Origin of the sequence: Butyricimonas sp. Marseille-P3923, from assembly GCF_900184685.1 — a bacterium.
GTDB lineage: Bacteria > Bacteroidota > Bacteroidia > Bacteroidales > Marinifilaceae > Butyricimonas > Butyricimonas muris.
In genome coordinates this window covers 1,672,470-1,787,812 of the sequence record NZ_FXXL01000007.1, presented here as the reverse complement: position 1 = coordinate 1,787,812, position 115,343 = coordinate 1,672,470, and the positions used below count along the sequence as shown (strand labels likewise).

General features: G+C 42.2%; 92 protein-coding genes and 1 pseudogene (2 of these 93 cut by a window edge). 52 read left to right on the top strand and 41 right to left on the bottom strand.

The window, feature by feature from the left end:
• The 14 genes from CS948_RS18845 to CS948_RS18780 form a co-directional block, all read left to right on the top strand.
• Positions 1–49: the final stretch of a hypothetical protein gene (locus CS948_RS18845; RefSeq protein ID WP_141560996.1), read on the top strand. It extends 1,145 nt beyond the left edge of the window; the window shows 49 of its 1,194 coding nt (coding positions 1,146–1,194); its start codon lies off the left edge, out of view; it ends in the stop codon at positions 47–49.
• A 10-nt stretch (positions 50–59) separates the two neighbouring features.
• Positions 60–977 (top strand): hypothetical protein, encoded by a 918-nt coding sequence (locus tag CS948_RS18840; protein WP_099293649.1) that lies wholly within the window; start codon positions 60–62, stop codon positions 975–977.
• Between the two features lie 27 nt (positions 978–1,004).
• Complete coding sequence (locus CS948_RS18835; protein ID WP_099293647.1) at positions 1,005–2,000, top strand: hypothetical protein; 996 nt, start codon at positions 1,005–1,007, stop codon at positions 1,998–2,000.
• Between the two features lie 99 nt (positions 2,001–2,099).
• Positions 2,100–2,936 carry a hypothetical protein gene (locus tag CS948_RS18830; protein WP_099293646.1) on the top strand — a complete coding sequence of 279 codons (837 nt, stop codon included), beginning with the start codon at positions 2,100–2,102 and terminating at the stop codon, positions 2,934–2,936.
• 30 nt (positions 2,937–2,966) lie between these two features.
• Positions 2,967–6,968: a leucine-rich repeat protein gene (locus CS948_RS18825; RefSeq protein WP_099293644.1), complete on the top strand. Its 4,002-nt coding sequence runs from the start codon at positions 2,967–2,969 to the stop codon at positions 6,966–6,968.
• 21 nt (positions 6,969–6,989) lie between these two features.
• Positions 6,990–7,397, top strand: coding sequence for a DUF4878 domain-containing protein (locus CS948_RS18820; RefSeq protein WP_099293642.1), 408 nt, complete (start codon positions 6,990–6,992; stop codon positions 7,395–7,397).
• A gap of 61 nt (positions 7,398–7,458) precedes the next feature.
• Positions 7,459–7,692: a hypothetical protein gene (locus CS948_RS18815; protein ID WP_099293641.1), complete on the top strand. Its 234-nt coding sequence runs from the start codon at positions 7,459–7,461 to the stop codon at positions 7,690–7,692.
• 122 nt (positions 7,693–7,814) lie between these two features.
• Entirely contained in the window at positions 7,815–8,135 is a 321-nt protein-coding gene (locus CS948_RS18810) for a TRL-like family protein (protein WP_227215890.1), read from the top strand.
• 221 nt (positions 8,136–8,356) lie between these two features.
• Complete coding sequence (locus tag CS948_RS18805) at positions 8,357–8,890, top strand: hypothetical protein (protein WP_099293639.1); 534 nt, start codon at positions 8,357–8,359, stop codon at positions 8,888–8,890.
• 54 nt (positions 8,891–8,944) lie between these two features.
• Complete coding sequence (gene tgt / locus CS948_RS18800) at positions 8,945–10,075, top strand: tRNA guanosine(34) transglycosylase Tgt (protein WP_099293637.1); 1,131 nt, start codon at positions 8,945–8,947, stop codon at positions 10,073–10,075.
• A 21-nt stretch (positions 10,076–10,096) separates the two neighbouring features.
• Positions 10,097–11,179 carry an LptF/LptG family permease gene (locus CS948_RS18795; RefSeq protein WP_099293635.1) on the top strand — a complete coding sequence of 361 codons (1,083 nt, stop codon included), beginning with the start codon at positions 10,097–10,099 and terminating at the stop codon, positions 11,177–11,179.
• Positions 11,180–11,303: 124 nt separating this feature from the next.
• Positions 11,304–12,761 carry a pseudouridine synthase gene (locus CS948_RS18790; protein WP_099293632.1) on the top strand — a complete coding sequence of 486 codons (1,458 nt, stop codon included), beginning with the start codon at positions 11,304–11,306 and terminating at the stop codon, positions 12,759–12,761.
• Between the two features lie 130 nt (positions 12,762–12,891).
• Entirely contained in the window at positions 12,892–14,847 is a 1,956-nt protein-coding gene (locus CS948_RS18785; protein WP_255302076.1) for a nucleoside-diphosphate sugar epimerase/dehydratase, read from the top strand.
• A complete protein-coding gene (locus CS948_RS18780; protein WP_099293630.1) occupies positions 14,847–15,341 on the top strand; it encodes a UpxY family transcription antiterminator in 495 nt (164 codons plus the stop codon). The genes CS948_RS18785 and CS948_RS18780 overlap by 1 nt, the downstream gene beginning before the upstream one ends.
• An 835-nt stretch (positions 15,342–16,176) precedes the next feature.
• Here the strand turns inward: CS948_RS18780 and CS948_RS18775 are convergent.
• Entirely contained in the window at positions 16,177–17,820 is a 1,644-nt protein-coding gene (locus CS948_RS18775; protein ID WP_176555128.1) for an LTA synthase family protein, read from the bottom strand.
• A 257-nt stretch (positions 17,821–18,077) separates the two neighbouring features.
• Entirely contained in the window at positions 18,078–18,980 is a 903-nt protein-coding gene (locus tag CS948_RS18770) for a beta-1,6-N-acetylglucosaminyltransferase (protein WP_099293626.1), read from the bottom strand.
• 123 nt (positions 18,981–19,103) lie between these two features.
• Between CS948_RS18770 and CS948_RS18765 the strand changes: the two genes are divergently transcribed.
• The 13 genes from CS948_RS18765 to CS948_RS18705 all read left to right on the top strand — a co-directional run bounded on the left by CS948_RS18765 (position 19,104) and on the right by CS948_RS18705 (position 38,437).
• Positions 19,104–20,645, top strand: coding sequence for a sugar transporter (locus tag CS948_RS18765; RefSeq protein ID WP_099293613.1), 1,542 nt, complete (start codon positions 19,104–19,106; stop codon positions 20,643–20,645).
• Positions 20,646–20,826: 181 nt separating this feature from the next.
• A complete protein-coding gene (locus CS948_RS21495) occupies positions 20,827–21,858 on the top strand; it encodes a hypothetical protein (protein ID WP_141560995.1) in 1,032 nt (343 codons plus the stop codon).
• 121 nt (positions 21,859–21,979) lie between these two features.
• Positions 21,980–22,990, top strand: coding sequence for a glycosyltransferase (locus CS948_RS18760; RefSeq protein ID WP_176555127.1), 1,011 nt, complete (start codon positions 21,980–21,982; stop codon positions 22,988–22,990).
• Positions 22,987–24,084, top strand: a complete 1,098-nt coding sequence (locus tag CS948_RS18755) for an EpsG family protein (protein WP_099293609.1) — start codon at positions 22,987–22,989, stop codon at positions 24,082–24,084. Before CS948_RS18760 ends, CS948_RS18755 begins: the two co-directional genes overlap by 4 nt.
• A complete protein-coding gene (locus tag CS948_RS18750; RefSeq protein ID WP_099293607.1) occupies positions 24,081–25,130 on the top strand; it encodes a glycosyltransferase in 1,050 nt (349 codons plus the stop codon). Before CS948_RS18755 ends, CS948_RS18750 begins: the two co-directional genes overlap by 4 nt.
• A gap of 9 nt (positions 25,131–25,139) precedes the next feature.
• The gene (locus CS948_RS18745) at positions 25,140–25,994 is read left to right on the top strand and encodes a glycosyltransferase (RefSeq protein WP_141560994.1); all 855 of its coding nucleotides are present in this window, start codon (positions 25,140–25,142) and stop codon (positions 25,992–25,994) included.
• 683 nt (positions 25,995–26,677) lie between these two features.
• Positions 26,678–27,580, top strand: coding sequence for an NAD-dependent epimerase/dehydratase family protein (locus tag CS948_RS18735; protein WP_099293603.1), 903 nt, complete (start codon positions 26,678–26,680; stop codon positions 27,578–27,580).
• 41 nt (positions 27,581–27,621) lie between these two features.
• Entirely contained in the window at positions 27,622–28,548 is a 927-nt protein-coding gene (locus tag CS948_RS18730; protein ID WP_255302075.1) for a glycosyltransferase family 4 protein, read from the top strand.
• Positions 28,549–28,695: 147 nt separating this feature from the next.
• Positions 28,696–31,062: an SLBB domain-containing protein gene (locus CS948_RS18725; RefSeq protein WP_099293601.1), complete on the top strand. Its 2,367-nt coding sequence runs from the start codon at positions 28,696–28,698 to the stop codon at positions 31,060–31,062.
• 1 nt (position 31,063) lies between these two features.
• Positions 31,064–32,203: a Wzz/FepE/Etk N-terminal domain-containing protein gene (locus CS948_RS18720; protein WP_099293600.1), complete on the top strand. Its 1,140-nt coding sequence runs from the start codon at positions 31,064–31,066 to the stop codon at positions 32,201–32,203.
• 151 nt (positions 32,204–32,354) lie between these two features.
• Positions 32,355–32,759, top strand: coding sequence for a lipocalin family protein (locus CS948_RS18715; protein WP_099293599.1), 405 nt, complete (start codon positions 32,355–32,357; stop codon positions 32,757–32,759).
• A 6-nt stretch (positions 32,760–32,765) separates the two neighbouring features.
• Complete coding sequence (locus tag CS948_RS18710) at positions 32,766–35,414, top strand: S9 family peptidase (protein WP_099293598.1); 2,649 nt, start codon at positions 32,766–32,768, stop codon at positions 35,412–35,414.
• A 62-nt stretch (positions 35,415–35,476) separates the two neighbouring features.
• The gene (locus tag CS948_RS18705) at positions 35,477–38,437 is read left to right on the top strand and encodes an FAD-binding and (Fe-S)-binding domain-containing protein (protein WP_255302074.1); all 2,961 of its coding nucleotides are present in this window, start codon (positions 35,477–35,479) and stop codon (positions 38,435–38,437) included.
• 229 nt (positions 38,438–38,666) lie between these two features.
• Here the strand turns inward: CS948_RS18705 and CS948_RS18700 are convergent, their stop codons facing one another.
• Positions 38,667–39,503, bottom strand: a complete 837-nt coding sequence (locus CS948_RS18700) for an IS3 family transposase (protein ID WP_099292250.1) — start codon at positions 39,501–39,503, stop codon at positions 38,667–38,669.
• Positions 39,500–39,928: a hypothetical protein gene (locus tag CS948_RS18695; protein WP_099292555.1), complete on the bottom strand. Its 429-nt coding sequence runs from the start codon at positions 39,926–39,928 to the stop codon at positions 39,500–39,502. The genes CS948_RS18700 and CS948_RS18695 overlap by 4 nt, the downstream gene beginning before the upstream one ends.
• A 231-nt stretch (positions 39,929–40,159) precedes the next feature.
• On the opposite strand from CS948_RS18695, the gene CS948_RS18690 reads away from it, so the two are divergent.
• The 12 genes from CS948_RS18690 to CS948_RS18635 all read left to right on the top strand — a co-directional run bounded on the left by CS948_RS18690 (position 40,160) and on the right by CS948_RS18635 (position 52,858).
• Entirely contained in the window at positions 40,160–41,131 is a 972-nt protein-coding gene (locus tag CS948_RS18690; protein ID WP_099293597.1) for a Gfo/Idh/MocA family protein, read from the top strand.
• A 145-nt stretch (positions 41,132–41,276) separates the two neighbouring features.
• The gene (locus CS948_RS18685) at positions 41,277–41,675 is read left to right on the top strand and encodes a WbuC family cupin fold metalloprotein (protein ID WP_099293596.1); all 399 of its coding nucleotides are present in this window, start codon (positions 41,277–41,279) and stop codon (positions 41,673–41,675) included.
• Between the two features lie 50 nt (positions 41,676–41,725).
• A complete protein-coding gene (locus CS948_RS18680) occupies positions 41,726–43,015 on the top strand; it encodes a nucleotide sugar dehydrogenase (protein WP_099294686.1) in 1,290 nt (429 codons plus the stop codon).
• A 34-nt stretch (positions 43,016–43,049) separates the two neighbouring features.
• A complete protein-coding gene (rfbA, locus tag CS948_RS18675) occupies positions 43,050–43,922 on the top strand; it encodes a glucose-1-phosphate thymidylyltransferase RfbA (protein ID WP_099293595.1) in 873 nt (290 codons plus the stop codon).
• Between the two features lie 83 nt (positions 43,923–44,005).
• On the top strand, positions 44,006–44,239 hold the full coding sequence (locus tag CS948_RS18670) for a four helix bundle protein (protein ID WP_099294684.1): 234 nt from the start codon (positions 44,006–44,008) through the stop codon (positions 44,237–44,239).
• 119 nt (positions 44,240–44,358) lie between these two features.
• A complete protein-coding gene (rfbB, locus tag CS948_RS18665) occupies positions 44,359–45,411 on the top strand; it encodes a dTDP-glucose 4,6-dehydratase (protein WP_099293593.1) in 1,053 nt (350 codons plus the stop codon).
• Positions 45,412–45,476: 65 nt separating this feature from the next.
• Positions 45,477–46,022, top strand: coding sequence for a dTDP-4-dehydrorhamnose 3,5-epimerase (gene rfbC, locus CS948_RS18660; protein ID WP_099293591.1), 546 nt, complete (start codon positions 45,477–45,479; stop codon positions 46,020–46,022).
• Positions 46,023–46,033: 11 nt separating this feature from the next.
• A complete protein-coding gene (locus tag CS948_RS18655; RefSeq protein WP_099293589.1) occupies positions 46,034–47,983 on the top strand; it encodes a nucleoside-diphosphate sugar epimerase/dehydratase in 1,950 nt (649 codons plus the stop codon).
• A 170-nt stretch (positions 47,984–48,153) separates the two neighbouring features.
• Positions 48,154–49,008, top strand: coding sequence for a dTDP-4-dehydrorhamnose reductase (gene rfbD / locus CS948_RS18650; protein ID WP_099293588.1), 855 nt, complete (start codon positions 48,154–48,156; stop codon positions 49,006–49,008).
• Positions 49,009–49,045: 37 nt separating this feature from the next.
• Positions 49,046–50,656 carry an ABC-F family ATP-binding cassette domain-containing protein gene (locus tag CS948_RS18645; protein ID WP_099293587.1) on the top strand — a complete coding sequence of 537 codons (1,611 nt, stop codon included), beginning with the start codon at positions 49,046–49,048 and terminating at the stop codon, positions 50,654–50,656.
• A gap of 101 nt (positions 50,657–50,757) precedes the next feature.
• Positions 50,758–51,690, top strand: a complete 933-nt coding sequence (locus CS948_RS18640) for a UDP-glucuronic acid decarboxylase family protein (RefSeq protein ID WP_099293585.1) — start codon at positions 50,758–50,760, stop codon at positions 51,688–51,690.
• Between the two features lie 37 nt (positions 51,691–51,727).
• Positions 51,728–52,858 carry an LruC domain-containing protein gene (locus tag CS948_RS18635; RefSeq protein WP_099293583.1) on the top strand — a complete coding sequence of 377 codons (1,131 nt, stop codon included), beginning with the start codon at positions 51,728–51,730 and terminating at the stop codon, positions 52,856–52,858.
• A 33-nt stretch (positions 52,859–52,891) separates the two neighbouring features.
• Here the strand turns inward: CS948_RS18635 and CS948_RS18630 are convergent, their stop codons facing one another.
• The 5 genes and pseudogenes from CS948_RS18630 to CS948_RS18610 form a co-directional block, all read right to left on the bottom strand.
• Positions 52,892–54,079 (bottom strand): glycosyltransferase family 2 protein, encoded by a 1,188-nt coding sequence (locus CS948_RS18630; RefSeq protein WP_099293581.1) that lies wholly within the window; start codon positions 54,077–54,079, stop codon positions 52,892–52,894.
• Positions 54,080–54,084: 5 nt separating this feature from the next.
• Positions 54,085–55,161: an endonuclease/exonuclease/phosphatase family protein gene (locus tag CS948_RS18625; RefSeq protein WP_099293579.1), complete on the bottom strand. Its 1,077-nt coding sequence runs from the start codon at positions 55,159–55,161 to the stop codon at positions 54,085–54,087.
• A gap of 7 nt (positions 55,162–55,168) precedes the next feature.
• A complete protein-coding gene (locus CS948_RS18620) occupies positions 55,169–57,376 on the bottom strand; it encodes an LruC domain-containing protein (RefSeq protein WP_176555126.1) in 2,208 nt (735 codons plus the stop codon).
• An 81-nt stretch (positions 57,377–57,457) separates the two neighbouring features.
• A complete protein-coding gene (locus CS948_RS18615; RefSeq protein WP_099293576.1) occupies positions 57,458–58,549 on the bottom strand; it encodes an endonuclease/exonuclease/phosphatase family protein in 1,092 nt (363 codons plus the stop codon).
• A gap of 122 nt (positions 58,550–58,671) precedes the next feature.
• Positions 58,672–59,622, bottom strand: a pseudogene (locus CS948_RS18610) (IS30 family transposase).
• 378 nt (positions 59,623–60,000) lie between these two features.
• Between CS948_RS18610 and CS948_RS18605 the strand changes: the two are divergent.
• Together CS948_RS18605 and CS948_RS18600 are read left to right on the top strand one after the other, a co-directional pair.
• Positions 60,001–61,569, top strand: a complete 1,569-nt coding sequence (locus CS948_RS18605; protein ID WP_099293575.1) for an RNA-binding domain-containing protein — start codon at positions 60,001–60,003, stop codon at positions 61,567–61,569.
• A gap of 434 nt (positions 61,570–62,003) precedes the next feature.
• Positions 62,004–63,623 (top strand): CotH kinase family protein, encoded by a 1,620-nt coding sequence (locus CS948_RS18600; protein ID WP_099293574.1) that lies wholly within the window; start codon positions 62,004–62,006, stop codon positions 63,621–63,623.
• A gap of 197 nt (positions 63,624–63,820) precedes the next feature.
• Here the strand turns inward: CS948_RS18600 and CS948_RS18595 are convergent, their stop codons facing one another.
• The 18 genes from CS948_RS18595 to CS948_RS18510 form a co-directional block, all read right to left on the bottom strand.
• Positions 63,821–64,669: a glycosyltransferase family 2 protein gene (locus CS948_RS18595; RefSeq protein ID WP_176555125.1), complete on the bottom strand. Its 849-nt coding sequence runs from the start codon at positions 64,667–64,669 to the stop codon at positions 63,821–63,823.
• Positions 64,670–64,671: 2 nt separating this feature from the next.
• Positions 64,672–65,826 carry a glycosyltransferase family 4 protein gene (locus tag CS948_RS18590; protein ID WP_099293573.1) on the bottom strand — a complete coding sequence of 385 codons (1,155 nt, stop codon included), beginning with the start codon at positions 65,824–65,826 and terminating at the stop codon, positions 64,672–64,674.
• Positions 65,823–66,935, bottom strand: a complete 1,113-nt coding sequence (locus CS948_RS18585) for a glycosyltransferase (RefSeq protein WP_099293572.1) — start codon at positions 66,933–66,935, stop codon at positions 65,823–65,825. The genes CS948_RS18590 and CS948_RS18585 overlap by 4 nt, the downstream gene beginning before the upstream one ends.
• Positions 66,932–68,371 carry a lipopolysaccharide biosynthesis protein gene (locus CS948_RS18580; protein ID WP_099293571.1) on the bottom strand — a complete coding sequence of 480 codons (1,440 nt, stop codon included), beginning with the start codon at positions 68,369–68,371 and terminating at the stop codon, positions 66,932–66,934. Before CS948_RS18580 ends, CS948_RS18585 begins: the two co-directional genes overlap by 4 nt.
• Positions 68,368–69,444, bottom strand: coding sequence for a hypothetical protein (locus CS948_RS18575; RefSeq protein ID WP_099293570.1), 1,077 nt, complete (start codon positions 69,442–69,444; stop codon positions 68,368–68,370). Before CS948_RS18575 ends, CS948_RS18580 begins: the two co-directional genes overlap by 4 nt.
• A complete protein-coding gene (locus CS948_RS18570; RefSeq protein WP_099293569.1) occupies positions 69,422–70,231 on the bottom strand; it encodes a class I SAM-dependent methyltransferase in 810 nt (269 codons plus the stop codon). Before CS948_RS18570 ends, CS948_RS18575 begins: the two co-directional genes overlap by 23 nt.
• Positions 70,228–70,872 carry a DapH/DapD/GlmU-related protein gene (locus CS948_RS18565; protein WP_099293568.1) on the bottom strand — a complete coding sequence of 215 codons (645 nt, stop codon included), beginning with the start codon at positions 70,870–70,872 and terminating at the stop codon, positions 70,228–70,230. Before CS948_RS18565 ends, CS948_RS18570 begins: the two co-directional genes overlap by 4 nt.
• Before the next feature lie 11 nt (positions 70,873–70,883).
• Positions 70,884–71,789 (bottom strand): sugar-transfer associated ATP-grasp domain-containing protein, encoded by a 906-nt coding sequence (locus CS948_RS18560; RefSeq protein WP_176555124.1) that lies wholly within the window; start codon positions 71,787–71,789, stop codon positions 70,884–70,886.
• A 262-nt stretch (positions 71,790–72,051) separates the two neighbouring features.
• Positions 72,052–72,765 carry an OmpA family protein gene (locus CS948_RS18555; RefSeq protein WP_099293566.1) on the bottom strand — a complete coding sequence of 238 codons (714 nt, stop codon included), beginning with the start codon at positions 72,763–72,765 and terminating at the stop codon, positions 72,052–72,054.
• An 18-nt stretch (positions 72,766–72,783) separates the two neighbouring features.
• A complete protein-coding gene (locus CS948_RS18550; protein ID WP_099293564.1) occupies positions 72,784–73,725 on the bottom strand; it encodes a hypothetical protein in 942 nt (313 codons plus the stop codon).
• Positions 73,718–74,848 carry a glycosyltransferase family 1 protein gene (locus CS948_RS18545; protein WP_099294681.1) on the bottom strand — a complete coding sequence of 377 codons (1,131 nt, stop codon included), beginning with the start codon at positions 74,846–74,848 and terminating at the stop codon, positions 73,718–73,720. Before CS948_RS18545 ends, CS948_RS18550 begins: the two co-directional genes overlap by 8 nt.
• A 10-nt stretch (positions 74,849–74,858) precedes the next feature.
• Positions 74,859–76,037, bottom strand: coding sequence for a glycosyltransferase family 2 protein (locus CS948_RS18540; protein WP_099293562.1), 1,179 nt, complete (start codon positions 76,035–76,037; stop codon positions 74,859–74,861).
• A gap of 1 nt (position 76,038) precedes the next feature.
• The gene (locus tag CS948_RS18535) at positions 76,039–76,938 is read right to left on the bottom strand and encodes a glycosyltransferase family 2 protein (protein WP_099293560.1); all 900 of its coding nucleotides are present in this window, start codon (positions 76,936–76,938) and stop codon (positions 76,039–76,041) included.
• On the bottom strand, positions 76,922–78,346 hold the full coding sequence (locus CS948_RS18530) for an O-antigen ligase (protein WP_176555123.1): 1,425 nt from the start codon (positions 78,344–78,346) through the stop codon (positions 76,922–76,924). The genes CS948_RS18535 and CS948_RS18530 overlap by 17 nt, the downstream gene beginning before the upstream one ends.
• Complete coding sequence (locus tag CS948_RS18525; protein ID WP_099293556.1) at positions 78,339–80,531, bottom strand: exopolysaccharide biosynthesis protein; 2,193 nt, start codon at positions 80,529–80,531, stop codon at positions 78,339–78,341. The genes CS948_RS18530 and CS948_RS18525 overlap by 8 nt, the downstream gene beginning before the upstream one ends.
• Before the next feature lie 2 nt (positions 80,532–80,533).
• A complete protein-coding gene (locus tag CS948_RS18520) occupies positions 80,534–81,307 on the bottom strand; it encodes a TolC family protein (RefSeq protein ID WP_099293554.1) in 774 nt (257 codons plus the stop codon).
• A gap of 19 nt (positions 81,308–81,326) precedes the next feature.
• Positions 81,327–82,469 (bottom strand): sugar transferase, encoded by a 1,143-nt coding sequence (locus tag CS948_RS18515; RefSeq protein WP_099293552.1) that lies wholly within the window; start codon positions 82,467–82,469, stop codon positions 81,327–81,329.
• Between the two features lie 4 nt (positions 82,470–82,473).
• Complete coding sequence (locus CS948_RS18510) at positions 82,474–82,839, bottom strand: response regulator transcription factor (protein ID WP_099293550.1); 366 nt, start codon at positions 82,837–82,839, stop codon at positions 82,474–82,476.
• Positions 82,840–83,095: 256 nt separating this feature from the next.
• On the opposite strand from CS948_RS18510, the gene CS948_RS18505 reads away from it, so the two are divergent.
• Positions 83,096–84,241 carry a response regulator gene (locus tag CS948_RS18505; RefSeq protein ID WP_099294679.1) on the top strand — a complete coding sequence of 382 codons (1,146 nt, stop codon included), beginning with the start codon at positions 83,096–83,098 and terminating at the stop codon, positions 84,239–84,241.
• A 234-nt stretch (positions 84,242–84,475) separates the two neighbouring features.
• Here CS948_RS18505 and nuoE read toward each other — a convergent pair whose 3' ends face one another.
• The 14 genes from nuoE to CS948_RS18435 all read right to left on the bottom strand — a co-directional run bounded on the left by nuoE (position 84,476) and on the right by CS948_RS18435 (position 99,700).
• On the bottom strand, positions 84,476–84,952 hold the full coding sequence (nuoE, locus tag CS948_RS18500; RefSeq protein ID WP_099293548.1) for an NADH-quinone oxidoreductase subunit NuoE: 477 nt from the start codon (positions 84,950–84,952) through the stop codon (positions 84,476–84,478).
• Positions 84,953–84,970: 18 nt separating this feature from the next.
• Complete coding sequence (locus CS948_RS18495; protein ID WP_099293534.1) at positions 84,971–86,743, bottom strand: NADH-dependent [FeFe] hydrogenase, group A6; 1,773 nt, start codon at positions 86,741–86,743, stop codon at positions 84,971–84,973.
• A 66-nt stretch (positions 86,744–86,809) separates the two neighbouring features.
• Positions 86,810–88,600: an NADH-quinone oxidoreductase subunit NuoF gene (locus CS948_RS18490; RefSeq protein WP_099293532.1), complete on the bottom strand. Its 1,791-nt coding sequence runs from the start codon at positions 88,598–88,600 to the stop codon at positions 86,810–86,812.
• A gap of 27 nt (positions 88,601–88,627) precedes the next feature.
• Positions 88,628–89,026 (bottom strand): ferredoxin, encoded by a 399-nt coding sequence (locus CS948_RS18485; protein WP_099293530.1) that lies wholly within the window; start codon positions 89,024–89,026, stop codon positions 88,628–88,630.
• A gap of 26 nt (positions 89,027–89,052) precedes the next feature.
• Entirely contained in the window at positions 89,053–89,601 is a 549-nt protein-coding gene (locus CS948_RS18480) for an ATP-binding protein (protein ID WP_099293528.1), read from the bottom strand.
• 259 nt (positions 89,602–89,860) lie between these two features.
• Positions 89,861–90,253 (bottom strand): response regulator, encoded by a 393-nt coding sequence (locus CS948_RS18475; RefSeq protein ID WP_227215845.1) that lies wholly within the window; start codon positions 90,251–90,253, stop codon positions 89,861–89,863.
• 609 nt (positions 90,254–90,862) lie between these two features.
• Positions 90,863–91,660, bottom strand: coding sequence for a hypothetical protein (locus tag CS948_RS18470; RefSeq protein WP_099293524.1), 798 nt, complete (start codon positions 91,658–91,660; stop codon positions 90,863–90,865).
• A gap of 79 nt (positions 91,661–91,739) precedes the next feature.
• Positions 91,740–92,768 carry a virulence RhuM family protein gene (locus CS948_RS18465; RefSeq protein WP_099293522.1) on the bottom strand — a complete coding sequence of 343 codons (1,029 nt, stop codon included), beginning with the start codon at positions 92,766–92,768 and terminating at the stop codon, positions 91,740–91,742.
• A gap of 65 nt (positions 92,769–92,833) precedes the next feature.
• Positions 92,834–93,562: a PHP domain-containing protein gene (locus tag CS948_RS18460; protein ID WP_099293520.1), complete on the bottom strand. Its 729-nt coding sequence runs from the start codon at positions 93,560–93,562 to the stop codon at positions 92,834–92,836.
• 11 nt (positions 93,563–93,573) lie between these two features.
• A complete protein-coding gene (locus tag CS948_RS18455) occupies positions 93,574–93,909 on the bottom strand; it encodes a DRTGG domain-containing protein (RefSeq protein ID WP_099293518.1) in 336 nt (111 codons plus the stop codon).
• A gap of 36 nt (positions 93,910–93,945) precedes the next feature.
• Entirely contained in the window at positions 93,946–95,289 is a 1,344-nt protein-coding gene (locus CS948_RS18450; RefSeq protein ID WP_099293516.1) for a [Fe-Fe] hydrogenase large subunit C-terminal domain-containing protein, read from the bottom strand.
• A gap of 191 nt (positions 95,290–95,480) precedes the next feature.
• On the bottom strand, positions 95,481–95,894 hold the full coding sequence (locus CS948_RS18445; protein ID WP_099293514.1) for an ATP-binding protein: 414 nt from the start codon (positions 95,892–95,894) through the stop codon (positions 95,481–95,483).
• Between the two features lie 10 nt (positions 95,895–95,904).
• Positions 95,905–96,249: a DRTGG domain-containing protein gene (locus tag CS948_RS18440; RefSeq protein ID WP_099293512.1), complete on the bottom strand. Its 345-nt coding sequence runs from the start codon at positions 96,247–96,249 to the stop codon at positions 95,905–95,907.
• 445 nt (positions 96,250–96,694) lie between these two features.
• Positions 96,695–99,700, bottom strand: a complete 3,006-nt coding sequence (locus CS948_RS18435; RefSeq protein WP_099293510.1) for a hypothetical protein — start codon at positions 99,698–99,700, stop codon at positions 96,695–96,697.
• A gap of 209 nt (positions 99,701–99,909) precedes the next feature.
• Here CS948_RS18435 and ligA point away from each other — a divergent pair, with 209 nt between their 5' ends.
• The 10 genes from ligA to CS948_RS18385 all read left to right on the top strand — a co-directional run.
• Positions 99,910–102,423, top strand: coding sequence for an NAD-dependent DNA ligase LigA (ligA, locus tag CS948_RS18430; RefSeq protein WP_099293508.1), 2,514 nt, complete (start codon positions 99,910–99,912; stop codon positions 102,421–102,423).
• Positions 102,424–102,584: 161 nt separating this feature from the next.
• Positions 102,585–105,083: an ATP-dependent Clp protease ATP-binding subunit gene (locus CS948_RS18425; protein ID WP_099293507.1), complete on the top strand. Its 2,499-nt coding sequence runs from the start codon at positions 102,585–102,587 to the stop codon at positions 105,081–105,083.
• 199 nt (positions 105,084–105,282) lie between these two features.
• Positions 105,283–105,840, top strand: a complete 558-nt coding sequence (locus tag CS948_RS18420; RefSeq protein WP_099293505.1) for an RNA polymerase sigma-70 factor — start codon at positions 105,283–105,285, stop codon at positions 105,838–105,840.
• A gap of 55 nt (positions 105,841–105,895) precedes the next feature.
• Positions 105,896–107,059, top strand: coding sequence for a FecR domain-containing protein (locus CS948_RS18415; protein WP_099293503.1), 1,164 nt, complete (start codon positions 105,896–105,898; stop codon positions 107,057–107,059).
• A gap of 161 nt (positions 107,060–107,220) precedes the next feature.
• Complete coding sequence (locus CS948_RS18410; protein WP_255302073.1) at positions 107,221–110,700, top strand: SusC/RagA family TonB-linked outer membrane protein; 3,480 nt, start codon at positions 107,221–107,223, stop codon at positions 110,698–110,700.
• Between the two features lie 11 nt (positions 110,701–110,711).
• Positions 110,712–112,310, top strand: coding sequence for a RagB/SusD family nutrient uptake outer membrane protein (locus tag CS948_RS18405; RefSeq protein WP_099293499.1), 1,599 nt, complete (start codon positions 110,712–110,714; stop codon positions 112,308–112,310).
• Entirely contained in the window at positions 112,298–112,915 is a 618-nt protein-coding gene (locus CS948_RS18400) for a hypothetical protein (protein WP_099293497.1), read from the top strand. The genes CS948_RS18405 and CS948_RS18400 overlap by 13 nt, the downstream gene beginning before the upstream one ends.
• An 11-nt stretch (positions 112,916–112,926) precedes the next feature.
• Positions 112,927–113,352: a hypothetical protein gene (locus CS948_RS18395; RefSeq protein ID WP_141560993.1), complete on the top strand. Its 426-nt coding sequence runs from the start codon at positions 112,927–112,929 to the stop codon at positions 113,350–113,352.
• Positions 113,353–113,411: 59 nt separating this feature from the next.
• Positions 113,412–114,692, top strand: coding sequence for a thioredoxin fold domain-containing protein (locus tag CS948_RS18390; protein WP_099293493.1), 1,281 nt, complete (start codon positions 113,412–113,414; stop codon positions 114,690–114,692).
• A protein-coding gene (locus tag CS948_RS18385) for a pitrilysin family protein (protein WP_099293491.1) crosses the window boundary here: on the top strand, positions 114,689–115,343 show its start. 2,135 nt of this gene lie beyond the right edge of the window; only the first 655 of its 2,790 coding nucleotides appear in the window; its start codon is at positions 114,689–114,691; the stop codon falls past the right edge of the window. Before CS948_RS18390 ends, CS948_RS18385 begins: the two co-directional genes overlap by 4 nt.

Here is a 115,343-nt window from a genome sequence, read left to right as displayed (position 1 = left end):
GGATTTGTTCGAGGAATATAAATCGAAAGCGAAAAAGTTGAATTATTAAATATGTTATTATGAAACGGTTGTATCTGTTTTTCCTCTGTTTGTTTGTCTTGCACGTGGCGGGAGCGCAAGAACAATATCAAGAGGAGAAAGCAAAAATCAAAGAAATCAAGTTGAGTGGTAATTATTATTATGCGGATGTCACGATGGATAAGCTGAATGACGCGCGGGAGTTGGCTTTGCAGAACCTGATACTGGGTGTCCAGTCGGATTTGTCTGTGGGCAAGGAGATTATTCCGCATATCAAGGAGAAGTGGCAGCATATCGCTTTGACGCGGGAGAACAAGCAGCGGGTGTTTGCCTATATATATAAAGGGGACGTGAATGAAAAGTTCGCGGGACAAAAAGCAACTACCGGGGAGACGATAGAGAAGAAGGATTCGGTAGAGGTGCTTCCGGTGAAAAAAGATACTCTGGCGGACACTCCGGTGAAGGATATTCTCGTGGATAAGGATACAACCGGTAGTGAGGAGCGGGTGGACGTGACGGCTGTTGCTAAAGAAGAGGTGGTGCCCGATACGGTGAAGACGGTCGAAGTGCAACGGGTGACGGATACTGTCACGGTTGTGCGGAAAGACACGGTAGTGGTTACTCGTCGTGACACGGTGGTGGTGCGCGAGGTCGTGAAGGAGGAGGCACCCCGGGGTACGGGTAACCCGATGCTCGATAAGATATTGACGTTCCGGAAAATCGACGAGTTGCAACGTTATTTCGTGGAGCAGAAGGAGAAGGGAAAATTGATGTTCGGGAAATTGAGTTCCGCGGTTACCCCAGAGCAGTGTTACATGGTGATTTTCTCCCGTTCGGGGGAGGTGACAGCTATCTTGGGCAAGGGAATGGCTACCCGGCGCAACCTGACGAAAGGCACGGAGGGCGACCGGCTCGAGAATTACCCGAACCAAGGTAAGGTGTGGTTCCAGTTGTATTGATAAGGTGTGAAAAAACAGATAAATGCTATGAAAAAGAAGCTATTTTTCGGGTGGTTATTTCTCTGCGCGTGCTGTATGCTCGGGGGAAATGTTTCAGCCCAGTACAGTACGGATTTTTTCCTGACGGATATGCAGGATGAAGTAGTGAAAGAGCGGGTGCAGCAGTCGCTCACGAAATTGTTGACCGAGGTGAATATGGCACAGTTCGAGAGGAGGCAGCCGGAGTTGGTGGGATGCGGGTTGGATGGCGGTGCGGTGTCGGACGTGATGGCGTTGTGGAAGACGAGCCCGTTTCGGTGTGCGGAAACGGAGGTGATCGAGAAGTGTTTGCAGACGCCTTCCGGTTATCAGGTGCGCAATATCCCCTTGGTGATGGAGCCTTTGGACCCCGAGGCGTACGGGGACGACACCTATCAGGAGGCTGTCGTGAATTTCTCCCGTTCGGGGGAGATTACCGGGGTTTATTTCGCTATCGGGATGCATCTTTATAGCAAGGTGATTCGGAGTAATATCACGGTGACCGATCTGCGCCGCAGGCAGGTGATCCTCGATTTCGTGGAGAATTTCCGGACGGCGTACAACCGGAAAGACCTTGTGTTTCTTGATCAGGTGTTTAGCGACAATGCTTTGATCATCACGGGAAAAGTGGTCAAGTCGGTGAAGGGCGGCGATAACCCGTTCCGTTTGAATCACGACATCGAGTATAAACGCCAGACGAAACAGGAGTATATGGCGAATTTGCGGAACGTGTTCAATAGCAATAAGATGATCCGTGTCATTTTCGACGACATCAAGGTGGTGAAGCATCCCGCCAAGGAGCATTATTACGGGGTGACGTTGAAACAGGGGTTCACGTCCGACCGTTACCATGACGTGGGGTACGTTTTCCTGTTGATGGATTTCAAGGATGAAACGAACCCGATGATTCACGTGCGCACGTGGCAACCCGATAAGTACGAGGACGGTACGGATTTGCCCGCCGATAAGATTTTCTCCCTTTCGGATTTCGATGACGGGGAGTGAGCGGGTGTTTGCTTTTTGTCGGACAAGTGAACTTGTTACAGTCGTTTTATTTCATGAATGGTAGTGAAATAGAGATTTAAAATTATGAATATGAGATGTATGAAATTTTTATTGGTATTGGTGTTTTGCTGTGTCGGGCTTGCCCAATTACAGGCGCAGAAAAAGTTGGTGATTCAGCAACAAGAATCACGAACCTCGTTCTTTCCCGAGGAAGGGAAGGCTTGTGTTGAGTTTCTTTCGCCGCTGGAGGATTTGAATATTAAGTCTACTTTCGGGGAGCAGCCGGAGAAGAGCGTGAACGAGGACGGTTTGCACGTGTACCGCTTCGTGTTTGACTTGACGGACGAGGTAAAGCGGACGTTGTATATCTCTGCCGAGGGTTTCGTGAGGGAGGAGTTGCGGTTGGTGATGTCGCCGAAGCAACGGTTGTATTACACGGTGTTCCCTCCCGACGAGAGTCCTTACCGTTGGGGTATGACGGCGGAGTATTTGTACTCGGGTACGGCACCTGTCGGCGGGCGTGTAGGTTTCGGGAAACGTTTCGGTTTTTACGGTTCTTTCAAGAAATCGAACGTGAAAGAAGAGGGATTCCGTATTGAGGAGATTACCGAGGAGTATGACACGAAAGGCTCGGTGGACAAGGGGTATATCCGGGAGAGTTATATTGCCGGCGTGAGCATGGGGCTTTATCGCTGGTGTTTTCTTCATTTGGGAGGCGGTTTCGGTAAATACGGTCGCCAGTGGGAGAGCAAGAGTGGTGAGCGTTACGTGAGTGACTTTCAGGAAGGTCCGGAGGTCGAATTGGGATTGAGTTTTCGGTTGGGGCATATTGTTCTGTCGGGGACGGCTAACGCCTTGATCGGTGACGATTTCATGTGTGATTATACCGCGGGTATAGGTTTCGTGATTAATTTCCAGAAAAAGAAGAAACGGTAGGGGTATTAAGTTAAAAATTTAGAGAGGATTATGATGAAAGCAAGAATATTTAAAGCGTTTGCCTTGTTGCTTTGGTTGGGGCTTTGGCAAACGGGTTGCTACCCGGATAAGTTTGACCCGGAGGGTGACGAGGTAGGACCGATTGCCACGTTGGATTTCTCGAATCCCAGCGTGGAGTTCAAGGCGGAGGCGGAGAGTCGCACGGTGATGGTGACGACGAATTACAAGACTTACCGGGTGGATGTGCCGGAAGAGGCGGCGACGTGGTGTCACGTGACGTCGGATGGTATGACGTTGTGTATCACGGTTGACGAGAACCCGTTCAACCGGGAACGCTCGGCGACAGTATCCGTGACCGTGGGAAAGGGAAGCAAGGAGTTGACGAAAACGGTTTCCGTGTTTCAGCTGGGAATGTTACCCCAGATAAGAATTTCAGATTCACGTTTGAACTTCGCGCAGAAAAATGCCGGGGAGAAAGAGTTGACGGTGACTACGAATCAAGACGAGTGGACGTACAATGTGGTGGGGGGTGATGATGCTTGGTTCGAGGTAACCCGAAATGGTGATAAATTGAGCGTTGTGCCGCGGGGCGCAAATTCGGGTAAGGATTCCAGAAAGGGGTATATCAATTTGACATCTTCCAGCGTGTCGACAGACGTGACGGCATCTGGGGTGGTTGTCGTGGAACAATTGGGTACGGCTCCCGCGGTGTTGTTGGCGGAGGAGATGTTGTCTTTCTCTGCCGATGGCGGGGAGCATCGTGTTCAGGTGGTGACAAATCAACCTGATTGGCAACTTCATTTGCCGTCGATAGACTGGTACGAGGCTCGTGTCGAGGGTGACGAGGTGGTCATTTCCGTGAAGAAAAATACAGGAAGCAATGCCCGGAAATCCGAATTGACCGTTGCGTCGGGTACGGGAAATGCTTTCGCCAATCTTTCGCTGGCACAGTTGGGAACGGCTATTTCATTGGAGGTTTCGGCGGATTCACTTGTGGTTGAAGCCTCGGAATCATACACGACACTTCGGGTGACGACAAATGCCGACGAGTGGGAGGCTACCGTGACGGGAGGCTCTGGTTGGTGCGAGGTAATCGATGAGGCCAATTCGGTAATCGTTTACACGAAGGCTTATGATAACCCTACCGTGTCACGCGAGTGTATGATTAATTTTACAGCCGGTAATTTACAAAAGGAGGTACGTGTGATTCAATTACCGGCAATGACGTTGGCTTTGAATCATGATACATTGCAGATGGCGCCTGTCAGCGAGAGCCGGGATGTGCTGGTGATTACGAATCAAAGTTCTTGGACATTCTCTGTTGCCCCGGAAATTGCGGAGTGGTGTAGTGCCAAGGCGAACGGTAATACCCTCACCGTGACAACGACTGCCAATAATGGGGAACCCCGTGAGGGAGAAATTATCGTGAGAGTTGGCGAGGAGGGGATGGAGAAGATTGTGGCGCTTACGGTTGTGCAGGAAGGCGTTTCGGATAGGGATTATTTAATGGCTTTTTGGAAGGCTGCGGGTGGAGAGCATTGGAATTATGGAGGACAATTTGCTCGTAGATGGGGAACCGATAAACCAATTTCCTCTTGGATGGGAGTGACGTGTAATGAAGATGGAAGAGTGATTAAACTGGATTTTAGGGATTTGGGTGTAGAATCTTTAAATTCGGCATTGGGAGGATTGACAGAATTGGAAGAAATATATGCTGATTGTAATTGCAATCTTGTCGGAGAGATCCCTGTGGAGATTGGTAATTTGAAGAAGTTAAAGAGATTGAATTTGGGCCGTTCTCGTTGGGGTGGGAAAAATAATCTTACAGGAATCATACCCAGGGAGTTATGTGGTTTGACTGAATTAACTTATTTGAATTTGAATGGCAATGCCTTAAGTGGAGATATTCCGGTAGAACTAGGAAACTTGACGCAGTTGACAGAGCTTTATTTGGAGGGAAATAATTTGTCAGGTAAGATTCCAGCGGAGTTAGGGAATTTGTCTGAATTGGTCTGGTTGTACTTGCATAACAATAATTTGGAGGGAAATATTCCTGCTGAATTGGGAAATTTGTCGAATTTGGTTCACTTGAGTATGCACAATAACAATTTGACAGGGGAAGTGCCGAAAGAATTAGGCAAATTACATCTTCTTCAAACGACGAAATCTACTGATGTTTTAGGAAATATATTCTATTATTATGGACTGTCGATGTGTGGCAATCGCTTGACGGGAGTGTTCCCGGCAGAGGTGATGGCATTGCCGCATTGGGACTCTTTTGTTCCGGATGAAGGTATTTTCCCCCAGCAGGAGGGGTACGGTTTCACGCTGGGCGGAGATGAAGATGAGCTTGGGGATGAGGTGTTTTGCGTGAATGGTGGTAATGATGCTTTTTCCGTGAAGGTTTCTTCTACAGGGAATTCTGTTGTAGATATTCCGGCAGAATATTCGTGGATAAGGAATATGACAATCGCGGAAACAGATACATTGCGATTTACTGTTGATGCGAATACCTCGGGAAGCTATCGTAAAGGATTCGTGACGGTTAAATGTAATTCAGGAGAATCTCGTGTGATTAGTGTGTACCAAGGTGTGGGTGATAGTCTTTATATTCATTTGAAGACGCTGGGAACGTTGAGGATGTTGGTCGGAAAAGAGCGTATGACGACTACTTGTGGGGTGAAGTTGAGCGGAACATTGGGACAGGATGATTATGACGCCATGAAGTATTCCATGACAAAGTTGATAAGTATCGATATGGAAGAGGTGGAAGATACCAGTATTCCCGCTCGGGCTTTCTACGGGAAGAGTGCTTTCCGCTATATTGTGTTACCATCTCGGCTGGAGGAGATTGGGGACTATGCTTTTTATGATTGCGGTTTTAAAGGGGAATTGAAACTTCCGGGAAGCGTGACGAAAATCGGGTACGCTGCTTTCCAGTCTTGTAATAATTTTACCGGAACACTGGAATTGCCTGACGGGTTGAAGGAAGTAGGCGAGTACGCTTTCGCGCAATGCACCGGTTTGCGTGGCGATTTGATTTTGCCTGATGGAATAGAGGTGATTAGCCGTAGGGCTTTTTATGGAAATTATTTTGACGGGAAATTGGTGTTGCCTGCCACTTGTGTTGAAATTGGAGAGTCAGCTTTTAATGGTTGCGAATCGTTAACAGGGGATGTAATTATTCCTGATGGGGTACGGATAATTGGTAAGGAAGCTTTTAATTATTGTAAGAAAATTACCGGGGTGACTTTGTCCGCGGCGTTGGAAAAGATAGATGAGGGGGCATTCAATTATTGTATTAAGTTAGCCGGTAATCTGGTTGTTCCTTCTAACGTGAAATCGATTGGTGACAAGGCGTTTGCCGATTGTGCTTTCGAGGGAGCGTTGACTTTACCTTACGGTTTGGAAACTATAGGAATGGAGGCTTTTAGAGCTTGTTCTTTCACGGGGCAATTGAGTCTTCCGTCAACGCTTACACGAATCGGGAAAGGGGCGTTTTCATCTTGCTCAGGTTTCACGGGTAATTTGATTGTACCGAATGGAATAAAGGTGATTGAGGCTTCTGTGTTTTCCGATTGCAGGGGATTCAACGGGGCGTTGACTTTGCCTTCCGGTTTGGAAGAGATTGGAGATAACGCATTTTGGAATTGTAAGTCCTTGTCCGGAGCTTTGGTGTTGCCTGCTTCGTTACGCGTGATAGGGGAAAATGCTTTTAGTTATTGTGACGCTTTCACGGGTAATTTGACTATTCCGGAAGGGGTGACTACGGTAAAGAGTTATGCCTTTGCTTGTAAAAGTATAGGAAATACGATAATTCTCCCGAGTACCTTGGTTTCATTGGGATATCAAGCTTTTTACGGGATGCCGGACATAAAGTACGTGCGTTGTAATCGGGCAGAACCTTTGGTTTTATCGCTTTCACCGTTTGCGAATGCGTCCGAGTGTACATTGATTGTGCCTAAAGGTTCTCTTGAAACTTATAAAGCAGCTAATAAATGGAATGAATTTGCCGTGATAGAAGAGGAATAAGTTTAATTTAATCGTTTGAATATGAAAACAAAATTATTTAGTTTGATGTTGTTACTCGTTTGCGGTTTAATGGCATCATGTGGTAAGTCGGATGAGGAAACAGTGAAAGATTTGGCGTTGAAGTTTTATAAAGACTCGAAAGAGGGTAACTATTCATCCATGGAGAAATACGTGGTGGGAAATGATATGCTTTTCCAGATAGTCAAAGCGGGAAAAGCTAAAGATAAACAAGTATTGAAATTCATGGAAGAAGAGGCAGCCAAGTACGAGGAAACCGTGAAAGGGATTGAGTTTTCGGAAGATGGCACTAAGGCAAAGGTGCAGGTCTTGTTGAAAGAAAAAAAAGGAGAGAGAGAAAGAACGGATAATTTGGATGTGAGGAAAGTTGATGGGAAATGGATGGTGTACCAAGGTGTCCCCGGTCGTTAAAAAGAGGAAATTCATGGAAAGACAGTTGTTTTTCGCGATGTAACGGATAGAGATAAAAACTATGGAGAAAAGTATCGGAGATTTAATTAAGGAGGAATTGGAAAAACAGGAGCGGAGCATTAGTTGGTTTGCCCGTAAATTGTCATGCGATCGTTCAAACGTTTATCGTTTGTTTCAAAAGGAAAGTATTGACACGACTCTGTTATTTCGGGTTTCCCTGCTTTTGAAACGGGACTTTTTTTCATACTTGTCCGAGCGGTTAAAAGAGAAAATGCAGTCGCAAGATTCGCAATAAAATCGTGTCATTCCCGCATCGTTATATTGCACGGGAAATTATGATTTTCTTGTATTTTTGAAAAAATATTAAAAAGAGCGTTGTTACAAGAACCTTATATTTAAAATTTAAAAATAGAAACTATGAAATCAATTAAAAGATTATTGTTACTAGTGGTAGTGGCAGCGGGTATGTCAAGCTGTGCGTCTTTGTCAAGTCAAGCCGGAATGGGAGCTATTTACATGGATGTGCAAACAGGTGAACACGTGACATCCAACCCGCTGGGCTCAAAGGTAGGAACTGCTTCCGTGAACAATATTTTGGGAGTGTATCTGTCGGGAGATGCTTCTATTCAAGCCGCTGCCAAGTCTGCCGGAATTAAGAAAATCAGCCACGTGGACAGCCAGAAAAAGAGTATTTTGGGAATTTTCAGTACTTATAAGGTGATGGTTTACGGGGAGTAAACGGAAGATTTAATTGAAACAGGTAATGGAGGTGTGTTTCGACACACCTCCAGTTTATAAAGTTCATAAAGTCGAGCCTTCGGCTCCTAAAGTTTATAAAGTCAATTGATATAATATCAGACATTTACAAAAAAAATAACAGACCTTTTGACCTTACGGACTTTATGAACTTTACAGACCCGAGGTGTGTTTTGACATCGCTTTCTCTTTATATTATAGTTATGAGAAGATTGTTTTTGGTGTTTGTGTTGTTCATGGCTTTGCCGCTGGGAGCCCAGAATCTGAAAGGTTTCTACGTGCAGAAAATACATCCGGATGGATTGCTTTATTTCGTGTATCCTCAAAAAATGGCGGAGATGAAAGGGAATATGAAATTGTGTCGCGGGTCTTTGTTGTATGATTATACTTATTTGGATGCAAGGGATTCCGTGACATTATTGATTACGGTGGAAACGAACGCGGTTTTCAATACGGATTCTTTATTCGTGGATCTCCCGGATGGTTCGAGGTATGCTTGTGCCGTGGAAATGATTTATCGCGAACCGCGTAAAAATGCTTGGAGATGTCGTGCGTGTTGTATGTTGACTTATGACGTGTGGGTGCGAATGTATAAAGAGCAACCCTTCACGCTGACACTATTCTCGATAAAGGATAATGTCGGTTTATGCTTTAGGGACAAAGCGGGGACGTGGTCAAAAGTTTGTGCCCGTTTTAGGCGATTACAGGAGATGATTCGTTTGAACCGAAAAAGTTAGTGTTGCAACTCTCGTTTACTTGTGCTATCTTTGCAGGCTCAAAATCATGATTAGATGAAATATACCCTTTTAGCGAAAGACAAGAATAGTGAGGCACGATGCGGTGTGTTGACCACGGATCATGGGAATATCGAAACTCCGATTTTTATGCCCGTGGGCACGGTGGGAACCGTGAAGGCCGTGCATGCAAGGGAATTGAAGGAAGATATTAAAGCCCAAATCATTCTGGGAAACACGTATCACTTGTATCTGCGTCCGGGCACGGGTATATTGGAAGCTGCCGGCGGCTTGCACAAGTTTAACTCGTGGGATGGTCCGATCCTCACTGATAGTGGCGGTTTTCAAGTATTTTCTTTAGGGGACTGCCGGAAAATCACGGAAGAGGGAGTTGTATTTCGTTCGCATATAGATGGTTCGAAGCATTTATTCACGCCGGAGAACGTGATGGATATTCAGCGAAAGATCGGGGCGGATATCGTGATGGCGTTTGACGAATGTCCCCCGGGACAGAGTGATTACGGGTACGCAAAAAAGTCGTTGGAACTCACGCAGCGTTGGTTGGAAAGATGCGTGCGGCAGTTTGACGCGACGGAACCCTTGTACGGGTATCACCAGTCACTTTTTCCTATCGTGCAGGGTTGCGTGTATAAAGATTTACGGGAACGTGCTGCGGAGCATGCCGTGGCTTTGGGACGGGAAGGTTACGCTATCGGGGGATTGGCCGTCGGGGAAGAGGCGGAAACCATGTACGAGATGATTCAGGTTGTCAATCGGATTTTGCCGCGAGATAAGCCCCGTTATCTCATGGGCGTGGGAACGCCGGAAAATATTCTGGAAGCGATTTCCCTTGGAGTGGATATGTTCGATTGCGTGATGCCGACGCGTAACGGTAGGAACGGGATGTTGTTCACGACAGAAGGGGTTATCAATATAAAGAACAAGAAATGGGAGAATGATTTCAGTCCTATCGATCCCGCCGGGTTGAGTTTCGCGGATACCGATTACTCGAAAGCTTATTTGCGACATTTAATAAAAGCGGATGAAATTTTAGGCTTACAAATTTGCTCGATCCATAATTTGTCGTTTTATTTGTGGTTGGTGCGGGAAGCACGCCGACATATACAGGCAGGGGATTTTGTAGAGTGGAAAACGAGAACGATTAAAAAAGTTACAAGAAGATTGTAGTGCTGCGAGGTACATGTGAAAATGAAAAAAATAGACATCTATATTATCCGGAAATTCTTGGGTACCTTCTTTTTCTCGATGGTGCTAATCTTGAGTATTGTGATTGTTTTCGACCTCTCGGAACGTTTGGAGAAATTTCTTGAAAAAGAAGCCCCGGTGCAGGCGATTATTTTCGATTATTACGTGAATTTCGTGCCTTATTTCGCTAATATGTTCTCCGCCTTGTTCACGTTTATATCCGTGATCTTTTTCACCTCGAAGATGGCGTACAACAGTGAGATTATCGCTATTCTGAGCACGGGAATCAGTTTCCGGCGTATGGTGCGCCCGTACATGATTTCGGCGGGGGTAATTGCCGGTCTGTCACTCTTGTTGAGCGCGTTCATTATACCCAATGCCAATAAAAAACGGATTGATTTTTCTGAAAAATATATCTGGAAACCTTATAATTTCAAGGAGAATGATATTCACCAGCAGGTGGCGCCCGGTGAGTTTATTTACATGAGCGGGTTCAGTATATATGCCAAACGGGGAGATAATTTCACGTACGAGGTGTTCAAGGATGACACGCTGGTCAGCAAATTGTCTGCGAATTCTATCGTGTGGAATGATAAAAAAGAAAAATGGACTATCAAAAATTGGGTTTTACGGGAATTTGACGGGACGAATGAAACTTATACTGTCGGGAAAGAAGATATCGATACCGTACTGAATTTCAGTGTAAAAGAATTTACTGAAGACCCGAAGAAAATCAAGGAACGTCTGACATTGCCGGAGTTGGACGAGTATATAGCCCGTCAAAAATTGCGGGGAAGCAGTAACGTGGTGGAATACCAGATCGAAAAGTACAAGATGTTTTCGGGTGCTTTTTCCACTTTTATATTGACGTTAATCGGCGTGTGTATAGCCTCCCGAAAAATACGGGGAGGAATGGGATTCCACTTGGGATTAGGTTTATTAATCAGTTTCTCGTACATTTTATTCATGCAATTTTCAACAGTTTTTGCAACCAATGGAAACATGAATCCGTTATTAGCTGTATGGATACCGAATATCCTGTTCTCTGTGGTGGCGTTTTTCGTTTATAGGGCGGCACCGAAGTAATTGAAAATTGAAAATGTAAAATTGAAAATGAAAGATAAATAGGGTGATCACTGTTTCAAAATTAGAAATGGGCATCGGCTCGCGTGATTGAAATAAAATCAAAAATTAAATTGAGATTTAGAACATGAGTAGGGAAACTAAAAGACCTAGAATTACTAGACCGACAGAGAATCGTGATGAGAATCGTCGGGGCAGAACACAGAATTTCGAAAACCGTGAGGGTGGAGAAAGAGAATTCAGAAGACCTAGCCGTTTTAACGCGGAGCGGTCTGACCGTGAACGTGGATATAATGGTATCCGTGATTTGAACAAGGAAAGAGAAAGAGAACAATCCGGGGATTCCGACAACGGGAATCGTTATCGTCGGGAGACGGATGGAAACCGGGAAAGAGGAACACGTGAAGGCAATCGTTTCGAGAATCGGGATAACAATAACCGTGCTCCGAGAAGATCTTTTGATCGGGATAGCCGGGACAACCGTGATAACCGGGAAAGACGGGAGTATCGTGATAACAGGGATAGTCGAGATGCTCGTGAAAGACGGGAATATCGCAATGACCGTGATAACCGAGATAATCGAGATAATCGTGAGAGAAGAGAGTATCGTGATAATTACCGTAATTCAGACCGTGAAGACCGTCGTGAAAGACGTCCGCAAGATCAGGATAGAAACAGAGAAAATCGATTCCAAGACAGAAATCGTGACGCGTACCGGAGAGATGATCGTCGGGAGCAGGGAAATCGGGATGATCGAGGAGATCGTCGCGAACGGTTTTCCGAGCGTCCCAAGAGATCGTTTGATAACGAGGAGGCATCCAGAAGTGTATACAGCAAGAAAAAGCAAATCGAGTTTCGCAAGAAAAACGAGGGACAGGAAACAGAACTGCGCTTAAACCGTTATATTGCCAAAGGAGGTGTTTGTTCCAGACGTGATGCGGATGTTTTGATTACTACCGGACGAGTGAAGGTGAACGGTGAGATTGTACAGCAGGTAGGGGTGAAAGTGAAACGGACGGATAAAGTTGAAGTGGATGAGCAAGTGATTGTTCCGGAGCGCAAAGTATATCTCGTGTTGAATAAACCGAAAGATTACGTGACCACGGTGGAAGATCCCTTGGAGCGTAAAACCGTGATGTCGTTGATCGACGGAGCTTGCAAAGAACGGGTTTACCCGATTGGGCGTTTGGACCGTCAGACCACAGGAGTGTTACTTTTCACGAATGATGGCGATTTGGCTAAAAAATTAACGCATCCCAAGTATAACCAGAAGAAGATTTATCACGTATTCTTGGATAAGGTGGTAAAAACCGGAGATTTGGATGCCATACGGAAAGGTATTGACCTTGAAGACGGTTTTATTAAAGCCGATGAAGTTATGGTATCTGCTGACGATAAGACTCAGGTCGGGATTGAGATTCATTCCGGTCGGAATCGAATCGTTCGCCGGATATTCGAGCATCTGGGGTACCAGATACTCCGGTTGGATAGGGTATTTTTCGCCGGGATCACGAAGAAAAATCTGCCGCGGGGACGTTGGCGATTTTTAACGCCGGAAGAGGTGAACGTATTAAAAGCATATTAAAAAAGTTTTCTTTTTAATATATTTCTATTACCTTCGCGGATGTCCACCTTTAAGGAATGGTAATCCGCGAAGGTTTTTATTTTATACTAATAATGATATGGTTGCTTTTATAACAAATGGTCTTTACAGAATGAGGACATTGCATTCATTTTCTTACACGCCTAGATGGATTGTATTCTTGATAGACGTGGCGTTGTGCATAATGGCTGTGAGTGTTGCCTATCTGATCTGGGTTAATTTCCAAATTGACCGGATGAGGTTGGATTTTGTTCTGAACGGAGCCCTCGTGATCGTGGGAGTCCGAATTATCAGTTTCGTGTTGGGGCGTACTTATTCCGGCATAGTGCGTTTCTCGGGAACAGAGGATGCTTTGCGTATCTATTACGTCTTGACAGCGGGTGAGATAGCTCTTTTGATGGGAGACGGTATCTATTTTCTAGTGTTTGGCGAGACTTACATCCCTTTGTCGGTGCTTCTTACCGAGTACGTGGGATTGACAAGCGTGATGGTGATGAGTCGTGCGATCGTGAAAAAAATCTTTTCCCAGTACGTCGGGGCCGAGCGCACGAAAAAGAACGTGATTATCTGTGGTAGTGACGAGTACGGGATTATGGCAAAGCATGCCATGGATAACGTGGAAGATGCCACTTATAACGTGTTGGCTTTTATCGACGTGAACAATCGCAAGGCGGGGAAAGTACTTGAAGGAGTCAAAATATACAAGATGTCCGCTTTGCCCGGGCTGTTGAAACGTCACCGGGTAGATAAAGTGGTGATTGCCAAAAAACAGATTTCGGCTGATAAAAAGCGAGAGATCGTGGAAACCTGTTTGACCGCGAATGTCAACGTGCTTGAGGTACCTCGTTTCGAGAGTTGGATAAACGGGGAATTGAGCATGCGGCATATTAAAAATATAAAGATCGAGGATTTACTCGAGCGTGAAGTGATCCACATGGACGAGATGAATTTGCGTAAACAATTATTGAACAAGGTCGTGCTGGTAACGGGTGCGGCAGGTTCAATCGGTAGTGAAATCGTGCGCCAGTTGACTCATTTCAACCCGGCGATGATCGTGTTGTTCGATCAAGCCGAATCTGCTCTTTATGATATCGAATTGGAATTAAAGGAAGAATGTGGTTTTACCGATTACAAGATCGAGATCGGTGATGTTCGTGACCAGAGTCGGGTAGAAGGTATATTCAAAACATGCAGACCTAATATAGTGTATCACGCGGCGGCTTACAAGCATGTCCCAATGATGGAAAAACACCCGATCGAAGGTGTGAAAACCAATATTCTGGGAACGAAAAACGTGGCTGATTGTGCTGTCAAATATGATTGCCAACGTTTCGTGATGATCTCTACCGATAAAGCGGTGAATCCTACCAATGTCATGGGTGCCAGCAAGCGTATCGCGGAAATCTATACACAATCTTTAAATCGAATAGCGAATACTCGTTTTATCACGACGCGTTTCGGAAATGTTTTAGGCTCCAATGGTTCGGTTATCCCTCGTTTCAAAAAACAGATAGAGGCCGGGGGGCCGGTTACGGTAACTCATCCCGAGATTACCCGTTTCTTTATGACTATCCCGGAGGCTTGCCAGTTGGTACTTCAAGCCGGGGCATTGGGGAACGGTGGTGAAATATTCGTGTTCGACATGGGTAAGAGTGTCAAAATCGTTGATTTGGCGCGGAAGATGATTAAACTTTCCGGTTACGAGATAGGTAAAGATATTCATATCGTGTTCACGGGCTTGCGTCCGGGTGAAAAGTTGTACGAGGAGGTACTTAACGTGAAAGAAACCACTTTGCCTACCGTGCACGAGAGAATCAAGATTGCTAAAGTGCGTGAATATAATTATAATGAAGTTGTCGATTCGATCAAAGCTCTTGATATCGCTTTGCAAACGAGGGATAACTTTGCCGTGGTAAAACAAATGAAATGTATCGTTCCCGAGTTTAAATCCAAGAACTCTACTTATGAATCCATTGATTTCCAAATGGAAGAAGAGGGAGTTCAACACCACATGCAGGAGGTGCTGGATAAAATTCAGGTGACTGAAAATTTAGAAGTGAGAGAATAATGGAGCAGACGAATTGGTATGCTATATATACCGCTTCTCGGGCGGAAAAACGTGTAAAAAAACGACTTGATGAAGCCGGAATCGTGTATTATATCCCTTCGCGTGTGGTGGAGTGGAATTCGGATAATCAGGTAAAACGGGTGGAAGTTCCTCTGTTTAGCAATTGTGTATTCGTGCGGCTTACACGTTCCGAGTTTTCCAAAATTCAAGACATTACCGGCATAATATCTTTTTTACGAGAGGGCGAAACCCCTGTCGTGTATTCCGAGCAACAGATTACATCCTTGCGTCTTTTAAATGATCACGCGGAGGAAATAGATGTTGTTGAAGGTGATATTCCGGTTACTTCTCCCGTTCGTGTCATTCAAGGTAAACTTTTAGGACTTGAGGGAGAATTGCTTGATGAGCCGGGTGTGTGTCGGGTTTTGGTTCGATTGCCCCGGGTTGGTAATGTAATTGCTGCCGTGTCACAGGATAGTGTGGTTCGTTTGTGAAGGAAGATTTTGAGATTTTCGGGTATTTGGGGTGAAAAGGTCTATTATTCAATTATACGAGGATGGATTTAGAAAGATTGTTCCTTCCGGGAGAACACCGATGTTTTTTGCAAAAAGTTTTCCAATAAAATACTTACTTGCTATCTCGTTTATACAAAGGAACTTCTTGAAGAAGAGCAAGTTATTTATCTTCCCGTGTATATGGCTCAATTCTTGTGATTCAAGGAGACAGTCTTACTGAAAAACTATAGTAATACTATCCAAGATCTATGGAAATAAGTACATGGGGCGGTGAATTGGTGCCTTGAGGGTGGGGATTCTATATTGGAGGTAATAGAATCTCCGCGTGATAGACGAAGGAAGACCGAAGGTAGGGTAGGATTGCAGTGGGGTCTCTATAGGTTTGCATCTTTGGTAAATTCTATCGAGAGTTATTTTGTTTGTCGTTTACATGTGGTTTTAATTAGAAAAGTGATATATTTATAGTTTCATGACATGAATAGATGATTATAACTGCGGAAAAGAGTGGGAAGATTAGAAACCCATGGAAATTATATGTAGTTTTAGTTAGGAAAGTGTAATTTCACAGAAGAACCACTGTAAAGCCGTGATAAAACTACCCTTCTTACCGTGTTTGAGTTGTTTTAAGAACTATGTTGCTCCTATCTTACATGGAGCGATATATAGGCACGAACGAAGCGAGCACGGTAAGAAGGGTTGCTTTAGGGGTAATTCTCTTCGGTTTTACGGTTAAAGTAAGGATAACTTTTTACTTTTCTTCTTCTTGATTATTCGTGAGGGCTTTTAATTTTAACTATGAATTTGTTGTAGATCGTTATTCTGGAATATGGGATGAATTGTAATGGTGGAGTCTGAAATAATCACTGTGTATAATGATTTCGGATATCTCTTGTGCCTTTTCTCTTCTTAATAGTTCATGAGGACTATTGGCAAGAGAGTCCGGTAATAATAGGCTTTGACCGACTCCTCTCCAAGATGAGTGAATTCCGGTGATATCAAGTAAAGTGGGGAAGAGGTCGAATTGGGCTATGGGATAATTATTGCTTTTAGTGATTTGTATTGGGGAGTTAATGATATAAAGTGGAATCTTTTTTGTGATATATTCTAATTCAGAAGGCAGATTCAAGTTGCATGCATGGGCTTCATGATCACTGGTTATAACAATAATGGAATTTTCGTACAAGTGATTTTCTTTAAGGAAACGGATGTATTTCCCGATTTGTTTGTCTGTATAATGGAGTGTTTTTAGATAGTTTTTTAGTTCGCAAGAATAATTGGAAGGGAAGTCAAATTCTTCATTTCCGAAAGTTCTATTGTAAGGGGAATGCATGGACGAGGTTAAAATCGTAGAGAAAAAAGGTTGTTCTGAAGCTAAATCCTTATTTTGTGCAAGTTTAAAAATATCTTCATCATTTAACCATATATCATTTTGATGAGGGTAATCTTTCTTTGAAAATAGTGAGTCGATACCATAGCTTTGACATATTTTATCTTGGCGCCAAAAAGTATCTCCAGTTGGGATAATCATACGGTTCTTGATAGATATTTTTTGTTGTTTTAAGAGTCGTGGTAGTGCAAGATATTTGTTGTACAGATGATTAATAACTGTGATTGTGTTTTTTATTGGAAGAAGTCCTGTCATGTAGATAAATTGCCCGTCACTCGACACTCCAAGTCCAACTTGGGGTGTTACGTTGAAGTTGTAGTAGGTGTTTTCTTTTTTTAGTCGGTTCAGATTTGGTGTAATTTCCTTTCCATTAAAACTAAGTTCATCTGCGAAAGATAAAAAGGATTCTACAATGATGATGATAATATTAGGTTTATGTACATGGATTTTCGTGTTTTCTGAAGTCCAGAATAATGGTTCTAGTTTATCAAGTTCGGTAACAGAATATGATTGAGAAGTGGTATTATGTGTTTCCATTGCAAAGTAGTAGAAAATTCCAAATCTAAAAGTTTGCTCCATGGGAATATATAAATAAGGGAGGATAATTTTTTCTTCTAACGTAATTGATCTTAATCTATAATATGTTAGTAATGAAGATGCTAATATTATTGCACAACTAACAAAAATTAGTCCTGTTTTTAATCGTGTTTTAATATTTGACAATGGAGATTTTCGATAGACGATAAATAAAGCAATAAAACTTGTGATAGGGATAATGGTATCTTGGAAACGAATGCTTGTTAATATATTACAACCTATTCCAGAAAGATTATTGAATTCTGAGTAGAGAGATAATGGTAAATAGGCATCAAAGTTCCTGCTATACCATATATTGGCAAGTACAAATAGATCTATACAAATCAAAATTGGGAGGTAAATAAATTTTCTCTTATTGATTAATAGAATTGGAAATAGAAGGATAAGTGTTGTATCAACAAAAGAACTAATTGCATTTTCAATATGAGAAAAAACAGTAAGTTCGTTTCCTATGGTAATTATAGAGTAATGCATGTATATGAGTTTGCAATACACGAGAATGAAAATAATAATAGGATATTTTATCTGAATCCAAGTGTACAGAAAATTATTTTTCAATGTCATTTTTACGATTCTTTTTAATAAACGCCATTATGATTGATAATACAAAAATAGGCATTGTTATGATGTTTTCAAATTTTGAAATATGATATTGAAAAAGAATATATAGAAATAATGTGTTGCGTAGATGGTATGAATTTATTGTTTTTTGGAGGCTAAAATTTATATGACTAATTGTTGATAGCTATTTTTTGTTGCAACATCTTGATTAATTTGTGTGATATTTTAGGATGGATTTTACGGCATAATATAGCTTTGCTGTTTACAATTTCAGAATATTCTCGTTCATCAAGAACTAGTGGTAAAGTTTTCGCTTCTCTTTTAGGCTTCCATACGATGAATCTTAAAGCGTTATATTTTTCAATATTTAGTGTTTCTGCTTGGTCGAATAAGAATGTATGAAAGATTAGTTCATCAGTATTCCATGTATAACGGAATCTTTGATAATATTTAGGATTACGTTTTAAATAATCGAATACGTATTCAACCACGTTTCGATGCCAAGAGAACCAACTCCAACCAGCATAGAGATGTTCAATTTTATTTCTTTTGATAAGTTTTGATACAATTATGCCAATGATTATTCTTATAGCTTTAATTGGTAAGAAGTTGGATGAAATGGTATCTCTAAAATCAAAACAATCCACTCTTTCTGTATATTTCTCATTTCGCCATTGTACGACCTGCTCAGGAGAGTCAAAAAACATATAACTGCGAGTTGAATCTTCAAATATTTTATCAAATTCATCGTTTCTTAAGCAAGGATAATCCATCCCACTTAAAGAATGAAAATAGTCCATGTGCACGGAGTTATTCAATGCCATTGTTAATAAAGAAAGAGTACATTCTATTTGAGAAAATCCGCCATGAGTAACGCTTATTCGTTTTTGCAAAAAGAAAACATTCGGGATATCTTTTACTGCTTCTCGGAATGGCGAGAGGTCTTTAACTTTTTTATCTACATTGATGAAAAAGAAATGGTTAGATGAGGCTAGTAATTTCACGATATTACCAAATTGTTCGGGAAAAGTGTGAACTTGCATGATAAAAGCGTGATTCATTTTAGTTTCCATTAAATTGTGTTGTTGTAATTAATAATATAGGGCAAATATGCAAAATAAATTATATATCGGGAAAATTTGCGATAAATAAAAATGATGTATATTTGCAATGTAATAAACGATCATTAATATCGAATGACTTCTGAATCAAGAACCGCAAAAAGTGTTAAAAATGCTAAGATAGCTTTAGTGTTTTATTTCATTAATCTGATTCTTCAATTCTTTTCCCGGAAAATATTTCTGGATTATTTAGGGGCAGAGGTGTTGGGATTAAACACGACAGCACAGAATCTGTTAGGATTCTTGAATCTGGCGGAATTAGGTGTCGGTTCGGCTATTGCTTACACTCTTTATCGACCTTTATTTGAAAAGGATATACAAACTATAAATGAAATCGTGTCGGTGCAGGGATGGATGTATCGGAAAATTGCTTGTGTCGTTATTGTTGGGGCTTGCGTGCTGATGTGCTTTTTTCCGGTGATTTTCCAAAAAGCGGATGTCCCTTTGTGGTATGCTTATGGTTCATTTGCTGTTTTATTAATCAGTTCTTTATTGGGGTATTTCTTTAATTACCGGCAAATAGTGCTTACTGCAGATCAAAAAGAATATAAAATTACACAAAGCGTTCAAGGATTAAAAGTAATAAAGGTAATTGTTCAGATTCTGGCAATCCGTTATTTGAGTCATGGTTATGTTTATTGGTTAGGTTTGGAATTGCTGGCGGCAATTCTGACAACAGTAGTATTGGATCGTTTGATAAAAAATGTGTACCCATGGTTACATTCATTGCCTTCCGTGGGGAAAAAGGTGAGAAAAGAATATCAGATTATTATTACCAAGACAAAACAAGTGTTTTTCCATCAGATATCTTTTTTCGTATTATCGCAGACAAGTCCTTTGGTCATTTATGCTTACACTTCTTTAACTTTAGTTGCTATATATGGAAATTATATGCTTATCATGACGGGAATAACCTCGTTGATTAATGCTTTGCTAAATGGTGTGAGAGCGGGTGTCGGAAATTTAGTGGCAGAAGGTGACAAGGGACGAATAAAGGCGGTTTTCTGGGAATTGACATCGTGTCGGGTATGGTTTGCTTCAATGGTTTGCTTCGGTCTTTATTTGTTATCCCATTCTTTTATTCGTTTGTGGATTGGCGAGGAATATATTCTGGAGCAATCGGCTTTTGTTGCCTTAGTCGTTATTACGTTTATCGGTTTGACAAGGGCTAATGATGTTTTTTTATCTGCCTATGGTTTATTTCAGGACATTTGGGCCCCGATGATAGAAGCCGGTTTGAATTTAGGGTGTTCGATATTGTTTGGATATTATTATGGATTAGCTGGAATTTTGTGGGGGGTAGCAGTTAGTTTAATCATCGTGATTGTGGGGTGGAAACCTTATTTCCTTTATAAACGAGGGTTCGGGGATAATATAATGGAATATGTAATGTATCAGTTCAAATGTTTTGGGTTAATAGGAGTGGCTGTATTGGTTTCTTATGTGGTGCTCGCATGGTTTTATAGGGATTATCAGATTACTACATACGGTAGATGGATAGGATATGCATTGGGAGTTATGATAATTTATGGTGTATTCAGTTCCTTGTTGTTTTATGTGTTTGATAGAGGGATGCGGGATTTTGTTTTGCGAGTAAAAAGAATGTTTGTTAATTGAATGATTATTGATTTTTTCTTTTTCTACAAAACAATATGTAATTTACTTGTATCAAGTGTACACTTTTATTATATTTACCCTTTGAAAGATCTGTTTTTCAATTGTGTTTATCTAATTGGAAAACAGATCTTTAATTTGTTCGTTATATGTTTTTGAGAAATAGTAATAAATAAAATTCAGCATGGAAAATGAAAATCAAAAGAAGGGAATAGATTTATTTGTTTTTTTACAAGGTATCTGGGAAAAGCGTTTTTTTATTATTAAGAGTATATGTGTCGGTTTGTTTTTGGGGATTTTAATCGCATTTAGTATTCCAAAACAATTTCAGGCAGAAGTGAAGTATTTGATTAATGATGATTTAATTGCAAAAAGAGAGCAAGGAATATCGATAGCAACTTTAATGGGATTAAATATAAAAGATATTTGTGCTATTGAAATTCCTAAAGATATGTACCCGGAATTTGCTAAAAGTACAAATGTCCTTTCCAAATTGGCCACACGTCGTGTCCGTTTACAAGAGGGACAAGACATAACATTGTTTGACTATGTGATAAATTACCAGAAAGAACCTTGGTGGAATAAAATATTGAATTTACCCGCAACAGTAAAGAATTGGTTTGCGGATTCTGATAAAGTAGTTGTGTCGGATGCAGAATGGAATGAGCATAGTTTGTCTTTAACACAGCAACGTTTTATTAATTATCTTAGAGAGAATATTCAGGTAGAAACGGATGAAAATAAAGCAATCGGTTACGTGCGGGTGACGGCTCAAAATGCCGTTGTTGCAGCCGAAATAGCGAATTTTGTTACTCAAAGTCTGGAAAAACGTATTACTGAAATTCGACATGAAAAATTAGAACAGGAGTTGCTTCTTGCTCAAAAAATGTATGAAAATTCAGAACATGAATATCAGATGATGCTAGAAAGATACGAGACAAGTGTATTAAAAAATAGGGTCGAGAGTTACTCTCCTGTAAAATTGGATATTGCTTTTAATTTGTATAATATGCTTGCGCGTCAATACGAGATCATGAAAGTGAATGCCGATCTTTCAGGGAAGGCTTTGGAAATTCTTCAACCAGCTGTTGCTTCAGACATTGCCATATCCCCACACAAGAAAAAGATCATTATTGGTCTTATGTTTGTGTTGGGATGTTTGTCAATATTATGGTGTCTTTTTAAACAAGCGTGGGAAATCGATTATAAGAAATGATATAATGGGTAGACGAATTTTGTATATCTGTACTAATGCAAGCGCCGGGATGAGACATTTCTCTGCTTGTATTTTGAACACTATGTTTTCTTGTCCGGATGTGAATTGTTATGCAATTGTGATGTCTGCCCCAGATAATGATTACCGGGAAAGTATTCTTGAAAAGTATAGGTCAAGAGTTATTTTCATGTCTACACCACAAGGAAAAATTCAGAGAGCAAAAAATTTGATTTTTCCTCATGCCTTATATAATCAAATAAAGGAAGCGGCAACACGTTTTCATATTGATACAATACATTGTTTAACAGAAGATCCATACATTGCGGCAATCGTAAAGAAATTGAAGAAGAGATTTGAAATGTTTTATACAGTGCATGATTTGGAAAAGCACGAAATTCATTATAGAAATAGGTTGCATGAATATTGGTTTGAATGGAGCCACCGAATGAAAGTCCGAAAATTGATGTCTGTTATAGATAATTTGGTCACTTCAAGTAAAGTACAATGTGGACAACTTTGCGCTAGATATCCGGCAAAGAATATATATTATCATCCATTTCCTTCTTTATTGACAAAAACTATTGTTGAGGGTGATAGGTGTGTGCCGGAAATAAAGTCTGAAAAAAGTTATTTTTTATTTTTTGGACGAATTGAAAAATATAAAGGTATTGATTTGCTTTATAATGTTTTTAAAAATTCTCGAGATTTGCAGCAAGAGAAGTTGGTAATTGCAGGCAAAGGAGATGTGTATTTTGATTATGAGCCATTGGCTAATGTTGTTCTAATAAATCGTTTTATACATGATAATGAAATAAAGGATCTGTTTGAGAAAGCTAAATGTGTTATTTTTCCATATATCTCGGCAACTCAATCCGGTGTATTTTCTTTTTGTTTTTATTTCAAGAAAAAGATTATTGCTTCGGATGTTCCTTTTTTTCGAGAATTTCAGGGTGAAACAGGATTGTCTTTTTTTGATGTTACAGATCCTTTAAGTTTAGAAAAAGAGATAAGAGATTTTTTGGGAAAAGAAAAAAATCGTCAAGTAGAAATTGGAGACCATTCTTATGAGCGATTATATGGGCAAGAAACGTTAAAGAAATCTCTTTTAAAACTATATATATATAAACAATGATTCCATATTTTGTTGTTTTCGGAATATTAGCTGTTTTTGCTATTTTAGATGTTTTTGACGGGGGACAAGAGCTAAGAAAACGTACATTGTTTTTATTTTTTGTAATTCTATGTTTTTTTGCTGCGATGAATGTTGGGGATCAAGATCATGCAAATTATGAATTAGCCTTCCGAGAATCTATTGATGCTAACGTGTTGGATAAGCAGAGTTTGATAGGAAAGGAAATTTATTTTATGGAGCCGGGCTATCGATTATTGAATAAACTGATAAGTTTTTTTACACATCAATCTTTTTTTATATTCGCTATTACAGCATTTGTCACTTTGCTTTTGAATTTTAAAGTGTATAAAAAATATTCTCCTTATTTTCTTTTTTCTGTATTGTTGTATTATGGACATATTTATTTAGTGCGAGAAATGATACAGATTCGTTTCGGGATAGCGAGTGCTATTTGTTTATATAGCATTAGTTTTATTGTCCAGAAACGTTGGAAAATATTTGTATTATTAGTTGGAATTGCAGCTATGTTTCATACGATTGCATGGGTTTTTCTTTTGATGTATCCTTTTTATTGGCTTAAAATGAATAGAAATAATTATGCATGGATGTTGATAGTTTGTTTATGTTTTGCATGGTTTTTCCCTATTGGACGTATGTTGTCGTATCTTCCAGATATATCTATTTTTTACAAGATAAAATTGTATGTCGATTCCCAACAATTTAATCAAACGTTGGGAGTTATTTCTAATCCGGTGGTACTCAAATCTATAATCGTGTCTGTTGTGGGGATTTATTTCTATTCTGTTTTATCAGAAGAATATGCTTTCTTTCGATTATTGTTTGCGATATATATATTTGGGGCTTGTTGGTTGTTGGTTTTTAATGATTTTTCTATTGTTGCAGGAAGGGTGGCTACATTATTTACTTCTTCTGAAGTAATTATTGTTCCTATGTATATTTCTTTGTTGCAGAAGAATTTGTTTCACAAGATGTTGTCTTGGTGTATTATCGTGGGGTATTGTTTTATGACTATTTTTTTGAATTTGTATAATGGTAATGTATTGCCTTATCAATATTGGGGAGGTGGAATATGAAAGTAGCATTTATCGTATCGAGATTGGTTAATTTAGGTCCGGTTCTGGTCGTTCGGGATTTGGTTGTTGGTTTGAAACAGGAAAATATTAACTGTACTGTTTTTTACTTTGATGAAAAAAAAGAAATTTCAATGGATTGTGATACATACCGAATTTCTTTTTTTGAAAAAATAGATTTTGATGCTTATGATATAATACATTCTCACGGAATACGTCCTGACGCATATTTGTATTGGCATCGGTCTCAAATAAAGCATTGTAAATGTATAACAACGTTGCATAATTATATGTATGTGGATTTGGCATATCAGTATAATAAAGTTGTAGCTGTGATTTTTTCACGATTGTGGAGATTTCTTTTGAGAAAGCATGATCTTATTGTAACGTTGAGTCGAAATGCTATGGAGTATTATGAACGTTGGTTGCCTTTGTCAAAATTGGCATATGTGTATAATGCAAAAAGTGTTGATCAGTCAATGTATTTATCTGAAAATGAAAAACAAATATTGCTAAATTTTAAAAGAGGTCGGAAGGTAATAGGAGTTAATGCTTTATTGACAGAACGGAAGGGGGTTGATCAATTGATTCGGGTCTTACCTAAACTTGAGGATTATGTTTTAGTTGTGGTTGGTGATGGACAGAGTCGTAAAGACTTAGAACAACTTTCAATAGATAATAGAGTTCAAGAACGTTGTTTGTTTTTAGGGTATCAGTTAAATGCTTTTCGTTATTTGCAGTATTATGATGTCTATGGAATGGTTAGTCGAAGTGAGGGATTCCCTTTATCATTAATTGAAGCTTCTGCATATGGCATACCGACAATATGTTCAAGAATCCCGATATTTGAAGAGATTTTTACTCCTGAAGAAGTTGCTTTTTTTACATTAAATGACATTGATTCATTGAAGCAGGCGATAATGTTGATAGAGCATAATGGGAAGAATATAAGAGATAATTTTCATAAAGCTTATCTGGAACGTTATACAATAAAGCGAATGACGATAGGGTATTTAAGTCTATATCATAGGATATGTACAGAACGTTAAAAGAGTGTTGTGAATAAATTTGTAGATGATAAATTATTAATATCGATGAGTATGGATTTTTCAGTTTTAATGTCTGTATATATAAAAGAACAGCCAGCGTATTTGGATGAGGCGTTGCGTAGTATTTTTGAACAAACTCTACCTCCTGATGAAGTCGTTGTTGTGAAGGATGGACTATTAACAGATGAGTTAGAACAAGTACTTAATTCTTATGAAAAGGAAAAAGGAAATCTGAAAATTGTTTCGTTACCTGATAATGTCGGATTAGGTAAAGCTTTGCATATAGGGATGGGGTATTGTAAGAATGAGATTATTGCTCGAATGGATTCTGATGATATTTGTAAATCTAATCGATTCGAAGTACAAATAAATTTCATGAAATCTCATCCAGAAATATCGGTTGTAGGGACATGGGTAGAAGAGTTTTCGGAGAGTAAAGACCAAATAGAATCAGTCCGTCAATTGCCATTAGAGCATGAAAAATTACTTAAATTCATGAAATGGAGAAATCCGTTTAATCATATGACTGTGATGTTTCGAAAGAAGGATGTCGAATGTGTGGGAGGATATCAACCATTTTATTTATTAGAGGATTATTATTTATGGAACAGAATGGCAAATGGAGGGTTTCAGTTCGCTAATATAGGCGAATCGTTATTATGGGCAAGAGGGGGGTACGAAATGTTAAAACGGAGAGGAGGCGGAAGGTATGTTGTTTCTGAATACCATTTGTTGAATTTTATGAGAGAATCGGGGCGAATTAATCTATGTGAATTTGTTTTTAGTTTGTCTGTTAAAAGTGTTGTACGATTGATCGGTAAACGGGGACGAGCACTTTTATACCGTACATTTTTAAGAAAATAGAATGTTTCAAAGTTAAAAAAATATCAGCGTATTTGCTCAGTTTACGTTTGTTGCGTACCAGAATATCCGTCATAACATATATTTGAAAAAAGTATTGAGAAGTAAAGTGATGTGTATTTTTTTTTGTTAATCGGTTTATGGTTTCTATGCTTTTGTACTTGTTATCTACTTTTCTTTTTCTGTCGAGATTCAGATCGTCTGGAAGTATGGAAATGCCAATTGTAGCATTTTTTTATTTTATTGTGAGGAGAGATAATCTATGGTGTGTAAAGATATAAATGGTACAAATAAGAAGATGCTAAAAAAAATGACAAATGTTTGATAGCGAATCCAATGAAAATGATTTCATAGTACATTGTTATTGTGTTAATTGCTTTCGGAAATGGGAATAGGCGAGAAAACGCTGTTCGTTTATTCGTTAAGAATTTGTTAAAAACAAAAAAACTCACGTTGTTGACGCAACCTTTATCATATCTTCGCATCTTGAAAGTAAAAAGCAACACACAACACACTATTATTAATTATATGAATACAAATCAAACATTTAAGGTCTACACGACGTAAACAAGCTTTGGAAAACGAGGAGGCGTTTTTCGGGTAAAATGAATAACGCGTTAAGGAGATTGTTTAGGGTCCATAAAATGGACAGAGTAAGATTTTATGCCGTTTAAATAGATCGAGGAATGAAAAAAATATTGATAATTGGAGGGAGTAGCTTTATTGCTGGACAGTTTATTCGAAATTACCAGTCGGAGGATTCGATAACTTGTTATAGCCGACGTCCTACGGGATATGATAAGGAAATCGTGGTAAAGGCGTTTTGGGATATGCCTGTGGAGTCGTTCGTCGGGTTTGATGCGGTAATTAATTTTGCTGCTATCGTACACCGTCCGGAAGAGAAGAATCAGGAACTTTATGATGAGGTGAATTATCGTATGGCTTGCGTGTTGGCCCAAAAAGCCCGTCAGGCAGGCGTTCGTCAATTTATTCAAATGAGTACGATTGCCGTGTTTGGTACTGCCAGTCGTATTTCTACGACAACACCGGAAATGCCGAGGACTTATTATGGAAGTTCTAAGTTGAAAGCTGATAAGGAGTTGTTGGCGATGAGTGATCACGAGTTCAAGACGGTGATTATTCGTCCCCCGATGGCTTATGGTGGTGGTATGGCTCCGGGAAATATGATGCGTTTGATTCGTTTGGTGAATCGTCATATACCGCTTCCGTTCGGTTCGGCTCGGAATCGTCGTGATTTTATTAACGTGAAGAATTTGATAGAGTTTATCCATTTAACCGTGGAGAAAGAGGCTGAAGGTATTTTCTACCCGACAGATAAAGAACCCTATTCAACACGTAATGTTATAGAGGTGATTTCTGAACAGTTGGGTGTTCACACGATTAATTTACCTTCCCCGTCTTTGTTTTTGAGAATGGTTGAGAAAATTCGCCCGGATCTTTATCAGAAATTGTGGGGTGATGTTGTGATAGATCGTCAATTGGCTTTAAATTCTATCGGTTATGAACCTCGTTATACTTTGGAAGACGGGATTCGTGAGATGGTTGAATCGTTCAAGCAAAAGAAATGATAGACTGGATTTACGGGTTTGTTCTCCTTCTACTTTTTGTGATGGAGAACATTTATTTTAAAATAGCGGAAAGATACAAAATCATGGATATTCCTAACGAGAGGAGTTCCCATCATACAATTACCTTGCGAGGAGGCGGGGTGATTTTTTATTTGGGTGTGCTCGTTTACGGGTTGACTTTCGGTTTTTTCGCCCCGTGGTTTTTGTGCGGGTTGACGTTGGTGGCGGTAGTGAGTTTTATGGATGATATGCATCCGCTTTCGGCGAAGTTGCGTTTGCTGGTGCAGACTTTTGCTTTGTTGCTTTTGTTGTTGCAGTTGGGGGTGCACGAGGTTTCGTGGGGATACGTGATTGTGGCTTTGTTCGTTTGCTTGGCTATTCTGAATATATACAATTTTATGGATGGCATCAACGGGATTACCGGGGGATATAGCTTGGTTGTACTGTTGGCTTTGTGGGGGATAAACGCTTGGGTAATACAGATTGCGCCTGCGGGTTTTATTCCGGTGGTTATTCTGTCATTGTTGGTATTTAATTTCTATAATTTTAGGACTCGCGCGAGGTGTTTTTCCGGTGACGTGGGGGCTGTTGCTATTGCTTTTATACTTCTTTTCCTGCTAGGGACTTTTATCATGCGCACGGGGGAGATTTCGGTGTTGATTTTATTGGGCGTGTACGGGGTTGACGGTGTGTTGACAATTATTCATCGTTTGATGTTGAAAGAGAATATAGGACAACCGCATCGGAAGCATTTGTATCAATTGTTGGCTAACGAGGCGAAGATTCCCCATTTGTCGGTATCTTTTTTTTATATGGCAACACAGGCGCTTGTCGGGGGAGGGTATTTGCTTGTTTTGAAATGTGCTCCGGCGTATACTCTTTTTTACGCTATCGTGAGTTTGGTGGTGCTTGTGGCGGTTTATCTTCCGTTGCGTCGTAAATATTACGCTTTATTGGAAGAGAAGTAATATTTTTCGCGTATCCATTTTTCATTTTCAATTAATACAGTATCTTTGCGGTCGATCCGGCTATTCGGTTTACGGTTTGCCCTGTGAGGGGGCGGTTTGGCTGTAAACCGAGAGGATGGTTGCGTAAAAACATTCAAAAAAAGTAATATGAGATTTTTAATATTGATCGTACTAATACTTGGCGTATCGAGGTTTGCTTTTGCCCAAATGTCAGATACACAAGTGGTAGAAGCTGTGAAAGAGGCACAGGCTCAAGGCAAGTCCCAGAATGAAATCATTTTGATGTTGACCCAGAAAGGGGTTACGATGGAGCAAATACAGCGAATCCAGAAGAGTTACGGTAGTCAAACCGGCACACAACAAGGACAGGCTGATAATTCGAGAGGAAGAACGATGGCGCCTTTACAGGTGACAAAAGATACTGTCGTGATTCGTCCGAGGAGTAAGAATGATGTGTTCGGCAGGGAAATTTTTAATAATGGAAGGTTGACTTTTGAACCTAATTTGAGTATCCCGACTCCCGAGAATTATAAGTTAGCTCCCGGCGATGAGGTGATTATCGATATATGGGGTAATTCGGAAACCACGCTCCGGGAAGAAATATCTCCGGACGGAAGTATTAATGTTCAGGGGTTGGGACCCGTTTATTTAAGCGGGAAACAAGTGAAAGAGGCTTCCGCGTATTTGAAAAATGTATTCAGTCGTATATATTCGGATTTGAGTTCGGAGAATCCGGGAACTTTTATACAACTTACTTTAGGTAAAATCCGCAGTATTCAGGTGAATGTTATGGGCGAGGTCGTGATGCCCGGGACTTATACTTTACCTTCGTTGGCAACGGTGTTTCATGCTTTGTATTCTGCGGGAGGTGTGAATCAAGTAGGAACGTTGCGTGATGTCGTGTTGTACCGGGATGGTAAGGCTTTTAAGCATGTGGATGTTTACGGGTACATCATGAACGGGGACAATACTTTCGATATTGTTTTGCAGGATGGGGATTTGATTAACGTGGGGACTTACGAGAAGATCGTGACGATTTTGGGTAAGGTGAAGCGCCCGATGAGATACGAGTTGAAGGGGGATGAAACTTTGAGTAAAGCATTGGAGTATGCCGGAGGTTTTACCGGGGATGCTTACAAGAAGAACTTGAACGTGACACGGAAGGGTGATTCCGAGTACGAGATGTACACGGTGTATAATGAGGAATTTCCTGAATTTGTTATGGCGAACGGGGATTCCGTGTTGGTGGATGCCATTTTGCCCCGCTACGAGAATCGGGTGTCTGTGGAGGGGGCTGTTTTCCGTCCGGGAAAATATGCTATCAGTGCTTCGATTGCGACGTTGAAAGATTTGTTGGATGTGGTGGAGGGACCGAGAGAGGATGCTTTTTTGAATCGTGCCATATTGTATCGCGAGAGAGAAGATTTAACTCGTGAAGCTCTTGCGATTGATTTGGGCAAATTTATGAAAGGCGAGGTCGAGGATATTGTTTTGAGGAAGAATGACGTGTTGTATGTGCCCTCGAAAACCGCTTTGCGAGAAGGTTACGTGATACAAATCCGGGGGGAAGTGAAGAACCCGAAAGAATATAATTTCGTGGAGAATATGACCATCGAGGATGCAATTATTCAAGCCGGGGGACTTTTGGAGTCGGCATCCGAGGTACGAGTGGATGTTTCCCGAAGAATAAAATCACCGAAAAGTACGACCGAGGCACCAGAAGAGGCGGAATTATTCACGTTCGCGTTGAAGGACGGGTTGATGGTGGATGGTATTAAGAATTTCGTTCTGGAACCGTTTGATGAGATTTACGTGCGTCGTTCGCCGGGATACCGGGAGCAACAGAACGTGAGGGTTGACGGAGAGATACTTTATCCGGGGACGTACGCGAAAACATCTATTAATGATAGGCTTTCAGATTTGGTGGCACGTGCCGGTGGAATAACATCCAAGGCTTACCTAAGAGGCGCTCGTTTGGAGCGTCGGATGAATCAGGATGAACGAATGAGGATGGCGTCAGCCCAAAAGTTGGCAAAATTTACGGAAGGTGATTCCATATCTATGGAAAGTTTGGATTTGGCTCAGACTTATTTTGTTGGTATTGATTTGGAGAAAGCTTTGGCTAATCCGGGGGGAGAGGATGATTTAGTACTTAGAGAAGGAGATGTCCTACATGTTTCTAATTTTGTAAATACAGTAAAAATCAGTGGAGCAGTGATGTACCCGAATGCAGTTACATACAAGAATAAAATGAAGTTGAGAGACTATATAGATAATGCCGGAGGATATGCTATGAACGCTAAAAAGCGTAGGGCTTACGTGATCTATCCGAATGGAACATTGGCGGTACGGAGAGGGGGACGGAATCCGAAAATTGAACCGGGATGTGAGATTATTGTTCCGATGAAGTTGGAGCGAAAGAATAGATTGGGGTTGCCTGAAATATTAAGTCTGACTTCTTCGACAACCTCTATTGCTGCCATGGTTACATCAATTCTTAATAGCACGAAGTAGTATGGGACAGGAAATAAAAGAACAGACGAATCAGATACCACAGCAAGACGAGGAGATTGATTTGGTGGAAGTCATCCGGAAATTATGGAAGAACCGTAAATTGATTATTAAGATCACGGTCGTCTTTATGGTAATAGGTGTGTTGGTAGCCCTTTTTAGCCCGAAAGAGTATTCCGCGGGATGTACAATGGTCCCCCAGAGCGGTGACAAGAAAGCAAGCGGCGGATTGAGTGGTTTGGCTTCGATGGTGGGTATTAATTTGGGTTCCATGGGTGGGGGTGAAGTTCTTGCCCCGACGATTTATCCCAAGATATTGGCAAGTGTTCCTTTTAAAAAGGAGTTGATGGCAACACCTTTGAAATTCGAGGAGTACGAACAGCCTATCACTTTGTTTGATTATTACACGAAAGACGAGTATAAAAAATTCAGTCTTTTCGGGGTTGTTAAAAAGTACACGATTGGTTTGCCGGGGGTAATCATCGGCGCTATTCGAGGGGAAGATACAACACAAATTATGGCGGAGCAAGGCTCGGCGATTCAATCGCTTTCGAAGGATGAAAAAGAGGTAGCCGAGATATTGGATAAGATTGTTTCGTTGAACGTGAATGATAAAGACGGATACGTGCAGTTGTCTGCTTCTATGCCTGAGCCTTTGGCAGTAGCACAGTTGGCACAACAAGCGCAGAAGTTGTTGCAAGAGTACATCACTCGTTTCAAGATTGAGAAGGTGCAGTCGAATCTGGACTTCGTGCAAAAACAATATGATAAGGCGAAAGAACGTTACGAGGTAAGGCAGGATGAACTTGCCAAGTTCCGGGATGCCAATAAAGGATTTGTTTCGGCTGTGGCCAAGACGAGGGAGGATATGTTGACTAACGAGTATAATCTTGCCTATAGTGTATACTCGGAATTGGCGAAGCAATTGGAACAGGCTGAAATAGCCGTGAATGAAACAACACCGATATTAACGGTTGTTGAGCCGGTAGTGGTTCCCGTGGAACGCTCGAAACCCAAAAGAGGGTTGATATGTGTGCTTTTTACTTTCTTGGGTGGTTTTGCCGGAATAGGTGTAGTGTTGGGATTACCGTTTTTGGCTAACACGTTCGGGAATGATAAATTGAAGAAATGGATAAAAGAATAGTCCGGAGCTGAGGGGCTGTAGTTAAAATCACGAGGACGGAGAATAAAATGTTCTCCGCCCTCGTGATTTTTTTTCGAATGGTGTTAATCCTTTTCCGTGTAGGTCGTGTAATTAAGATGTGTATTAAAAGTAAAATCTTAAATTTAGAAACATGAAGAATTTAATCTACATCGGTCTGACACTCCTGTTTGTCGCGTGTGCCACAGACCCCCAGAAGGAAATGGAAAAGAAATTGCTTGGAGAGTGGTGTAATCCTTACACCTACCAGTCCACGGGAGAATTGAAGGGATTCCGTTTCAAGAAAGGTGGTATTTGTGAAAGTATCAATATCCCTAGTCTGGATCTGAAAACTTGGGAGATTCAGGAGGGGTATCTAATCATTAAGGGGGAAAGTATCGAGGATGACGGAACGAGAGAAGAGTACTTGACGAAAGAGAAAATTACACAGTTGAGCTCAGACAGCCTCTCTTTGCTCGTGAGTGCCGGACCACCGCGTATCGCATTCCTGTATTTGAACACCAAAATTATCAAAGAACGAGTAACCCCTCAAAAGTAAAAGACTATGTGCCGTTTATCATATATCGTTATTCTCTGTTTTATTCATGTGTTTTTAGTTTCCTTTTCCTGTTTAGCGCAGAAAAAGGTGTTAGATGAAGAGGCTTACCGGAAGTGGCGGAGGGTTGACAGCTACAAGTTGTCGCCCGACGGGAAGTGGGTAATGTACCGGTACATGTATTTCGATAATGATGCGGCAAATAAGGTTGCCCGAAATATTTATTATTTCTATGATGTAAAAACCGGGAGAACGAGCACTTTGGAGTGTCCGGATTCTCCCGAGTTTTTTGCAGGGGGCGAGTGGATTGTTTACGGTAAGAAGGAAGGTGATGATGTGATTCGTGTGGTGCATTGTTTGCGGAACAAGAAGGAGGTCTGTCTGCGAGAGGGTGTGGAACTCAATTCCGTTATCCCCTTGGCCGCGTATCAAACGAATGATACGCTGGTTGTGAAAAATATACAGACGAATGATAGTCTGGTTTTGACGGGTGTCGGCACTTATTGCCTTTACGATAAGGATTGGAAGATTGTCTACCTGAAGCGGGAAGCCGATATCCATACGATTTATTTCGGTTCACGGAATAAGGCGGGCAAGTACGAATGCCTGTATCGGGATACCACGAAACGGTTGGAGCATTTTTATTTCAACGAGTGGGGAAAGGACGGCGGATTTTATTTTGCCGGGGATGAAGGTGAGAAAGGATATTATACTTTTTCATTGAAAGACAAACGGGTGACGGAACTTCTGGATGCGGACCGGATAGAAGTAATGGACGTGAATATGCGGTCTGTGCGACAATTGGGAAAATCGAAACGTTCTATATTCGAGAAACACAAAACTCCGAAAGCTGCAAAGCCCAAGGGGGAGAAAGACGAGAGTTTTACCCTTGAACTTTGGAGTTGGAACGATCCGGTGATTCCCTCGCAACAAGCGATAAGCGGGTATCGTCCAGCCGTGCCCACTCCCGAACGGTTTATATCGGACGCGGAGGGCGGCGGGTGTATACAACTTTGTGAGGCAGGTCACCCGGAATTGTATATGCCTGATACGGATGCTCCTGTTTATGCTTACGAGAAGGATGAAAAGCCTTATCTGAACAAGCGGGACTGGCTGCATGACACTCGTTTTGATTTGTATCTGGTGAATCTGGTTACCGCAGAGCACCAATTGGTGGCGGAAGCTTTGACTCGCCGGATTTACTGGAGTCCCAAGGGGGATTATTTACTCTATTACGATAACGGCAAGCGTTCATGGGTGGTACTGGAACCGGGTACGTTAAACCGCAGGGTGCTAACCGATGAAATTCCTTACCCGTTACACGACGAATTGTATGATCGCCCGAATCCTGCACCGCCTTACGGTATAGCGGGATGGAGTAAGGACGGGAGGCGGCTTCTTGTTTATGATCGTTTCGATATTTGGGTGGTAGACTTGACCGGAGAAAAAACGTATTGCTGGACGCACGAGGAAGGGCGTAAACGTAACACGATATTCCGTTTGTTTAATATCGATTGGGATATTATTCAAGTGGATATGGAGCGAGAGAATCGTGTCATGTCTACGGATTGGACGACAAAGAATACGGGTGTCTGGGCGTTGTCCCCGTCCGGGAAACTTGCACCTAAGATGGAAGGCGCTTTTATGTTGACGATTACACAACAGTCTACCGACGGGAATACGTTGTTGTGCACGAAACAGAATTACTATGAAGACCGGGATTTGTGGATTACCGATCCCTCGTTTCGGAAGATGCGGAAGGTCACGGATGTCAACCCGCAACGGGGCGATTATAAATGGGGAACGGTGCAGCAGGTGGAGTGGACGAATTATGACGGGAAAGCCAATCAAGGATTACTCTATCTACCGGATGATTACGACAAGAACAAGAGTTACCCGACGATAGTGACATTCTATGAAACCCATACTCCCGAGATGCACCTTCATCCCGTGCCCGGGTTGAGTCACGCTATGATTGACGTCCCCACGTATGTCAGCAAGGGATATATTGTATTTCAGCCGGATGTTTATTTCGAGATAGGCAACCCGGGGAAAAGTTCTTACAATGCGGTTGTGAGCGGAACAAAAGCTTTGATTGACAGAGGAATCATTGATCCGAAACGGGTAGGTTTGCAGGGACATAGTTGGTCGGGGTTCCAGACCGCGTATCTGGTGACGAGAACCGATATGTTCACCTGCGTGAATATCGGGGCAGCTTTGATCAACCTGACCTCTGTCTATACCGGGATCCGGGAAGAAAGCGGTGTCCCTTGTATGTTGATGTACGAGGATTGGCAATGTCGCATGGGGACTACCTTGTGGGAAAATCTGGAGGGGTATATCGAGAATTCACCCTTGTTGTTTGCCGATCGGATACATACTCCGGCGTTGATTTTCCATTGTGATAAGGACGGGGCTGTTTCCTATTATGATGGTAGAAATCTTTTTCTTGCCTTGCGGCGTCTGCAACGTCCGGCATGGATGTTGAATTATGTCGGGGAAGGTCACTTCTTGAATGCACGCCCGGCACAAAAGGACTGGACGATACGGATGGAACAATTTTTCAATCACTATCTCAAGAATGAACCTATGCCCCGGTGGATGAAAGAAGGTATTAATATCCACGAGCGGGGATACGACCAGAAGTATGATTTTTAATAAATATAGCGTATATTTGTCAAGAACAAATATGCGCTTTTTTTTATAAATCAGATACCCGCATGGGGATTGTCAAGAGCGCTAAAAAATTATTCGGAGGTGGAATGATTGATTTTGACAGTTTGACACGGGAGATAAAGGGTGACGTGAAAGCGGATGCTCTTCATCGGGTAATTTACGCGACGGATGCTTCGGCTTACCGGGAGATGCCGTTAGCGGTGGTGTACCCAAAAGACAGTGATGACGTGAAAGCATGCGTGCGTTTTGCCCGGGAGAATAAAATCACGTTAATACCGAGAGCGGCAGGAACTTCTTTGGCGGGACAGGTTGTCGGCGACGGGTTAGTCGTGGATATTTCACGGTACATGAACCGGATACTGGAGGTGAACGAGCGGGAGCATTGGGTGAGGGTGGAGCCCGGCGTGGTGCTTGACGAGTTGAACCTGTACGTGAAACCGTTCGGTCTGTTCTTCGGACCGGAAACGTCTACTTCCAATCGTTGTTGCATGGGGGGTATGGTCGGGAACAATTCATGCGGTTCCCATTCGCTGGTGTACGGGAGTACTCGGGAGCATTTGCTTGAAGCTACGGTCGTGTTGAGTAACGGGGAGGAGATCGTGTTGCGGGGAATGACGCCGGGGGAGGTAGAGGAACGGATGACACTGGACACGTTGGAGGGGGAGATATACCGGAACATGATTCGTGTGTTGCAATCGCACGGGAAAGAGATTATAGAACATTTTCCCGATCCGGCTTTGCGAAGACGTAATTCGGGATATGCCATAGACCAGTTGTTGTATTCGGATTACTTCGATAAAAATTATTCCGGGCATTTTAATTTGTGTAAGTTACTGGCGGGCTCAGAGGGAACTTTGGCGTTCGCCACGGAATTGAAATTGAATCTCGTGCCGTTGCCGCCAAGCGAAAAGGCTGTGATTTGCGTGCATTGTGCCACGCTGGAAGAGGCGTTCGAGGCGAATCTGGTGGCTTTGCGGCATGCTCCCGTGGCGGTGGAACTGATGGACCGGAATATACTGGAATTGAGTAAAGGAAATATAGCCCAGAATAAGAATCGCTTTTTCATTCAAGGTGATCCGGAGGCCATATTAATAGTCGAATTGGCGGGGAATACGAGGGATGAGGTTGACCGGACGGCAGACCGGATAGAGAAAGACATGAGGGCGCACGGTTATGGTTTTCATTTTCCCCGGGTGTACGGGAGTGACGTCAGCCGGGTATGGAGTTTGCGTAAGGCGGGATTAGGATTGTTGTCGGGTATGCCGGGTAACGCGAAACCTGTATCCGTGATCGAGGATACGGCTGTCGCGCCGGAACGTTTGCCCGCTTACATGGCGGATTTCAAGAAGATGCTTGATCGGTTGGGACTTCAATGTGTATATCATGCCCATATCAGCACGGGAGAATTGCATTTGCGTCCGGTGTTGAACTTGAAATTGCAGCGGGATCGGGAGTTGTTCCGGCAAGTAGCCGCGGAAACGGCTTTGCTGGTCAAGAAGCACAAAGGTTCATTGAGTGGCGAGCACGGGGACGGACGTTTGCGGGGAGAATTTATCCCGCTTTTGTTCGGAGAGTCGGTGTACGGGTTGATGCGTGAAACCAAACAATGGTGGGATCCGGAGGGCGTGTTTAATGCCCGCAAGATCGTGGATACCCCGCCGATGGATACTTCTTTGCGTTACGAGGTGACGGAAGGAGAAGCTCACGGGAAGAGTTATTTCGATTTTTCAGCCCAGAAAGGATGGTTATGTGCTATCGAACAATGCAACGGTTCGGGTGATTGTCGGAAATCATACGCTTTCGGTGGAACGATGTGTCCCGGCTTCCGGGCAACAGGGGAGGAAAGCCACACGACACGGGCTAGGGCGAATCTGTTGCGGGAATTACTGACTCACCCGAAAACCGAAAAGATATACGATCAACCGGAGATACTTGAGGCTTTGGAAACGTGTGTTTCCTGCAAGGCGTGCAAGTCGGAATGTCCCTCGAACGTGGATATCGCCCGTTTCAAGGCAGAGTTCCTGCAACATCATTATGACACGTGCGGCGTACCCTTGAAGGCGTATCTGGTGGCGCACCTGACGGATGTACAGCGTTTGGGTTCTTTGTTCCCGCGGTTGTATAATATTTTCGTGCGGAACCGTTTGACCGGAAGTTTGTTGAAGCGAATGTTACATTTTGCCCCGCGGCGTGCTGTACCTGTCATGTACAAGACAACCCTGCGACATTGGGCAAAGCGGTATTCCCGACAGGCGGGGATGCCTTCCGCGGGTAAAGTCTATCTTTTTGCTGACGAGTTCACGAATTATATGGACGTGGAGGTGGGAATCAGTATGGTCGAATTGTTGAGCCGGCTGGGGTACGAGGTGATCATTCCCCGGCACGCGGAGAGCGGGCGGACGGCTATCTCGAAAGGGATGTTAAAGGTAGCCCGGAATATCGCTCGTGAAAACGTGACGCTTTTAAAAGATATTGTTTCCGATGAAATACCGCTGGTCGGGATAGAGCCTTCGTGTATCCTCTCTTTCCGGGACGAGTATCCCGATCTGGTAGGCGATGATTTGAAAGAGGCCGCCGTGAAGTTAAACAGGAATAGTTTGCTGTATGATGAGTTCTTTGTTCGTGAAATTCGTGCCGGGCGTATCCGAGCAGAACAGTTTACCCGCGAACCCTTGAAAATCATGCTGCACGGGCATTGTCATCAGAAATCCCTTGCTTCGGTGGAACCGTCGCGGGAAATGTTGTCGTTACCCGCGAACTACGAGGTGGAGGTCATTCCTTCCGGTTGTTGTGGCATGGCGGGCGCTTTCGGTTACGAGAAAAAGCATTACGAGCTGTCGATGAAAATCGGAGAACAAGTGTTGTTTCCTGCCGTGCGTGCCGTGGATGAGCGGGTGTGTATCGCCGCTCCCGGTACGAGTTGTCGTCAGCATATCAAAGACGGGACGGGGCGGGTAGCACTGCATCCGGTGGAAGTGTTGTATCGTGCCTTGATTCGGGAATAGCGATGGATTTTGGGTGATAACCCGGTAAAATGAAGGTGAGGAAGGGAATATATGGGTGTAGTTTCCTGAAATTGGTTTACTCGATTTGATATTCAATAAATTAAAAAATGTAGTATTGTTGTAATCTACTGTTACAAGTTTACTTTAAATAAATGATACTTCCTATCAAAGGTTTACTTTCTTTTCCTTCTCCCGGGGAATTCCCCGGGAGAAGGAAAAATCGCCCGGCTCAAAACATTACCCTGGCAAATTTTTTCATTTTGTCCTTGTAGGCTTGCTCCGGCACTTGACAACAAACGGCCAGGTGTGGTCTTTTCTTGTTGTATATTTCAATCACCCTCTTGACGTGTTTCCTGGCGTCATGAATATCCTTCAACGGGATATCGTTCAACCATTCTCTCTTTAAAATCCCGTTCACCCTCTCGGCGATAGCGTTATCGTATGGAGAGCCGTCCTGGGTGACGCTGACACGTATCCCGTGCAATTTCAATATCCCCGTGTACAAGGCCGAACAATATTGACCGCCCCTGTCAGAATGATGGATCAAGTCCTTGAAAGAGCCGTGTTCTCCGGTCTCTAGGGCATGGTACAAGGCTTTGACCGGACCAGACGAATCCAGAGTCGGGTGTACATCCCAGCCCATGATCCGCCTCGAGTAAGCGTCCGTCACCAGGGAAAGGTAAACAAAACCTTTGCCCGTCGACAGGTAAGTGATATCGCTAACCCATACTTGGTTAGAGCGCTCGACTCGAGAGCCTTTCACCAGGTTCGGGTACTGGTGACGCCACGCGCGGGAATCCGTGGTAATGACGCGATACTTCTTCATTTTTACCATCAAGTCATGCCGGTGAAGCAAACGGGAAAGCCAATCACGACCAACCATCAAACCGTTACCCGTTAGCATCCGCCACAACTTCAGAACCCCCAAACGAGGCAAATCACGACGGATCTCTTCAACAATGGAAAGAACGTAACGTTCACGTTCTTCCTCGTCGTTACTCGAGCGAAGGCTCTTGTAATAAGCCTGCTTGCTGTAACCTAGCGAGTTGCACAGGTATGCTGTCATCGCTTTGCCCTCCCGAGCTTTTTGGCGGTCACTAATCCCGCTAATAACATCTCCTCGTAGTTTTTTTTTACATCCACGTGAAGACGGTCTTTAGCTAACTCAAGCATCAGCTCGTAAGCTTCTACAAGTACCTTTTGTTTCTCTAACTCCTCGCGTAAGTGTTCCAGTTCTTGAACTTCCTTGTCTGTCATTGATAATAAAGTTTTAGGATCATGCACTGGTAAAGATAAGCGTTTATAACTTGCTTCCGACATCACTCGGGGTTTATATTTAGTCAACCATCCATGGAAGGTAGAAGAACTGACATCATACTTGCTTAAAACCTCCGCGTAATCTAGTTCCTCGATCAAACGATCACGAACTGCTGACAATTTTACCCGAACGGGGAAATGACGATGTTTGATAATTTTTGCTAATTCTGACATTGGTTTACTCTGGTTTACAGTAAACTTTTTTCAGGGTAATACAGTCAGGACTTAGTCGCCATGATACACGGATAAAATACGATGCTTATTGCTTGTTGCAGGAGGCTTTTCATATAAAAAGTGACAATTTTGTTTCAAATTCTTTGGTTTCGTTTGAAGAAACTTATTAAAGTTATAACTTTGAAAGTCCCAATTTTACATGAGGTGGACGGTATAAAATAAAAGTAGATTATGAAGAATTTTGCAATTTTCGGTGTAGCAGGATATATAGCCCCAAGACACCTGCGTGCGATCAAAGACACGGGGAATAATTTGGTGGCAGCGTACGATAAGTTTGATAGTGTCGGGATCATGGACAGTTATTTCCCGAACTGTTCTTTTTTCACGGAGATGGAGTTGTTTGACAGGCATTGTTCCAAGTTGAAGAAAACGACCGATCGGGTGGACATGGTTTCTATCTGTACACCGAATTATTTGCACGACGCGCATATCCGTTACGGTTTGCGGTTGGGGGCGGACGTGATTTGCGAGAAACCGCTGGTGTTGAACCCGTGGAATATAGATGCACTGGAAGACGTGGAGCGGGAAACGGGACACAAGGGGTACACGATTTTGCAGTTGCGTTTGCATGATTCAATCAAGGCGTTGAAAAAGAAAATTGACGAGGGACCGAAAGATAAAGTATATGACGTGGACTTGACATATATTACTTCCCGGGGGAACTGGTATTACACGAGTTGGAAAGGCGATGAACGCAAGAGCGGAGGGGTGGCCACGAATATCGGGGTGCATTTTTATGATATGTTATCATGGATATTCGGTCCGGTGAAAGAGAATATCGTGCACGTGATGAGTCACGACCGGGTAGCAGGTTTTTTGGGACTGGAAAAAGCACGGGTACGTTATTTCTTGAGTATCAACGCCGATAATCTGCCGGAGAATGCCGTGCAGGGAGAGAAACGGACATTCCGCTCGATACAAATCGAGGGGGAAGAATTCGAGTTTAGTCAAGGATTCACGGAGTTGCACACGGAGAGTTTCCGTCAGATTCTGGCGGGTAACGGATTCCGCATCGAGGAAGCCCGGAATTGTATCGGTATCGTGCATGATATCCGGCACGCTACCCCGATCGGCTTGAAAGGTGATTATCACCCGTTGGCAAAGTTGCCTTTGGCGAAACATCCGTTCGGGTGGAACCGATAATTGATTTTAGATTTTAAATTTTAGATTGAATGATTACTGGTTTTAATGATATATAATGTGGTGAGGAACGGTAAAATTCATGTGGTTGAAATGAACTTGTAACCTGTGAACCTGTAACTTGTAACTCGCCGAAGGCGAATAAAATATGCAGATAATAGATAACGAATTATTGGATGAAGTATCCCGGCAGGCGAGGGAAAGCGAGCGTTTGCGGATGAATTATAATTTTCATGATTCATTGGATGCGAAAGCGCAACGTTTGCTGAATGCACTGGAACCGGGAACGGAATTGCCTGTTCATCGTCATTGTATGACGGCGGAAACTTATATTGTGCTCCGTGGAAGGATTCGCGTGTATTTTTATGATGATGACAAGCGGGTGACGGAAGAAGTGGAACTTGCTCCGTCGGAGGGAAATTATGGTATTCATATTCCTGCCGGGCAATGGCACACGCTGGAAGTTATGGAGAAGGACACCGTGATATTCGAGGTGAAAGACGGGCCTTACACTCCTATCGAACCGAAAGACCGATTGGAAATTTAGAATGATCGAGATAATTCTAAATTCTAAATTTTAAATTCTAAATTATGGTTATGTTTGACAAGTTGATAAATAAGGAGGCGAAGTTGGCGTTGGTCGGGTTGGGATACGTGGGATTGCCGATAGCGTTGGAGTTCGCGAAGCAGATTGCTGTGATAGGTTTTGATATAAACGAGGTGCGTTTGGCAAAAATGCGGGAACATATAGATCCGAGTGATGAATTAGGCGCGGAAGCATTCGAGAACACGGATATCGAGTTTACTTCTTCGGTAGACGTATTGCGGGAAGCATCGTTTTATATCGTGGCTGTGCCCACCCCGATAGATCGTTTTAACCAACCGGATTTAACTCCTTTGTTGTCAGCATCCCGCACCGTGGGAAAAGCGTTAAAGAGAGGCGATTACGTGGTATACGAATCCACGGTTTACCCCGGTTGCACGGAGGAGGACTGTGTTCCGATTCTGGAAGAGGTTTCCGGGTTACGGGCAGGGGTGGATTTCAAGATCGGTTATTCCCCGGAACGGATTAACCCCGGTGATAAGGTACACACGTTGACGAATACAGTGAAAATAGTGTCCGGCGGTGATGCGGAAACATTGGAAACCGTGGCGAAAGTGTACGAGTTGGTGGTGAAAGCAGGGGTGCATCGGGCCCCGTGTATTAAAGTTGCCGAGGCGGGTAAGATTATCGAGAATACCCAGCGGGACGTCAATATTGCCTTGATGAACGAATTGTCTATTATTTGCAGTCGTATCGGAATCAACACGTATGATGTACTGGAAGCTGCCGGGACAAAATGGAATTTCTTGAAGTTCTATCCCGGCTTGGTCGGGGGACATTGCATAGGTGTCGATCCTTATTATTTGGTACACAAGGCAAAAGAATTGAAATATCACCCGCAAATGATTAATGCCGGGCGGTTCGTGAACGATACAATGGGCGGGTATATTGCCAAAAAGATCGTGAAGCGAATGATCGCCATGGGCAAGAATATACTGGGAGCGAGGGTGCTGGTGATGGGTATCACGTTTAAAGAGAACGTGGCGGATATCCGTAATTCAAAAGTGGTGGATATCGTGAACGAGTTGAAAGATTTCGGGGTTGACGTGGATGTTACAGACCCGCATGCCGATCCGGAAGAAGTTCTTCGGGAATACGGTTTTTCATTGATTGAACAGCCGAGAGCGAACTATGACGCGATAATTGTTGCCGTTTCTCACAAAGAATATATAGATTTGGACGAAGCGTATTTCCGGGGATTGACTTATGAACATGCCGTGCTCGGGGATGTGAAAGGTATCTACCGGGGAAAAATTCATCAGATGAAATACTGGAGCCTATAAATAAAATGATAACTTCGCGTCATAAATAGAAGATATGAAAGGAATTGTATTAGCCGGTGGATCCGGGACCAGGTTATATCCAATTACCAAAGGCGTATCGAAGCAGTTGTTGCCGATATACGACAAACCGATGGTTTACTATCCGATTTCAGTATTGATGCTGGCGGGAATTAGGGATATTTTAATTATTTCAACGCCTCAAGATTTACCGGGGTTCGAGCGTCTGTTGGGTGACGGCTCCGATTACGGGGTACATTTCACGTATGCGGAACAACCGAGTCCGGACGGGTTGGCACAGGCGTTTATTATCGGCGAGGAGTTTGTTGGTGATGATTCCGTGTGTCTGGTGTTGGGAGATAACATCTTTTACGGCCAACATTTCACGGGAATGCTGTTGGACGCGGTAAAACATGCCAAAGAGGAAAACAAAGCTACCGTATTCGGTTATTGGGTGAATGATCCCGAACGGTACGGCGTGGCAGAATTTGATAAGGACGGGAACGTTTTGAGTATCGAGGAAAAACCAAAACAACCGAAGTCCAATTATGCCGTGGTCGGTTTATATTTTTACCCGAACGAGGTTGTGAAAGTGGCGAAGACAATAAAACCGTCCGCTCGCGGTGAATTGGAAATCACTACCGTGAATCAGGCTTTTCTGGAGAAAGGTGATTTGAAGGTACAGTTGTTGGGACGCGGGTTTGCGTGGTTGGATACAGGTACTCATGATTCATTGGCGGAAGCGTCTACTTTCGTGGAGGTGATTGAAAAACGCCAAGGTTTGAAGATCGCTTGTCTGGAAGAAATTGCTTATCGTAAAGGATGGATCGAAGATGAGCATTTAAAGAGATTAGCCCAACCCATGATTAAAAATCAATACGGACAGTATTTGTTGAAATTACTGGAGTAATTTCAACAAGTTGCAGGTTGCATTTGCCTTCGGCGGGTTGCAGGTTGGGGGAAAATATTAGTAATAAATTCAGGTTGCAGGTTATGGGGACGGTAAAATGTTTTGAGGAGTTTAAGATTTGGCAGGATGCTCGGGAATTAGTGAAGCAAATTTACTTGGGTACTGCTGATGTGAAGGATTATGGTTTTAATGACCAGATAAGAAGAGCTGCTGTGTCCGTGATGAATAACATAGCGGAGGGGTATGAAGCGGGAAGCAACGTGATGTTTAAAAAGTTTTTGCAGATAGCGAAGGGAAGTTGTGGAGAGGTAAGTTGATAATTTACTTGGAAGAGCATGGTAAATGAAATAAAAATTGAATAGATAAACTTGTAGTTTGCAACTTGCAACTCGCCGAAGGCGAATGTAACTTGCAACCTGCAACTAAATTTTGAAGCATGAAAAATTTATTAATAACCGGTGGTGCCGGGTTTATTGGTTCCCATTTGGTAAGGTTAATGGTAAATAAATATCCGGACTACCGTATTATCAATTTGGATAAGTTGACTTACGCGGGAAATCTCGCTAACTTGAAGGATGTGGAAAATATGCCGAATTACGAGTTCGTGAAAGCGGATATTTGTGACTTCGAACGGATGCGTGAGATTTTCTCTGAATATCATATTGACGGGGTTATACATTTGGCGGCAGAAAGCCACGTGGATCGCTCGATACGGGACCCGTTCTCTTTCGCGCAGACAAACGTGATGGGAACACTGAGTTTGTTGCAAGCTGCTAAATTGGCTTGGGACGGTAATTTTGATGATAAGTTGTTCTATCACGTTTCAACGGATGAAGTATACGGTTCTTTGCAACCGGATGGAGGCTTCTTCTTGGAAACGACAAAGTATGATCCTCATTCCCCGTATTCGGCATCAAAGGCTTCTTCCGATCATTTCGTCCGGGCTTATCATGATACCTACGGGTTGCCCGTGAAGATTTCGAACTGTTCGAATAATTACGGAACTTATCAGTTCCCGGAAAAGTTGATTCCGCTGTTTATTAACAATATCCGTCACAATAAGCCGCTTCCGGTATACGGAACGGGTGAGAACGTGCGGGATTGGCTGTTCGTGGAAGATCATGCCCGTGCCATAGATTTAATCTTCCATCAAGGAAAAATCGGGGACACGTATAATATCGGTGGTTTTAACGAGTGGAAAAATATAGACTTGATCAAGGTAATGATCAAAGTGACCGACCGTCTTCTGGGACGTCCGGAAGGTGCTTCCGAAAAATTAATCACTTACGTGACCGATCGCGCGGGACATGATTTGCGTTACGCTATCGACTCCACGAAACTGCACGAAGAATTGGGATGGGAACCCTCTTTGCAGTTCGAGGAAGGTATCGAGAAGACCGTGAAATGGTACTTGGAAAACCAAGATTGGTTGGATAATGTAACTAGTGGAGAGTACATGAATTATTACAAGGAAATGTACCATGTATAATTACTAAATTGAGATTGGAAATGCATGTTACATTTTCAATTTTCAATTTTCAATTTTCAATTGTAATGAAGGTAATAAAAACGGAAATCGAGGGGGCGGTTATTATTGAACCGCGGGTATTTGGAGATGAACGCGGTTATTTTTTCGAGAGTTATTCCGCTCGATGGTTCAACGAGAACGTGAGCGAAATCAATTTCGTGCAGGATAACGAGTCCAAATCCAAATACGGGGTATTGAGAGGATTGCATTATCAATTACCGCCTTACACGCAGGCAAAGCTGGTGAGGGTAGTGAAAGGCAAGGTATTGGATGTGGCTGTCGATATGCGGAAGGATTCACCTACACTTGGCAAACACGCGGTCGTGGAGTTGAGCGAGGAGAACAAACGGATGTTTTTCATCCCGAAGGGATTCGCGCATGGTTTCGTGGTATTGAGCGATGAGGTGATATTTCAATATAAATGTGACGAATTTTATGCCCCGGGACATGAGGCGGCTGTACGTTTCGATGATCCCGAACTGGGAATAGATTGGAAGATTCCGGCTGAAGATTTAATTTTGTCTGAAAAAGATAAGAAGCATCCGAATTTTCGGGAAGCGATATTGTTGTAAAAGAGGATAGAATGAAGAATTTTTTATTTGGACAGAACGGATTGGCTGCCAAGATCGTGCACACACGTTATCTTAGCCGTTGGATCGTGATGGGGTGTGATGTGCTGATATCCACCGGGGTGACGGTCTTTGCCTATTGGTTCGTCCGTTTCGTGAGAGAAGAGCCGGTAAGCTGGTCTGTTGTCGGGTGGCTGGCTATTTTTGCGGCGATAATTAGCGCATTATCTTTTGCCGTATTACATTCGCATCGCATGGTGATGCGTTTTACAACTTTACGGGAAACATGGCGATTAGGAATAGCCATGTTATTGAAAGTCGTGATTTTGTATCCTTTGGTACACGTGATATACCCGGAGATTTCCGGTTGGCGTCTGATACTGGGAGGAATCTTGGATATGATGACAACGACGGTGGCTCTGGTATCTGTTCGCGTATTGCTCGTGACTATGTATGATTTCTTGAAAGTACGGGTAAACGGGGGACAGAAACGGGTGTTGATTTATGGTATGGATGATTGCAGTGCTTCATTGAGTAATGCCGTGTCCAATAGTTTTTTACCCTCTTACAAGGTGGCGGGGTACCTCACGATAGGGAAACGTTATAAACATTATCGTTTATCGGGAGAAAACGTTTATTTCGTCACGGGGGAAGAAGCTTTCAGCCGTTTGGTGAAGCGATTGAGAATAGAAGGGATCGTGTTTCCTAATTATCGGACAGCACAGGAAGAACAGAAACGGTTGGTGAATTATTGCCAGAAGTTGGGAATGGAAATGTTGGTATTGCCATCCGTGGAAGAAGTGAATGACGGGCAATTACCTCGTCCCCAGATGAAAGAAATCCGTCTGGAAGAATTGTTGGGGCGTGACGAGATCAAGATTAGTATGAAAGAGATCGGCGAGGGACTCGACGGGAAAGTGGTTATGGTGACAGGTGCCGCGGGTTCAATCGGAAGCGAATTGTGCCGTCAGTTGACTCGTTTCAATATAAAGCAATTGATATTTTTTGATTCTGCCGAAACGCCGATGCATAACATCCAACTGGAATTCACGGATAAATTCCCTAACACTCGTTTTGTGCCGGTGATAGGCGACGTGAGATCTAAGGAACGGGTGGATTTCGTGTTCCGGAATTATCGTCCTCAGGTTGTGTTCCACGCGGCAGCGTATAAGCACGTACCCTTGATGGAGTTGAATCCCTGTGAGGCTGTACGGGTAAACGTGTACGGTACGATGAACGTGGCGGATCATGCCGTTCGTTACGGGGTAGAACAGTTTGTCATGGTATCGACGGATAAGGCGGTGAACCCCACGAACGTGATGGGGGCTTCCAAGCGTTTGGCGGAAATTTACGTGCAAAGCCTTAGTGTCGCTATCCGGGATGGAGAACACGAGGGAATCACACGTTTTATCACGACACGGTTCGGGAACGTGTTAGGTTCTAACGGATCGGTAATCCCGAGATTCAGGGAACAGATTCGTAATGGAGGTCCCGTGACGGTGACGCACCCCGATATCATCCGTTATTTTATGACGATACCGGAGGCCTGCCGACTCGTGATGGAAGCGGGTATCATGGGAAAAGGCGGAGAGATTTATATATTTGAAATGGGACGTCCGGTTAAGATAGCTGATATGGCACGGAAGATGATCGAATTGTCGGGTTTTAATCCGGATAAAGATATCTCTATCATATACACGGGATTAAGACCGGGGGAAAAGCTATACGAGGAGTTGTTGAGCAATAAGGAGAATACTTTGCCCACGGCGCACGATAAAATTCGGGTAGCCAAGGTGAGAGAGTATAATTACAAGGAAGTTGCCAAAGAGTTGGATGTATTGAATGAATTGGCAGCATTGGTGAATATCCCGGAGATGGTAAAGATGATGAAAGACATCGTCCCGGAGTTTGTCAGTAAAAATTCCGAGTTCGAGAAGTTTGATAAAATAGTTGAAAATGTATAAATTAAAAACTCCTCCGTCTGCTTCGCAGCCACCTCCTCTATAAACAGAGGAGGAGTTGATGACTCTAACCAAAGACGGTGAGTAATTTAGCTCTCCCTCTGTTTATAGAGGGAGTACGGCGAAGCCGGGAGGGAGTTTTTTAAATTTAAAATCTAAAATCAGAAAGGTTTATGGCTAATATATTAGTTACAGGAGCGAACGGACAACTCGGAACCGAGTTAAGAAATAGAAGTTTTTCGTTATTGGACGACGTGTTTTACACGGACGTGGAGGAATTGGATATCACGAGCGCGAAAGCGGTATCGTCGTTTATTGAAACACATGAAATAGACACGATTATCAATTGTGCGGCTTATACCGCCGTGGATCAGGCAGAAGATGACGAGGAGCGTGCAGCCAAAATTAACCGTGATGCCGTGGCTAACTTGGCAAATGCAGCATTGCAACATGATTGTATATTGCTTCATATTTCGACAGATTACGTGTTTGACGGCACGGCAGACCAACCTTACACCGAGAAGAGTGCCACGAATCCGCAAACCGTGTACGGTCGGACAAAATTGGAAGGGGAAGAAGCTATAAAGAAATCGGGTTGTATGTATATTATCATCCGTACGGCATGGTTATATTCTGCTTACGGTCATAATTTTGTGAAGACAATAGCCCGTTTGGCGAACGAGCGGGACGAGATAAACGTGGTGAATGATCAGTGGGGCACGCCGACGTATGCCGGCGATCTGGCAGAAGCGATCATTAAAATCATGGAAAACGAGGATTTGCCCGAATGGGAAGGAATATATCATTTCACGAACGAGGGGGGCTGTACTTGGTATGATTTCGCGAAAGAGATCGTGGCTCTCGCGGGAGCGGATTGTAAAGTCAATCCGGTAACGACCGCCGAGTATCCCGTTAAGGCGAAACGCCCTGCTTACTCTGTTTTGGATAAAAAGAAAATTAAAGATACGTTTGAACTGGAAATCCGGGATTGGAGAGATGCATTAAAAACTTGCATGGCAACTTTTTAACGCGTACCTTTGCGGGCGTTTTTAGAAAAAGGAAAAAATGATTACAGTTTCGGATTTAGAGATTCAATTTGGGAAAAGGACGTTGTTTCGGGATGTGAATTTAAAGTTTACCCCGGGCAATTGTTATGGTGTGATAGGTGCTAACGGTGCCGGAAAATCTACTTTTTTAAGGATATTGAGCGGGGAATTGGACCCGACAAGAGGTACGGTCATGTTTGGTCCCGGGGAACGGTTGTCCGTGTTGAAACAGGATCACTTCGCGTTTGACGAGTGTACCGTGTTGGATACCGTGTTGCAGGGACATTCCTCTTTATGGAAAGTCATGCAGGAAAAGAATGCCATTTACATGAAAGAGGATTTCTCTGATGAGGATGGTATCCGTGCAGCCGAGTTGGAAGAACAATTTGCCGGGATGGACGGTTGGAATGCCGAGAGTGATGCCGCTAACTTGTTGAGTGGGTTGGGGATCAAAGAGAATCTGCATTATTCATTGATGAAAGATATAAGCGGTAAGCAAAAAGTGCGGGTGTTGTTGGCACAAGCGCTGTTTGGCAAACCGGATAATTTGTTACTGGACGAGCCCACGAATGATTTGGACTTGGAAACAGTGATGTGGTTGGAGAATTATTTGGCGAATTACGAGAATACCGTTTTAGTCGTGTCGCATGACCGCCACTTCTTGGATGCCGTTTGTACCCATTCCGTGGATATTGATTTCGGTAAGATACAGTTGTTCGCGGGTAATTATAGTTTCTGGTACGAGTCAAGCCAATTAGCGTTGCGTCAGGCTCAAGCCAAGAACAAAAAAGCCGAGGAGAAGAAAAAAGAATTACAGGAATTTATTTCTCGTTTCAGCGCTAACGTGGCGAAGTCCAAACAGACGACCAGTCGCAAAAAGATGTTGGAAAAGTTGAATGTCGAGGAGATCATGCCTTCTACGCGTAAATACCCGGGTATTATTTTTACCCCGGAACGGGAGGTGGGCGACCGTATTCTGGATGTCCGGAATTTGAGTAAGACCGTGGATGGACAAACTTTGTTCAAAGATGTCGAATTTACCGTGGAGAAGGGGGATAAGATTGCTTTCCTGTCCCGTGATCCGAGAGCGATGACGGCATTGTTGGAAATACTCACGGGCAATGATAAACCGGATACGGGTAGTTTCACGTGGGGTGTAACCATCACGAATGCTTATTTGCCTTTGGATAATTCGGCGTATTTCCAGACGGATATGACCTTGGTGGATTGGTTGGGGCAATATTCTGCCGACACGAGCGAAACTTTCTTGAGAGGTTTCCTTGGGAAGATGCTGTTCTCCGGTGAAGATATATACAAACGTGTAAAAGTATTGTCCGGGGGAGAGAAAATGCGTTGTATGATTGCCAAGATGATGTTGACTAACGCGAATGTACTGGTGCTGGACTCTCCGGCGAACCACTTGGATTTGGAGTCCATACAAGCATTTAACAACACATTGGTTGCGTTCAAAGGGGTAGTCTTGATGAATTCGCATGACCACGAGATCATACAAACCGTGTGTAACCGGATTATTGAACTGACTCCCGCGGGTATGATTGACAAGCGAATGGATTTCGACGATTATATCACCAACGAGAAGATCAAAGAGCAATTGAATCAAATGTATTGATTTTATAAATTAAGTTACTATTTGAATATTCGAAAATCATACTATGTTGTATGGTTTTCGAATATTTTTCATATATTTGTACTCAATATAGTTGAGGATATATGAAGTGTGTATTAGTGACCGGTGGTGCCGGTTTTTTAGGATCGCATCTGTGTGACCGATTGATTCAATCGGGTAGTCATGTGGTATGTTTGGACAATTTCTTCACGGGAACGAGGGAGAATATTAGTCATTTGATGGAACTTCCGAATTTTGAATTGGCAGAGAGGGATGTTATCTGGCCTTATATAAAGAACGTGGATGAAATCTATAATCTGGCTTGTCCAGCATCTCCGATTCATTATCAATATGATCCGGTAAAGACGATTAATACTTCCGTGTTGGGAATGGTGAATATGCTGGAATTGGCGAAAGGAGCGGGAGCCAAATTGCTCCAAGCTTCAACCAGTGAAGTATATGGCGATCCTGTCATTCATCCGCAGCAAGAGAGTTATTGGGGGAACGTGAATCCCATAGGAAAGCGTTCTTGTTATGATGAGGGAAAACGATGTGCCGAAACATTGTGCATGGATTATCACCGTCAATCGGAAGTTGTTGTAAAGATTGTTCGTATTTTTAATACTTATGGTCCCAGAATGTCAGAGAATGACGGGCGTGTGGTATCGAATTTCATCGTAAATGCTTTATCCGGGAAAGACATTGAAATATACGGTGACGGTACTCAAACACGGAGTTTCCAGTACGTGGATGACCTGATTGAAGGAATGATACGGATGATGGCAACGGAAGACGAGTTTACCGGACCTGTAAATATAGGGAATCCGGGAGAGTTCACGATGTTGGAATTGGCTCATCTGGTACTGGAGTTAACGGGCTCGAAATCTAAAATCGTGTACAAGACACTTCCGGAGGATGATCCGAGAAAGAGAAAGCCGGATATCACTCTGGCAAAAACAAAATTAAACTGGGAACCTACGATACCTTTGAAAGAAGGATTATTGAAAACCATCGATTATTTTGAATCGGTGATGTAGTATTTGGTGTTTTTTATTTTTTGATAAAAAGGTAATTATGAGAAATTTATTATGCTGTTTAGTTTTAGGGGTGTTATTCACAGCATGCCACAAAGACGGTCCTTATAAAGGTGGGGATAAGGATTTGGTTGTTCCGTTAGATTTTAACTGGAAAACTTTAGAAAGACAAGATCTGAAACTGGATAAACCTTCGTCAGTTTATTTGGTAAAGAACGGTGAGGAGTTATTGATCGGGGATGGACTTGAAGCGGGCGAATATACATTTACGACGGGGATTAAAGGTGGGGAATTGAAAGTGAAACCTTCAGCTATGGCGTACTCTATTGCAAGAGCGCCGGGTGATGAGGTTCCTAACGGGCATAACATGATTTATTATCCGGGTGAGGGGTATTGGGCGAGTATGATGGTTGAAGATATTTTTCCTTGGTTGGGAGATCTGGATATGAATGATGTCGTATTTAATTTTAGATTAGGATACGAGACTATCAGTGATAATAATAATGGGAAAGAAGTGAAATCACTGACTATATGGATCAAACCGGTAGCTATGGGTGGTGCTGCTTACAAGCAAGTAGGACTTGCTCTTAACTTTGTCAATAAATCCATGAAACATTTGGCTGTGAACAAAGTCAGCGGACAAGTATTCATGGAGGATGAAATGTTTACTCTAAACAAGAAAGGTAACGAAGAGGGGGAAGAATATATTGTCCCGTTGATCGGAAACTTGTATTCTTGTTTTGGGAAAGAAGGTGGTATTTTGAATACCGAACGCAATTTACCGCGATTTGACGCGGAGGAAGTAGTAATAAAAATCGAGTTTTCCCAGAAACCGAAATTAACCGAAATCCAATTGGAACCGGACAATGCGGGGAATATGATGGACTTGTTCGTTACTTTTGGTACAAGAGGCAAAGAAGTACACGTGAAAGGGCGTCCGGCAACGGCAAAGATGGATCCCGAATTGTTGCATCACAGTAATAATAGAAATTTTTCTTCTCCGGAAAATTGGGTATGGGCATTGATTCTCGATACTCCGTTAAAATATCCGCAGGAGAGTGAGGCGATTTATAAAGCTTATCCTGACTTTGAGAAATGGGTGAATGGCGAAGCAGGCTTTGAAACACAAGATGAGTGGAGTTTTAATTATAATTCGGATTTAGTTTATTAATAGTAATATCATTATTGATAGGACAGGGCGGATTTACGAATCTGCCCTGTTTGCTTTTTCCCAAGTTCCTTTCCCCTTATGCTTTTTCAAGTAGAAGAATCCTTTCAGTACATTCAAGTTCATGAAAGTGAAGTAGTACGGGATAAACAGTATCTTTACTTTGATTTGTTTTCTGGCAAGTGATGCCCCTGTCCAAGCTAACAGGTAGAAAATAACTTGAAGTACAAAAATAACACTATATAACGGGGTAAAATGTGTTGCGAGTACCAGAATCAGATTCACGGGTAATAGCAGGAAAAGGAGAATGGGAGTGATAGACCAGCGTAACACCCGGTGTGAGATATATTGAAAAGAGAGGAGCCCGTAATGGAAAGGATTAAGAAGAGGGCGTAGCCGTCGGATAGATTGAAGCCCGCCCGCGGCAATGCGTACCTTTCTTTTTTGTTCCTCTTCAATGTTAGCAGAACCGGATTCTATGGCGTATGCTTTGTCACAATAAGCTATTTTGTACCCCTGCATGGCAATGCGTAAAGAGAGAATAAAATCGTCGAGTAAAGTATCTTCCGCCATCGGGACGAATAATTCCGTCCGAATGGCAAATAACTCTCCGGCTGCACCTACCGCGGAATATAATCTTGAATCCCACGCTTTTAGTTTTGATTCATAACGCCAATAGAAGCCTTCGCCCCCGGAAGCCGCGTTGTCTTTGTCTTTTACTTCAATACGCTTCTCTCCGGCAACACAACCGACCTTTGTATCCGTGAAGCATCGTACAATTTCCAGAATAGCGTCGGCATTGAGCATCGTATTGGCATCCGTGAAAACAGTGTAAGGTGTTTCTATATATTGCATTCCTCTGTTGAGTGCGGCAGTTTTGCCTTTACGTTCCGGGGAAAAAAATACAGTTATGTCGGGGTAGACTCTCAACATACTGTTTGTCATGTCTGTCGAACCGTCCGTGATCCAAACCACGTTAAGTTTATCCTTCGGGTAATCGAGTTGCATACAATTATCCATCTTTGCCTTGACGATCTTTTCTTCATTATAGGCGGCGATAAAAAGCGTCACGTCGGGAAGATTCTCCGGAAGTGCCAATGGTTGTGCCGGATGTCGTTTTTCCTTGAATTTGACGAGTATATATAGCAGTATCCCGTACCCGATAAAAGTGTAGAACACGATGAAAATGGAAATCCAGAATAATATTTGAAGAAACTGTATCATGTCTGTTATTTTAGATAAAACTCACTGGTAACCGGATTGTGGTCACTCCACTCCTTTTCCGGGGAGTAGTAGTCTATACATTTCAATTCGTCGGAATAGAAGATGAAATCAATTCGCAACAGCCGATGCAAACCCCGGAACGTGTAAGCGTAACCGTTTCCGCTTGTCTTGAAACTGTCTTTCAGTTCTCCTTTGATACGGTGATAGGTGTATGACGACGGAGTATCGTTAAAGTCCCCGCACACGATGGTCGGGACACCTGTCGTGTCGATAACTTGTCGCACGATATCGGCTTGCGTGGCTCTGAGTTTGAAGTTTTTGGATAGTTCTTGCGTGATATCCAGTACTACTTCTTCTTTTTGTTGTATATCCGTGTTTTGGAATACCGGATCATCCAGTAGTTTGCGTTTCCCGCTGAAATTGGTCGTTTGCAAATGGCAACTAATCACTCTTATCGTTTGCTCGCCGACTTGAATATCAGTCCACATGGCATCATTTGTCGCGGAGTTTAAAGGTATTTTGCCGGATTGCAGGATAGGGTATTTGCTGAAAATACCTATTCCCAACGTGGTAGAACCGGGTAAATACGTCACGGCATGATACGGTAGATTCAATAGCCGGGATAAAGTTTCTGCGTTGATTTTCGTGTCTTCCCGGTATTCTAAGAAACAAGCAATGTCTACATGATCGTTTTTCAGAAATTCGGAGATATAGTGTTGTGTTTCGAACTTCTTCCACGATTTGAATTTACCCGCGTTATAACTGGCGAGGCGTATGGGTAATTTGCCGTTTGGGGTTTCCGGCGATGAAACCGTAACTTGGAAAATAGACGTGAGATAGCCGATATTAAGAAAGATAGCCGCAACAGGAACAATTGCCCACCACCTCTTGCCGATAATCCAATAGACGAGTATAACGAGGTTTATGATTAAAACGACAGGCATGGCTAAACCGATAAACGTGATCCATGTCGATTCGTTCGGGTTAGTTTGTCCCGCCATGTACGCGGCAATACTGATCCCCGCCGCCACAAAACTGACCGGAATCATCAAGAGGGAGAAAAAATATCTGAGTGCTGCCATTATATTGTTACTTCTTCCGGTATAAATTTTCTTCTATCGGATTATTATACCATTCTTTGTTGGAATTTCCCCCACTTTGTACCCAAGGTTTGAATTCCGGGTACGCCTCAAGTATACTGGTCCATTCATGCGAGTAGCGGAATATTCCGGGGACTCGGATCGTCCACATGTAGTCTTTCGTGACTTCTTGTAAGACTTTAGGGGCGCTACTGAGATCGGTGTGATTATAATGAGGTAAGTGTATTTCCGTTCTTGGTGTTTTTGTACCGATAATGGCGAAATAATTCATGTTGTCGATACGAATGGCAAGCTCCTCTACAGGAGAAGTGAATTCAATTTTCACGTCAAAGGAATTGAACGGGACATCATTTATCCATTGTGGTGATTTACTGATCGCGTTCAAGATAGTTGATGTGTTATCACATCCTAGTGTTCTGTGTGCGTTGTCAAACAACGGAACGACAGCATACGTTTGTTTGCTTTCCGTACCGTTGGAATTTATGTTGAAATTCCCTAGAGAAAGTTCTTTAGAATAAGTTACTTTTTGAATATTCTCATCTTTTAGTCCATCCAGTTGAATAGCTGCTCCCGATTGTCGTGTCGCCCCAACGGCTCTTAACGTGCAATGCCAAATCATGAAACTTATTCTATCCTTTTCGACATAATTGTACGTGACCGAATCCATGCCGAGCACGATATCGTTCATGTCAAAATCCCCCGGGCTGGGATAAAGGTCTTCCGAAGCAAAAGTATAACTCTTCGTGAGTGTTACTTGTCGTGGAAATTCCGGTTCTTCCGGTTCCTCCGGTTGATAATCATTTCCTTGGCTACATTCACTTGCCGGGATGTCTATCAAAGAGCCTTTTTTTGAGTCCACGAGTTGTGCGGGTGGGATAAACTTGTAGAATTGGCTCTTGGATTCTATTTTTTCCCATTCCACGTAAAGCTGTCCGCTGAATGTCAGAAACTGCCAATATTCGTTACTCTTAATCTTATGGGTTTTGAATAGGGCAAAATCACTACCCGTTCTTCCGATACTGCTGGCTGCTCCTTTAAATTCAGCCTCGTCGGTTACTTCGAGTAGAGAATTGCTCGCTAACGTGATTTTTGCCCCGTTGACGTTTAATTTTTCGCATTTCACCGCACACCCTGATGCGATGGTCAAGGAAGAACCGTAATTTAATTCCATTTCTTCAATCTCGGCATAACATTGATTAATAAATGTAGCGTTTCCGATTTCCAATTCTTCGATATATAACTTTCCTCCATCGGCATTGTTGATGGTGATAGCTGTCGTTGCTTCCAATTTATCTAGATGAAATTCACCGCTGTTTTTAATCAACGTGTTGGATTGATCCGTGTAGATATCTTCCATATAGACAAGTCCCTCGTTTAGGAAAATTCCGCTATTCAATCTGATGGAAATATCGTCATGATCTTTATCCCCGAATTGGCAACCTTTAGCTATGGCGAGATTAGAATTGCTGTATACTTGAATATCCCATTCTTCCCGGGAGAATATTTTACCGTTATTTATCACGTAGATATTCGTGTTTACTTCTAATTTTGTGGATTTTGCGGTGTTATTCCATATTCCCGTAACGTATAGGGAAATATTTTTTTCATTGTTAAAATTCAGTTCTCCCGTGTATTCTCCTCGGATAATATAATTACGTCCGGATTCGAGTCGGTTATTTTTTCCTGTGATTTCTATCACATCTGCGGGAATTTCCGGTATTTCAAACTCATCGGAATTTGCTAATAGAGATAGCGTGCGATTTTGTGCCACATTGTCGATAGCTCGCGAAAAGTTACAAATAACGCGATTGTTCTCGATAGGAACCTGCATGACACTACGGCGTCCCCCGGGAGTTGTTTGGCAAACGAAAAGATCGGCTTGGGCATCGGGGATAATAATGCTTTTTTCCAGTGGCTGTTTGCCCGAACACCAACCGCTTCCTAATAGATTGGCAGAGCTGTCCGCGATAGGATTTTTGTCAAAAAAATCAATCGTGTACAAGTAGGTACCCGCGTAATTATCCGAGGGGGTGATTTCTACTTGTATTGATGAAGAGGTAGTCCAATCAAAACCTTCCGGGATATTTTCTATAAAATAATCCCTTCCAAGAGCCTCCGAGTCAAATACATCTTTGCGGCACCCTGTGAAAATAACCATAGCTACCGCTAATACATATATAAATATCTTGTAATTCATCGCCGTCCTTTTATAATACATTTATTATGATGCAAATATACGCTATTTAGCATGAATTTTGAATGGATTGAAAGAATTTTATTATATACGATGCTTTTTTAATTTGATTTTCATGATAATCGGGTTATGGTCACTCCACGAGAGGCGGGGGGATTGATATTCCAACCCGATAAATGATTCGTCATAACCGATAAAATCTATCCGTAGCAATCCTTTGATGCCATTGAATGAATGTCCGTATCCTTTTCCTCTGTCCCGAAATCCGTCTGTTATATTTTTTCCGGCAATATGGTTGTAGGCAAAAGATACAGGAGTATCATTGAAGTCGCCGCATACAATAACGGGATAGCGGGTGGTGTCAATGATTTGTCTGACTTGTATGGATTGATTGGCTCGTATATTGAAATTTTCTTTTAGTTGCTCCACGATGGTTACCAACGTGCGTGCCTGACCTTTCCAATCTTTGACGCTTTTATATTTTTCATATTTTTTGCTGTTGGGACTGACATTTGTGGTTTGTAAGTGATTATTAAAAACACGGATTGTATCTCCTTTAATTAGAATATCCGCCCACATGCTATTGTTCTGTTTTGAATTGAAATCAATTTCCCCGTATCGAATGATAGGGTAGCGGCTATAAATCGTGATTCCGAAATTAGCCCATGCCTCTTGTCTGTTAAAAAATACACATCGGTAGGGTAGACCGAATCGTTTCTTTATCGCTATTGAGTCTTGTTGAGGTTCTTCGCAGTGTTCTTGAATACATAAGATATCGATCTGATGATCTTCAACTATTTTTTTTATATTGTATTTCACGTTACGTGCGATCCAGAAAAATCCTTCCACGTTATAACTGGCAATGGTTATTTCGTTGTCTTTTATATAGGGGATATCTTCTTTCCATGGAGATTGAAATATTCCCGTAAAATAATTGTAATTACATATGATTGTGATAAGTGGCAGGAGTACCCACCATTTTTTGCAAATAGCCCAAAAAATGAAAAGATATAAATTCGCGAAAATAATGCCGGGCATAAATAATCCTGCCAGCGCCGGAATCCACCAACTATTCGGGTTGGTATACGGCGCAAACACACCGGAAATTCCGATGAATGCCATACCGAGGGTTGCGGGTTTCATCAATAAGTAAAAGAAGAACCTTAATGCGGCCATTTTCTACAATTTGAAATAATCTGAGTTTGTCATACACGGTGCAAAGTTAGCAATATTGGCGTAAATTGGCTAATCTGTAGTTTAAAATTTAATATCTGTAGAGTCAACAAGCAATTGCAAATTTATGAAACGTTTTTAAAGAACTCTTTTTTTGGGGTAGAAAACTTGAGTTTTTCCCTCGGTCTCCTATTAATTTTGAATTGAATATTTCTAATAAATGTCTCGTCAAAATCTTTAAAATCCGACCCTTTCGGTATGTATTGCCTGATCAATTTGTTTGTGTTCTCGATAGCCCCTTTTTGCCATGAAGCGTAGGAGTCGGCGAAATAAACAGTTGTTTTCAAGGCTTTGGCGATTTTCTCGTGACAACAAAATTCACTCCCGTTGTCCGTCGTGATACTTTTGACATGTTTCTTGTAGGGGCGCAATAAATTAATAACAACTTGAGCCAAGGGAAGAGGTTTCTTGCCCTCTTTTAGCTTGCTCATGATTATGAAATTGGTAGATCTTTCACACAAGGTTAGAATCGCTCCTTTTTGTTTTTTTCCCAGGATCAAGTCCATCTCCCAATCCCCGAACCTTTTCCCGTCCGCCTCGACAGGACGGTCATGTATACTAATCCTGTTAGGAATTGACCGTACTTTTGTCGGGTGCGATCTTCTTTGATGATGCCGGTATTTCATTTTATGCCGACAATGAAAAGCGAGTTCCCCGCTATCATCCTCCCGGATCAACCGGTAAATAGTCTCGTGAGAAATACGTTTTCCCTGCAGTTGAAGATAACCGGATATTTGTTTCGGGGATCAGTCTTCGGTTACAAGTAATTCCCGGGCTTCATTTATCAAATCCGCTTGCAATTTTTTATTGCCGGGGAACCGTTCCCGGCGGGACAAGGCGCAATCGTGAGCCACCGTCCAACCATAACGACCGAAGCGGTTACTATTACGTTTTATTTCACGACCGATTGTCGAGGGGTGAACCCCTACTTGCAGAGCAATTGCTTTTTTGGTCTTGCCTTCCGAGATTCCCAGATATATTACATATCTTTGCTCACGGGTTAGTTGCTTGTACATTGCAATACAAAATTAATTAATCCTAGGGAGCTTGGGCTCCCTTTTTTAGTTCATGTATTGCTTGTTGAAGCGATTTCCTTCTCCCTCACCCTCCGCCCATGGGCGGAGGGTGAGGGAGAAGGAAAAATTCTAACTAAAAGATTGCACTTCTATTGTGAATCTTCATAAAATTTAATATCGCAGATTCAACTCGTCAATGAACCGAGAATACCTAATATACACGACTTGTTAGAGGGAAACCCCAAGAATACCAATCGTCCAAGAAAATGAAGTGCTCTCTCGATTAAAAAGCCAAATAATTTTTCTTTTATTCACTTGCTTGAGAAAATCACTATCTTTGCATCGTTATTTTTGCGATAGAATGTAAATATTGAAACTATGGCATTACCGATAAATATAAATGACCTGTTGTCCAAAAATAAAGTAGAAGGCAATCGAATAGAATTTAAAAAGGGATGGAATCCTTCAAAAATTTATCATTCGATTTGTGCTTTTGCTAATGATTTGGATAATCTTGGTGGAGGATACATCCTTTTAGGTGTGGAGGAAGAGAACGGTATTGCCAAACGTCCCGTGACTGGTGTATCGGAAGAATCCATTGATAAGATTTTAAGAGATATAGTTGGCTTCAATAATAAAATAGAACCATACTATATGCCACGTACATCAGTTGAAGAGGTTGATGGCAAATCACTCCTCGTCATTTGGGTGCCAAGTGGAGTAAATCGTCCGTTTAGCGTGATGGAGGATGTAACTTCCAAGCATAGCAGACCGAAGTTTTACATTCGTAGTGGTAGTAGCTCTATAGAGGCAAAGGGGGAAATACTCGACCAATTGCGTGAATTGGCTAACCGTACACCATTTGATGACCGGGGCAATCCTGATATTACGCTTGATGATATTTCGCCTGTATTGGTTTACGATCACTTAAAAAAGGTTGGTAGTCGTCTTGTGAAAAGTTTTAATGCGCAAGAGTTAGACAAAACTTTGGATCAGATGAATCTTTATGAAGGATCAACAGAACGTAGATACTTGAAAAATGTTACCGCTATGATGTTTTGCGAAGAACTTCAAAAGTTCTTTCCTATCACGCGTGTAGAAATTGTGGTATTCCCGGAAGGACGTGTTCAAAACCCGAATAATTTTTATGAGGCTCCGGTTATAACAGGTACTGTGCCACAGATGATAAAAGAGACACTGAACTATTTGCGTACTTTCATACGTGAATATGTGGTAAAGCTAAAAGACCGTGCCGAGTCAATCCGATACTTCAATTACCCCTATCAAGCTTTGGAAGAAGCGGTTGTTAATGCATTGTATCATCGCGATTATCAGGAACGTGAACCTGTGGAGATTACCATTGAACCCGATAAAGTTTCTATATTGAGTTATTCGGGACCAGACCGTTCTGTTACCATTGAAGCCATTCGGGAAGGGGAAGTGTTGCGTTCACGAAGATATCGTAATCGTCGTTTAGGCGACTTTTTGAAAGAGTTAGACTTGACAGAAGGTAGAAGCACAGGTATTCCAACCATACAAGACGAACTTCGCAAGAATGGTTCGCCACGAGCTATTATTGAAACAGACCCTGACCGTACTTATTTTTTGATTGATATACCTTGTCGTGAAGGTGTAGAAACAATCCTTTCCACAAATGAACGACAAGGTAACGACAGAGTAACACGACAGAGTAACGACAGAGTAACACGACAGAGTAACGACAGAGTAACAACAGAGTTGATCATCTTGGAATATTGTTTGATTGCTCATTCCAGACGCGAGATTTTAGAACATCTCAATTTGAAATATCATTCAGATAATTACAAGAAATACATCAAACCTCTTGTAAATAAAGGATATTTGCAGAATACAGAACCCAATTCTCCTAATAGCCCCACGCAGAAATTTATAACTACTGTATTAGGGAAAGATTTGTTGGGTGGTTGATGAAAATGAGTGATTGTCAAAAACTTCCTTTTTGATGAAATTAAACCATCTGCTATTTTTATTTGAATTTGGGATAATGTCTTTCAAGGAATATCATACAGAGAACCCACAGAGAACCCATTGAAGTCCTACCCTAATCATACCCCTCTTTCGTTCTTCCTCCGTTTATCCTCTGGACATCCTATAATCTTTCATATAGAAACATTGGAGCGGAACTGCTCATACACCGTTCAATAGGGATGTCTTCCCTAGGTCTTCTTTGGGAATGTATTGGGTTCTCGGTAGGTAGTGATGATCATTTGGAATTCATGTATTAGAGTTAATTGATTTTATTGTTTCTAAGAATTGTTATTGTTTCGAATGATGTAATTCCAGCTATATAGTTTTTATTTAAAAAATAAATACCGATATTTGTAGTCTTAAACTTGCCTATTATGAAAATTATGGATGTTAAAAGTGTCTTTTTTAGAAAAAGACATGTGCGTTTATTACTGTGTTTATTTCCTCTAATTCTTTTTTCATGTGTTAAGGGGTTAGATAAGAAGGAGCCAGACGATGATGATCCCGTTGATTCAGCGGAACGAATTGAGAATCTAAAAATTGAATCATTAGCGTTTCGACCGGAAGAAAATGAATTTATTTACGGGAAGATAACTTTTACTCCTAACGCTGATAGTACAGAATGGTCTGCAATAATTGAAAATTACCAAGCAGATCTTTCAAAGCTAAGAGTTGCGTTCAGTGTTGTTGCTGATAGTGTTACGGTAAACGGAGTTAAACAAGAGAGTGGTGTTACTGTCAACGATTTTACTCGTAAAGTAATTTTTCGACTTTATACGTCACATGGAGAACATCGAGATTTTACTCTAATGGTAACTAATCCGTCTGATAGTTATTCAGGATTTCCTGTATTAGCTCTTATGACAGATGATGAAAAAGTCATTAATTCGAAAGAGGTTTGGGTAAAAGGACGTATGGTATTTGATCCACAACAAAGTGATTATGATTTGTATTCGGGGAAGATGGAAATCAAAGGACGCGGACACAATTCATGGGGACAACCAAAGAAACCTTATAACATGAAGCTTTCTGATAAAGCGTCACTTATGGGGATGAACAAACATAAACGTTGGGTACTGCTGGCCAATGCAGGTGACCGTACATTACTACGAAATAGAGTGGCTTATCATTTAGGGCGCTTGACGAAGTTATCATGGACACCGGATACTCGCTATGTTGATGTGATTTTAAACGGTAAATTTGTCGGTAATTATTTACTGACGGAACAAATACGTGTTGATAAGAATCGGGTGAATATAACAGAAGCCGAGAGTGGAATGTTTCCGGAACAAGTTGGTTATTTGCTTGAATTCGATCGTTATGTAGAGGAAAATTATTTCCACACTCAGCGTCGACAATTACCCGTGAATATTAAAAATCCTGACGAGGATTTGTTAACGCCCGCTCAGAAAACTTATATTTCAAATTATATAAATCAAGTTGAAGGTTTGCTCTATGATGCGGAGTCTGTTGATGTTACTTATCGGGATTTGATTGATATTGATTCATTTATTGATTGGTGGATTGTAGTAGAACTCACGGAAAATCGTGATACAAAATTGCCTGGTAGTTGCTATATGTATAAAGATGCCGGAGGTAAACTTTGTGCAGGTCCATTATGGGATTTTGATCTTACGACATTTCAGGGGAGTACTCGCGAGTTTATGCACTATGACTACGAGGTTGACTTAAATGATCCAGCGTATAGCAATCGTAATTTATGGTACAAGAGACTTTTTTCTGATCCGGTATTTAAGGCGCGAGCTAAGGAACGGTGGAAACAATATAAAAAATCATTTGAAACTATAGGAGAATTTATTGATACGGAGAAAAATGCTCTAGTAATATCGGCTTCCCGTAATTGGGAAATTTGGTCAATTGGAAGTGGGTCGAATAAAGATGAATTGCTTTCTTGGGAAGAAGCCGTTGAGCGCTTGAAAACGAATTATGCCACTCGCCTTGCTTGGATTGATAGTCAAATAGAACAGTGGTGATAGATTTTATTATTTTAGAACAGTAAGCTAGGAATAATCAGTTAATACTAAAAAACAGTAGATTCGTTTTTGTAGAAATCTACTGTTTTTTCTTTTGTGATACATTTATAGGACATGTTATAATTAAAAATAATTTAAGTTTGTTAGACGTGAAATAGGTTCAGTGTGTTTATTGGGATTGGGGGTATTTTATAAACTCATTTTATTAAATTGGATTCCTCGTCTTCATATCCTTCTTTTTTCGTGAATAAAGTTTCAATATTCTTGAATGCTTTTATAGCTCTGACTTTAAAGCTATTAAAAAATGAACCATCATTTCCTACTGTTCCGTAGCCTGTAACAGCCCGTGCCTTACGGGTGTGTAGAAAATGGATTTTTCCATATTTTTTTAAATGCCCTGCCATGGATCCATCTTCTCCACGTATTATGTCTACACGATAACCGACCTTTCTTCCGTATTCAATGTTATATGCAAATACAAGACCACGCACACTGAGCTCCGGACGTTTGAAAGATTGTAAGAATAGATAGGAATCTCGTATAAATTCGTATATTTTCACTCCTAACCACGGGTGTTGTTTGTCTGGTATGTAGCTCCAAAGAGAAGATACAGCAACAATTCCGGGCTTTTCTAATACCTTAACGAGTGTTTCGACATATTTAGGAGGATACATGGTGTCGGAATCGATACAAATGTAATACTTCCCTCGTGCATGATTTAATCCGCAACGGCGAGCGTACCCACAGCTGTGTTGATATTCCGTGAAATAGGGAACACTGGTCATTTTAAAGATCTCGGCAGTTCTGTCTTTAGAGTCATTATCAACCCCAATTATTTCTATAGGATATTTACATACACTATCGCTCAATGACCAAAGGTTTGCAAGTAAGTGTTTTTCTTCGTTATATGCGATGACTACCACGGATACTAGTGGGGTATCACTTTGCAATTTATTGATTTTTGTTTTTATTTCCTGAATAACCTCTTGAGGGGCTTCCTGTAATGGTTTTTCATAAACGGAGAGATATTTCTTGTACCAAGTCATAATTAATGATTGTTTGTTAGTTCTTGAAATAAGTTTTCCCATTGACGTCCGATATACTCTATTTTGAAACGTTGAACATTCTCTTTTGCGAGTTTTCCCATTTGCCTTCGTTCTTCTTCATGTTCAATTAAATAGCATATTTTTTCGGCTAATTGTTCAATGTTTCCATTTTCTACTAGAAATCCATCTTGATAATCGTGTATGATATCTTTTGGACCACATGGACAAGTAAATGCAACAGGTGGTACACCACATGCCATTGCTTCAATAATTACCATACCAAATCCCTCGTATCGGGAACTTAAAACAAAAATCGAACTTTCCATGTATTTATCTGTAATATTTGCGACTGAAGGCTCTAAAATACAAGTTGTTTGTAAATTCAAGGAATTTATTTGATTTTGTAATTCTTCACGCATACCATCTCCATAAATAGATAAAGTCCAATCAGGGTGTTTTGAAGATATAATTTTCCAACTGTTGATTAATAAATCGAACCCTTTTTGGGGAACATATCTTCCCACGGCGATAATTTTTTTGTTTGTACAGGAGGATGATTGTTTCGGGTAGAAAGATAGGGGATTATGAATAACCGAGATATTGTTTAATTCTGTCCATTTTTCTTTATCTTCTTCGCTGAGTACAATGAATTTCTGGAGTTTTTTTAATTCTTTGACAAGTTGTTTCATCCATAGAGTACCAATCATTTTTTGAATACCCTCGGGAAGATTGTTATTTTTAAAATCTCGATAATTCGCTTTACTGAAATGAATTTCGCCTATCTTGATACTACCATCGTTAATCTTATTGATGAAATTAATTTCACGGCGAAGTAAGGAAATCGTGATGTCCGGTTGTATATGTTTTAGACAATCGGTTAATTTGCGTTTGAACAATTTTTGTTTTTGAAAATATCCGAATATTTTTTTTATCGGAGAAACTACATACAGTTGGTCAAAATTTATATCAAGTTGGATAATATGGATATTTGGTAACAGAGAGTAGTACGGGGGGGTATTCTTTCCTTCGGTAAGAATAATATATACATCATATTTATCTGGTTGTGCTGCCAGATAATTTGCCTTTAGGGTAAGGACTCGTTCCATACCACTGGGATAATGTAGCCCCGGTATACAGTAAGCTATTTTCTTTTTCATATAACAGAATCAATAACTTTTTTCATTTGGTTATTCCATGAAAGCGATTGGATAGAATTTCTTATACCCTGCGGAGTTGTATGCAGTTGCTTGTAAAATGTGAGAAGTTTTTCTATATCCACTGCTTCTTCATTTGCGGGGATTTTCAAGATATAAGGCATGTTTTCAAAATCTTCATCTATTTCAGAATAGATAAACGGAATCCCTCTTGCTGCGTATTCTCTGTTTTTAAGGGTTTTGATATTCGTGATTCCCGTTCTATGGCGTCCTAGACTACCGATACCCAAGTCGCATTGTTCGAAAAGTAGATCAAGAGTTTCTCCATGTTGTTGTCCGTGAAGAATAACATAGGGTTCTAGGTGATTTTTTTTAATAATCGGGATACATTCATCCCGTTCCCGTTGTCCGGTAAATTCTCCTACTATATGAAAATATACTTTATATTGAACTTGTGTAGAATAATAAATAGCTAATCCTTGTAGTAAACGGTCATATCCATGCCAGTAATGAATTTCGGCAACTCCGATCAAGTGAATTTGGTACGATGTGTCATTTATTTGTTTTTTCACTGAAATTTCATTGAAATCTATTCCGTTAGAAAGCTGTAATGTCGGTACTCCAAATATGGTCTTATAGTTAGAAAATGTAATGATTTGATCTAAATATTTTGCAAATTGTTTCCTGAAACATTTATCTAGGAATAATTGTAATTTCATGAAAGGAACGATATATTCTTGATCGTACGGGTATGTCGGAATTTCCATAACAATATGTATTCCTGCCTTTTTCATTTTGCGTACGAGTCTAATCGTAAAAGGATTTGCATTATGCCCGGAGCGAATATATATTAATTCAAAGTGATTTTTAATAGCATAATTTGCGATAGAATTGTATTCGAAGCGTTTATATAGTTTTCCCCTTAAACCGTTTCCATAGTCTACTAAAACTTGGTGGTCTATCATGCGACGTTTTGTCCCTTGTTCATCTGTTAAATAGCAAAGATGAGTTTCCATGCCATTTGCTTTAAGTGCTTGTACTTGATATTGAATTTTTTTACTAATTCCATTAGCCTCCTGAAATCCATGAAAAATAAGGAATAATGTTTTCATATTTTAGATTTTAATAGCTTTAATAAATCATATTCTTTCGTGGCAAGAATATAGCTAATGCCGATAGTTATAAAGATACCACCTTTTATGAGCAAGTTGATTAATTGCGGAGTGTTGTCTATAACAGGTGTTATTATATATAATGCGAGAAATACAATTCCGGCGAGTAGAAGTGGAGAGAATAATTGCTTCCCCAAATGAATTATCGTGCGTTGGAATGTGATGTAATACATTTGCATATAGCATTGTAGAAAACTGATTGAAAATGTTATTGTAATACACCAAGATATCGCTTCAAGGGTTTTGAAAACAAAAAGACCGATGCAGATACCCGTTACATTGATTATTGAGGAAAATAACCCGCAGAAAAACAAGCTGCGTGTATCATTGGAGGCTTGGAAAATGGATCCTGATGTGGACATGATAATTTGTATTCCGACAGAAATAGATAATATCTGAAATACGGGGACAGAGGGGAGCCATTGTTCTCCGAATACAATTAATGTGATTTCCCGTGCGGAAAACCAGAGAAAGGCAGATAGAGGTAATCCGATAAAAGCCAACAAACGAATGATTTTTTCGTAAGAAGTTGCCAATCGGTTTAAGTCATGTTGATAGTCTGAAAAAACAGGATGCATTACGGGGGTGATTACATGTGTGATGTTCTGTAACGGGAGCATCATAAGCCGATAAGATTTCTCGTAATAACCAAGGGCGGACATATTCATATATCTTCCGATAAGGAGTTTGTCAAGATTCCGGCTGAAATAATTTATAATATTGAACATGAATTGGTAAGCTGAAAATTTGAATATCTTTTTCATGGATGTGATGCCCCACGTCATTTCCAATCGTTGAGGATATTTACGGTAGGATATGATAAAAAGCAAAATACTGGAAAAAATGGGGTTTATAATTAGGGCATAAAGCCCTGCTCCGCAAAGAGCCGCTATAATGGCAATCGTTCCGCCTGTTATTTGTACACCAAGACTTCTCCACGCTATAAATTTGAAAGACTTTGTTTTGTATAGCAATGCGTTGGGTACAATGTTTGCCGATGCAAAGAATAAGTTTATGGATAGTAATTGGGTTATTGCAACCATGCTTGGTTGTTTGTAGAATATCGAGATTGGCCATGAACACAAGAAAAATAGGATTGTTAGAATTGAACCACTCCAAATTGTAAATGAAAATATGCGTGTTAAATCTTCTTGTTGGAGTTCTTTGTTCTGTATGATAGCGGGGGCAACACCCAGATCACTGAATATGCTGAAAAAAGAAATAATAACCGTGACCACTGCTACAATTCCGAATTCTTCGGGTGCGATCAAGCGAGCAAGAATTCCGGCAATCACTAGTGATATAAGGATGCCGGAGTATTTTGCAATTGCCGTGTAGAACACACCTGAAAGGAGGTCTTTTTTTATTGAAGTCATGGTCGTTGAATTAAGTTTGTATAAGTTTGACGATAAAGTTCAGATATATATTGTAGTGAAAAATGTTGTTTGGCGTATAAATAGTTTTCTTTGCCTTTATGTGTCTGTGCCAGACTATACCCTTGGGTTAATGCCTGAATAATGGATTCCGTATTGTCAGGGGTAAATATCGGATTGCCGCTTTCTTTTAAAATTTCACCAATGTTACCATAGTCAGGACCGACTACAATCTTTTTAAATAAGAATCCCAAAGGCAGGTTCCCTGAGTTAAGTATTCTTTTTCGTTGAATGAACAATAGATCAGAAGCAATGATGTAATAGGGAAGATCTTGATTACTAATAATTTTTTCATTATTGTCCGCTTGAATGGAATACAAATTACAAATGAATTTACTTGTATGATACAAGAGTTTTGAAATATATCTCTTGTATAATTTTTTGTTTCGAGCGTGTGGAGAGAAAGGTAAAAGTCGAGGAACGAGTAAATATTTATTCTTGCATTTGAATTTCAAAAATGATTTTATAACTATGGATATTTCTTCTTTAAGCCTGAATTTGCCGAAGGCTGTTATAATAAACTTATCCGGGGATAAGCCTAATTTTTCACGGGCTTCTTCTTTTGAGATATTTTCATTGTAAGTGTTTTCATATATATGATGAGGAATGATAACATTATGACTTTGAGGATACTGTTGCTTAAATTCATTATAACTGAATTGTCCCATGTGAACAATTGTATCGCAGGATGATTCGATAATGTCGTATGCGGTATATGTTATGGCATTGTAGTAATGGGGACGTGAATTATGGCGGGTGTACACAAATTTGGTACCTCGATTTTTTAAAAATGCAATTCTTTCTTTTAGTTGTTGGATTTTATGCGCATTTTGGTTATTCCAACCGATGATCTCTTCCGGCCATTGAAAATGGATAATGTCATAAAATGTATCTTCACTCCAGAATTTCTCGACAGAGCATTCTACTTCTGTACCTATGGCTTGTAAACCTCTGCAAAGAATCGGGACAAACAGATTGTCAACGTTTTTATTTTCAAAAACGATCAGTACTTTCATGATGTGGTGGATTTTGACCTTGGTTCTTGAGATATTGTTCAAGTGTTAGACATTCTTTCCCTCGTATAAATCGTTGTCTTATTTTTCCTTTTATGAGGTGATAACTGCTTGAACATACTTTCCTTATTTCGCTAAGAACGTTACGGGGAGGAAATAGTTTTTCAACCATTGTCCGATCCCATTTTTGAGTAAAAAAAGGAAGATAGTACATGTCTTGGGGGTTAATGATAAAATCAATGTTATTTTCCCATTCGTAACGATTGATCATTAGTTCCCCTTCCGTCAAGCCCAATAATTTGTAGGGTAATGATTGATAGGGCAGATAGTTGAGAAATAATTCTCCATAGTTGTTTTTATAATTTCCGGGAACTAAATTTTTGTCGTATAAGACTAGTTTATCATCAATATCCAGAATTACCCATTTGTGTGCTTCTTTAGGAAATAGGAATTCCCCGATAAGACTAGGCGTTTCCATATATCCGCGTTTTCCAACCCGACAAATTTCTTGTATAAATGATGCCGGATTATTCACGTGTTCTAATACTTGGTTGCAAATAACATAGTCAAACTCTTTATCCTTAAAAGGTAAGTGCTCTCCATCTGCATGTACAAATTGTTGATGTGCGTATATCTTGATATCTCCGCACCGATGTGTATTATCATTCACGTACTTGTCCACAATAACATTGGAACGAAAAAAAGGATTATGTCCGGGACCGACCTCAAGTACTCGATCTTTTTTTCGTATGGATAAATCCCATCTGTCTGTTGGTCTGCGAGTTCTCATTTGGCAATAGTTTTATGGTATATACTTTCCCATTTCTTTTTTTGTGGATTATACTGTTTAATGATTTTAGCCGGATTTCCTACAGCCACAGAATAGTCTGGAATATCTTTTGTTACAACACTCCCTGCTCCGATCTGGCATCTTTTACCAATATGGACTCCTGCGACAACAACGGAATTTGCACCAATATGGGATTCTTCGTCAATGATAACTTCTTTTTTTACTAGAGGTTGTTCGTTAGAATCTCGGGAACCGTCTTCATATCCATGGTTGAAACCAGAAATAAATACATGTTGTCCTAATCCAACTTTATTTCCCAAACGTACAGGACCTATGAGGACAGAGCCGATGCCAACACGTGCGTGGTTTCCTATAATAACATTGCCAGCTCCGTTATTTATTGTAGTAAAATCTTCCACGAGAGCTTCTTCGCCAACAGAGAATTGATTCCACGGGAAAACATCGATTCGGGATCTCCGTCTTCGAATAATTGCACCCTTCCCCTTTTTGTGTATAAAGGGATTGATAAATAATCTGATCCAAAAGCGAGGTTTTGGATGATTGGCTGGAGTAATTAGCCACATGACAAATTTCCTAATTGTTGTTTTCTCTTTTAAGATTGTTTTGATTTTGTCAATCATGAGCCAATGTTTTATAAATCCTTTATTCCATAATCATCTGAATACCAGAAATCTTTCGGGGAGTTTATCCCGAAATCATTCTTGAGACCACCGTAAAAATCTTGTAAGATACTTATGTCTGGTCCGTTATTAGCTTCAATGACAACTGGACCGTTTACGGTATATGCAATATCCCAACCGATGTATTTTATATCACTAAATTTGAAAGCGATATTTTTAGTAAATTCAATGATTTCATTCCAAAAAGGGATGCGGAAACCTTCGAATTTAAAATTAGTATAGGGGTGAAATAGAAATTTGTCTTGGTTGTTTGATAATGCATATTTATAAAGTTCTCCGTTGTCGGGTACAATCTTCGTGTATAATCCACCCGATGTTGCGTTATCTATTTCCATTCCATGGTGTCCCATTCTTAATAAGACGAACAAGATTTTTATATCAGAATTATTGATGTATTCCGTTACAATTCTAAATGTGTTTATAGAGTGCGGGTAGATTTCATTCATGATCGGATGTTGTCTTAATCCTATTTGGATGATGTAATCTTGTAGAGTGATTTTATTTATATACTCCGGATTTATGATTGAATTATCTTGCTTGTTGATAAATACATTATTCTCGATTTTACTGAATATATGAATATCCATACCGCCAACTCCGAATCTGGGTTTAATGAAAATTTTATCAGCATCTGCTTTTTGAATGATGTCAAAAGCTTCTTGCGGAGTGATAATATTTTGGTTCTCGTCTAAAAATGAATTATTTTTCGTGTAGAGAATTGTTTTCGGCTGATTTATTTTTAATCCTTGACAAATAGTGTAAAAGAGAAATTTATCCTCACAAAGAGTATTCCTTTCTTTGAATGATTTGGGATATAGCAAATAATAGGCAAAATAATCAGGGATATAATTTTTCATTTCAATTATATTCAAATTGCAATCAGCTCGATACATGCTATATCGGAAATATTGTATAGGATATACTTTCCAATATTTCCAAAGTTCATTCATTTCTTTATGAATTCTTTTAGGTGTCTTTTTCTGTGTACAGTTATGATATTGCTCGATATAATAATTGTTTTTTAGCTGAAAATAAAGCCTATGTGACTTTTCAGAGCTCTTTTTTATAAAAAAATATAATGTTTTTTTTATGAATGACATGACGATAATGGTTGTGTTGTTAATTATTCAGTCGTTTACTCTGTTCCAAAATATTAATGATTTGTTGTTCGGCATTGGTCTTTATTTTGAATTCAACTCGCCGTGAGCGTTCTTGATTTTCAGTCTGATCGTTATTGTGTATAAGTTTACTGGAAGACAAACCGTTAGCAGTTAGTCTGTTTTTTGTCCAAATGAATAGTTCTTCATCCTTTATTTGGGATAACACGTATTCCAAAACTTTACGTGTCCTGTCTTGAGAGAGTTCCATGTTGTTGAAATAAGCTTGTCGGGAAGAGGATTCCCCCTGCCATTCACTGGAAGTATGTCCTTCGATACGAATTTCCTCAATATACTTTTTGTATTTCGTGTCAGTCAGGATTTGTATAAAACGAGGGAAAAAACTGTCTAGGATGCCTTTAAAATGATTGTTCAATTCTGCACTTCCCACTTTAAATAGAATTTCGGGATTCTCGAAACGGATGGAAAGAGTTAATGAGTCCAGAACTGCATTCCAAATCTGGAGATTCTTTGCGAATTCCTCCTTTAAATCATGAGTAATTTCCACTTGTGTTTTTTCATACGTCTGTGCTATAGAGGTTATTTGATTATTTTTTTGACTTACACTTCTCATGTACACGATGGAAATAAAAAGAAAGATAATCATGAGTACAGACATCAAATCCGAGATTGACATCCATTGGTTTTCTTCTTTTGATGATTTAAATATCTTCATGATTTACAAATAGATGGTTTATTCGCTGTCATTCATTTTTTTGTAAAGAGTATCATGATCTATGGATAGTTTTTTAACAATGGTCATTAACGTTTTGGTAAACTTCTCCAATTCAGTTAATTCCCGCTCGTATTTTTCTTCCATTCGGGTTAGTTGTGAACTCATTTGTTGTTCAGAACCTTTTATGAAATCGCCGAATGATGACACTTGCTCCATGAAAGCATGACTCTGTTTCATGTTCATGTTATTGGTTTTTCCCAAGAACGTTTCGATATTCTTGTTCGTTTCTTCCAGTTTTAAAAGTGTATCACGGAGTTGTTCCTGCATGGTTTGCGTAAACTCTTGGGCATGTGCCATGTATTGCAATTGTTGTTCTTGTATATCGTGTATTTTGAGAATCGTTTGATTTATTTGTTCCGAAACCTTGTTATCCAAACGGGCGATGACCATTTGTAATGTTTCAGTAAGGGCTTCCGTGTTTAAAGAGAGTTCCCGGGAAGTTATTTTCAAAAGATTATCATTTAAGGATTGGAAGTTATCTCCCAAACGTTCGTTTGATTGCTTGATTACTTGAATAAGTTCATTGGAATCTGCAGTCTTCGTGTTTTTCTCGATGTTTCCGAGTAATTCGAATAATTGTTTATCCGTGAATTCTTCTTGGTGCTCCTCTTCTTTCTTCATTCCATAGACTGCAGGAGTAAGTTTAAGCAATAAGGATGCTAACATTCCTGCGATAGAGGTCAGAAATGCTGTTTTCAGTCCTTCCAATAATTGAGGAATGGAAAGGTCTATTTGTTCGACATTAAAAAGCCATAAACCATACATGATTCCCCCGAAAGTTCCGAGTAGCCCTAGGCTGACCACCGTAGAACTTAGTAGCTGGATGTTAAACCACTTCCGTCCAATGTATGGGAATAGAAATATAGCTAGCGAGCTGATAATGGATATATAGTCACTCATGATCTTGCTTTTTAATAGATTGATATACTTTTAATAACTGTTCCGCCGTATGTTGCCAAGAGAATTGTTTAGTCCTTTCCAGTCCATAGGCGATTTGTTGTTCACGATACCCTGCATCTTGTTCCAGTTTCAATATCTGAGCGGCAATTGCGTCGGCATCCGTCGGGTCTACCAGTATTGCGCCTTCTCCTGCGACTTCGGGAATTGCGGAGGTGTTGGACGTGACGACCGGGGTACCGCACGCCATTGCTTCCAACAACGGAATCCCGAAACTTTCCCGCAATGACGTGTAAAGGAATATTTTAGCGCCATTGTAAATTGCCGGAAGGTCAGAATGAGTGATATACCCGGGGGAATAGAGCATAGGTTTTATTTCTTCAATTCCTTCCTGTTTTAATATCTGATGGATGACTTCTTCTTTTAAATCTGCGATCAACAAAGGGAGAGGATTTGAAGATTGTTTCACGTAAATGCTATATGCTTTTAGTGTGCATTGAGTATTCTTTTTCGGATCGGTGTTACCGAGAAAAAATAAATATTCTTTAGCAGGTATATATTTTTTCGTGACGGTATAAGTTTCTTTCAAAGGATGGAAGCGGTTACTAAAACCGTTATGAATGGCGATAATCTGTTCTTCCGGCAGATGTAATGTTTCACGAATCCTGTTGCATTCGAACTGTGATACGGTGATGATTTGTTTGCATTTTGCCAATACGCGGGGAACAACAAAACGGCGATAATACCAGCCCATATTCTGGTACATGGATTTATTGTTGTGTGCCCTTTTTTCAAGGAAAATGATATCATGCAATGTGAGAACAAGTGGCGCCGGACAGAATAAAGGGGCGGTGTTGCTTGTGCAGTGTATGATATCCGGTTTTATCTCGCGTATAGCCGAAGGCAAGGCGACTTGTTCCCACAAGGGATAAGTCGGGCATTTTATTTCGACAATACGGACATTGTCCGATGCCTGTAAGCATCGGTCTTCTCCGGGAGCGACCAGTATATAGTACTCGTTCTCGTGATCAGTCTTCTGTAGTTCCCGAATTGTTTCGAGAGCCACGAAATCCATCCCGTGTTTATTTGTCCGAAAAATCCGTTGTGCTTCAATTGCTATTTTCATGGGCATAATATTATAGGGTGGAAGAACCGTTTTTTTCGGTGGTGACAAACTTTTTATTCATGCCTTTCATCCGGAATAAATTAGCTACCATCATGATAAATAACAGGGGGAGTTTGTTGATTGATTTTTTGAATTGCTCATCAACGAGTTTATCCGGTATGGCGAGGCATAGCGTGATGCCCATGACGAGAAACAATCCCCACCATTTCAGTGCAAGCGGCCAATCTACAATTTGCATAACGCATCCCATCACGATAATTCCACCAAACAAAATTAGGCGAGGGGGGAGCATCCATTGAATCAATTTATCGCTATAATCGATATTTCCGGTGATAATAGCTTTCGGAAGATCCTTGAAAACACGTCCCCACTGGGCGAATTGGGTAGCCAACCAGCGGCGGCGCTGATTGTAGAAGCCTTTTTCTCCTTGAGTTTTCTCGTCATACACGTATACCTCGTCCAAGTATTCTATAAAAATTCTTTGTTTAAGTAGTAGAATTTCCAACTCTTTATCCTCGCCCGCGGTAGATAGATATTTGACATTGTCATGGAACCATTGGTAATTGAAAGCCATTCCGGAACCGATGAGGGCAGAGGAAACTCCTAATCTTACATGTCCGCGACGGAAGATGGAATTATTCACTTCTTCACTGAGGCCATCCAACACGGCAATTTCCGTGTTGCGGTTTTTAGCTGTCCTGTGTGCCTGAATGGCTTGTATCCCGGCATCAAAGACTTTGTTTATTTCTTGTAAGAAATTTGTATCGACAACGTTGTCTGCATCCAGAATCACGACAATATCAAATTCGTCCTGTCGGAAGTGATTCATGGCAAAATTGAGTGCTTTCGCTTTGGAACTTTCGGGATAGTCAGCCTTTAGTAAGGTGATCGGGAGTTGTGATAAACGGTCATTGGTTGCCTCTTGCATGTGGTCGGATATAACAACCACGTCATAAAGTTCCCGCGGGTAGTTCTGTTTTAGAAAAGATTCCACGACGGATACGATTATCCGGTCTTCTTTGTAGGCGGGAAAAAGTATGGCAAATCGATGTTGTTTCTTTGCTTGCGGGTAATATGATTTTCTTGTCCCCAGAGAAGCAAGAGAATATATTAACGGATACGCCACGGCAATGCTTGCCAAAATCCAACATATATATTCGAATAGATATAAGATTTCCAGAATATTCATATTATTCCCTTTTATGTTTTAATTGAAAAAAGTCTACACACCCTTCAAAAATAGCTCTTGCTTGTGCCGATTTTGCATGTAGCAAATTTACGACAATATTTTTGAAATCAGCAATCAGAAGCTGATAGATTAACGAAATAAACAATGTTCTCCCGTGTCTGTTTCGCCACGTGTATAACAGGCGATTGCGGGTGAGATAGTAGGTCTTTAACGGACTGTCTTTTCCCGTGCTGCAACTTTCTTTGTGGTATATTGCGCAACGGGGTTCATACCGGAGTTGATACCCGTGATTCCGCATTCGGGTACACCAATCCATTTCTTCATAGTAAAGGAAATAGATTTCCGGCATCAATCCGATGTTTTCGATTACTTCACGTTTTACCATCATGGCTGCTCCATGAAGAAAATGGGTTGTTCCCGGAACATCAAATTGACCTTTGTCCGGTTCATTATAGCCGATAGCCCGGTTCCGTAATGTATATTTGCTTAACGGGGTGAATCCCGCGAATTGTATGTTCCGAGGCGGAAAGGCAAATTTGATTTTCGGACTTGCGGCTCCGATGTTTGATGAACTTATCAGTGTTTCATATAAATAGACCAAACTATCGTCAGATACAAGCGTATCGTTATTCAGCAGGAAGATACATTTCCCTTTTGCAACACGAATACCTAAATTGTTACCCCCGGAAAAGCCTAGATTCCGTTCACTGCGGATGCACTGAATGTATGGGTATTTTGCCTGCAATATTTTCGCCTCGTTCTGTACTGACCCATTATCTACGACAATGACTTCGTACGAACATTTTTGAGGGTTTTGTTGTAGAGATTCTATTAATTGTTCTGTTTCTTGTAGACCGTTGTAATTAATAGTAACAATGGATATATCAGGCTGTTGCTTCATGTTCTGTTAATTCTTTATCATAATAGGGTGCAACAAACAGGAATACAAATAAAATATTGATGAGGATTCCATTGGGATAGGTTGTGATATCATTTGCGTAAGCTGCTACAAATACTCCGGCAAGTCCTGCAATGATGGAAAATAAAATGTTTCTCAATTGTTTGTCTTTAACGATAAACATGGCAATATATGAGGCTCGTATAAAAATGATAACTAATAGCGAAAGATAGAGTGAGATGCCGATGATTCCCGTTTCGATCCAGTACATCGTAAGTAAGGAATCGGGTGGCAATTCCGATAGTTTATCATTTACATCGAAGCGTTTAGAACGTTTTCCGCTTAATCCTAATCCGATGCCAAAAGGTTTATCTCGCATTAAAGGTATCATTCTTGTTTTGTTCTCCCCTCTAACTTTAAAAGAAGCGTCTTCTTTATTGAAAGTTGAACGGACCCGTCGGATTAATGAATTACTATTGCCAATTGTCGTTTGTGTTAAGAATAAAATAACAATAACAAATAAACTACCGGCGATGAGTAAATTTTTGATACTTCGGCACAATATAGTGTAGATACATAATCCTGCTAGAGGAACAGCTACTGCGCTTCGTGTTCCAGATATCATTAATCCGTATAATGATGCAAGTGCAGTTAGCCAAAATAGGCATTTCGTCCAACGTGCTTTGACGAAGAAACCAGAAATCCCGAATATAGTCATTGAGAGTCCCATGGTAATGCCAAAATTGGCGGCATCGGAAAGAAACGAGAAATAGCGTATCCCTGAATAAATGATATGAGTTTTGGCACCACCTTCTACAAATAACCAATATAATTCAGCCCCATCAAAACCATGACTTTTTTGCCAGTATCCTTTGAATGCAGCAAATAGAGATAAAATAGCCCATATAATTAACAACCAGTAAAAATTCTTGAAGCGACGGAAAAGGACTGGAATAATAATGGCACTGATTAAGGGGAAAAGGGCATATCCGTTTATAGCAATAAACCATGCATCTGTAACTGAATATGGATTGAAAAGTTCAAGTAGACAATAGAGGAACCATATCGCCCATAAGATAGTCAAGAGATTGAAACTACGTTTCCATTCGTATGTTTGAAAAATGTTTTTGAGAAAAAGGATACATCCGATGCCAAGTGTAAGCCCTAGCATTATCATACCGGTTTTCATTGGGAAATATCTGCTGATACCTGATATGATGTAATTTATAATAAAGAAAGCATAGAAATAATATTGTTTTTGACTAATTCTTGCTGTAATTATAGCTAGTAAAGGTAAACAAGCAAAAAGAAGAGTTGGAATGATTCCACCCTTCAACGTTAGTAGATATATAGCGCATAAACCGATAATAAATGCGACCGTGGTTATATAGGACGAGCTATTTTTAAACATTACGTGACGGTTTATCATTTGCCGTTAATCCCAATTGGGCTAATCTGTATAATAATTTGCGAAAAAAATTATAAGGTGGCATCAATCCGTTTATATCCTCAGCTGCATCTCGTTTCGTGTAATTTAAAACTAAAAACAGTGGTGTTTTATTACACATTTCTCTTGTCCGTTCAAATAATTGTTGGTCTGTATTTTTCCAAGTACGTCTGGAGTCTACAACTTGTAAATTTAGACTGACATTTTGTAAAATATTTGCTGTTAGTGCTGCGTCTTTTAATGAAGGATATTCCACGATAATGATTCTGTCTTTCAGTGTTGTTTTTTCCGGATCATCCAATTCTTCCAAATTTAAAGATTGGATAAAAGATTGAGTATCTGTTTGAAATTCGTTTTGCCATGATAATTGCGTTACATCAAAACCGCGATCAGTAAATTGTTGAGCGATTTGTTCCATTATATAACTTTTCCCTTCTCCCGGTTCGTTACTGATCAAATTAATGATATTACTTTGGTCTGGTTTGAAATAAGTTACTGAGGAGTTACATAATGTTTGGGTTGAAAGTGTTGTGTACGTTTTATTATACCTTCTGGCAGCGAAAGATAATTGGCGGGTGAAAACTCCTAGAACTTTGCTTCCTGTAAGCTGTTCGGCCTTAAAAACATTGTGTAAAGTGTGATCCAATATTTCAATAATCAAGAAAAAGAATATCGTGAATATTAAGGCTGCAATATAAGCTCCAATAGTCAATAGTTTGTGTTTGCTTGCAGCCATAGAAACTAATGGATAATAAGGAGCATTCATAACTTTTAGACTAGCAGAATTCATTTGAATACTCTTTTGCTTTAATAATGCTGCATTTAAAGCATCCAATATAGCCATATATTTTCTTTCATTGATGTTTACTACACGCTCTTTACGTGTCAGAGTTGAACCGATAGGAGCGAAATGAGAATACTTTTGAGCCATGTGTATTTTCCGCAGATTTAATACTTTTAATTCAGCTTCGGCTTTTTTATACGAGATAACTTGTTTCAACCATTCTTCTATAACACTTGCATTGGATATACCCTCTTTGCTGTATTTAAGATAATCCATCTTTTCAAGAGCTTTTGATAAAGCTCGTTTGTGTAGTTCTAATTCTTGATTGAGCGAATCGATTGGAACTCGTGATATGGTGTTATCCGGGTAGTATTTTGCTATAGCGAGTTTTTCATCGATTTCGCTGATTTTATTATTGTGGAAAATGAATGAACTATTATTTTGAACAATCTCAGAATGTAACTGCATTCTTTCTTCTAATTCCCTTTTGATACTATCAGAAACATTGTATTCGTTCAGAGATTGCCAATATTGTAGTTCATAATCCCGATTTAATGCAGCAACCGCTTTTGTTTCTTCTTCGTAATTGATAACTTGCTTTTTAACTCGATAATTGGTGAGAGTATCTTCTGCGTTTTGGAGATCCTTGCCAATAATTGCTAGTTCTTTCCGGAAATATTCGATAACATGATTTGTTTCGCCAAAACGTAGTTCTTGGTATTGTTTGTTGAATTCATCAATCAATATAAGTAGAGTTTGGTAGACAATTCCGGGATCATTTGAAGAATATGAAATTGAGAGTACGTCGCTGTTACCAATACGTTTGACATCTATTTTTTGTAATGATTCACGATTTACGTAAGGGAGATTCCATTGATATATTCCATACACGTAATTCGAGGGGTCATTTGTTTCGTAAGCGAGTAGATTTTCGTATGTGCGCTGTTCGTTAATCGAATCTTTTTCGGAACTCTTGTCTATCAAATGATGTATTGAAGCTCCGCGGTCATGTAAGTATCGGTAATTGGAAGCATTTACATACGTATTATCTTTATTGGGATCCCCGTATACCATGATTCGGGCATATAAACGTAAGGATACTTGTTTTAATGTTTGATCGGAAGTAATGATATTGAGTAAATTATCCATCATACTGCCTTGCGTGTAGGAGGTTGTGGTAATTCCACTTTCAGATAGAATATTTACACCTGTGATAATACCCGTGTATATGGAACAATTTGCGGTATAGTTGCGTGGTGTTTTATTGGTTTTCCAATAAACTAATAGCGCAACGATAACGGGTGCAATAAGTAACCAAAAACGAATCCGGTAAAAGAATTTGATAAAATAAGTGATATATTTCATAATTATTTATTCCTAAATTGCATATTACTAATTATTTCCAACTTCAAGAACATGATATTAAGTTGACTAATAATTTTTTCATATTCTATTTTAGCATCTTTTTGAGAACCTTTGAGATCACTTAGTAATCTGTTCTTGTTACCTTTGTCATTAATATAATCCAATTCTGCAACTTTGTATTCTGCGTTATATAGAGTAATGGTTTCCGTTGCTAACTTTAGTAGTCTTAGTTGATACTGAATACCGCAGTATAATTCAATAATTTCATTTTTAATTAAATTGAATTCAATCTGTTGTGTGTATTCGATATTCTTAATAACTTCTTGCTGTTTTTTTACCGTGGGGCGATGAGTGAATAGTTTGTCAAAAGGAATGCTGATATTTGCCCCGACAGACCAACTGCTTTGAGTCGCTCCCGAATAAACTGTAGTTAATGGAGTGTACTGTGTTTCTTGGTCAGTGTAAGTACCCAGGATACCATAATTATATCCTGCACGCACGGAAAAGTATTGCCACCAATCCCGCTTTGATACTTTCAAATCGTTGCGAGCAGCTTCGATGGAGGCTTGTATTGCTTTTAGACGAGGATTTTTCTTCGCGCTTTCGAATAGGGTATCCAATGGAGGCAGTTGATAATTGATAAATTCATTGGTTGTTAATGTCTGTGGGATGAATCTTGTGGGATTTGGCACAGAGTCCGTTGTTTGCCTGTTTTGTCCCAAGCAAACAAGGTTTAAAAATAAAAGACAACCGATGATAATATATTTCGTGTCCATCTTGCTAAAACGTTGTTAATTACACATTCTCTTTCTGCACAAACGCCGTGCATGTTCTGCAAATAATATTTATGTCTGTCCAGAACGAAAAGTCCCGGGCGTATTTTATATCCAATTGTTTTCGTTCTTCGGCGGATAAGGCTCCTTGGTCGCCTCGTTTTTCGACTTGCCACAAACCGGTTAACCCGGCGGGAGCCATAAAGCGTTCGATGTATTCGTCCGTGGTCAGTAATTCCGCCTCGTACAGGGGGAGGGGACGATTTCCCACGATAGACATATCTCCTTTCAGGATGTTGATTAATTGCGGGAGTTCATCGATACTGTATTTCCGGATAAAGCGTCCGACTCTGGTAATACGCGGGTCGTTCTCGAATTTCACGAAGGCGTTTTTCCGTTGTGTACGGCGATTCTTTAACAACTCTTGTTCGGTCGTGATAAAATCATCGGCAACCAAAAGAGTTGTACTGTTTGTTTCCGCGATATCCCGGGTGAGCGTTTCCTCTTCTGTGGATTCTTCCCGGTATTGATTTAAAGTTTGAAATTCTTTCAGTCGTTTGTCCGCATCCGTGTACATGGAACGGAATTTCAAGAAGTCGAATATATCGTAATTACTCCCCACTCTTTTGGATTTGTAAACGATAGGGCCTTTACTTTCCAACCGTATCGCGAGAGCGGTCAGGAGCAGGAACGGGGAGAGGCACAGGAGCGCGATGGTCGAGAACGTGATGTCAAAAATCCGTTTCCATAGAGGAAGTTTGAATCTGCGGGGACAACTGTTCTTTTTTGCCGTTTGGTAAAGTTTAAGTTTCGGGAGAAAAGCTAACGTGGTTTGGATATCTTCTGCCGAAGAATTGATATCGATGACTTCATTCGCTCCCGCCTGCAAATATTGCGGGATGTATTCTTTCACGACTTTATCCGTGAGAAGAAGTATGTATACATCTTTCACGTTGTTGCTTACCGTGGCTTCCAACCATTGGAGGTCTTGTTCTTTGTTCCGGGATTCGATGAAGATGTACACGGGGGAATCTTCGTGCCTGTCTTGTTTGTTTATAAACAATATCGTTTTAATGGGGTTACTGAAAACAGTAATCTCATTTTCCAGATTCTCGGATATTCTTTTTATCCAATCCGGATTTTCCCCGATATAATAGGCATACATGCTGTTATCTCAATAAATTCCGGACTCTGATTTTTAATTCCTGCGGATTAAAAGGCTTTAGCACGAAATCAGAAGCTCCTGCTTCCAGTAACTCGATCCGATCGTTACTACTCTCCAGACTGGATAAGATAATGACCGGGATAAAGTTGAACATGGAACTGGCTTTCAGGTGTTTCAGGAATGTCTTTCCGTCCATTTCCGGCATATTGACATCGGAAATAATCAGATCCGGAATATTCCCGGCGTGCATCCATGCTAGTGCTTCTATCGGATTGCTTTCCGAGTGCACATCATAGTCTTTGGATAATTGTATTGTGATAACTTTCGCTATTTCAGGCTTATCATCAACAATTAAAATACTCTTACTCATAACAAACGCTCTCTCTTTTTGATAATGCAAATATACAACATTACTACGACATAGAGCAGTTTTTGCTAGTTTTATGTATTAAAAACTTATTTTTTTGAATATTCATTCGTTTTATATTTCGAACGAGGGAAAATGTGATGCTATGACACGGGTAACAAGAGGTGGAAAGTTAAAAACTATCGTTGGAAAGATGCCATAAAAATGAATTATAGTTTGTACATTTGTGGCTGTAATTACGTGCGTTATTTAAAATATGATGTGTATGAAGATAAATCCAGCTGAATATAAAATATTGGTTGTGGATGATGTTCAGTCAAATGTTTTATTGTTGAAAGCATTGCTTGGACGTGAGGGGTTTAATATTATTTACGCCATGAACGGGACGGAGGCTTTGGAGAAGGTGAAGAGTGAGTCCCCGGATTTGGTTTTATTGGATGTCATGATGCCGGACATGGACGGGTTCGAGGTAGCGGGACGCTTGAAGGTGGAACCGTCACAAGCCGAGATACCGATTATATTTTTAACCGCTTTGAATGATTCCGCCAGCGTTGTGAAGGGTTTCCAACTGGGCGCAAATGATTTTATTTCCAAACCGTTCCGCAGGGAGGAATTACTGATTCGTGTGGAGCACCAGCTTTCTTTGGTGGATGCCCGGCGTATTATTCTGAGACAGACGGAAGAGTTGAGAAAGACTATTGCCGGACGGGATAAACTCTATTCGGTTATCGCCCATGATTTGCGGTCGCCTATGGCATCGATAAAGATGTTGTGTAATACCATCATGATGAGCATCGAACCGGGCTCGGTTCCCCAAGATGTATTCGAGATGCTGGAAATGGCGAATAAGACTTCCGAGGAAGTGTTCTCGTTGCTGGATAATCTTTTGAAATGGACGAAGAGTCAGTTGGGCAAGTTGTCGAATGTACCTCAGCCGATCGACCTCGTGGGGCTTGTTGACGGCGTGATCGAGGTGTTTAAACCGATCGCCGAAAGTAAGTCAATCGCTTTGGCATTAGAACGTTCAATCGAGAGTGTCGAGGTCGTGGTGGATGTAGAGATGATTAAATCAGTCGTGCGTAATTTGATTTCTAATGCTATAAAGTTCAGTCATAAGGATACGACAGTTACAACACGTGTTGAGACAAGAATGGACGAGAGAAACGGGCTGAACGAGGTCATAGTGATCGTGTCAGACAAAGGATGCGGGATAAAAGAGGAAGATCAGCCGAAATTGTTGAACGAGGCAACTCATTTTACCACGTTCGGAACTAATAGCGAAGAAGGTTCCGGTTTAGGCTTGTTGTTATGCAAGGACTTTGTGGCTAAAAATAACGGGCAACTCTGGTTTACGTCGAAACCCGGTGCGGGATCTGATTTTTGCTTCTCGTTACCGTTAAAGTGATTTTACCACGGTTTAGTCGCCTTCGGCGAGTTGCAGAGGTTACAGGTTGCATTTGCCTTCGGCAAGTTGCTTCTCTAGCGTTCAAGACTGTATTTTAGTTCCTCCTCTGTTTATAGAGGAGGTGGCAGCAAAGCTGACGGAGGAGTTCAATCTAAAATCTAAAATCGTTCAATCTAAAATTAATAAACTGTATAAAAATAATAAAGGGGCGATCACACTGACCGCCCCTTTACTTTATTCAAATTCTTTTAGAATTTTCTCGACTTCTCCGGGAGTTACCCGACCGTACACTTTTTCTCCGATCAATACAACCGGGGCAAGTCCGCAAGCTCCCACGCAGCGTAAACTGGTGAGAGAGAATTTCCCGTCGGCGGTAGTTTCCCCGACGTTGATTTTCAGAACTCGTTTGAATTCATCCAGTACTTTCTCCGCACCCCGCACGTAGCAGGCTGTTCCCATGCATACGGAAATCGGGTGTTCCCCTTTCGGAGTCATGGTGAAGAAAGAATAGAAGGTCACGACCCCGTACACTTTTGAAACGGGTATATTTAGTTGACGCGCGATAACTTCCTGTACTTCTCTGGGAAGGTAACCGACCAGTTCCTGCGCTTTGTGCAAGACGTTGATCAATTCGCCCTCTTGGTTTCCGAACTCTTCACACAGTTTTACCAGCTGGTCAACTTTGCACTTTGCTAATGATATTTGTGTCATAATGATATTTCCGAATAATTATTGTTCAATAATCTCTTTTCCTCTGTTGAAATAGCACGTGTGCAATAAATGGTGTGCTCTCTCGCTCATGGGTTTGCCCAAGAATTCTTCGTACAACGAGATGATGTACGGGTTCTGGTGCGACTTTCTGAAGCTTTTTTCCGAGTCTTCTGTGTAAAGAGCTTTGGAACGGGCCATGATACGGGCAGAATCCCCGTGATGGAACGGTTGACCGCCACCACCGATACATCCGCCGGGGCAAGCCATCACTTCGATCGCGTGGTACGGTGATTTACCTGCGCGCAGGTCATTCATCAATTTGCGTGCTGTGCCCAAGCTGTGAGCCACGGCGACTTTCAATTCGAATCCGTCCACATCGATGGTTGCTTCCTTCAAGTTCTCGATACCCCGCACGCCTTCGAAGTTCACGTTCTCCAACGTTTTACCCGTTTGGATTTCGTAAGCGGTACGCAGGGCGGCTTCCATCACGCCACCCGAGGCGCCGAAGATAACAGCGGCTCCCGTGGATTCACCTAACGGCGCGTCGAAGTCTTCGTCTTCCAGCTGCATGAAGTTGATGTTCGTTTCTTTGATTAAGGCTGCCAATTCGCGCGTGGAGATGGAGTAATTTACATCCGGGTCACCGTCTGTCTTGAACTCGTCACGCTCGCTCTCGAATTTCTTCGCGAGGCAAGGCATCACGGATACCACGATCAAGTTCTCGCGTTTGATACCCATTTTTTCAGCCCAGTAAGTTTTGGCTATCGCCCCGAACATTTGTTGCGGGGAACGTGCGCTTGACGGTCTGTCCAGCAAATCGGGGAATTGTTTCTCGAAGAAGTTCACCCAACCCGGGCAGCATGACGTGATTATCGGTAATTTCACTTCTTTGTCGCCATTCAGGAATGCGTTCAGACGTCCTAACAATTCGGTTCCTTCTTCCATGATGGTCAAGTCGGCAGCGAAGTCTGTGTCGAATACTTTGGCAAAACCCAGTTTGCGTAAAGCGGCAACCATTTTTCCGGTAACGGATGTTCCGGCTGCCAAACCGAACTCTTCACCCAAGGCGGCACGAACGGCGGGAGCCGTTTGCACGATTACGGTTTTTTCCGGGTTAGCCAGATCGTTGATCAGGCGATTGGTGTGTGACAATTCGGTCAAGGCACCTACCGGGCACACGGCAACGCACTGGCCGCAGAATGTACATTCCGAGTCTATCAACGCGTCATCGAACGCGGGCATTACCACGGAGGCGAACCCGCGGTTCACGGCGCCTAACGCACCGACTGTCTGCACGTCGTTGCACATCATTTCGCAACGGCGGCAGTAGATACATTTGGTCGCATCCCGGCGGATGGAGGGTGACAAATCCACTTTGAATTCTGATTTCTCGCCGGCGAACGGAATTTCACGGATACCTAATTTGATGGCCGTGTCCTGTAATTCGCAATTGCCTGATTTGGCGCAGACCAAACAGTCTGACGGGTGATCCGACAGCATCAGTTCGAGTACGGTTCTACGGGCGTTCAACACGCGCATGGTGTTGGTACGTACCACCATATTGTTCTCGCACCGGGTGGCGCAAGAGGGGGCAAGATTTTTTCTGCCTTCCACCTCGACCACGCAGATACGGCAAGATGCCGGGGCGTTCTTGATGCACAAATCTTTCAGGTTCATGTAGCAAAGGGTGGGGATGTCGATACCCAGTTCCCGGGCTGCCTCAAGAATCGTGGTTCCCTTGGGAACGCTGATTTCTCGGTTATCTATTTTTAGTGTTATATTATTTTCCATCTTTAAAATCTCCTTAGCTTAGCAGGTTGCCTAAGCAATTTTCAATTTTTAATTCTCAATTTTCAATTATCTCGTGCTAACTGCTTTGAACTTGCATTTCTCCATACAAGCACCACACTTGATACATTTTGCCGTGTTGATGAAATGCACTTCTTTCCGTTCTCCCACGATAGCGTCAACGGGACAATTGCGTGCACACAACCCGCAACCGATACACAGTTCCGGATCGATATGGTACATCAATAATGCCTTACATTGTCCTGCCGGGCATTTCTTGTCTTTGATGTGTGCCAGATATTCGTCGTAGAAATTATCAAGGGTAGACAGTACCGGGTTCGGGGATGTTTGTCCCAACCCGCAAAGGGCTGTATCCTTGATCACGCGGCTGAGGTTTTTCAGCGTGTCGATATCTTCCATCGTGCCTTTGCCTTGGGTTATTTTATCCAGTATCTCGTGAAGGCGTTTGTTTCCTACACGGCAGGGCGTACATTTTCCGCAGGATTCCTCTACCGTGAATTCAAGGTAAAATTTGGACACGGATACCATACAGTCGTCTTCGTCCATGACGATCATACCACCTGATCCCATCATGGAGCCGGAAGCCAGCAAGTTGTCGAAATCAATCGGCACGTCGAGGTGTTTCTCGGTCAAGCAACCGCCGGAAGGCCCCCCTGTTTGTACGGCTTTGAATTTCTTGCCGTTCTTGATACCGCCGCCGATCTCGTAGATCACTTCGCGTAAAGTGGTTCCCATGGGTACTTCGATAAGTCCCACGTTATTGATTTTTCCGGCGAGGGCGAATACTTTCGTACCCTTGGAACGCTCCGTTCCGATTTTGTTGAACCAGTTGGCTCCCTTCATGATGATAGCCGGGATGTTCGCCAAAGTCTCCACGTTGTTCACGTTGGTCGGGCGATTCAAATAACCGGATTCAGCCGGGAAGGGCGGTTTCATGGTCGGTTCCCCGCGGTGTCCTTCCATGGAGTGGATTAACGCGGTTTCCTCCCCGCACACGAATGCTCCCGCGCCGTAGCGTAATTCTATTTCGAAGGAGAAATCGGTACCGAAGATACTTTCTCCTAACAGCCCGTATTCTTTAGCTTGCTGGATAGCGATTTTCAAACGTTGGATAGCAAGCGGGTATTCGGCGCGGATGTATACCAAACCTTTGGTAGCCCCGATACTGTACCCGCAGATAGCCATTGCCTCGATAACGGAGTGGGGGTCACCTTCCATGATGGAACGGTCCATGAAAGCGCCCGGGTCACCTTCGTCGGCGTTACAAACCACGTATTTTTGGTCAGCCGGGTATTTGCTGGCAAATTCCCATTTCAATCCTGTCGGGAAACCGCCGCCGCCGCGACCGCGCAAGCCGGACAGTTTGATTTCTTGGATTACCTCTTCCGGTTTCAGTTCGGTGATACATTTCGCGAGGGCGGAGTACCCGTCACGCGCGATGTATTCCTCGATGTTTTCGGGATTGATGAATCCGCAGTTGCGTAAAGCAATCCGGAGTTGTTTTTTGTAGAATCCCATGTGCTTGGAGTCGCTCACGGCTTCTTTCTTTTCCGGGTCCTTGTATAATAATCTCTCTACTTTTCTTCCTTTGATCACGTGTTCGTTTACGATCTCCTCGGCGTCCTCCGGTTTCACTTGAACGTAGAAAGTGTTGTCCGGCATGATTTTCACGATCGGCCCTTTCTCGCAGAAACCGAAACAACCGGTAGCGATCACTTGAACTTCGTCGTCCAAGTTTTTCTCTCTTAAACTTTCTTCCAGCCGGGTAATGATCTGTTGGCTGGCAGATGCTCTACATCCTGTTCCACCACAAACGAGGACATGCATTTTATAACTCATAGATATTCGGGTTTTGATTAGTTGTTTTTATCTGTCTTTGATTGTATCAAAATTAACCGGAATGATGTCAGCCACCAACTCGTCATTCTTTAAATACTTTTGAATGATTTCTTCCGCTCTTTCCGTGGTGACGTGACCGAAAACGATCGGGTCTTTTCCCGGCTTGGTAATCTCAACTGTCGGTTCCGCGTAGCAGTATCCCATGCATCCCGTTTGGGTGACAACGGCAGTGATCCCGTTCTTCTCGAGGTTCTCGATGAAATAATTCATGGTTTCCTTACTACCCGCGGCGATACCGCAAGTTGCCATGGCTACTTTTATCTGAACCAAGTTCTCTACCTGTTCGCTCTTCTCGCGAAGGTCGATCTTCGTCTGCACGTTTTCCTTAATACGTTTGAGGTCTGCAAGTGATTTAATTTTTTCCATTATTAAATGATTAAGGTTATTTTGTCTTATGTTGTTTGTGTTATTTCTTTTATATTTTCCCGTATCATCTGGCGCAGAGCCATAACGATTTCAGGATCGTTAATGGGTACTCCTTCCATGATTTCTTTTACTTCTTCCGTGTCAAAAGTGTAATCTCCTTTCTCCGTGATGTGACGGTAGATAAATTCAATGTCGGGGTTTGCCGAGACAAGTATCACGATGGAACCTGCCACGTCGCCCATTGGCGGACGATCCCAGTGCGAGAGAGAGAAACTGGCTTCCAGTGTCGTGCCCACTCCTTCCTTTGATTCTATTTTCAGTGTCCCTCCCGTTGCTTCGGCATTTTGTTTCAACAAGGGTATGCCGAGTCCCACTTTGCGTACCGTTCTGCTCGTGAAAAAAGGGTCGGTTACTTTTGCCAGCGTGGTTTCGTCCATCCCGCGTCCGTTATCATGAATGGTGAATACAAGAGAATCCGTACTTGGTTTCTCTTGCAAGCTGATTTCGACACGAGAGGCATTGGCTCGTATTGAATTCTGGGCGATATCTAGGATATGGTCCGATAACGTTTGCATTCCACACCTGTTAATTTACACTTTTTTTCTTGAATAAGATTCGCACGCTCTTATAAATTTTTCTTTTTTTCTCTCGTTTAGTTTCAATCGCGAGAAAAATCGCTTCAAATATAATTAAATTATTAATAGAAACAAGCATTTTATCCTTAACTTGTAATAATATAGATTGCTTCTAATGAAGAATTTATTCCTTAATTGTTGTGCCCTGAATGTTTTTAGCTTTGCGTTGGAAAACAATGATATGAATGGCGGGGTATAATTATTCCGTCTGGTGTCGTTTAAGTGTTGCTCTCAGTAAATTGAAGTCCACGGGTTTCGTGATATAATCATTACATCCGGCTGATATGGCTTCTTGTTTGTCGGTTTCAAAAGCGAAAGCGCTAAGGGCAATGATCGGGATTCGGGTGTCGTATTCCCGGATTTTTCTGGTGGCGGTCAGTCCGTCCATTTCGGGCATTTTGATATCCATCAGAATAATATCCGGGCTTTCTGATTTGAATTTGTCAATGGCTTCCACGCCGTTATGTGCCCGGATGATAGAGTAGTCTTTTTTTAGCACCGTGAAGACCAAAAGGAAATTACTCTCGTTGTCCTCGGCAACGAGTATCGTTTTGCTTTTTGATGTTTCAACTCTATCGTTATTACTGTTCATTCGGTTTGTTTTGAACATTCAAAAAATGAACGTTTAATACGTCGTTTTTTATCCCCGAAGTCGAAGAGCGGGCTATATAGCTATGTATATTGATATTTAATTTCTTAAAATCAAACCTGCTTTCTTTACATATTGGATTTATTGCCTATATTTGTACTCTAATTAAACGTTCGTTTTTTGAGATGTTTTTTGAGGGGTTTAAGTTCATATTGAGAGGGTGTTACGCTTAAGCGGATTGTGAATATTGAATACAGTCTACAACGCAAGAAAAGCAACCTGTAACTTGCAGAAGGCAAATGCAACCTGTAACCTGCAACTCGCCGAAGGCGACTATAAAAAAGTTTGCGTACAATAAAGTTTTCCCCATGTATATCCTATTGATTCCCAGTGGTTACACTCCTTGTCATTCTATTGTTATCATATATTAATAGAATAATAGTATGATAATAATATAATAATCAATTAATTGCAATCTAAGATACCTTAGAATATCCCTAGGGATGCACGGGGAAAAGAACTCGGGAAAACCTGCACGTGTACTGTTTCTTCGGTAGCTTTGCTGCCGTGAACGAAGCACCGCGGTATCCGCGGACTTTATAAACCCTTTCCTTAGTCCTCGAACTCGATTTTTCCCGTGAGTGGAGAGAACAACGGTATTTTGGGTTTATCTTTCAGGAGGTCTTTCACGTCGTCCAAGGATAGATGGGGTATGGGTTCGGGACCTGCAACCCGTCCTACTCGTCCTTGCAGGCAGTATTGCTTGTAGGAATTGGGAAGTTTGTTCGTGAGGAAATCGTCCAGTGTTTTTTGATATTCGATACTGGATTGCAGGGAGCGTTTCTGTATTCTAAAGAGCATGTCGTGTGACACGAACGTGCGGAAAACCGTGAGAATTGAGTCAAAAATACCAAGAGCGATACCGTCTTTCAGGCAACAAGTGAAGCTATTGTCTTCTTTCTTTTTTTCAGATAAAGAAAAGGATATGTTATCTTTGATGAAATAATCAATGACATCCATACCGGGCGTGCATAGATTGTTGGGTATCAAATAACGGTTGCGGTAGCGGCTGAAAAAATGTCCGGTGAATCTGCTGAATGCCCAGTCTTCGGTATCCAGATCGTAAAAAGGAAAAATGACGCCGACTCCCCGGGATGTCACGTAAGGGGAGTAGTGGTATATTTCGGGGGCTTCCCGTGTCTTTTTGCTGTGACAAGTGATCGTGACGCGCCATTTGTTGCGTGTGGCGGGCGATACCCATTCATGCTGGAATGTCACGGGATATTTTTTAGCCAAAAGGAAATCCCGGCGGTGGAGTTGGTATATTTTTTCCTTGTAGTTTTCAAGGAGCGCAAGGTCCCGTCTGGTTTCCTTGATGATTTCTTCAGCGGTCATGGATTCTACGAACATAATCTCGGTATTTCAAAATTGTCTTTATTTAACCTATAAAGGTGAAGTAATTCTTCAAACTTTAATTATCTCCTCATTATTATTTTTCTTCACAATTAAAATCAAGCAGATTATCTGTATTGTATTTATCAAAATCGGATTGAAATAATCGGTCTTGAATGATACGGTATTTTTCAAACTCACTTTCTGCGTATAGTTTGGCTTGTTCTGCCGATATTTTTCCTGTATCAGTCAATATCGGGCGGTCATCACTATCCAAAAATTTATCTATTCTAGTAGACCAATCCTCCATAGTCATGGGAATATGCCGTTTTGCTCTATCTTCAGCCAAATCAAGGAAAGCGTTGACGATGCGTCCCATCGACTCTAATTCATCCGCTTTAAGGTAGTTCTTGGCAATAGCCACATCCGTTCTTACAATCTTACCGTCAGGCGCCTTTTCCCATGTGGTAAGTCCCATGTGCTCTTTTTCTGCATTGGCTCGCTCAACTATTAGTTCTGCAGCAGTATGTCCATGAATAGCGTAGTGCATCTTGTTCTGCACTTTTTTAAAGAACATTCGTGTTGTCGGTGCATCTCGGTTGTAATCAATGCTTGTAGCGTATATATCAGTCATTTTTTGATAGAAACGGCGTTCGCTTAATCGAATTTCCCTAATTTCGGCAAGCAAATGCTCGAAATAGTCCTCGTTGATGAATGTACCGTTCTCCATCCGCTTTTTGTCAATCACGTAGCCTCGAATGGCAAATTGACGAAGTACATATGTACACCACTGACGGAATTGAGTGGCTCGTACCGAGTTTGTGCGATAGCCGATTGATATTACTGCGTCCAAATTATAATACTTGGTAGCATAGTCTTTGCCATCTGTGGCAGTTCGTCGGAATTTCCGACAAACTGAGTCTTCTTGCAACTCTTGACTTTGAAAAATATTTTGCAGGTGCTCGGCTATTGTTGAACGACCTTTATCAAATAGGAGTGCTATAGCATCCTGCGTGAGCCAAAGAGTTTCATCTTGATATAATACTTCGATTCCTTCTTCCTTGCTTTCTAATTGAAAGATAAGAAATTCGGCAGTACTATTATGTATTTGGAGTTTTTTGCTCATATTTCTTGATTTGACGAGCGAAGATAGCGATAAATTCTTATTAGAGGAGCGTGTACACCTGTTTTTTACTTGATGTTGTATTTTAAATTCAGTATGGCATTCCGGATGGAATCGAATGATAGATCGGGTAGTGAAAGCGTGGTGGTTACTTTCCCGATGTCGTCCACGTAATGGGCGTCGGAAGAGCGAATAAACGGGTTGCCGGACAAATAGGCATTTTGCCGGATAAATTCTTCCGGTGTGACGCGAAAGCTAAGTTCCAGAGCCTCGTAGCGCAGGTCTTTGGGGACAAATCCCAGTTGCGAGAGGATGCTGAAATGCGATTTGTCGATGTGTGCCGGGATGAAGATGCCGTCCAAGGAGTGGACTACCCGTTCTATGGTGTTGAGGTCTACATCCAGCGCTGAAATCAGTAGACGTTCTTCCTCGTAGGTGATTTGTTCCTCGGCATCGACTACTACTTGATAGCCGAATTTGTCAGGATTGTTCTTTATGTCCGGCAGGTGATGATCCAGATAAGTTTGAAATTCCGCGAGTCTTTCCAGTGTCGGGAAGTAGGTGAGGGCGTGCACCTCTTCGATGGAGTTGATTTCCGTGCCGCAAAGCACCCGAAGCCCCTGTTTTTCTCCCAATTCTTGAATGAGCGGGGCTTGTCGGGTGGAGTTGTGGTCGGATATCCCGATGAGTGAAATGCCTTTCCTCAAAGCCATGCCGATGATATTCGCGGGGCTCATTTCCAGATCCCCGCAAGGTGAAAGTATGGTGTGAATATGCAAGTCGGCACGGATTTCCATGACGGGCGGTATTACGGGTGTAATAATTTATAAAGTTGTCCCGTGATCTCGAACGCCTGTAACGGGGTGGAGAGAATCGGGATGTTCTCGTTCTCGCTTTCGGCGAGGGTGTCCTCTTCGGGCACATGGCCTTTCACGAGAATGATCGCGGCAATCTCTTTCAACGAGGCGATAGCCATCACGTTCTTGTGTGTTTGGAGTGTGATCCATACGTCACCTTCTTGTGCGTGTCCCATGACGTCGCTTAGCAAGTCGGACGTGTAACCTCCTTTGATTTCTCTTTGCAATCCTTCTTTGCCCGAGCAAACGGTAAGATTTAAACGCGAGATAATGTCTTGTACTGTCATAATGCTATTGTTTGTTTGGGTTTATGTATGTTTCTTTTATTTTTCAAATCGTTTGATGCCCCACGTTTTCTCGGATAGTTCGAGAGATTCGTCGGGCGTCATGAGGTCTTCCGCGCAAAGTATCTTTTGCATGAAGACGCATTGGTTGAGTTTTGCCTTGCATTGCACGACATCGCGGGCAAGGGTTTGGCACGACGGGGCGCCGCAAGCACCGCAATCTATCTGGGGTAGGACTCCCATGATGCGATTGAGTTTTTGCATTTTTTCCATGGCAACGAGTATGTTTTCATCCAATTGCTCGATGGAACGCGGCGGGATTTCTCCGCTTAGTTGTCCCTCCTTGAAGAGGTATGACTCGTATTGTTGGATGTCGTCGGAAGTGGTGCGATTGACCTTTTCACTGGTTTCCATGCGCTTGCGCAGACGCTCGATGGTCAGGAAGCGATTGTTGACCGCCAGAGCACCTCCCGCGCAGGAGTGGTCGCACGCCCTCAATTCCAGAAAGTCGATATCGGTCAATTCGTCGTTTTCTAGTTTCTCGAGGATGTCTATCACGTTGTGAATCTCGTCGATAGCGAGGCAGCGTCCTTCAAACTTGGATGCTTCCCCTTCGGTTAATGCCCACGCGATGGACTCCGGGGACAAGTAAGTTTGTTCCGAAACGGGATTGACGGGTTGGTCCCGGTGTTGCGTGAGTCCCATTTGTATTTTGTTGTATATGAAATCGAGATTGATAACCCCGTCGATATTTGATTCGTCATCCCCCACGGGACTTTTCACGGCGGCAATTTTTGCCGCGCAGGGGGTCACGTAAAAGATACCCACGTCTTCGGGTGAAATACCTTGGTCGATGTATTTTTTCCGTACAAAAATGGCTCCCAGATCCATGGCTTGTTTGAGCGGGATGATATGGTCTATCAGCGAGGGGAAACGTACTTGTATTAATCGCACGACCGCGGGGCAGAATGCCGAGATGAACGGTCTGTCGTGCGAGTTTTTCTGCATGTAGTTGCGCATCGCTTTTGTTAGGATTCCCGACGCTTGAGCCACTTCAATGACTTGCGTGAATCCCATCGAGTGGAGTTCCGCGAAGATTTGTTGCTCGGTGATCTCTTCGGAGAATTGCCCGAAAAGCACGGTGGGCAGGAGAATAATCCTGTGTTTGAAGTTGAATATTTGGTTGAAATCGTCTTGCTCCACGTATATCGCGTGTCTGGGGCAGGACTTGAGGCACATGCCGCAGTCAACACAGGCGTTTTTGTTTATCGTGGCCAAACCGTCTTGAATGCGTATCGCTTGGGTCGGGCATAGACTCATGCAATGCGTGCATCCGATACAGGCGGTCGGGGCTACTTTCAAGGCGTGGTAAAACGGTTCCATCTATTAATTTTAGATTTAATGATTTTAGATTTAAGATTTCTCTTCTCCCCACCTGCCAACGCTTCATTCTACATTCTTAATTTCTATTACCGTCTTCGGCAAGATTCACCAGCTCCTCCTCTGTTTATAGAGGAGGTGTCAGCGAAACTGACGGAGGAGTTTTTTCATTTTCAATTTTCAATTTTTCATTTTCAATTGAAATACGTTGTCATGGTCACTTTCGTTCCCTCGTTTACTTTTGATTCTATGCTTAACCGGTCGCAATTCTTTTGTATGTTCGGGAGTCCCATCCCCGCGCCGAAGCCCATTTCCCGGACTTCCGGGGAAGCCGTGGAATAACCTTCCTGCATGGCTAATTCGATGTCCGGTATGCCGGGTCCCCGGTCGTTGATAACGACGGTGATCACGGTTGGGGCGATGGTTACCTGCATCGTGCCCTCGTAAGCGTGGGCGACGACGTTCACTTCAGCCTCGTAGAGTGCCACAACGATACGTTTTAGTACCGATGGATTGACATTCAGTTGTTTGAGTATTTTTTTTACTTCGCTGGAAGCAGATCCGGCTCGGGAAAAGTTTCCTCCTTCGATGTTGTAGCTAAATTCCATGTTTGTTGTTTTAATAAATGGGTTCCAGCCCGGCCTTGTACAATTCGCCGCATACCTTGAACATGCTTTGTTTGCATTGTAATATGGCAATGTTACATTCTTTTGCCAAGTCTATCATGTCGGGGGAGGCTTGTTTTCCCCGAACGAACAGAACAAAGCAGATATCTGACATTTCCGCCGTCCGGATGACTTGCAGGTTGGCAAGTCCCGTGATAAGCAGCATTTCGCTGGTATCCAAACGAAGTACGTCGCTCATCAGGTCGGCAGCGAAGGCGTGGCGGATAACCTTGTCGAGATGACCGTTTTCGTGGATTATCCGGGCGTTAAGTAATACGGCAACTTCTTTTAGAGTCATAATTGTGTTTTTTGGTTGCTCCTAAGTTAGATAAAGTAATCCGGATTTTCAACAAGATTGCCTGAATTAGATTTTAAATTTTGAATTTTAGATTTTAGATAGAGGGATTACAAGGGTTTTCCGAAGGCGGAGGGTAACTAAATTCTTTCCGAAGACGGTGGGGATTCTACCTTGAGTCAATACTTTATTTAGGGGAAGGCTGGCATATCGGGTGTGCGGCGGTGTTTTAGTGCCCGCCCGTGGGGTGGTTTGGTGTGATTGTGTCTAAATGTTAAACGTGTTTATTTCTTACTAAAACGTGGGCTATAAGTGGGCTAAGTGTGGGCAATGAGTGGGCGATGCCGCCTACAAGCCGCCCAATACCCGCCCAAAATCCTTGTTACGGGATAGTAGGGCAGGGGAAAAGCGTTTTGACATGTCTACTCTCGGTCGGGGGGCGTGTCGTTTAGATAGTGAAGCTCACGGAGAATATCATGTCCGCGAACATGGACTGTTTTTTAGTTTCGTATCCTAAACGGAACCCCAGATTCATGGGGAACGGGAGGCGGAAGAAATGAGTATCGACCGTTGCCTCTATACCGTAGGAGTAGAATGTCTTTTTGTAATATTGGTTTTTCTCGTGCCCGACATCAAAAAACGCGGCTGCCGTGATTCGTTTCATGTACAGGATGGGACCCACGTGGGCGTCCGGGTAGCAAATCGGCATCCTGTACGTGGTGTGCAGGGTGGAGAGGTCATACCCGTACAGGGAGATCCCGCGGGGCGACTGGATTTGATTGCTGTAATAACTCCGGTCTTTCAGGGATTTGTCCTGATGTCCCAAATAGAGGGAAAAAGAATGGTGGGGAGCGAAGCCGGGGAAATAGAAACGCCCCTCTACCCATGTCGAATTGCCGTAATCCAGATTCTCGAAAGGAGTATGCTGGTACCCGAAGGTTAAACGTTGTCCCCAGCGAGGGTTGATGTCCCGTTCGCTCATGCGGGTTTGGTTGCTTAGGATAAGCCCGTAGCGCATGATTTGAAGCGTGATATTGTCCGGCTTCCCGGTGACACTGACGTAGGGGGGGGTATTGGGAACAGTTTGCCAATGGCGGTTTGATAATAAATAGGTGTTCTTGTGTTTGTAGTCGTGAATAGTTTGTAATTCGTATCTCACGTAAGGTATAATGTTACGGTAGTAGTTTTTTCTGGATAAATTGAATGGGAATTGTAGGGTAGCGGTTCCCTTGGTGTATCGTGATTTGTAAACTATGCGTATCGTGTCTTGTTGTAGTTCTTCCCTTCGTGGTGTATAGTTTACGAGTGTTTTGTAAACATCGTCGTTGCGTCCGCTTTTGAATTCCAAGTCCAGTATTGGCCAGAATCCTTTGTAAGATGCTTTCACTTGCCAATTACCGTGTTTGTATCCCTTGCCCCGCACGTATCCGGCAGTGAGGAATAGCGTGCTGAGTTTGTTCTGTGAGCTGGCGGCAATACCGAAATCAACATCCGTGTCGTCTACATCCGGAAATATGGGACCCCAGCTATGGAAGTTGAACAAGTGGAGGGTTTTGTTGTATTTCCGACTGACATAGGTGGAGTCGGTATTTAACGCGAATTGCCAGTCCTCCTGTTGTGTCACGGTGTTCGCGATAGGGAATTTTTCTTTTTCTATCGGGTTGTTCTCGAGTCGGTTGACGGCTATTTTCGCCGGTTTGTAACCGTCCGCTGTGTAGAACGAGAAATAAAGAGAGTCTTTGCCGGGGGACAGTTGGGGATAGCGCAATCCGAATTTGGCGTTCAAGGCGTTGTGACCGAAATCGTTCGGGTGATCTTGACAGTAGAACGAGTTGTTCGTGTCGAAGGCTCCCCGGTAGATGATCCGGTTGCCCGCGGCGACGGGGTTGTCAATCTCGTAGGGTGTGTTTGCCGTCAATGGTGTGCGTTTCCCGGTACGTATATTCACGGATTCGATGTGTTTGCCGCGCGTGTCGACAACGATGGTGATGATATTGCCTTGACCGTCGTGGGAGGGATGCACGAATAATTCCGTGCCGTTTCCTTTCAAGCGGAAAAGTTCTTTTTCCAAGCGGGCATCCATGATCACGAGAGAGGCTTGATTTTCTTTATCGACCTCGACGAATCCCCAGTTGTCGTCCACGGTAAACGGGGCGTAACGGTTCTGGCGAGCCGGATGGCGGCGGTATTTGTCGCGTAGCAGGTCATACGTGGCGAGTACCATTTTTCCGCCTTGTTGCCAGCGGGGGTGCGCCTTGTATTCAGACCACACGAGTGTGTGATTGTTGTACGCGAATTTGTAATCGTATAAAGTACCCGTGCGGGTAATTATCTCGTCGCCCGCGGGTTTAAGAAACACGAGGGCGCCTTCCTGTGCTAGCCCTTCTTTATAGGCAATGACTTCGCCCGTGGGGGTTGGCACGGGGTAGTGGTAGTTCGCGTATAGTTCATCGCGGGTGGGAATGGTGTCGAACAAGTGGTTCACTTGATCGGCTTCCCGTTTCCAGATTTGTTGCAGTTCGCTGAAGTTGTCCCGGTATAGGGTACGTTTGGCATCGCAATAGGTGTTTGCCTTTTTCACGCTGTCCGGGTGGATGAAAAGGGACTGGAAGTGTCGGGTGTTCCACAAGGAATCCCGCTTTTCGTTTAGCGTGAGTTTCAGGCTACGGGCAAAAGGCGTGATGCCGTACGGGCGTTTGCCGACACGTGTCAACGCGTCTTGCCAGATGCCGGGACCGTAGTGGATGCGGCTGTTGCCGACCATGTAGTAGCCGAGCATGTAGCGGTTCGGGACGAAATCCTTGTACGAGCCCAGCACGGCTTTGTAATAGGTGTAGATGCCTTTTTCCGTGATTTGGGCTTTCATTTCGTTCAGAAATTCGGGGGAGCGTCCTCGTCCGCTATGACCGACGGAGGTCTCGAAGACCGTGGCATCCCCTTCCAGAAACCACATGGGTACGTATACCCCGATGACGGCCATGGTGATTTGTTCCCCGAAAATGTAATATAATGCTTTCGTGAATCCTTGATTCACCTTGTCGTATTGCATGATGTGGCGAAATTCGTGTATGCATAAGTGTTCCAGCCAATCGTCGCTGACGTCTTGCGGGGGAGCCGTGTAGAGTTCACTTTTTTTAGGAGCCCAACCGGCGTTTCCGTTGGATATGCCTCCGTTTGCCCGGACGATCATGGACATTTTTTTTGCTTTGATGCCTAGCGTGTTGGCATGGGCGTAGAGTTTCGCATAAATGTTGGCGAGGTATTGGGCGTTCTGCTCGAAGAAGTCGGGGTAGATAATTTGGAAATTGTCTGTCTTGATTTGTCGCCAGCGGGTGCTGCAAGGGTCTTGCCCGAGGTCTACAAATTGGGCTTTTGCCGGAATAATAAACAGACACGTGAATAGTATGCTGGTGAAGAGGATTCTGGCATTTTTCAGTGTATAGTAATATTTCATAAGTGTATGCTTGTAGTTTGTTTACTTGTAAATAGTCGGCTAAAATATATTTTTTTTTGATATGATACTCCACGAAGAACGATTATCTTTGCGAAACGGCTGTTCGATTTTAGATTTATGATTTTAGATTTACGATTGATGGCTGGGATTTATCCGGATACGATATGATAACTTGCAACTTGTAACTTGCCGCAGGCAAAAACTGGAAAATGATGGAAAAAGAGAGAATGCTGGAATTGAGAAAGGAATTGGAGCGTTACAATTATTTGTATTACATGAAGAATGCTCCGGTAATATCGGATTTTGAGTTTGACAAGTTGATGCGCGAGTTGGAGGATTTGGAGGCGAAGCATCCCGAGATGTACGATCCCAATTCGCCTACCCAGCGAGTGGGGAACGATACGAATAACGAGTTCGTGCAAGTGGCGCACAAGTATGGTATGATGTCATTGTCAAATACGTACAGCGAACAGGAAATACGGGATTTTGACGAGCGCGTGCGTAAAGGTATCGGCGGGGATGAGGTGGAATACGTTTGTGAATTAAAATATGACGGGACGTCAATCAGTTTGCGTTACGAGGAAGGGCATTTGCAGGTCGCCTCTACCCGGGGGGATGGGGTGAAAGGGGATGACGTGACAGCAAACGTGCGGACAATCCGGACAGTGCCTTTGAAAATGCAGGGAGAGGGGTATCCCGCGGAGTTCGAGATAAGGGGTGAGATACTGATGCCCTTTGCCGTGTTCAACCGTCTGAACGAGGAACGTTTGGAGGCGGGAGAGACTTTGTTCGCCAATCCCCGGAATGCTGCCGCCGGGACATTGAAGTTGCAGAATTCGTCTGTCGTGGCGAAAAGACAACTCGATTGTTACTTGTATTATGTTCCGGGAGAGATCACGCTGACAGCCACGCATTACGGGAATCTGATGAAAGCGCGGGAGTGGGGGTTCAATGTACCGCCTTACATGGAGGTGTGTCATACTCTGGACGAAGTGTTGGATTTTATACATAAATGGGATGTCGACCGGAAGAATCTGCCGGTGCCGATAGACGGTATCGTGATTAAGGTAAACAGTATCAAGCAACAGATGCAATTGGGCTACACGGCGAAGTCGCCCCGTTGGGCAGTGGCGTACAAGTTTAAGGCTGAACGGGTGGAAACCCGCTTGTTGAGCGTGGATTACCAAGTAGGACGTACCGGATCAATCACCCCGGTGGCTAATCTGGAACCCGTGCATATCGCGGGTACCACGGTGAAGCGTGCTTCATTGCACAACGAGGATATTATCCGGGAATTGGATTTGCATTTGCACGATATGGTGTACGTGGAGAAGGGCGGGGAGATTATTCCCAAGATTGTCGGGGTTGACGTGGAGAAAAGATTGCCGGATGCACCCGCGATTGAATTTATTACCCGTTGTCCGGAATGTGGCACGGAATTGATTCGGAACGAGGGGGAGGCGAATCATTATTGCCCGAACGAGGATCATTGCCCGCCGCAGATAGCCGGGAAACTGGAGCATTTCGTGAGCCGGAAAGCGATGGATATAGAGGGAATGGGAAGCGAAACGATTGATTTGCTGCTCACGAAAGGGTTTATTAGGGATATCGCGGATATTTATACGCTACCTGCCAAACGGGCAGAATTGATCGGGTTGGAAAAGATTCTGTACCCGGAGAGTTACGTGATGACGAGTATACCGCTGTCAAGGGTGATATACGCTTTCGAGATCGGGGTGAAGAATATTTCGGCAAAGAACGCGGAGGTGTTGGCGGGACGTTTCGGGGGGCTTCCGGGATTGGCTTCCGCCACGAAAGAGGAGTTGCTGGCGTTGACGGACTTGCAGTTCCCCGGGGACAGGGAAAAGAATATCAACAAGATACTGGAATATTTCCGGATGCCTTTTAACGAGCCGCTGGAGCGGTTGAAGCAAGCGGGAGAGGTCGATATGATACCGTTGGATACGGTGATCTACGCGCTGGATATACCGGGAATAGATTTCCACAAGTCTGAATTGCTGTCTGTTAAGTTTGATTATATCTACCGGCTTTACACGGCAACCGCGGACGAAATAGCGGAAACTGACGAATTGTCACGTGAGGATGCCGAGCGTGTTTATCGTTTTTTACAGGGGAAAGATAAGTTTATTCGGAAGATAAACACGTTAAGCGTGTATCGTTTGCAGGAAAAATCGGTGGATAATTTGATTGCCGGGATCGAGAAATCGAAGCAACGGAATTTGCCGGAATTTATTAATTCTCTTGGAATTAGGTATATCGGGGAAACGGCTTCCCGTAATCTGGCACGGCATTTTAAAGACCTGCGGGTGCTGATGGATGCCACGTTTGAACAGTTGACGGAAGTGGAAGATATCGGCGATCAGATGGCGGGAAGTGTGGTTCGCTATTTCGAGAAAAACGAGAACCGTGAGATGATGGAACGCTTTTTGCAATATGGTATTAGCGGAATGATACAGGAAGAAGAGGGAGAGTCCGATCAATTGGCGGGCATGACGTTCGTGATCACGGGAACTCTTTCTTTGCCGCGGGAACATTACAAGGCTGTTATTCTGAAAGCGGGCGGGAAAGTCAGTGATTCTGTTTCAAGTAAGACCACGTACCTGCTCGCCGGGGAAAATGCCGGGAGCAAAATGCAAAAAGCACAGAAGTTAAATGTAACTATTTTGAACGAAAAAGAGTTTAACACATTAATGAGTTCATAAGGTTCATAAAGTTTATAAGGTTCATAAGGTTTGAAGGGGACACGAGGGGAGGAGTTACTTTACAAACTTTATAAACTCTAGTTTGGAGATTGAATGATAAATAGTACCTTTACGAGATTAAAATTGTAATAAGTGAGGACCGTGAAAGGCGGTATAAGAATATGGGAAAAGAAGATACAAGACGACTAAAACAGATCATGACTTCGGCAGGTGAAGAAGCGAAGCGGCTGGGTAATTCGAAGATTTACCCGGAGCATTTGTTTCTGGGCTTATTGAAGTTGAGAAGTGGAAGGGCGGTTGATATATTGATGTCTTTAGGGTTGGATTTTTACGAGGTGAAAGATAAGATAGAGCAACGTCTGGATGGTAAACGCTATAAGTCGGACAAGGTGGAGGAATTGGATTTCACGTTGGCGGCGAATAGCGTGCTGAAGCGTGTTTCAGAGGAAGCATGGGATTTGGGAGATGATGAATTGGATTCGGAACACGTGATGCTGGCTATTTTGAAGAATCAAGCCGGGTTCGTGACGAAGCTGTTTAAATCAATGGATATAGACTATGACACTTTCAAGGAGGCGGTCTTGAAGGAAAAGATGCGGATGCAGTCCGAGTTTAACGACGAGGGGGATGACCCGGAAGACGGGGATGATGATGCATCCATGTATAACCCATATCGCCAAGGTGGTCCGGTATCGTCGAAATCCGATACTCCGGTATTGGATAATTTCGGTATAGACATCACGAAGGCGGCAGAAGAGGGGACGCTTGATCCTATCGTGGGGCGTGACCGGGAGATCGAACGGCTGGCCCAGATATTGAGCCGCCGGAAGAAGAACAATCCGGTATTGATCGGTGACCCGGGTGTCGGCAAATCGGCTATCGCCGAAGGACTGGCTTTGCGTATCATCCAAAAGAAAGTGTCCCGCGTGCTGTTTGACAAGCGGGTGATCTCGTTGGATATCGCTTCTATCGTGGCGGGTACCAAGTACCGCGGACAGTTCGAGGAGAGAATGAAGGCGATACTGGCGGAGTTGGCGAAGAACCGGAATATTATCCTGTTTATTGACGAGATTCACACGATCGTGGGTGCCGGGGGCTCCGGCGGTAGTCTGGATGCAGCCAATATGCTGAAACCCGCGTTGGCTCGCGGGGAGATACAATGTATCGGTGCGACGACTTTGGACGAGTACCGTCAGAATATTGAGAAGGACGGGGCTTTGGAACGTCGTTTCCAGAAAGTACTGGTAGAGCCGACCTCTGTCGAGGAAACCGTGGAGATTTTGAATAATATCAAGTCCCGTTACGAGGATCATCATAACGTGCGCTACACGGACGATGCCATCAAGGCTTGCGTGAAGTTGACCATGAGATATATTTCCGATCGGGCTTTGCCTGACAAGGCGATTGACGCTTTGGACGAGGCGGGTTCGAGAGTACATATTTCCAATATCAATGTCCCCCCGATTATCGAGCGGTTGGAGAAGGATGTGGAAGAGGTGAAGGAGAAGAAGAAGGACGCCGTGAAACAACAGAATTTCGAGGTGGCTGCCGCTTTCCGGGATAAGGAGCGTCAGTTGTTGAAGCAATTGGAGGACGAGAAAGTGAATTGGGAACGTGATCTGGAAGAAAACCGGGTAACCGTGACCGAGGAGCATATTGCCGAAGTGGTTGCCATGATGACGGGAGTTCCGGTACAGCGTATTGCCAAGACGGAGGGGATGAAGTTGTTGCAGATGCACGACGAGTTGGAGGATAGTGTTGTCGGGCAGAAAGAGGCTATCGAGAAGATCGTGAAAGCTATTCACCGGAATCGTGCGGGGTTGAAAGACCCGAATCGTCCGATAGGTTCCTTTATATTCTTGGGACCGACCGGTGTCGGTAAAACCCAGTTGGCGAAGGTGCTGGCCCGTTACTTGTTTGATTCGGAGGATGCGTTGATTCGTATTGACATGAGCGAGTACATGGAGAAGTTTGCCGTGTCCCGATTGGTCGGGGCGCCTCCGGGATACGTGGGATACGAGGAAGGAGGTCAGTTGACTGAAAAAGTACGCCGGAAACCGTATTCAGTGGTATTGCTGGACGAGATCGAGAAGGCTCACCCGGACGTGTACAATATCTTGTTGCAGATGTTGGATGACGGACAGTTGACGGACAGTTTGGGACGAAAGATTGATTTCAAGAACACGATCGTTATCATGACGTCCAATATCGGGAGCCGTCAGTTGAAAGATTTTGGCCGCGGAATAGGTTTCGGTTCTCAAGATATGACCGAGAATAGCGATTACGCTAAAGGTATCGTGCAGAAGGCCTTGAAGAACGCATTCTCCCCGGAGTTCTTGAATCGTATTGACGATATTATCATGTTCAACTCTTTGACGAAAGAGGATATTTACAAGATTATCGATATCGAGTTGAAAGGCTTGTTCAAACGGGTAAACGATTTAGGATTGGTGATCACGATCTCGAAAGAGGCGAAAGATTTTATTATCGAGAAAGGTTACGATCCGCAATACGGTGCCCGCCCGTTGAAACGTGCTATCCAGAAATACCTTGAAGATGAACTGGCAGAGGTTATCATCAAAGGCGTGGCAGAAGGTACGGAGCTTGACGTGGAATACGACAAGGCGGAAGATAAGATTGTAATTAAGGAAAAGAAATAGGTTTGCAGAAAGATAAATTAGATGAAGAGGGGGTGTCAAAACACCTCCTCTTTTTTCGTGTATGATTCTGGGTGGTAGGTGATAGTGATACATGAATATTGTTTAAGATAGGTGGTTAAATCTAAAAAAAGTGTGTGAAATGAGTAAATAAATAAGGAGTTTTGTTATTTTAGCCCCGAAAATAAGTTTGGTCATAAAAATGGGAAACAACGAGGAGATATTATTGTTATTTAGAAAGAATGAGCAGCAAGGATTTCGTTTGTTGTATGCTTCATTTTATGATCCGTTAATTTTGTTCGCAACTCAATTGTTGGGGGATGCAGAGGAGGCTGCGGATGTTGTTCAAGAGTGTTTTGTTGATTTCTGGGCTAACAGGCGTTTTAATAGTTTGCGCGGTAGCTTGGAGCACTATCTTTATTCTGCTGTGAAGCACGGTTGTTTGAATTATTTGCGGAACACGAGGCGACGGGAGGATAAACATGATGTGATTCGGGAGGAGTTGTATGATGAAGAGGAAGGGGTGGATCCGGAATTGGTGGAGAAGTTGTATCGTTCGATGGAATCCTTGCCGGAAGAGCGTAGACGCATATTGCATATGGTGTGTATGGAAGGTATGAAATATCAAGAAGTGGCAGCTCAATTAGGTGTTAGCATTAACACGGTGAAAACTCAGATGGGGAGGTCTTTGCAATTCTTGCGTAAAGCGTTGAAAACGGATGATTATTTGACGTTGTTATTTTTTTTAGGAAAAAAATAATATCTGCTGTCACCCGAAATCAATAGTTAGGTTCCTTTAGTGAAAAGGAATTAATATGGATGATAGAATCAGTGAAATAATAGCAGCTTATTTGTCCGGTGAAGTCTTGTCGGAAAGTGAGCGGCAAGAGGTGGAGGCTTGGTTGCGAGATCATGATGGGGAGAAGGAGGTGGAAGTGCTGCGGGGGATGTTTCGAAGTGCTCGGTTGGTAAAAGAGGCTCCGGGGACGAGGGGAGCGTCCGTTATGAAAAAGATAGAGGCGAAGGTGGTATCCAGACGTGCTGGCAGGAAGTTGAAAATTCGATGGAGTTATTCTGTGGCGGCTGCAATAGCTGTTTTGTTGTGTAGTGTGTTGTTGTACAGGTGGCTGGGGACGAATCAGGAAAATCAAGTTGTTCCGCGAGATTTGCGACAGAACGTGAACACGAGTATAGCTCATTTGAAGTTGAACACGGGGGAGGTAGTGGAGCTTGAGAAGTATGATGGAAAGTTTATTCGTGAGGATAGCGTGCAAATCGCGAATGAGAATGCGACTTTGAGGTATACGTCAACGGATTCTGTGGCTCCCGAAAAGGTGGAGTTCAATACATTGGTTATTCCCCGGGGATCGGAGTATAATGTCGTTTTGGCGGATGGGACGAAAGTGTTTTTGAATGCGGGGTCGGAAATTAGTTATCCGGTTGTTTTTGTGGGAGATAAGCGGGAGGTTAAGTTGAAAGGAGAGGCTTATTTTGAAGTTCGGAAAGATGAACGACGTCCTTTTTTCGTGCAGGCAGGTGATGTGCAGATTCAGGTCTTGGGAACTTCTTTTAACGTGACGGCTTATCCGGGACGCGGGAGAATAGAAACGACACTGGAAGAGGGGAAAATTCAGTTGACGGATGGAAGGGAGTCTGTGGAGGTGAGTCCGGGGAAACAGGCAATTTATGATATCGAGGATGGTAGGTTCGAGGTTAAACAGGTGGATACAAAATTGTACACGGCGTGGAAAGATGGATATTACAAGTTTGACCAGATGATGCTGGAGGATATTATGGAGACGTTAGCGTTGTGGTATGATTTGAATGTTTTTTATCAGAACCCGGGTGTTAAATCATTGGAATTTACGGGACGTTTGAGACGGTATGATGAGGTGGTGAGTTTGTTTGAAAAGCTCGAACAGACCGGGTTGGTGGTGTTTGAAGTAAATGGAAAGAATGTAATTATTAAAGAAAAATGAAAGTTGGGGATTCCCCAATCCCCAACTTTAGATAAAGTACAACAAATGCGTGTTAGGTAGTTGTTGTACATGGTATAATCTTAAAAAACAAAAGTATGCAAAAAAGTCGAATTCGAATAAGGGCTTTGTGCAAGATTCCTGTTCGGAAAATGTTAATCTTTATGAAATTGTTTTGTCTTTTTCAGTTTGTTTTTTTCATCTCGGTGCAAGCGAATGTTTATTCACAGCAAACCGTGATTAATCTGGAGATGGAGAATGTTTCGTTGAAGACTATTTTTACGGAACTCGGTCAACAGTCCGGTTGTGATTTTCTGTATAATAATCAGATGATACAACAAAAAGGGAAGGTGAGTTTGAAGGTGGAAAACAAGTCTTTGGATGAGGTGTTGAAGGAATGGTTGCCTTCGTTAGGTTTGACTTTCTCTTATGATGATAACGTGGTAATTATTCGTGCGGCTGCGGATGATAATAAGAAAAAGACGTATATCATCAAGGGGCAGGTGGTTGACGAGAAGAATGTGCCTATGCCCGGGGTTACCGTGATGCTGGATAGTACTCAAGTGGGAACGGCAACGGATACGGCAGGACGTTTTGTATTGCCGTTACCCAAAGAAAAAGGGTATCTCGTGTTTTCTTTTATCGGGTTTAAGACCCAGAAAGTGGCTTACACTGCAGATAAGTTGTTGGTTGTGAAGATGCAGGAGGATATATCCGGGCTGGATGAGGTGCAGGTGGTTGCTTACGGTTCCCAGAAGAAACGTACGGTGGTTAGTGCCATATCTTCCGTGAAGGGGGATGATTTGAAGGAATTGCCGACGCATAGTCTGGAGAATTTGCTGCAGGGACACATGGCGGGTGTCGAGGTAAATAATATTTCCGGTTCTCCCGGTGGTGGTGCGATTGTGGCGATTAGAGGTTACAATTCGTTGTTTGTGGATGGAGAAGGAGCAGATAGGGGTTACGGTACTCCTTTGTACGTGATTGACGGAATCCCGATGCAATCCTTTACTTCGGCTGTTACCGGGGCAAATACACTGTCTGATTTGGATCCTTCGATGATTGAGTCTATTGAGGTGTTGAAGGATGCGGCTTCTGCGGCAATTTACGGTTCTCGTGCCGGTAACGGGGTAATTTTGATTACCACGAAGAAGGGGCGTGCTGGTAGAGCCCAGTTTAACGTGAATGTATCGTATTCCGCATCTTGGTTGCCTAAAGCACCCGTGCAGTACGGGGGAAGTTACGAGAGAATGTACCATTTGAATGCTTTGCGCAATACGGTATTGCCTTATAAGACTGCCGATGGAAAGTGGAAGATGCCGACTTCTTATGAAGAGGTATTGAGTATTCGAAAACCGAATGGTCCGATGTACGATTGGTTCTGGGGTAACGCATCCACTCGTCAGGATGCAATCGTTTTGCAGGATAGTTTGAATGCTTTTTATAATAATTCAACTCATTGGTATCGGTTGAATTATCAAACCGCTAACGTGGTTAATGCCAATATACAGGCCTCCGGTGGTAACGATAATGTACGTTATATTGTGGGTGCCGGTTATTATGATGAGGAGGGGATTGTTATTAATACCGGATTTACGCGTTTTAATGTGATTTCCAATTTAACGGCGTATCCGACTAAACGTCTGCGTATGGATACGCAGTTGGGACTTACGTATAGTGACCGTAGTCGAGGCTCTAATGCCGGACATGGTGCTCAAAAAATAGAAAGCGTTAGTTCTGACCCGAAAAAGACATCGACTTTGTTGCCGGGAGGAGGTGAATTCGGGATGAGTATGGCCAAGAAGTTGAATGAGGTTTCGGAGAAAAATCAGAGTTATTCTTTGCGTTATAATATGGTTTTTGATTACGAATTGATTCGTAATTTGCATTTGAAGGTTTCAGCGGGAGTTGATTATAACCAGCAGAATCAGAATACTTTTAAACCAGCCAGTTTAGATGCTTATACTCATTTTTCGGAATCAAAAGGGACAATCTCGAGAGATTTGTCGATATTGAACGAGAATTTATTGACTTATTCCTTTAGTTATTTGAATAAGCATAATTTTAATGTTATGTTAGGGTTGTCGTTCCAAAAAGCTCAGTCTTTTAATAATAAGGGAACCGGGAAAAACGGTCCCAATGATAAAATACATTACGTGGGAACCGGATGGGGTGGTAATTACGGGTTGAATAACACGAATGTGTCAGGAGAGGGAGAGCCTTTTTACGAGTCTGCGTTTGAGTATGAATCTTCTTTTTCGGAGGAGCGTATGAATAGTTATTTCGGGCGTTTGACATATAATTTCAAAGAGAAGTATATGTTTGAGGCGACTATTCGTCGGGATGGTTCTTCTGTCTTCGGGGAGAATGTGCGTTGGGCTACCTTTCCCGCTTTTGCTATCGGTTGGACATTTTCGGATGAGGCATTCATGCAATCGTGTTATTGGTTGAGTTTCGGTAAAATTCGAGCTAGCTGGGGTACTTCCGGGCAAAAGTTCGGGCAACGTTACTTGTCGCAAGGATTATTAATGGCAAGTGGAACGTTCCATGGTTCAGCCGGTATTGTTCCCGATATTAATGGAGGGGTTATCAATAAGAAATTAAGTTGGGAAGAGACGGATCAATATGATTTAGGGTTGGATTTGAGTTTCTTCGATTACCGTTTGCGTTTGGTTTTGGATTATTATTATCGCTATACGACAGGTCAATTAAATCGGATAGAGTTGCCGGGAAATATTTATTTTCATGGTTTTCAGTGGCAAAATGGGATGGCGATTTCGAATCAAGGTATAGAATTGGAATTGGAAGCCGATATTTTGAGAAATACGGCGGTGAAATGGAGAATGAAGTATAATCTTTCACGGAACTGGAATCGTTTTGAGAAGAGTGCGGACGGTTTTGATTTCGAAAATCAAGTGATAGGTAAACCCTTGAATCAGCTGAAAGTGTATAAAACGGATGGTTTTTACAGTTCGTTTGATGAAGTGCCTGTTTATTATAATGCACAAAGAGAGCCTCAACCGTTATATGGGAATGCTATGTATGCTGTGTTTACACCGGGTAGCCGACAGATTCTCGATTTGAATGGAGATGGAAGAATCGGACAGGATGTAGATATGTATTATGCAGCTAGTCCGCTACCTATAGCTCATGGCGGTTGGATAAACGAGTTGCGTTGGAAAAACTTTGATTTGAATATATTCTTTAATTACTCTTTGGGGCGTCACGTGTTGAAACTTTATGATGACGTGGCGTTAGAGCCTTCCAAAGCGGGAAGACCGTTGTTTGTTGATATGAATGACGTGAATATTTGGAACGGGGCAGATTCTAAAAAAGCGGATTATCCTAAAGCACAGTATTATTACGAACCGAATCAATATAGTGGTTTGTATGATTGTGATATAGAGAATGTAAGTTTTATACGCTTGAAACAATTAACATTAGGTTATAATTTGCACCAGAATATCGCAAAGAAAATCGGTATATCCGGGGTGCGTGTTTTTATCACGGGAGAGAATTTGTTCACGTTGACTAACTATTCGGGGTTGGATCCGGAATTGATAGATCTTAAGACTGGAAAAGATAATTTGAATTCTTACCCGTTACCTCGGAAATTTACTATTGGATTAACGGTTAATTTTTAAAATGTAGCCCAATGAAGAAATTATTAATATTATTATTGTTTATTCCATTGCTTTCATGTAATGATTGGTTGACGGTTGAGCCGGAAGATTCGGTGACTTTCGTTAATTATTTCAAGAACGAGAGTGAAGTTGAAGCGATGTATAATGGCATCTTGGCTTCCATGAAGTCGGTTTGTATGGGAACTCAACCCTATTTTTATATTTCGATTGATGCGGATAATGTCGGGATGTATTACGAGGGATTCCGCACGTTGGATCCATTTACTTATTTGGATGACGAGAGCATGGTGTTGGATATAGAGTGGGGGGAATTTTATAACGTGATTTACTTGGCAAATGTGATGCTGGAAAACGAATACCGCTTTGAAAATATTTCAAAAGAGCGCACGGAGTTTTGGTTAGGGCAAGCTCATTTCGCTAAAGCTCTTGCTTATTTTCGGTTAGCTCAAATCTGGGGGGATGCTCCTATTGCCAAAAGTTCGGAATCCATTGAACCGGAAGGTAAGAAAACGGCGTTGGAAGTTTTGAACGAAGCGTTGAGAGAGGCAAAATTGGCTTTGACGCTTCCTACTCATGATAAATTGATTAATGCTAACGGGAGTAAGATTACTTCCAAGCAATACGCGAGTCTTGGAACGGTAAATACGTTATTGGCGAATATTTATGCTTGGTTAGGAGGCTTGACTCATGAAAGAGAGTACTGGGAGGAAGCGGAACGGTATGCGTCGGAAGTGATTGACGGTAAATGCGGTGTGTACGAGTTGGAGAGCATGGATGGTTTGATTTCAAACGTGTTCGGTGCGAATCGGAATAGCAGGGAAACGATTTTTTGTATTGATAATGATCCTTTGGATGTTGATCGCAAATGGTGGTCTGAATTGAAGACCGAGTTGCCGGGGCAGATGTTGATGAGTTATCCTTACACGACGACAGATGAAGCGGCGATTGCTAATATTGTAAATGATAGTTGGGATGAATATGTAAAGATTACCGTGGAGACGGTTAAAAGCATTTATCCGGAAGAGGTGGATGCCCGTCGGAGAGAATTCTGGTTCGAGTTGGGAGAATTGACTTATCCCGTGTATGAGTATGATGAGGAAACTGAGGAAGAGATCGAGGTGGGACGTGAGGTAACCCCTTATGCGCATATTGCCAAGTGGAGGGACGTGATTAAGCAGACGAGTGAGGAGGTGACATCGTGGGCCGGTGAAGTCGTTATCGCAACGGATGGCGATTGGGTCATTTGGCGATTGGCCGATTTGATCTTGTTGAGAGCGGAGTGTCGCGTGAATCTGGAGATGGCAACGGCTGTAAATGATTTAAATACGGTTCGATATCGTGCGGAGTTGGGAGATTACACGGGTTCCAAAGATAAAGAATCTTTGCGTCGGGAAATTTTTGATGAGCGAAGACGCGAGCTTTTCGGTGAAGGGCAATATTATTTCGATATCGTTCGTAACGGTTATTGGAAAGAGGTGTTGTATGGTAATTTCACGACTCTAACAGATCAAGATGTGAAAAATGGAGCGTTGTACGCACCGGTTGGCGTGGGTGCGTTTACTAAAAATACGTTGATGACTCAAAATACTTATTGGCAATGGCAAAATTAATATATTTATTAAAAGGGGTTGCATTGATCATGTTATTGGGATCGTGCACGAAGTGGAATTATCATGAAGGCGAGTTGGCGAATGGTGTTCATGATTGTTCGATGTGGGAATATTTACATACACAACCTTGGGATTGGGATTCCACGATTATTATGATTGAACATGCCGGATTGAAAGATTTGTTCGAAGGAAAAGGTGAGCACGAGCAAATAACTTTTTTGGGTGTGACTAATTACAGTATCCGTTTGTATATGATAGAAAATGGATATGAAAAAGTGACCGATATTCCGGTGGAATTTTGTCAAAATACACTTTCTAAGTTGATTATACCTCAACGTGTTATGCTAGCAGATGTGCCCCGGGGAAAGAGGGATGAGTATACGGGAGAGGAGAGTGACGGTATCGAGTATCGAACGCTGGGAGGACGCTTGTTCATGTGGACTTATCAACAACCTTTCGAGGGAGTGCCGGATATGGGTGAAATTTCTTTACATTTTTTCGCTCGTGGGGGAACGGCGGTTAATAGGATTTATTCGACTGATATACAAACGAATAATGGCGTTGTTCAGGCTTTGGGGTATAGTTTTCAGTTTAAGTACATTTAAAATGAATAGAGATGATAAGAGGACTATTATATTTTGTCATGTTGTTCATGGCGTTGGCATTCATGAGGTGTAGCGATGTTGCTGTTGGTTTTTTGTTCACGGATGATGCATCTTATACGCAAGATACGTTGAGAATTACTCGTTTCTCGAACCTTGATGAAGAGGATATTGATGTGACAATCCCATGGGTGACTTCCCAAGTAGAGCAACTTTTGGGTACAGAACCATTGACTTATTCACTTGCAGGAGTGAAGAGTTCTAATGGACAGGAGGCTGCAGAGGATTTTACCAAATATCTGACTGTGATCGGTGGTGGACGGATGTATGTTGATGCAAAAGTCGATTCGCCCGAGGGGTGTTACACGGTTTCGTTGAAAGTTGAAAATGAAGGTCATTCGGCTATTCTGACGGATATATTCACGTTCGTGTTGGAATAGTTTTAACAAAATAGGAGAGAGAAGATTGTCTTCTTTCTCCTTCTAAATATTTAATAGCAATGAGATATATAAAATTTAGTTTGGTGATCCTGTTTTTAGGATTGCTTGGGACGGTTTCTGCCCAAATTACTTTTTTCGAGGGGACATTTGAGGACGCTATGGCGAAAGCTAAAAAGGAGAAGAAAGAGCTTTTTGTCGATTTTTATGCCGATTGGTGTCAACCGTGTAAATTGATGGCAAGTGAGGTTTTTACTTTGCCGGAAGTGGGGGAGTATTTCAATAAAAACTTTGTATCTATTCAGATGAATGTGGAGGCTCCGGAGAATAAGACGATCGTGCAGAAGTATAAAGTGGAAGTACTTCCCACGCTGTTGTTTATAAACGGGAAAGGAGAAGTAGTCCGCACGATTAACGGGGTGATGGAGCCGGGGGCTTTGTTACACGAGGCAAAAGTCGTACGAGGTGATGCTTTGAGTTTTGAGAAGTTGTACGAGAAAGTAAAGAAAGAGAAAAAAAATCTGGATTTGCGACAAGAGTTGCTTTTGCAGGCTCCTGTATTTATAGGTACTCAAGAAGGGTATAATCGTGAAAAATGGGTTGTACGTATAGAGTCCCTTTTTGACGAGTACGTGAATAGCAAGAAACTGGAGAATATGGCAAACGAGGAGGATTTTTCTTTGTTGGTGATGTTCCATGCCAAGAAGGCGAAGAATGATTTTATTTTTGACGGGTTGGTGGCGAATTATGAGCAATATGTAGAAAAAGTTGGTAAAAGTGAGGTGGATAATTATATTATAGCGTTATTTAATGGGTATATTATATCTCTTTGCCGGGAGGGAAAGTCTGAGTATAAGCAGGAGTTAGAGCGATTGAACGGGGATTTGAATGTTGTTTACGGGAGCATCCCGTTTGGAAAGTTGTCGGCGTTCGAGGCGATTAATTTGTTGGCAGACGGGTATTATAATTTGAACCGGAAAAATACGGATGTTTTTTTCGAGAAGATGAATCAATATTTTGATGGGGCGGATACTGTTTTAACCGTGAACAATTACACGATGCCTGTTGAGGATTTGTTTACACTTTATCAAGGACGTTTACCGGAAGGCGCTTACCCACGGGTAATACCATGGTTGGAGAGAGCGTTGGCTTTCCCTTCGATAACCCCGCAGTTGAAAACCCGGGTGTTGTGTATTTTAGCGGATTGTTATAAAGAAACCGGGGATTTGTCAAAGGCAAAGCAATGTTTTAATCAGGCATTTATCGTGAGTGCGGAAATTGATAACGAGCAGATGAGATTGCAGTTACAGAAAATGATCCAGAGTAGATTGAATACATTATGAAGTGCGTAATAGTATTATTTTTGTTCCTTTCATGTTCTTGGGCTTTTGCTTTAGCCCAAGACAGTTCTTCTGTGTTTCGTCATGGAAAGTTGGGAAACGGGTTGACTTATTATATACGCCACACGGGAACGCAACCCGGATGTGCTGATTTTTATCTGATACAGAATGTCGGTTCGTTGATGGAAGAGGAGGAGCAGAACGGGTTGGCACATGTGCTGGAGCATATGGCTTTTCACGCCACGGAAAGTTTTCCCGATGGAGTTCCTGCTTTTTTGAAACGTAACGGAATTGCACTTTTTAATGCCAAGACGGGGTACGATGAAACGGTGTATAATATAAAGAATGTCCCTACGGCTTCCTCGGGATTGCTTGATTCGTGCGTGTTAGTATTGCGGGATTGGTCGGGTTTTTTGACGTTGAAACCGGAAGATATGGATCAGGAACGTAAGGTGATTCGGGAGGAGCGCCGCACGAGAATGACTGTGAGCAAAAGAGTGCAGAAAATGTCCGATCCTTATATGTACAATGGAAGTAAATACGCAACACATGATATTATCGGTTCGGTGGATGTTGTACAGAATTTTACACCGGAGAAGTTGAAGGAGTATTATAAGGATTTTTATCGTCCGGATTTGCAGGCGGTGGTGATAC

Coding starts and splice junctions, on each gene's coding strand:
- CS948_RS18840 (WP_099293649.1), top strand. CDS start 60: ATGAAACGGTTGTATCTGTTTTTCCTCTGTTTGTTTGTCTTGCACGTG.
- CS948_RS18835 (WP_099293647.1), top strand. CDS start 1,005: ATGAAAAAGAAGCTATTTTTCGGGTGGTTATTTCTCTGCGCGTGCTGT.
- CS948_RS18830 (WP_099293646.1), top strand. CDS start 2,100: ATGAAATTTTTATTGGTATTGGTGTTTTGCTGTGTCGGGCTTGCCCAA.
- CS948_RS18825 (WP_099293644.1), top strand. CDS start 2,967: ATGATGAAAGCAAGAATATTTAAAGCGTTTGCCTTGTTGCTTTGGTTG.
- CS948_RS18820 (WP_099293642.1), top strand. CDS start 6,990: ATGAAAACAAAATTATTTAGTTTGATGTTGTTACTCGTTTGCGGTTTA.
- CS948_RS18815 (WP_099293641.1), top strand. CDS start 7,459: ATGGAGAAAAGTATCGGAGATTTAATTAAGGAGGAATTGGAAAAACAG.
- CS948_RS18810 (WP_227215890.1), top strand. CDS start 7,815: ATGAAATCAATTAAAAGATTATTGTTACTAGTGGTAGTGGCAGCGGGT.
- CS948_RS18805 (WP_099293639.1), top strand. CDS start 8,357: ATGAGAAGATTGTTTTTGGTGTTTGTGTTGTTCATGGCTTTGCCGCTG.
- tgt (WP_099293637.1), top strand. CDS start 8,945: ATGAAATATACCCTTTTAGCGAAAGACAAGAATAGTGAGGCACGATGC.
- CS948_RS18795 (WP_099293635.1), top strand. CDS start 10,097: ATGAAAAAAATAGACATCTATATTATCCGGAAATTCTTGGGTACCTTC.
- CS948_RS18790 (WP_099293632.1), top strand. CDS start 11,304: ATGAGTAGGGAAACTAAAAGACCTAGAATTACTAGACCGACAGAGAAT.
- CS948_RS18785 (WP_255302076.1), top strand. CDS start 12,892: ATGAGGACATTGCATTCATTTTCTTACACGCCTAGATGGATTGTATTC.
- CS948_RS18780 (WP_099293630.1), top strand. CDS start 14,847: ATGGAGCAGACGAATTGGTATGCTATATATACCGCTTCTCGGGCGGAA.
- CS948_RS18775 (WP_176555128.1), bottom strand. CDS start 17,820: ATGCATTACTCTATAATTACCATAGGAAACGAACTTACTGTTTTTTCT.
- CS948_RS18770 (WP_099293626.1), bottom strand. CDS start 18,980: ATGGAAACTAAAATGAATCACGCTTTTATCATGCAAGTTCACACTTTT.
- CS948_RS18765 (WP_099293613.1), top strand. CDS start 19,104: ATGACTTCTGAATCAAGAACCGCAAAAAGTGTTAAAAATGCTAAGATA.
- CS948_RS21495 (WP_141560995.1), top strand. CDS start 20,827: ATGGAAAATGAAAATCAAAAGAAGGGAATAGATTTATTTGTTTTTTTA.
- CS948_RS18760 (WP_176555127.1), top strand. CDS start 21,980: ATGTCTGCCCCAGATAATGATTACCGGGAAAGTATTCTTGAAAAGTAT.
- CS948_RS18755 (WP_099293609.1), top strand. CDS start 22,987: ATGATTCCATATTTTGTTGTTTTCGGAATATTAGCTGTTTTTGCTATT.
- CS948_RS18750 (WP_099293607.1), top strand. CDS start 24,081: ATGAAAGTAGCATTTATCGTATCGAGATTGGTTAATTTAGGTCCGGTT.
- CS948_RS18735 (WP_099293603.1), top strand. CDS start 26,678: ATGAAAAAAATATTGATAATTGGAGGGAGTAGCTTTATTGCTGGACAG.
- CS948_RS18730 (WP_255302075.1), top strand. CDS start 27,622: ATGGAGAACATTTATTTTAAAATAGCGGAAAGATACAAAATCATGGAT.
- CS948_RS18725 (WP_099293601.1), top strand. CDS start 28,696: ATGAGATTTTTAATATTGATCGTACTAATACTTGGCGTATCGAGGTTT.
- CS948_RS18720 (WP_099293600.1), top strand. CDS start 31,064: ATGGGACAGGAAATAAAAGAACAGACGAATCAGATACCACAGCAAGAC.
- CS948_RS18715 (WP_099293599.1), top strand. CDS start 32,355: ATGAAGAATTTAATCTACATCGGTCTGACACTCCTGTTTGTCGCGTGT.
- CS948_RS18710 (WP_099293598.1), top strand. CDS start 32,766: ATGTGCCGTTTATCATATATCGTTATTCTCTGTTTTATTCATGTGTTT.
- CS948_RS18705 (WP_255302074.1), top strand. CDS start 35,477: ATGGGGATTGTCAAGAGCGCTAAAAAATTATTCGGAGGTGGAATGATT.
- CS948_RS18700 (WP_099292250.1), bottom strand. CDS start 39,503: ATGACAGCATACCTGTGCAACTCGCTAGGTTACAGCAAGCAGGCTTAT.
- CS948_RS18695 (WP_099292555.1), bottom strand. CDS start 39,928: ATGTCAGAATTAGCAAAAATTATCAAACATCGTCATTTCCCCGTTCGG.
- CS948_RS18690 (WP_099293597.1), top strand. CDS start 40,160: ATGAAGAATTTTGCAATTTTCGGTGTAGCAGGATATATAGCCCCAAGA.
- CS948_RS18685 (WP_099293596.1), top strand. CDS start 41,277: ATGCAGATAATAGATAACGAATTATTGGATGAAGTATCCCGGCAGGCG.
- CS948_RS18680 (WP_099294686.1), top strand. CDS start 41,726: ATGTTTGACAAGTTGATAAATAAGGAGGCGAAGTTGGCGTTGGTCGGG.
- rfbA (WP_099293595.1), top strand. CDS start 43,050: ATGAAAGGAATTGTATTAGCCGGTGGATCCGGGACCAGGTTATATCCA.
- CS948_RS18670 (WP_099294684.1), top strand. CDS start 44,006: ATGGGGACGGTAAAATGTTTTGAGGAGTTTAAGATTTGGCAGGATGCT.
- rfbB (WP_099293593.1), top strand. CDS start 44,359: ATGAAAAATTTATTAATAACCGGTGGTGCCGGGTTTATTGGTTCCCAT.
- rfbC (WP_099293591.1), top strand. CDS start 45,477: ATGAAGGTAATAAAAACGGAAATCGAGGGGGCGGTTATTATTGAACCG.
- CS948_RS18655 (WP_099293589.1), top strand. CDS start 46,034: ATGAAGAATTTTTTATTTGGACAGAACGGATTGGCTGCCAAGATCGTG.
- rfbD (WP_099293588.1), top strand. CDS start 48,154: ATGGCTAATATATTAGTTACAGGAGCGAACGGACAACTCGGAACCGAG.
- CS948_RS18645 (WP_099293587.1), top strand. CDS start 49,046: ATGATTACAGTTTCGGATTTAGAGATTCAATTTGGGAAAAGGACGTTG.
- CS948_RS18640 (WP_099293585.1), top strand. CDS start 50,758: ATGAAGTGTGTATTAGTGACCGGTGGTGCCGGTTTTTTAGGATCGCAT.
- CS948_RS18635 (WP_099293583.1), top strand. CDS start 51,728: ATGAGAAATTTATTATGCTGTTTAGTTTTAGGGGTGTTATTCACAGCA.
- CS948_RS18630 (WP_099293581.1), bottom strand. CDS start 54,079: ATGATACAGTTTCTTCAAATATTATTCTGGATTTCCATTTTCATCGTG.
- CS948_RS18625 (WP_099293579.1), bottom strand. CDS start 55,161: ATGGCAGCACTCAGATATTTTTTCTCCCTCTTGATGATTCCGGTCAGT.
- CS948_RS18620 (WP_176555126.1), bottom strand. CDS start 57,376: ATGAATTACAAGATATTTATATATGTATTAGCGGTAGCTATGGTTATT.
- CS948_RS18615 (WP_099293576.1), bottom strand. CDS start 58,549: ATGGCCGCATTAAGGTTCTTCTTTTACTTATTGATGAAACCCGCAACC.
- CS948_RS18605 (WP_099293575.1), top strand. CDS start 60,001: ATGGCATTACCGATAAATATAAATGACCTGTTGTCCAAAAATAAAGTA.
- CS948_RS18600 (WP_099293574.1), top strand. CDS start 62,004: ATGAAAATTATGGATGTTAAAAGTGTCTTTTTTAGAAAAAGACATGTG.
- CS948_RS18595 (WP_176555125.1), bottom strand. CDS start 64,669: ATGACTTGGTACAAGAAATATCTCTCCGTTTATGAAAAACCATTACAG.
- CS948_RS18590 (WP_099293573.1), bottom strand. CDS start 65,826: ATGAAAAAGAAAATAGCTTACTGTATACCGGGGCTACATTATCCCAGT.
- CS948_RS18585 (WP_099293572.1), bottom strand. CDS start 66,935: ATGAAAACATTATTCCTTATTTTTCATGGATTTCAGGAGGCTAATGGA.
- CS948_RS18580 (WP_099293571.1), bottom strand. CDS start 68,371: ATGACTTCAATAAAAAAAGACCTCCTTTCAGGTGTGTTCTACACGGCA.
- CS948_RS18575 (WP_099293570.1), bottom strand. CDS start 69,444: ATGAAAGTACTGATCGTTTTTGAAAATAAAAACGTTGACAATCTGTTT.
- CS948_RS18570 (WP_099293569.1), bottom strand. CDS start 70,231: ATGAGAACTCGCAGACCAACAGACAGATGGGATTTATCCATACGAAAA.
- CS948_RS18565 (WP_099293568.1), bottom strand. CDS start 70,872: ATGATTGACAAAATCAAAACAATCTTAAAAGAGAAAACAACAATTAGG.
- CS948_RS18560 (WP_176555124.1), bottom strand. CDS start 71,789: ATGAAAAATTATATCCCTGATTATTTTGCCTATTATTTGCTATATCCC.
- CS948_RS18555 (WP_099293566.1), bottom strand. CDS start 72,765: ATGAAGATATTTAAATCATCAAAAGAAGAAAACCAATGGATGTCAATC.
- CS948_RS18550 (WP_099293564.1), bottom strand. CDS start 73,725: ATGAGTGACTATATATCCATTATCAGCTCGCTAGCTATATTTCTATTC.
- CS948_RS18545 (WP_099294681.1), bottom strand. CDS start 74,848: ATGAAAATAGCAATTGAAGCACAACGGATTTTTCGGACAAATAAACAC.
- CS948_RS18540 (WP_099293562.1), bottom strand. CDS start 76,037: ATGAATATTCTGGAAATCTTATATCTATTCGAATATATATGTTGGATT.
- CS948_RS18535 (WP_099293560.1), bottom strand. CDS start 76,938: ATGAAGCAACAGCCTGATATATCCATTGTTACTATTAATTACAACGGT.
- CS948_RS18530 (WP_176555123.1), bottom strand. CDS start 78,346: ATGTTTAAAAATAGCTCGTCCTATATAACCACGGTCGCATTTATTATC.
- CS948_RS18525 (WP_099293556.1), bottom strand. CDS start 80,531: ATGAAATATATCACTTATTTTATCAAATTCTTTTACCGGATTCGTTTT.
- CS948_RS18520 (WP_099293554.1), bottom strand. CDS start 81,307: ATGGACACGAAATATATTATCATCGGTTGTCTTTTATTTTTAAACCTT.
- CS948_RS18515 (WP_099293552.1), bottom strand. CDS start 82,469: ATGTATGCCTATTATATCGGGGAAAATCCGGATTGGATAAAAAGAATA.
- CS948_RS18510 (WP_099293550.1), bottom strand. CDS start 82,839: ATGAGTAAGAGTATTTTAATTGTTGATGATAAGCCTGAAATAGCGAAA.
- CS948_RS18505 (WP_099294679.1), top strand. CDS start 83,096: ATGTGTATGAAGATAAATCCAGCTGAATATAAAATATTGGTTGTGGAT.
- nuoE (WP_099293548.1), bottom strand. CDS start 84,952: ATGACACAAATATCATTAGCAAAGTGCAAAGTTGACCAGCTGGTAAAA.
- CS948_RS18495 (WP_099293534.1), bottom strand. CDS start 86,743: ATGGAAAATAATATAACACTAAAAATAGATAACCGAGAAATCAGCGTT.
- CS948_RS18490 (WP_099293532.1), bottom strand. CDS start 88,600: ATGAGTTATAAAATGCATGTCCTCGTTTGTGGTGGAACAGGATGTAGA.
- CS948_RS18485 (WP_099293530.1), bottom strand. CDS start 89,026: ATGGAAAAAATTAAATCACTTGCAGACCTCAAACGTATTAAGGAAAAC.
- CS948_RS18480 (WP_099293528.1), bottom strand. CDS start 89,601: ATGCAAACGTTATCGGACCATATCCTAGATATCGCCCAGAATTCAATA.
- CS948_RS18475 (WP_227215845.1), bottom strand. CDS start 90,253: ATGAACAGTAATAACGATAGAGTTGAAACATCAAAAAGCAAAACGATA.
- CS948_RS18470 (WP_099293524.1), bottom strand. CDS start 91,660: ATGTTCGTAGAATCCATGACCGCTGAAGAAATCATCAAGGAAACCAGA.
- CS948_RS18465 (WP_099293522.1), bottom strand. CDS start 92,768: ATGAGCAAAAAACTCCAAATACATAATAGTACTGCCGAATTTCTTATC.
- CS948_RS18460 (WP_099293520.1), bottom strand. CDS start 93,562: ATGGAAATCCGTGCCGACTTGCATATTCACACCATACTTTCACCTTGC.
- CS948_RS18455 (WP_099293518.1), bottom strand. CDS start 93,909: ATGACAGTACAAGACATTATCTCGCGTTTAAATCTTACCGTTTGCTCG.
- CS948_RS18450 (WP_099293516.1), bottom strand. CDS start 95,289: ATGGAACCGTTTTACCACGCCTTGAAAGTAGCCCCGACCGCCTGTATC.
- CS948_RS18445 (WP_099293514.1), bottom strand. CDS start 95,894: ATGGAATTTAGCTACAACATCGAAGGAGGAAACTTTTCCCGAGCCGGA.
- CS948_RS18440 (WP_099293512.1), bottom strand. CDS start 96,249: ATGACTCTAAAAGAAGTTGCCGTATTACTTAACGCCCGGATAATCCAC.
- CS948_RS18435 (WP_099293510.1), bottom strand. CDS start 99,700: ATGAAATATTACTATACACTGAAAAATGCCAGAATCCTCTTCACCAGC.
- ligA (WP_099293508.1), top strand. CDS start 99,910: ATGATGGAAAAAGAGAGAATGCTGGAATTGAGAAAGGAATTGGAGCGT.
- CS948_RS18425 (WP_099293507.1), top strand. CDS start 102,585: ATGGGAAAAGAAGATACAAGACGACTAAAACAGATCATGACTTCGGCA.
- CS948_RS18420 (WP_099293505.1), top strand. CDS start 105,283: ATGGGAAACAACGAGGAGATATTATTGTTATTTAGAAAGAATGAGCAG.
- CS948_RS18415 (WP_099293503.1), top strand. CDS start 105,896: ATGGATGATAGAATCAGTGAAATAATAGCAGCTTATTTGTCCGGTGAA.
- CS948_RS18410 (WP_255302073.1), top strand. CDS start 107,221: ATGAAATTGTTTTGTCTTTTTCAGTTTGTTTTTTTCATCTCGGTGCAA.
- CS948_RS18405 (WP_099293499.1), top strand. CDS start 110,712: ATGAAGAAATTATTAATATTATTATTGTTTATTCCATTGCTTTCATGT.
- CS948_RS18400 (WP_099293497.1), top strand. CDS start 112,298: ATGGCAAAATTAATATATTTATTAAAAGGGGTTGCATTGATCATGTTA.
- CS948_RS18395 (WP_141560993.1), top strand. CDS start 112,927: ATGATAAGAGGACTATTATATTTTGTCATGTTGTTCATGGCGTTGGCA.
- CS948_RS18390 (WP_099293493.1), top strand. CDS start 113,412: ATGAGATATATAAAATTTAGTTTGGTGATCCTGTTTTTAGGATTGCTT.